The organism is Streptomyces sp. NBC_00016 (assembly GCF_045040885.1).
Taxonomy (GTDB): domain Bacteria; phylum Actinomycetota; class Actinomycetes; order Streptomycetales; family Streptomycetaceae; genus Streptomyces; species Streptomyces coriariae.
Genome location: NZ_CP108304.1, coordinates 854,424 through 968,620 on the forward strand (window position 1 = coordinate 854,424; position 114,197 = coordinate 968,620).

Consider the following 114,197-nt stretch of genomic DNA (forward strand, 5'->3'; position numbering starts at 1 on the left):
AGCCCGGTCACAGCGCGACCGGTCGTCCCACGGCCGACACGGCCACGACGAGCGGGGTCGCGACGGCCGAGGCCGCAACCGACCGAACCGCGACGGGCAAGGCCACGGTGGCCGAGACCGCAACCGACGAGGTCGCCACCGACAGGTCCGCGGCCGACAAGGCCGCGACGGGCAAGTCCGCGACGGGCGAGTCCGCTACCGATGCGGCGGCCCTCGACAGGCCCACCGCCGGCGAGGCCGAGACCGACGCGGCTTCAGCGGACGAGCCCGCGCTGCTGGAAGTGCGGGGCCTGTCCGTGTCGTATCGCACGCGTGGCGGGACCGTGCGCGCGGTGCGGGGCGTGGACCTCGACGTATGGCCGGGGCAGGTCACCGCGGTGGTCGGCGAGTCGGGTTCCGGGAAGAGCACGACCGCGCACGCGATCACCCGGCTGCTGGCGGCCAACGGCGGCATCGACTCCGGTACCGTCCGCTTCGGCCGGCACGACCTCACCGCGCTGTCGGAGCGGGAGTTGCGTACCGTGCGCGGCGCACGGATCGGGCTGGTGCCGCAGGACCCGACGGTGTCGCTCAACCCCGTCAAACGCATCGGTGAGCAGGTCGCCGAGGTGCTGCGCATCCACGGGCTGGCGACCCGCCGCTCCGCTCCGTCGGCCGCGATCGCGATCCTGGACCGGGCGGGGCTGCCCGACGCGGCCACCCGCGCCCGGCAGTACCCGCACGAACTGTCCGGCGGCATGCGCCAACGGGCCCTGATCGCGGTCGCCATCGCCGCGAAACCGCAGCTGATCATCGCCGACGAGCCGACCAGCGCCCTCGACGTCACCGTGCAGCGCGTCATCCTCGACCACCTCCAGAACCTCACCGAGCAGTCCGGCACCGCGGTGCTGCTGGTGACGCACGATCTCGGTGTGGCCGCCGACCGGGCGCAGCGGATCGTGGTCATGTCCGAGGGCCGGGTCGTCGAGGCCGGGCCCACCCGGGACGTCCTGGAGAACCCGCAACACGCGTACACCCGGCGGTTGCTGGCCAGCGCGCCCAGTCTCACCACGGCCCGGCCGCGCGCCACGGCCGCGGTGACCGCACCGGCTCCCGACGAGGTACCGCTGGTCGAGGCCCGCAACCTGGTCAAGGAGTTCCGGCTGCCCGCCGCCGCGGGCGCGGCCCGCACCCTGCGCGCGGTCGACGACGTCAGTCTCACCCTGCACCGCGGCCGGACGCTGGCCCTGGTCGGTGAATCCGGCTCGGGAAAGTCCACCACCGCCCGTCTGGTGCTGCGGCTGGTCGATCCGACCTCCGGGAGCGTGCTGTTCGACGGCGCCGATGTCACGACCGCCCGCGGGGCAGGAGCCCGGCAGCTGCGCCGGCGGGCCCAGCTCGTCTACCAGAACCCGTACGCCTCGCTGGATCCCCGGTTCTCGATCGCCGAGGTGATCACCGAGCCGCTGCGCGCGTTCCGGGTCGGCGACCGTGCCTCCCGGCTCGCCCGGGCCCGGGAGCTGCTCGACCGGGTGGCGCTGCCCGGCTCGGTGCTGGACCGTCGCCCGGCGGAACTGTCCGGCGGGCAGCGGCAGCGCGTCGCGATCGCCCGCGCCCTCGCGCTCTCGCCCGACCTGGTGGTGTGCGACGAACCGGTGTCCGCGCTCGACGTGTCGGTCCAGGCGCAGGTGCTCGACCTGCTCGCCGAACTCCAGGCCGACACGGGAGTGGCGTACCTGTTCATCTCGCACGACCTGGCCGTCGTGCGCCAGATCGCGCACCGGGTGGCCGTCATGCGGTCCGGCCGCGTCGTCGAGACGGGCACCGCCGAGGAACTGTTCACGCACCCCCGCCACGACTACACCCGCGAACTGCTCGCGGCGATCCCCGGCGGCCGCCACGCGTCGGCCGGGGACCGGCCGCACCAACCGAAGGAGCACCTGTGACCGTTCAGGACACGTCGGCGGAACTCGAAGCCTTCGTCCACGACTGGCAGGAGTGGCATCACCGGCAGGAGGCGCGACTCGCCGACCCGCACGGGTTCCTGGCGATCACCGGCCTGCACTGGCTGAGTGATCGGCCGGAACGCTTCCCGGACGCGCCGGGGGCGTGGTCCACCGGCGCCGACGGGATCGTCGTGGTCCTCGACGAAGGCGAGGAACTGGTCGTCGACGGAACCGCCGTCCGGGGCGAGCACCGCTTCGGAGTGATCCCGGAGCGCGGCGGGGTCGACGCCGTGTGGGGCGACGCCGTCATCGAGGTGGCCAAGCGCGGCGGGCAGGACATCATCCGCCCCCGGCATCCGGACACACCGCTGCGCACCGGCTTCACCGGCACTCCGGCCTACGCCCCGCACCCCCGCTGGGTGGTGACCGGCCGTTACACGGCGTTCGACGAGCCCAGGCCGACGACCGTGGGCGCGGCGGTCGAGGGGCTTGAGCATGTGTACGACGCGCCGGGGCGGGTCGAGTTCGAGCTGGACGGGCGTCCGCTGGCGCTGACCGCGTTCCCCGGGCACGGCCCGGGAAGTCTGCTCGTGCTGTTCACCGACGCGACCTCCGGGGTCACCACCTACGCGGCCAACCGGGCCCTCGCGCTGGACGCGCCCGCCGCCGACGGCACGGTCGTTCTGGACTTCAACCGGGCGGCGAACCTGCCGTGCGCCTACACCGATCTGGCCACCTGCCCGCTGCCGCCCGCGGAGAACCGGCTGCCCGTGCCGGTCGAGGCCGGCGAGAAGATCCCCCGCGAGCGGGGCGGGTCCTGACCACCGAGCACAGCGCACCGATGAGCCGACCCCGACCCTGAGGACTGGCACCGTATGAGCATCCCCTCCATCGCCTCGTTGGCCTTTCTCACCCCGGGCAACTTCGCCGACGACGATCCCTACACCGGTCTGGAGGAGACGCTTCAGCTGTTCGAGTACGGCGAGCGGATCGGCTTCGACGGGGCCTGGGTCCGGCAGCGGCATCTCGAACACGGGGTGGGTTCGGCCGCGGTGTTCCTCGCCGCGGCGGGCCAGCGGACCGAGCGGGTCGAGCTGGGCACGGCGGTCATCCCGATCGGGTACGAGAGCCCGTTCCGGCTGGCCGAGGACCTGGCCCTGGCCGACGTGTTGTCCCGCGGCAGGCTTCAGGCCGGGTTCAGCACCGGCATGCCGCACGCCGAGCTGCTCGGCGATCTGGTGTACGACGGGGACTGGCGCGGTTTCGACCTGTCGTACGGCCGGATCGCCCGTGTCGTCGACAACCTGCGCGGGGACTACCTCGGGGCTCCGGACACCGTGATCCAGTCGCCGGGCAACACCCAGCGGCCGCGACTGCAGCCGCACGACCCGGGCCTGTTGGACCGTGTCTGGTACGGCGGCGGCAGCCTGCGTTCGATCCGGTGGGCCGCGGAACACGGCCTGAACCTGCTGAGCGGCAACATCGTCACCGGTGAGGGCACCGACGACTTCACCACGGCCCAGCTCACCCTGCTCTCCGAGTACCGGCGCACGGTCTCCGCCGCTCGTCCGGCGCGGGTGGCACTGGGCCGGGTGATCGTGCCCTTCGACAGCGCCGACGCCGCCACCCGGGCCCGGTACCGGGAGTACGCGGCCGCCCGGCACGCGCGCACCCTGGCACCGCAGGGCAGGAACCGGACCCTGTTCGCGCCGGACGTGGTCGGGACGGCGGAGCAGATCCTGGAGCAACTGGCCGCGGATCCCGTGGTCTCGGCCGTGTCGGAGCTGCGCCTGGAGCTGCCGTACGAGTTCCATGGGGGCGACTACGAGCAGATCCTGCACGACGTCCGGCATTTGATCGCACCGGAGCTGGGCTGGCGGCCCGCCGGTGCGGCCACTCCGGCCGCACCGCCGCCGGCCGCGCCGCCGGTCGCCGCCCGGGGCGGCACCGGTCGATGAGCGGGCCCGGGCAGGAACGGTACGGTCAGAGCAGCCGTCGGATGTCACCGCGGACCCGGTAGAAGCCGCCGGCCGCCGTGTGCAGGGCGTCCACGACGTACCGTGCCCCGGGCTCGCGTATCTCGCGCGGGAACTGGACGTTCCAGGACGTGTCGTAGCCGTCGGACACCACGTGCACCCGGACCCGGCCCGATTCCTGGACGCACTCGACGACGATCGACCCGCTGGGCGCCTGGGCCACGGTGGCCACCGTGGACGCGGCCGTGGCGGGGACGTACGTCGGCAGGGCCGCGGCGAGCTTGACGTCCCGCGCCACCGGCACCGTGCCCTGCTCGGCCGCGGTGATGGCCGCCTCGCTCGCGTCCACGCACACCAGCGAGCCGTCCGTGGTCACCAGGTACAGCCGTTCGTCCCGGTACTGCATCGACAGCGCCGAGCCGCCGCCCGTGCCGAGCTTCCACAGGCGCGTGCCGTCCCGGTCGAAGCAGTAGACGGACGACGACGCGTCACCGGCGAACACGAAGCGCCCGTTGGGCGAGGTGGCGCAGGAGTACACCGCGCTGTCGCAGCCGTACGTGGCCTCGATCGCGCCGGTGGCCTTGGACAGCCGCTGCACCACCTTGTGGGCGGTCCCCGCGTACACGGCGTGCTCCTCCTGCCAGCCGAACAGGACGCCGCCTCGGGTGGGGGTGTGCCAGAGTTCGCCGCCGCCGTCGGGTGCGTAGGCGGTGACGCCCCGGTGGTGACCGTGGTAGACGGCCCGGTCGTCCGCGCGGACCATCCAGGCGTGCTCGCCCTGGCTGCGGCGGGCCCACTGGTGCTCGTCCTCGTGGTCGATGACGGTGAGCCGGCCGTCGCGGTCCGAGACGTTCAGCAAACCCTCGTGGATGTCCAGCCAGAAGATGTCGACGTCCGCCGCGATGTCGTACGCCGCGAACGGCAGCTTCGAGGACAGGTCGTAGACCTTGCCGTCGTCACAGCCCGCGTAGATCCAGAAGTCGTCGGCGACCAGGCACTTCACGCCGTCCGGCAGGCTGAAGCGGGCCAGGACGGCACCCTCGTGGTCCAGGGTGTAGACGTCACCGGACTGGTTGCCGACCCAGCAGCGGTCGTCGTCCACGTGGATGCCGAACGCCGAGGAGCCGGTGCGGAACCGCCACAGCACCGGGGCCACGGCACGCGCGGTGGACGGCGCCGAGGTCACCTGACGGCGGGTCACCGAACGTGGGGGGCGCTGGCCCGCGACGGCCGGTGCGTACCCCTTGCGGACCTTCTCCCCGACCTTCCGCGCGGCGGCGGCCCGGGCCTTCTCGGCGGTGGGGAACGTCGTCGTCTGCAGCTGCCCGGAGGCGCCGATCCGCCCGTACCGCACCGTCACCACCAGGCCGTCGACGACCACTTCATAGAACTTGTGCGCGCCGCCGCCGTCCTGCGACAGCTCCAGATACGTCGTCGACACGGTGCTGGACCCGGTAGCCATGACAAAACCCTCCCCAGGGTGGACCCGCGGCCGTTCCGGCGAGTCCCACTCCCCGAAATGTAGGCGCAGGCACTGACAATCACGTCAGGCGGTGCTCGGCGCCTCGGCCGGGGCACCGGCCACGCAGCGCGGGTAGAAGGGCTCGAGACCGGTGCGGGGCGGATCGGCGGCGTCATCGTGGCCCGTCGGTTCTGCCTGAGCGCCGAGTGCGGCAGCCCTGTCCCCCAGCCGGACCCGTGTCTCGTGGATGCCGTCGCCGCTGTACGTGTACGCCGCAAGGTCGGGGAACCGGTCGTGGTCGGAGTCGGTGACGCCGATGTCCTTCGTGGGCCCCGTGTCGAGGTGCAGGATGCGCTGCCCACGGCCGGTGTCGGAGAAGGGGCCGAGCCTCAGCTCGGAGAGCTTCGGAGGGATCGGGTCGTCGCCCCGCTGTTCCGCTCCGGCGACGACGACGAGGTCGGTCCATCCGTCGCCGTCGAAGTCCGCGACGGCGACGCGCACGTACTGCTGGTGTTCCCCGGCGCGATCGGCCAACCCGCGCGCTCCGACCGTGGTCTCACGCGCCGATCCGGCGCCGAAGGTGATCGTCAGCCGGGCGCCGCTGCGGGACGGGTCGGCGACGAGGTCCGGCCGGCCGTCGTTGTTCACGTCGGCCAGCAGCTGCCCGGTCGCCGTGAGACAGGCGGTGACGGCGGACGGTGCGGTCGGGGGCAGCGGCGGCCGTCCCAGTGACTCCTCGCATCCGGCGAAGAGCAACAGGCCGACCGCGACGAGGGCGGCGTGCCTCAGCCGCCTCTTGCGTGTCGCCACCCCGGAGATCATGGCGAACGACTATGGCACACCGGGGGCCCCGCCCACCGTGGAGGGGCCGACCCGGCCCCGGCGCAAGCGCCGTCAGCTGTTCGTGTTCTTCGTATTCTTCGTGTGCTCCGTGTTTTCCGTGCTCTCCTTCGGCGGTCGGCCCGGTGGGGCCTCGCCCGCCGTGAGGTGTTCCAGGACCTCGACCAGTTCCTGGCAGGCGCGTTCCACGGAGCGTCTGGTGTGGTGCTGTTCGGTGATCACCGCGGAGAGCAGCAGGGCGGTCAGGGCCATCGTGCCGTTGAAGGCCTGGAGCTTGATCATCACCTCGATGCGGCTGAGCCGTTCGAAGGGCCCGACGCTGTCCGTCGCGGCGATGGTGGCCATGACCGAGGTGAAGAGGGCGCACAACATGCTGCCGGCGAGCTGGAAGCGCAGGGCCGCCCAGATCAGCAGGGGATAGACGAGGAAGAGCAGGCTGACCCGGCTGTGGGTGGCCAGGGGGACGAGGGCGCAGGCGATGAGCGCGAGTCCTACGGCCTCTTTCCAGCGGGACAGCCGGAGGGGCCGGGTGATCGTGTACAGCACGAGCAGGATCGGTGTGACGAGCAGAACGCCCATCGCGTCGCCGACCCACCAGGCCAGCCAGACCGGCCAGAAGCTGTGCGCGGCGAGCTTGTCGGTGAGGACGAGGAGCCCGACGCCGATGGTCGAGCTCAGCAGCGTCGCGGTGAGGGCGCCGAGGAAGACCAGCGCGAGGCCGTCCCGTAACCGGATGAGGTCGTTGCGGAAGCCCACCTTGCGGAGCATGAGGTACGCGCAGACGGGGGCGGCGGTGTTGCCGATCAGGTTGCCGATCACCACGGGTCGTAACGAGGTGAGGGACATGATGACGAAGAGGGCGCCGAGGGCGATGCCCGGCCAGGCGCGGATCCCGAGGAGCAGCAGACAGGCGACCGCCACACCCGTGGGCGGCCAGATGGGGGTGAAGACCGCGCCCTCCACGACGAGCTCCCGCATGAGCCCCAGCCGCCCGGCCGCGTAGTAGCCGAGGGCCACGGCCAGTGTCTGCACGGCGAAGACGGCTGCTCGACGCAGATCCGGGGTACCCACCACAGCAGCCATCAGACACCTGCGCGACGCTGTCGGCGAGGCGAGACGCGCGGTGTCCGGCCCTATGGCGCAACCAGGGGGACGTCCGGCGCCGTCAGCCCGTCGTGTCCCACCACGAGCACGGCCGCGTCGTCCTCGTGTCCCACGCGCTCGGCGCCCTTGATCACCGCAGCGGCGAGGGAGTCCACCGACATGCCCGCGACGGCGGCGATGCCGGCGAGCCGTACGACCTGGTCGAGGCCCTCGTCGACGTTCAGCGTCGGCCCCTCCACCACGCCGTCCGTGAGCAGGACGAACACGCCGCCCTTGGTGAGCCGGTAGCGGGTGACCGGGTAGTCCATGCCCTCCTGGACCCCCAGGGGCGGGCCGCACTCGTCCTCGGCGACGCCGGACTTGCCGTCCGCCGTCGCCCACACACAGGGGATGTGCCCGGCCCTGGCGCTCTCCAGGACCCCGGTGGCGGGGTCGAGCCGCATGAAGGTGCAGGTGGCGAAGAGGTCGCTGCCGAGGGAGAGGATCAGGTCGTTGGTCCGGGCGAGGAGCTCGCCGGGCTCGCCGGTCACGGAGGCCAGGGCACGCAGACCGACCCGCACCTGGCCCATGAACGCGGTCGCCTCTATGTTGTGGCCCTGGACGTCGCCGATGGACAGGCCGATGCGCCCGTCCGGCATCGCGAAGGCGTCGTACCAGTCGCCGCCCACGTTGAGGCCGTAGCAGGCGGGCGCGTACTGCACGGCCAGCCGGAAGCCGGGCGCCTCGGGCAGGTCCCTGGGCAGCATGCCGCGCTGGAGGGCGAGGGCCAGCTCGACGCGGGAGCGTTGCAGCTCCGCGCGCTCGCGCGCCTGGGCGGTCAGCGAACCGAGTCTGGCCAGCAGCTCGTCGCCGTCGTCCGTGGGGCGCTTGCGGGACATTGATCACTCCGGCGGGACGGCAGCTCGTCGGGAGGGCAGCCCCATCGGGCAAACCTCATATTTTACCTTTAGAGGATGATACCGGCCCCTAGGCGCGGCCCGACAGGGTAGCCATCGCACAGCTCTTCGACGGCCTCCCCGGAACCCCCGGGCCGGGTGAGATCTTCCCGCGCGGACAGCGCATCCCGTGCCCGTCCCGTCCTCTCTCCGCCCGTGCCTGCCCCGTCCTCCTCCGCCCCGTCCCGTCCCTCCCTCTCCCCCGGCCAGGGCGCGGTGGAACGGATCATCGCCCTTGCGGGCCGCCTGTGAGACCGCGCCGGGCCGCCCCACGGGCGGCACCGACGCGGTCCTGCCGGCTCACACGCTGAGCGCCGCCCGTACGGTCTGCTCGGCGCCCGATCCGCCTTCGCCCGAGGAGGTCACCCGGCCCGCCTCCAGCACGTAGTAGCGCTGGGCGGCCCTCATGGCGAAGCCCACGTGCTGTTCGACGAGCAGGACGGAGAGTCCGCCGCGCCGGGCGAGGGCCAGGATCGTCTCCTCGATCTCGGCGACGACGGACGGCTGGATGCCTTCGGTCGGCTCGTCGAGCAGGAGCAGCCTCGGCCTGGTGACCAGGGCGCGGGCGATGGCGAGCTGCTGGCGCTGGCCGCCGGAGAGCAGACCGGCCCGGCGGCCGGACAGCTCGCGCAGGACCGGGAACAGATCCAGCGCCTCGGCGATCGCCTCCTTCCCGCCCCCGCCGCCCGGCCGGCCCGGCGCCACCCTCGGGCGGCCGTCCGCGACCAGCTGGAGGTTCTCGGCGGTGGTGAGGTGCGGGAAGGATTGCTGGCCCTGCGGGACGTACGCCATACCGCGGGCGACCCGCTGGTGCGGGGCGAGACGGGTGATGTCCTCGCCGTCGAGCAGGACGGTCCCGCCGGTCGGCCTGATCAGGCCCATGGCGGCCCGCAGCAGGGTGCTCTTGCCGGCCCCGTTGTGCCCGAGCACGGCCGCGACGCCGTCCTCGGGAACGGCGACGGTCACCCCGTGCAGCACGGTGGTGCGGTCGTAGCCCGCCCGGACGGTGTTGATCTCCAGCATGGGCTTCACGCCTCCTCGGCGACGGACGCGGCAGCGGGGGCGGGTGTGGGCGCGGGCCCGAGAGCGGGCTCGGGTTCGGAGGCGCGCCCGAGGTAGACCTCCTGGACCTTGGCGTCGGCCTGGACCTCGGCGACGGAGCCCTCGCTGAGCACCTTGCCGGCGTGCAGGACGCTGACGCTGCGGGCATAGGCACGCATGAAGTCCATGTCGTGCTCGATGACGACGACCGTGCGGTCCTCGCTCACCCGCCGCAACAGCTCGCCGGTGGCCTCGCGTTCGTCGTGGCTCATGCCGGCGACGGGCTCGTCCAGCAGGAGCAGCCGTACGTCCTGGACGAGCAGCATGCCGATCTCCAGCCACTGTTTCTGCCCATGGGCCAGCACCCCGGCGGGGCGGTCGCGCAGGTGGCTCAGGCCGATGGTCTCCAGGGCCCTGGCGACCGGCTCGGGCACGTCCTTGCGGCGCCGCAGCATGGTCCGGACCCCGCGGCCGGCGCCGGCGGCGATGTCCAGGTTCTGCACGACGGTCAGTTCCTCGAAGACCGTCGCCGTCTGGAACGTACGGCCGATCCCCAGCCGGGCGATCTTGTGCACGGGTTTGCCCAGCAGGTCCTGGTCGCCGAAGCGGACCGATCCGGTCGCCTTGACCAGCCCGGTGACCGCGTCCACGAGGGTGGTCTTGCCCGCGCCGTTCGGGCCGATGAGGAAGCGCAGGTCGCCGGGGCGGATGTCCAGGTCGACGCCGTCGACGGCGGTGAACCCGTCGAACGTCACCCGCAGGTCGCGCACGGTCAGTCCCTCGCCGCTCATGCTGTCTCTCCAGTCGCAGGGGTACGGGTACGGCGCCGCCGCAGGACGATGCCGAGGGAGGCGAGGCCGCCGGGCAGGAAGCCGACCGCCAGGACGAAGAGCAGGCCCTGGAGGTAGGTCCAGGCCCCGGGGAAGGCGTCGGACAGCGTGCTCTGCGCCCAGGCGACGGCGATCGCGCCGAGCACCGCGCCCACCAGCGAGGCCCGGCCGCCGACCGCGGCGCCGATGACGAAGCCGATGGACGGCACGATCCCGATCAGCGCCGGCGAGATGATCCCCACCGCCGGGACGAAAAGAGCCCCGGCCAGGCCCGCCATACCGGCGGCGACGACGTACGCGACGAGTTTGACGTTGGCCGGGTTGTAGCCGAGGAAGCGGACCCGCTCCTCGGAGTCGCGCACGGCGACGAGGAGTTCGCCGTAGCGGCTGACGAACAGCTGGCGGGCGGCCGCCATCAGCAGGAGCAGCACGGCGGCGATGACGAAGTACACCATCCGCTGGTTGACGGGGTCGTCCAGCGAGTAGCCGAAGAAGCCCTGGATGTCGGTGAGTCCGTTGGTGCCGCCGGTGGTGGCCTGTTGGCCGATCAGCCAGATGGACAGCGCTGCGGCCAGGGCCTGGCTGAGGATCGCGAAGTAGGCGCCCTTGACCCGGCGTTGGAAGACGAAGAAGCCGAGCAGCGCGGCGACCGCCATGGGCAGCAGTACGGTCATGGCGAGCGCGAAGCCCGGGTTGGCGAACGGCTTCCACCACCAGGGCAGGGCGTCGCCGGTGCCGTACAGCTGCATGAAGTCGGGCAGCGTCTCGCCGGTCGCGGCGGCGTCGGCGAGCTTGAGGTGCATGGCCATGGCATAGCCGCCGAGGCCGAAGAAGACGCCCTGGCCGAGCACCATGAGCCCGCCCCGGCCCCAGGCGAGGCTCACCCCCACGGCCACGATCGCGTAGCACAGGTACTTGGCGAGGAGCGAGAGACGGAAGTCGGAGAGGGCGAGCGGGGCCACACCGAGCAGGAGGACGGCGCCCAGGACGAAGGCGCCCGGGACGCGCAGGCGTGCCGACAGCGGGGCGGGCGGGGTCTCGGTGATCGTCGTCATGCCAGGCTCCGGGTGCGCAGTGTGTACAGGCCCTGGGGTCGCCACTGGAGGAAGGCGACGATCGCCACGAGCACGATGACCTTGGCGACGCTGACCGTCGTCGAGTACTCGAGGACCGACTGGAGCACGCCGAGCGCGAAGGCGGTGATGACGCTCCCCTTGAGCTGCCCGATACCGCCCACGACGACGACCAGGAAGGCGTCGACGATGTAGTTGGTGCCCATCGTCGGGCCGATCGGGCCGACCAGGGTGAGCGCGACGCCGGCCACGCCCGCGAGGCCGGACCCGATGAAGAAGGTCACGCGGTCGACCCGGCCGGTGGCGATGCCGGACACCTCGGCGAGGTCGCGGTTCTGCACGACGGCGCGGATCCGGCGGCCGAGCGGGGTGAGCCGCAGGACGATCGTGAGGGCGAGCACGCTGAGCAGGGCCAGGCCGAGGATGAACAGGCGGCTGCTGGCGAAGGTGACGCCACCGCCCATCGGGATGTTGCCGGTGAGCAGGTCAGGGGCGTGGGTCTGCACGTTGGGGGCGCCGAAGACGTCCCGGGCGAGCTGCTGGAGCATCAGGGAGACGCCCCAGGTGACCAGCAGGGTGTCCAGCGGGCGGGTGTAGAGGCGCCGGATGAGCAGCCACTCCAGCAGCGCGCCCATCGCGCCGGCCACCAGGAAGGCCACCGGCAGGGCGACGAGCAGCGAGACGCCCGCGCCGCTGATGGACTTCTGCAGGACGTACGTGGTGTAGGCGCCGGTCATGATGAACTCGCCGTGCGCCATGTTGATCACGCCCATCTGACCGAAGGTCAGAGTCAGGCCGAGCGCGATGAGCAGGAGGACGGCGCCGATGCTGATGCCGGTGAAGGACTGGTTGAGGATGACCGTCATGAAGCGGCTCCTGGTCGGGGACGGGGGTGCGGGCGTGCCATGGGCGTGACCCGGCCCCTGGACGGGGCCGGGTCCCACCGCGGGAGCGGGGAGCGGGCAGGGATCAGGACCAGGCCGAGGAGCAGGTCCGGGCCGCGATCAGGACAGGCCGGAGGCCCAGTCGTAGCCCTTGAGGTACGGGTCCGGCTTGATCGGGCCGCCCGAGTTCCAGACCTCCGTGATCAGGCCGTCCGCGCCGACCTTGCCGATCCGGGCCGTCTTGTAGACGTGCTGGCTCGCGCCGTCGACCGTCACCTTGCCCTCGGGAGCGTCGAAGGTGATGCCGTCCGAGGCCGCCTTGACCTTGGCGACGTCGAAGGAGCCGGCCTTCTCCACCATCGCCTTCCACAGGTACACCGAGATGTAGGCGGCCTCCATCGGGTCGCTGGTCGGCTTGTCCTTGCCGTATTCGGCCTGATAGGCCGCCACGAACTCGGTGTTGGCCGCGCCGGGTGTCGTCTCGTAGTAGTTCCACGCGGTCAGCTGGTCCTGGAGGTACTGGGTGCCGATGCTCTTCACCTCTTCCTCGGCGATGGAGACCGACAGCACCGGCATGCTCTTCGCGGTCAGCCCGGAGGACTTGTACTCCTTGAAGAAGGCCACGTTGCTGTCGCCGTTGAGGGTGTTGAACACGGCGTCCGCGCCGGAGTCCTTGACCTTGTTGACGATGGTGCCGAATTCCGTGGACCCGAGCGGCGCGTAGTCCTCACCGACCACCGTCATTCCCTTGGCCTTCGCATAAGCCTTGATGATCTTGTTGGCGGTGCGCGGGAACACATAGTCGCTGCCGACCAGGTAGAGCTTGGTCAGGCCCTGCTTCTTGAGATAGTCGAGGGCCGGGACGATCTGCTGGTTGGTGGTCGCGCCGATGTAGAAGATGTACGGCGACTCCTCCAGGCCCTCGTACTGCACCGGGTAGAACAGCGGCGACTTGTACCGTTCGAAGACCGGTTTGACGGCCTTGCGGCTGGCCGAGGTCCAGCAGCCGAAGGTGGCCGCGACCTTGTCGTCCTTGATCAGTGCCTCGGCCTTCTCCGCGAAGGTGGGCCAGTCGGAGGCGCCGTCCTGGCTGACGGCCTTGAGCTTCTTGCCGAGCACGCCACCGGCCGCGTTGATCTCCTTGATGGCGAGCAACAGGGCGTTGTGGACGGTGACTTCACTGATGGCCATCGTGCCCGACAGGGAGTTCAGCAGACCGACCTTGACCGTGCTGCCGGAGGTGTCGGCGGAGGCGCCGGCCGCGTCCGTCGAGGAGCCTTCACCCGTCTTGGCGCCACAGGCGCTGAGGGCGGCGGAGGCGCCGACCGCCGAGATACCGGCCAACAGGCCGCGCCTGCTGATGCTGAGCCCGGACATACAAAACCTCCATGCCCCGAAGGGCGGTGCGAAGGGAGCGGAAGGACTCTGGGGAGAAAGGGGATCCAACGCGCTTCGGTAGCCGCGGCGTTGGCGCACAGCCTGCGAGGAAACTGTTTCCGCCGCGTTTCCGCGCAATTGATGAACAGTTTCTGGTGGAAGCAATAAAGCGGGCCTTGATACTTCCTGGGGAAAGGACCTTTTACGGTAGGCTCCTGCCCCACCCGGCACGGGGAACCAGGACTTCGAGCGGAGGAGTGCGATGGCTAGGCGGCCTCACGAACTGCTCCGTCTGCTGACCCGGGCCGAGCGTCTCGCCACACGCCGACTCCAGTCCGTGCTGGAGGAGTTCGACTGCTCGGTGGAAGCGTGGTGGGTGCTGGACCTGCTCTCGGACGGGCAGGGACACCACATGACGGCCCTCGCCGACCACGCCGTCATGCCCGCGCCGAGCGCGACCAAGCTGATCGACCAACTCGTCGACCAGAACCTGGTGTTCCGCAGGGTCGACCCCGCCGACCGGCGCCGCGTCCTGGCCTGCCTCACCCCGCGGGGCATGGAACGCCGGCAGCAACTGGTGCGCGCGGTGCGGGCCGAGCGGGCGGGGTGGGAGCCGCTGCTCGGGGAAGAGCGGGGCGAACGGCTGGAAGTCCTGCTGGACCGCCTGGCGGAGGTGCTCGAGGACGGAGCCGGCGCTACGACAGCTCGTGCGGAGCGCGCAGTTGAGCGAGGACGTTGAAGTCGAGACCGTCCGCCTGCGCCAGATAGATGCGCTGGCGCACGTGCCGGCCCTCCAGGCCGATCAGGCCCCTCGGCCCCTCGTACGAAACGGTGTCGGCCGCGGCACCGATGGCGGCGACGTCCAGGGTGCGGGCCCGTTCGATGAGTGCGGCGAGCAGCAGCACGCCCTCGTAGCAGGACTCGCCGAGACTGCCCGGGGTCGGGGCCGCCACCCCGAAGCGGTCGGCGTACCGGCCGTGGAAGTCCATGGTGTTCTGGTCGGCGAGCGAGGCGAAGAAGCCGGCCGTGCTGTAGAGGTCGACGGTGGCCTCGGGGCCGCTGCCCAGCAGCATGTTCTCGTCCATCAGCGTGCTCAGCCTGAGGCAGCGCTGGTCGAGTCCGGCGGCGGCGAAGGCCCGGTTGAAGCGGACCGCGTCACTGCCGACCAGCAGCATGAGTACGGCGTCGGCGTCGGCCCGCTCGATCCGGCCCAGCACGTCACGGAAGTCGTCGGCGCCCAGCGGGAGATACGCCTCGCCGCACACCCGGCCGCGGGAGTCGCGTGCGTAGCGGCGGGCGGCCCGCGCGGTGCGCCGGGGCCAGACGTAGTTGTTGCCGACGACGAACCAACGGCGCACGCCGCGGGCCTCGGTGAGCAGGCGCATGGCGGGCAGCAGCTGCCAGGCGGGGGTCTCGCTGGTCAGGTAGACGCCGTCGGTGCGCTCGCCGCCCTCGTACAGCGCGGTGTAGACGTACGGCACCCGGTGCGCGATGCGCGGGGCCATCGCCTGCCGCACCGAGGAGATGTGCCAGCCCGTGACCCCCTGCACCGCCCCGGTGGCCACCAGGGCCTCCACGTCCTCCGCGACCTGCCGCGGCTCGGCGCCCCCGTCGACCTCGAGGAGCCGCAGCTCCTTGCCGAGCACTCCGCCCGCCTTGTTGATCTCCTCCGCGGCCAGCCGGGCGCAGGTCTCGCAGGTGGGTCCGAACACGCCGGCGGGACCCTGCATCGGGTACACGAGCGCGATGTTCAGGGTCGAGTCGTCGACCGTGAACCACTCGTGGGCAGGGAGACGGACGGGACGGTGCATGGCCCCATGATTGCCGCACCGCTCCCGCTGCCCAAGCGGCGGCCCGGATCGAGACCCATTCTTGAGGTGCTCTTCCGACAGGGCAGGCCTCCCGTCGCGCACCGGGCGGACGGTGCCGGTCAGCCGGGCCGCTGGGTGCGGTTGTCGTGGGCGAGCCCGTCCGGGTGGGCGGCCGTATGCGGCCCGAGCCCGAGTGGAAGGACCAGGGCTCGCAGCACCACGGGGGCCGACGGCCGGAGAAGCTGCTGGTCCGACGGCCGACGAACCAGTCCGATGTCCTGCCAGCCCCACGACAGGAAGGCGTTGCGGACCGCCGAGTCGGCTTGTTCCACCAACGTCGCCCCGAGCGAGGCGTGATGGTCGGCGAGCAGGCGGTACTGAAGGCGGCGGGCCAGGCGCTGGCCGTCCGCGTGGGGGTGAACCAATGTCTCGGTGATCGCGAAGACATGACCGGATGCCGTGAGTTGTTCGACGCTCCGCGGAAGCGGCCCGTCGAACCCCCGCCACCACGTACCCTCGCGCCGTACCGGGAATCCGTAGACACACCCCGCGAAAGCGGTGCTCTCCGCGATCAGCAGGGCGAAGCCGGGCCGCCGGACGGCGCCGGTCAGCCGCCGCAGAAACGCCTCCCGGTCCCGGTACCCCTCGCCGGGCTGCGCCCGGGAGGACTCCACGTACAGATCGGCCAGATCCTCCTTGAGGGTCTCGGCCTGCCAGCGGTTCAGCCGACGCAGACGTAACGCGTCCATGGCGGACGGTGTGCCGCCCTCACCGAGCGGTGGCTGCTCCCGTCCGGGCAGGGCCGTCACGGCGCACCGCCCGCGACGACGGGAATCCCGCACGATCGCCCAACGACGGCAGGGGCCGGGTGGAGCAGGAATCCGGAGCCGGTGATCTCGATGACGCGGGCCACGCTCTGCGACGGGTGGTGCAGCCGCAAGGTCCTGCCGTCATCCGTGGCGAACCGGGATGCCAGGAGGAAGGCGTTGAGTCCGCTGGCGTCGCAGAAGGTGACCGCCGTGAGGTCGACGTCGATGCTGCGGATGTCATCACTCAGACACTCGGCCAGTGCCTTCCTCACCTGCGCCGCCGTGGCCAGATCGATCTCTCCCGCGAGGGTGATCAGAACCCGGGTACCGTGTTCGTGCCGATAGACGTTCAGTTGTGGAAGGGCCATGGCTCCTCTGTCCGGACGCATGAGGACGGGGGTGTGCGTGCGTGGTGACGGACGGGATGAGCCTCCGGTCCGGCGAACCGAGTCGCTGCCCTCGGTTCCTGAACTCGGTTCCTGGATGCGGCCTCCGGCACGGGAGGGCGCCCTGTGCGATCCGGCCGGCTACCAGCCGGGAGCGCCGGGCAGGACGGGAACGGGGTCGGCGGGGGCGAGACCGGTGGCGGCGAGAATCCGTTGGGCCGAGGCGTCGTTGTCGTCCCGCACGGCCATGGCCGGGGGCCGGTCCTGGAGTGTCGGCGAGAGGGAAACGGTCGCAGTCATGACGCGAACCCTGCTCCGGGCCGACCGCGACCGACCCGGCCTATTCGATCGCCGAAAACGACACGAGCGTGGCAGCCGGTGCGCGAAATATCCTCGGTGTTCCTCACCCTACTCCTCGGCCGAGGAGTAGGGACCGCAGGAGGACGAGGATCACCGAGCCGGAGGCTCGCGTTGCCCGGTGACGAGCGCGCGAAGTCCCACGCGGTGACGCAGGCGGCGCACAGCCGGGGAGAATGCTCGGTCGTACGCCCCCCCCACAGGGACCGCCCCGGAGTAGGCTCGAATCACCGGGAACACTTCGCACACCGGATCAGATGCTGGTGCCGTTCGCGGCGAGCAAACACGACCGGAACGTCGAAGACGAGCCCGGGGACAGGTTCGCGCCATGACCGCGACCGACGGACAGACCACCCTCACCGAACCCGACCGCTCTCGTACTCTCGCGTGCGCTCCGCCCGAGGGGGTGAGGACGTGGAACTCGTCGTCACCGCGGCACTGATCATCGCCGTGATCGCCCTGAGAGTCGCCATGAGACCCGCTCTGGTCCATCACCCCCAAGCGCGGCAGCGCGCAAGGACCACGGCCTACCGCTACGGCGTTGCGCTGCCGGGATTCGGCCGCCTGCGGGCGAGGAACCGACGAGCGGCGAAGCCTTCCCCGGCACCCGCCGGCGCGTCACCCCCTGTCGACCACGCCGAACCGGCCGGTGCCACGGATGACTCGGCCCCTTCCCCGGTGGGGGTGGGGACAGTGGGCGGGCCGGGCCGGCGGCACCACCCCGTGGAGGCACCGGAACCGCCCTCGGCCGGGAAGGTCGACGTGCGCCTCGTCGCCTCGTCCCCCGAGGCCGCCCGCCAGATCGCGGAGATGCTCCGTAGCTGCTTCGCCTCCTCCGAGCAGCGCAGCTATCCCGTCGGCACGGTGGCCGGCGGAACCCTCCTCCACCTGACGGTGGACACCGCCCGCGCGGCAGAACCCGCACGCTCCTGGCTGGTCACCAGTCGTGGGCACGACGGAGTGTGAAGCCTGGCTCTCGGGGAACCCGCACGGAGACAGAGGGCCTGCGCTGCCGTGGCAGACGAAGCAGACGTCGTCCTTGCTCCGCGGTCGCGCCTCACGCATCGCGCAACGGCAAAAGCGCATCCCTACGTGTGGCCCGGTCTCAACAACTCCCGAGGCGGCGCCGAGCCATCTGCCTCCTTCGGAGAGAGCTGCACCGTCATGACCAGAAACACCTCGGTCCGCCCCCCGCCTACCGAGACCTCGGGCAGTGACTTCGCCCGGCTGTCGAGAAAGATCGCCGATGCCGGCCTGCTGGGGCGCCGTCCCGGCTACTACGCCCTGCGGATCACCGTGGTCGCGGGACTCTACGTCGGCGGCTGGGCCGCCGTCGGGCTCATCGGCGCCAGTTGGTGGACGCTGGCGGTCGCCGCCTTCCTGGCCGTCGTCTTCGGCCAGGTCGCCCTGCTCGCGCATGACGCGGCCCACCGCCAGGTGTTCAGCCGTCGCCGGGCCAGCGAGGCGTCCGGACGGATCGCCGGCGCCGGCGTCGGCATGGGCTACGGGTGGTGGCAGGACAAGCACACCCGCCACCACGCCCATCCCAACCACGAGGGACTCGACCCTGACCTCGACCCCGACCTGCTGGTGTGGTCCGAGGACCAGGCCCGGGTCGCCAAGGGGCTCCCCCGGCTGATCGGCCGCTGGCAGGCGTTCCTGTTCTTCCCGCTCCTCACGCTGGAGGGGTTCAACCTGCACGTGTCGAGCGTGCGGGCGCTGGCCAACCGCTCGCTCAAGCACCGGGCACTCGACGGCACGTTGCTGTTCGCGCACTTCGCGGTCTACCTGACCCTCCTGCTCTGGCTGTTGCCGCCCGGCATGGCGATCGCCTTTCTCGCCGTCCACCAGTGCCTGTTCGGCGTCTACCTCGGCTCCCTCTTCGCGCCCAACCACAAGGGCATGCCGATCCTGACCGGCGAAGACCGCCCGGACTTCCTCCGCCGCCAGGTGCTCACCTCGCGCAACGTGCGCGGCGGGCGCCTCATCGACATCGCGCTGGGCGGCCTGAACCATCAGATCGAGCATCACCTGTTCCCCAGCATGCCCAGCCCCAACCTGCGCAAGGCCCGGACCATCGTCCGGCGCCACTGCGAGGAACTGGGTCTGGACTACCTGGAGACCGGGCTGATCGCGTCCTACCGGCAGGCCCTCGCCAGCCTCCATCAGGCCGGAGCACCGCTCCGGCAGGCCCGCGTCCCCGCCCGGGCAGGTGCGGCAGCCATCGGCGGCAGCGACGTCTAGCGGGCGCCGCACCGGACACGACCCGCGCCGGCCACCCGCGACCGTTCACCCTGATCGGATTCCCGTACGAGCCCGACAGGGAGTGACCGTGCACGTCACCGCTCGGCGGGCTCGGTCTCCCGGTCCAGGTCGAGCGGCTCGGCCGCGTAGGTGATGCGCACGACGCCGTCGGCATGCCGTTCCGTGTCGCCGCGTACGCCGAACACGTCACGCAGGAGGTCCGGGGTGAGGACCTCCAGGACGGGACCGGCCGCCACCACCGCGCCCTCGTGCAGCACCACGAGGTGGTCGCAGAGGCGCGCGGCCAGGTCGAGGTCGTGCAGGACGGCGAGGGTGGTGATGCCGGTGCTGCGGATGAGGTGGAGCAGTTCGAACCGGGCGCGGATGTCGAGGTGGTTGGTGAGTTCGTCCAGGACGAGCAGCCGCGGGCGCTGGGCGAGGGCGCGGGCCAGCAGGACGCGTTGGCGTTCGCCGCCGGACAGGGTGGCGTAGTCCCGGTGCGCGAAGGGGGCGACTCCGCAGCGGGCGACCGCTTCGGCCACCGCCTCGCGGTCCTCGGCGCCGTCGCGGCCCAGCAGGCCGTGATGGGGGGTGCGGCCGAGCGCGACGATCTCGGTCACGGTCAGGCCGGTGGTGGTGCCGGCGTCCTGGAGGACGGCCGCCGTGCGCCGGGCCGCGGCACGGGCCGAGAGTGCCCACACGTCGTCACCGCCCACCCGCACCACCCCGTAGGCCGGGCGCAGCGAGCGGTAGACCGTGCGCAGCAGGGTGGACTTGCCGCTGCCGTTGGGGCCCACCAGTCCGACGATGTCGCCCTCCGCCGCCTCCAGGTTCACCTCGCGGAGGATCGCCTTGTTCTCCAGGGTGATGTGGAGCTGGTCCACGTTCAGTTTCATACGGTGTCCAGGCCCTTGTCGCGGCGCAGCAGCCACAGGAAGAAGGGGGCGCCGAGCAGGGCGGTGAGGATGCCCAGCGGCAGTTCGTTGGGGCGGTTGACGGTGCGGGAGAGCAGGTCCACCACCACCAGGTAGACGGCGCCCAGCAGTGCGCTCAGCGGCAGCAGCCGACGGTGGTCGGCGCCGACGGTGAGGCGGACCAGGTGGGGGATCATCAGGCCGACGAAGCCGACCCCGCCCGCGACGGCGATGACCGTGCCGGTGAGGAGTGCGCTGATGACCAGCAGGACGGCACGCAGCCGGTTGACGTCCACGCCGAGCGCGGTGGCGGACTCGTCGCCGGCGAGCAGGGCGTTGAGCCGCCGCCCGAACAGGGTCAGCAGGGCCGTGCTCGTCAGGACGACCACGGTGACGGTCGGCAGTTGGCTCCACTGGGCGCCGGCGACGCTGCCGAGCATCCAGAACATGACTGTGCGCAGTTCGGTGGGTGTCGCGAGCAGCTGGACGAAGCTGGTCACGGACAGCAGGACGTAGCCGACCGCGACCCCCGCCAGCACCAGCCGGGTGGGGGCGAGCCGCCCCTGTCGCTGCCCGAGGGCGAACACCAGGGCGCCGGCGGCCAGCGCGCCGACGAACGCCGCGCCCGACACACCGAGTCCGCCCAGTCCGCCGAGCGCCGCCCCGCCGAGGGTGATGACCAGCACGGCACCGAGCGAGGCGCCGTAGGAGAAGCCGAGGACGACGGGGTCGGCGAGCGGGTTGGAGACCAGGGTCTGGAGCACCGCCCCGGCGACGGCCAGACCCGCGCCCACCAGGGCTGCCAGGGCGACGCGAGGGGCCCGGAAGGTCCACACGATCTGGTCCAGGGCCGGGTCGCCGGTGGTTCCCCGCCCGGTGAGGTGGTGCAGGAGGATCCCCCACACGTCGCCGACCGGGATGTTGACCGCGCCGATGCTCACCGCCGCCACCATGACGGCGACGAGCACCACCAGCAGGGCGCCGACGGCAAGGGACAGCCTCGGTCCGTTCAGACCTTGTCGGGGTGCAGCATCTCGGCGATCTTCGCGACCGCCAGGTCGTTGCTCGGGCCGAGGTACATCGAGTCCGACAGGGCCACGTACGTCTTGTTCTTCGCGGCCGGCCACTGGGGGAACTCCTTCAGCAGTTTCTCGGCGTAGGCCGCCGGGTCGGGGTCGTTGTAGCCGATGACGACGAGGGCGTCGACGGCGGTGGCGGCCACCTTCTCCTTGCTCAGGTCGGCGAAGGAGGTCTCGGAGGCGGACTCGAAGGCGTTGGAGCCGCCGGCCTTGGCCAGGATGTCGTTGTAGATGCCCTTGGCGACGACCGAGCTGAAGTCGTTGCCGCCCATCGCCATGTTGGAGAACAGCACCATCACCTTGGGCTGCCGCTCGCCCTTGACCTTCGCGGCGATGTCGGCGATGCGCTTCTCCGACGCGGCGACGAGCTTCTCGGCCCGGTCGCCGACGTTGAAGACCTTGCCCAGGTCACGCAGCAGCGTGTAGCTGTCGGCGATGGTCATCTTCGTGGTGTCCTGGTCGCAACCCTGCGGTGAGACATAGGTGTTGGCGTCGACTTGCGCCAACTGCTCCCGGGTGGCGAAGCCGTTCTTCTCGTCGAAGCCGTACGCGGTCGTGGACAGCACCAGGTCCGGGCGCAGTCCGATCATCGCCTCGCGCGGGATGTCGTAGGCCTCGTTGAGTTTGACGTCACCGGTGGGCAGTGCCTTGATGGCGGCGGCTCGTCCCGCGACCTCGGACATGCCGTAGCTCTGCTGATTGGCCACGATCCTGTCCTGGAGGCCGAGGGCGAGGAGCGTGGAGACCTCGGCGACCGAGGCGCCGTTCATGACGACGACCCGGCTCGGCGCCTCGCCGAACTTCTCGGCGACCCCGCAGTTCTCGAGCGTCACCGGGTAGCCGGAACCGGCGGCGGCCGCGGACGCCTTGTCGCCGCTGCCGCCGGCCGTGTCGGTCGAGGAGTCGGCGCCGCACGCCGAGGTGACCAGACAGAGGGCGCCGGCCAGGGCGACGGCGACCGGCCGTTTCTTCGACATGCGGGCTCCTTGCAGCGGGGGGCTCGTGATGCGACGGGTTCTGTTGCAGTAGTCGGGGAGCGGCGCCCGCGAGTTCCCGGCAATCCCCCATTACTTCGCGGGAGTTGCCGGACGGCTCCGCCGCCCGACGGGAGCGGGCAGCTTGCCGGTGGTGACACAGTGGTCGAGGTATCGGTGGACGAGTTCCCTGCCGACGGGCGGGCACGTGACGCCGCCGGTGCGCAGGGCGTCCACCACGTTGTCGGCGCGGATCCGCCCCAGGCGCAGATCCGTGCCCGTGGCATCGCCCGCGTCCGCGTCCGCGTCCCGGGCGTCGAAGAAGGCGAGCGTGGTGGCCGCGGCGCCGGAGGAACGCGGCAACTCGGCACGCCACCGGTCCAGGGGCAGGCGCCGCAGCGGGTAGCCGTACTCCTCCAGCCAGTCGTAGACGTCACCGAGCCGCACCGGGGCCGTGGCGGCATGGTGGAACACGGTCGCCGGACCCGGCGGCCCGAGACAGAGCCGCACGAGCGCCTCGGCGAGGTGGTCGACCGGTGTCCAGATCTCCTCCTCGAAGAGGTCGGGGACGATGCCCGCGGGGATCCCGGCGCGCAGCACGTTCCAGAGGAAGTCCCGTTCGTTCACCTGCCCGGTGGTGGCCGGGCCGACGATCCGGCCGAGCCGGTGCACGGTGACCGGCAGGCCCCGCTCGGCGGCCTGGCGCAGCAGCTGCTCGGCCGCCCACTTCGACTGCTGGTAGCCGTAGCGCAGCCCGGGGTGGGGCGGGAGGAACGCCTCGGGCACCTCGGCGGCGAGGGCGAGCGGCGGGGCTACGGAGAGCGTCGACACGAAGTGCAGGGGGATCGAGCGTGGGGCCGCGAGGCGCAACAGTTCCCTGGTCGATTCGGTGTTGGCGGCGCGGAGGCCGGCGTACTCGCGCAGGACGCTGACGTTCGCCGCGTTGTGGAGGATCGCGTCGCAGGTGCCGGCGAGTGCGGTGAACTCCTCTTCGTCCAGGCCGAGTCGGGGGCGGGCGAGGTCCGCGGGGACCGTCGTGATCCGGTCGCGTGCCGCGTCCGTGAGGTCGATCCAGTGGGTGTCCAGGGCCTGTCGGACGCGCTCGGTGGCCGCTGCGGGGCTCGGGGCGCGGACCGGACAGACGATCTCGGCGCCGGTGCTCGTCAGGAGTTCCGCCAGCAGGTGGACGCCGACGAAACCGGTGGCGCCGGTGAGCAGGATCCGCTCCGGCGTGCCGCCCGCCCGGGGACCGTCGCCGGGGCGCACGCCGGGGTCGAGGACGGCGTCGGCGAGCAGGCTCTGCGGCAGGCCGACCGTGGCCGGCCGCGCCCGCTGCGCCAGGAACCTGGCCAGTTCGGCGGCGGTCGGATGCTGGAAGAGCCAGGCGACCTTCACCTCCCGGCCGAGTGCGATGCCGAGGCGGTTGGCGGCCTGGATGGCCTGGAGGGACTGGGCGCCCCGTTCGAACACGTCGTCCTGCGCGGACAGGGTCGCCGCCCCGAGCACCTGCCGCCAGGCGGCGGTGACGGTGTGTTCGAGCGTGCCGGACACCGCGGTCCGGGTGACGGGGAGTGTCGTCGCGAGCGCGTGGCGGTCGGTCTTCCCCGAGCTGGTCCGGGGCAGCTCGTCCAGGAACTCGACCGCCGACGGGACCATCGCCGCGGGCAGTGCCGTGCGCAGGTGCTCCCTGATCGCGGCTGCCGCCGGGGCGGGCCCGTCCGGCACGACGTACGCCGCCAGGCGCCGTGTCCCGCCCGGAAGCACCTGCCCTACGACGACGGCGTCACGCACTGCCGGGTGGCGCAGCAGGGCGCTCTCCACCTCGGCGGGGTGCACCCGGTGTCCGCTGATCTTGAACTCGGTGTCCGAGCGGCCCAGATGGCGCAGTTGCCCGTCGTCGCCGACGCGGACCAGATCGCCGGTGCGGTAGGCGCGGGGGGCTCCGGGCAGGGCGTGCAGGGGCGCGAAACGTGCGGCGTCCGGGGGCCGGTTCCCCCGGTAGCCGAGGGCCAGATTGCCGCCCAGGAGGTGGAGTTCGCCGTCGACGACCGCCGCGCCGGTGCCGGGCAGCGGGAGCCCGATGGGTACGTCCCCGGGGGCGAGGCCGGGGTCGTGGAGGTCGGCGACGGTGGCGACCACGGTGGCCTCGGTCGGGCCGTAGGTGTTGAGCAGCCGCACGGACGTGCCGACGGCCTCGCGCCAGCGGTCGACCCGTTCGGGCAGGGCGCTCTCGCCGCCGATGACGACGGTCCGCACCCCGGTGGGGAGGGCGGCGGTTCCGGTCGAGACGGCGTGGGCCACCTGGTGCCAGTAGGCGGTGGGCAGGTCGAGGAAGCTGATCCGCAGCCGGGCGCAGGCGTCCAGGAAGGCGGGGACCGAGTCGGTCATGTCGTCGGTGCGGACCACGAGCGTGGCACCCGCGCACAGGGTGAGGAAGATTTCCTCGACGCTGGTGTCGAAGTGCAGGGGCGCGAACCCGAGCACCCGGTCGCCGGGGCGCGGTCCGTAGCGGTGCGAGGCGCCGGCGACGAAGTGGGCGAGGGCCCCGTGGCCGACCTCGACGCCCTTGGGGCGGCCGGTGGAACCGGAGGTGTGCAGCACGTAGGCGAGGTCGTGGGGCGCCGGTGCGGCGGGTGGAGCGGTGCCGGGGCCGGGGTGGTCGTCGGCCGTCACCTCGGCGTACGTGGCAGCCGTCAGGACCAGCGCGGGCCGGGCCTCGTCCAGCAGCCCGGCGCCGCGCGCCGGTGGCGCGGTCGGGTCGAACGGGCAGTAGGCGGCCCCGCGGAGCAGGACGCCGAGGACGGCGATGACGGCGTCGATGCCGCGTGGCAGGCCGATGGCCACGAGGTCCCCGGGGCCCACCCCCCGGGCGGCCAGCCGGCGGGCGAGGTCATGCGCGAAGCCGAGGAGTTCCGCGTACGTCACGCCGCGGCCGTCGTGCTCGACGGCGACCGAGCCGCCGCTCTGTGCCGCGCGCTCGGCGATCAGAGCGAGCACCGGGCGCGCCGGGCCGGGCAGCGGCCCCCCGTCCAGGACGGCGACGCTCTCGTGGGCCCGTAGCTCGTCCAGCGCCCGGTCGGGTGCGGCGACGGCCGCCGCGAGCAGGGCGAGCAGCCCCTCCTGGAACGCGGCGAGGTCCGCCGCGTCGTAGAGGTCGGGGTGGGCGTCCACGGCGATGCGCAGGCCGGCACCCTCGGAGCGGTCGTAGACGTTGACGGACAGGTCGTCGACGGGGCCGGCGGAGACGTTGTGGACCGTGCTGCGGTGTCCGGCGAACCGGAGGTCGTAGGCGAAGGGCATGATGTTGACGCCCGGGCCGGACAACCGCCGCTGTCCGCCGAGGAGTCTGAGGTCGCGCCGCAGTTGTTCGTAGCGGTAGCGCTGGTGCGGCAGTGCGGCCCGCAGTTCGCGCGAGATCCGGACGGCGAGGTCGCGCAGACTGTCCGAGCCGGCGACCGTCACCCGCAGGGGCAGGATGTTGCGGACCATGCAGGGGACGCGGAGGGAGACCGAGCCGAGGCGGCCCATCACCGGCAGGCTGAGGATGATCTCGGGGGCGCCGGTCGTGTGGTGCAGCCGGGCCACCGTGACGGCCAGCAGCAGCTCGGACCAGGTGACCTTCAGGTCGCGGGCGACGGCGCGCAGGACGTCCGTCCGCGCCGCGTCCAGGTCGACGACCCGTCGGTGGAAGGTGCGCCCGGGCAGCGCCGCGCGGCCGGCCTGGGTCACCACGGGCGGCCGGTCCGCGAACCGGTCCGTCCAGTAGGCGCGGTCCTCGGCGAAGCGGGGCGACTCGCGGTAGGCGCGCTCCTCCTCCCGCACCGAGGCCAGGGTGCTGAAGCCGCTGTCCCGCACCGGCTCCCCGGCGACCAGAGCGGTGTACACCTCGGCGACCCGCCGGGCGACCAGCGACAGGCCGAAGCCGTCGAGGGCGATGTGGTGGACGCGGTGGTACCAGAGGTGTTCCTCCCCCGCGATCCGCAACAGGGCGTGGCCGAAGACGGGGCCGCGGGCGAGGTCGACGGGGCGGGCCAGGTCCTCGTCCATCCAGGCCAGGGCCGCCGCGCGCGGGTCGGGTTCGGCGGTGAGGTCCGCCGTGTGCAGGCGCCAGTCGTCTGCCGGGGCGTCCGTCTCCCAGGGACGGCCCTGGTCGTCGACGCCGTAGACGACGTGCAGGGCCTCCGTCTGCGCGACCACGAGGTGCAGGGCCTCGTCGAAGAGGGCCGCGTCCACCGGGCCGTGGATGTGCACGTACTCGGCCGTGTTGTACGCGGGGCTGTCCGGGTCGAGCCGCTGTCCGGTCCACACGCCTTCCTGAGCGGGCGGCAGCGGACGGCGCGGGGTCACGTCGTTCCTCCCCTGCGGGCGCAGAGCAGCTGCCACCACTGGGCGAACGAGGTGCATTCGGCGAGGTCGACGAAGGTGACGTCCACGCCGGTCTCCCGCCACCGTTCGAGGAGGGTGACGATGCGCAGGGAGTCCAGGCCCGCGTGGAGGGGGTGCTCGTCGAGGTCGACTTCGTCGGGCCGCTGGTACAGGTACTCCGCCAGGTCCGCGCGGAAGCCGTCCAGGGTAAGGGGAGCAGGCATGTCGTTCTCTCTCGATCCGGCCCTGGTGAGGGGCTAGTTGACCTTGCGTGCGGAGTCGCGCCAGAAGCGGTCGCGCAGTTCGCGGCGCAGGATCTTTCCGCTGGGATTGCGCGGTACGGCGTCGATGAACTCGTAGCGGGCGGGCAGCTTGAAGCTCGCGAGCCGTGGGACGAGGAAGGTGTGCAGGTCCCGGGGGCGGGCCGACGGGCCGGGGGCCGGGACGACGAAGGCGTGCACATACTCGCCCCAGCGTTCGTCGGGTGCGCCGACGACGACGGCCTCGGCCACACCGGGATGGGCTTCCAGCGCGTTCTCTATCTCGGCCGGGTAGACGTTCTCGCCCGCGACGAGGATCGCGTCCTTGATGCGGTCGCGGATGAAGAGGTGGCCGTCCTCGTCGAAAAAGCCGGCGTCCCCGGTGTGGATCCAGCCGTCGACGAGGGTCTCGGCGGTCTTCTCGGGCAGTCCCCAGTACTCGACCATGTGGGCGGGCGTGGCCAGACAGACCTCCCCCACCGCGCCCGGCGGAAGCTCCCGGCCCTCCCCGTCGATCACCTTGCCGCGTACGCCCGGGTACGGCCGTCCCGCCGCCTGCATCAGCGGGCCGCCCGGGACATGGGCGGCCGGGGGCAGGCAGACGGCGGTGTTGCCGGTCTCGGTGAGCCCGTAGATCTGGGCGAACTCGCAGTCGAGGACGGCGAGGCTCTCCTCCAGCAGGGCCTCGGAGATCGGGGAACCGCCGTAGACCGTCTTGCGCAGGGTGGTGAAGTCCTCGGCGCGGATGCCGGGTTCGGTCAGCATCATGCGGAGCATCGCCGGGACGACGCAGGCGGTGGTGACGCCCAGGTCGCGGATGAGGTCGACGGCCCGGCGTGCGGCGAAGGCGCGCATCGCGACGATCGTGGTGCCCGCGTTGAGGTTCTGCGCGGCCCACCACAGGCCGCCGACGTGGAAGCCGGGAATGCCGATCAGCGCGATGTCCCCGGCCCGCCAGTCGATCCAGTCCAGCCCCTCGCTCGCCAGGGCGTCCCGGATCGCGAAGAAGCTGCGGTGGGCGAGGACCACGCCCTTGGGCAGGCCGGTCGTGCCGCTGGTGTAGAGCTGGGCCACCGGGGTGTCGGGGGTGGCGGTGTCCGGCGGCTCGGTGTCGGGCTGGGGCGCCTTCCAGGCCGCGAGGCGCTCACCGAGCGCGACGATCGTCTCGGGGGGCGCGGTCGGCATCCCGTCGACGACGGTGGCGAACTCGTCCTCCAGGAAGAGGAGTCGGGTACCGGAGTCCTGGAGGATGTGGCTGACCTCGGGCGCGGTGAGCCGCCAGTTGACGGGGACGAGCACCGTGCCGCTCTTGGCGCAGCCGAAGAGGATCTCGTAGTAGTGCTCGGACTCCTTGCCCAGGTAGGCGACCCGGTCGCCCGGGGTGAGTCCGGCGGCCCGCAGGGCGTGGGCGATGCGGTTGCTCTCGCGGTGCAGTTGCCCGTACGTCAGCGTGCGCCCCTCGCACAGGATCGCGGGGGTGTCGGGCCGGTGCCGCGCGTGGAAGCCCGTGGTCCGGGCGAGCGTCCGGAGCTCCGGGTGGTGGAGCCTGTCCGTGGTCATGGATTCTTCTCTCGCCTCGGGTCAGGGGAGGTTGACGAACGCCAGGGTCGCCTCGCCGTCGCACCGGCCCGAGCCGGCGTCCCGGTAGCGGTAGGTGGTCTCGGCGTGGAGGAACGGGTGACCGGCTGCCGGGACGCGCCGGGTGACGGAACTCAATTCCATCTCCCCCGAGAACGCGCGGGAATCGATCGGGCGCCGGAAACTGGCGGCGAAACGGGCGATGAGAATGTCCGGGAGCTGGCGCTCGAAGAAGTCGTCCAGCGTCCAGGACTCGAATCCCGTACCCAGTCCTTCCTGCACGGACTTGGCCACGAGGTAATACATCATCTGGTTGTAGCAGATGTTCACCTCCACGGAATTCAGATGGCCGGTGTCGTCGATGTAGCACGACTCGGGAATTTCGAACTCGCAGCGGGCCGAGGCGCGCCCGTCGGTCTCCGTCACGACGGCCGAGCGCAGGTATCTGCAGTGGTCCTTGTACGGCGTCAGCACGTGCGCCAGCAGGGCTTCGTCCGTCATGCCGCCTTGATCCCGTCGTGCAGCCGGCGTGCGTCGTGCACGGTGACGCGGTAGGAGACGGTGGGCTCCGGTGTGCTCGTGTGCCGGGCGCGGTGAACGAGGCTGCGGTTGTCCCAGATCAGCAGGTCGCCCCGCTCGAAGCCCTGGAGGTGGATGCCGTCGTGCGTGAACGTCTCGTCGAGCTGCCCGGTCGCCTCGAACAGCCGCTTGAGCAGCTCCTCGTCGAGCGGGTTGCCGTCCCGGTCCTCGATGCCGACGGTGAAGCCCTCGCTGATGTAGAGGACCGTCTCGCCGGTCATCGGGTGGGTGAAGGTGGTCGGCTGGACGACGGCCGGGGTCTTGCGCTCGACCTCGTCGATGATCTCGGAGAGCGGGCGGTAGACGTCGTGCGGCCGGATCTTGAAGTACTTGCGCACCGAGTGGGTGCAGCGGGTGCCGGCGATCTCCCTCTTCAGGTCCTCGGGCAGCTTCTCGTAGGCCCGTCCCATGTCGATGAAGTACGTCCCACGGTTCTTCTCCGGCACGACCTGGGGGTGGATCAGGGTCAGGCCGAAGGGGTCCGGCATGAACTGGTAGTCGGCGTGCCAGAACTTGCCGGTCTTCGGTACGCCGATCTGCCGGCCGTTCTCCGGCACGTTGGAGGAGACGAATATCTCCGGGACCTCCGGGTGCTTGTACATCGGTTCGTAGTAGGTCTCGGGGCGGCCCAGCCGCTTGCCGAGCGCGAGGAACTCCTTCGGGGAGAGGTCCTGTCCCTTGAGGACGGCGATCTTCCTCGTGTAGACGGTGTTCTTGAGTGCCTCGACGTCGGCGTCCGAGGCGGTGGTGTGGTCGAAGCCCTCGACCGTGGCGCCGATCGCGGCGCCGGGCTGTTCCTCGATCTGCATTGCGGTGCTTCCTTCCATGGGGTCAGACGGCCGGCCGGCGGGCGTCCACGAGTCCGGCGATGTCGCCGAGGGTGAGGTCGGGTCCGAGTTCGTCGTCGCCGACCGTCACATCGAGGTCGCGTTCGATGCGGATGCTGATCTCGACCGTGGTCAGCGAGTCGACGTCCAGTTCGCCGAGGGTCGCCCCGGGGCGGATGCGGTCGGCGGGGGCGTCGTGGAGTCGGGTGAGGATGTCGACGAGCTGCTCGTAGGTGGTGCTCATGGCGTCGTCCGTTCTTGTCGATGGAGCACGGGCCAGGTCAGCAGGCAGGAACCCCAGGTGAGGCCGCCGCCGAAGGCGGTCAGCAGAAGCCGGTCGCCGGACCGGACCGTGCGACGGGCGGCCGCGTCGGCGAGGGCGAGCGGGATGGACGCGGCGCCGGTGTTGCCGACGGACTCGACGTGGGTCGCACACCGCTCCCGGGGCAGACCGAGGTCGTCGGCGACCGCGTGCAGGATCCGCAGATTGGCCTGGTGCGGTACGAAGCGGTCGACGTCGTCGATCCGCAGGCCTGCCCGGGACAGCGTGGCCCGCGCGGACTCGGCCATCCGGGTCACCGCGTGGCGGTAGACCTCCTTGCCCCGCATCGCGAAGTGCCGCTCCTCGTGGCTGGGTTCGACGGGCCGGGAGCGTTGCCGGGAGCCACCGGCGGCGACCATGATCAGGTCCTCGTGGGCGCCGTCGCTGCCGAGGTCGAAGTGGCCGACCGCGCCGGGCTCGTCGGGATGTCCGGCGCGCAGGACGACGGCTCCGGCGCCGTCGCCGAAGATGATCGCGTTGGCCCGGTCCAGCGGGTCCACGACGGTGGAGTAGGTGTCCGCCCCGACGAGCAGGACCCGTCCGGCCACGCCGGACGCGATCAGCCCGGCGGCGGCCACCAGTCCGTAGACGAAGCCGGTGCACGCGGCACCGACGTCGAAGGCCGCCACCCCCGTGAGACCGAGCCGTGCGGCGACCGCGGGCGCGGTGGCCGGGCAGCTGCGGTCCGGGGTGGCCGTGGCGACGACGACGGCGTCCACCGGGTCGGTGCCGGAGGAGGCGAGGGCCCGGCGGCCGGCCTCGACGGCCAGGTCGGATGTCGCCTGCCCGGGCTCGACGACGTGCCGTCGGCGGATCCCGGTCCGGGTGCGGATCCAGGCGTCGTCGGTGTCGAGCCGTCGCGCGAGGTGCTCGTTGGTCACCACCCGGGACGGCACCCATCCGGCCAGCCCGCACAGCACGGCGGCCGGGGGCGCGGAGGAACCGTCGGCGATCGGGGACATGGGTCTGCTCCTGGCATGACGGAGGACGGGCCGGGCGGCCCGGGGAGGGGAGGGGGAGATGGATCAGGGGGGGGACAGCGGGACGGGGTCAGGGGCGCGGGACAGCGGGACGGGGTCAGGGGCGCGGGACAGGGGGTCAGGGGCGCGGGTCAGGGGGACGGGTCGGGAGGTGCGGCAGGAAGAGGAGTCGGGAGCGGGCACCGGGGCATTGGTGCTCCCCGGGGCCACGGGCGGCTAGGCACTCGTGCTCCCCGAAGCCCGGGGGTCGTCGGCGTTGCCGCCGGGCCGGCCGGTCCCGCCGGGATCGCCGCCCTCCGCGAGGACCGCGGCGGGACCGGCGCTCACCTCGGTCACCGCGCTCACCGCGGTCACCGCGCTCCGGCGGAGGGCGAGCAGTGCGAGCGCGCCGAGGGCGATGGCGCCCGCCGTCGCGAAGACAGCGGTCCGGATGCCGTCCAGGAGCCCGGGGCCCGGGGCGTTCCGGCCGACGCCGCCGGCGATCGCGACCAGGACGGCGAGGCCCACCGCGCCGCCCACCTGGAGGCTGGTCGAGGCCAGTCCGGAGGCGACGCCCTGGTCGTCGGCGGCCACCCCGGTGGACGCGGCGATCCACATCGCCGTCCACGCGGCGCCCTGGCCGAGCCCCAGGAGCACGATCCCGGGCAGCAGGCGTGGATACGAGCCGTCCGAGGTGAGCCCCAGGCCGAGCGCCGCCGCCCCGACCGCCCCCAGCGCCAGGCCGCCGACCAGCACCCGGTGCACGCCGAAGGCGGTCACGGCCCGTTCCCCGGCCTGGGTGCCCCCGGCGATCACCAGGGCGGGCACCAGGAACGCGAGGCCGGTCGCGACGGCGCTGTAGCCGTGGACGGTCTGGAAGTACAGGGTGAGGAAGTACGGCACGGAACTGAACGTGGCGCTGAACAGGGCGGTCACCCCCATGGCGACCGCCAGGCCGCGACGGGCGAACAGCCGTGCCGGGACGAGCGGTTCACGCGATCGCCGCTCCACGACGGCGAACAGCGTCAGCAGGCCGGCCGAGAGCGCCGCGCCCGTCAGGGCGGCGGGCGAGTCCCAGCCCTGCGCCGGGGCCCGCACCAGCAGGAACACCAGGAGCGTGACCCCGCCCGTCGCGGTCAGCGCACCCGCCACGTCGAAGCGCCGCGTGCGGTCCCGGGGCCCGTCGGGCGGGAAGAGCAGCCGGCCCGCCACCGCGAGGGCTGCCGCGACCGGCACGTTGACGAAGAACACCGACGGCCAGCCGAACGCCTCCACCAGCACCCCGCCGAGCAGGGACCCGAAGCAGAGCCCGCCGGCTCCGGCGGCGCCCCACACCGCGAGGGCCCGGTTCCGCTCGGGCCCTTCCGCGTACAGGGTGTTGATCAGGGACAGCGTCGCCGGGAACAGCAGGGAACCGCCGATGCCCTGGACCGCCCTGACGGCGACCAGGACTCCCGCGGTCTCCGACAGGCCGCCCGCCAGGGAGGAACCCGCGTACAGCAGCGCCGCGAGGACGAACATCCGGCGCCGGCCCAGCAGGTCGGCGGCCCGGCCGCCCAGCAGCAGGAGACCGCCGGTCGCCACGACATAGGCACTGACCACCCACTGGAGATCGTGGTCGGAGAAGCCCAGGCCCGCGCCGATGTCCGGCAGGGCGACGTACACGATGTTGTAGTCGAGCGAGATGACGAGCTGCCCCAACGCCAGAACGAACAGGGACATCGTCCCTCACCCCCTCAGCATCACAGTGTGCGGAATTCCATGAACCGGAATTCCGGCCGGCCGATCAATTTCCGTCACCGTAGCAGTCGGAATCCGGAATGGGAACGGTCGTTTTCCCACACCTCATATTTCCGCACCGAAACCGCTTCCCGTGATTTCCGGGCAGCACGAGGCGCCGACAGTCGGGAACTGTCGGACATGGAATACCGGGGATTTCTCCCGGCGAATTGCTCCCCCTTTCCGAATGGTCGTCCCGAAGCAATGGCCGGCCACGGCCGGCCCCGGGTTCCGCGGCCCCGGGTTCCCGAGTTTCCGTGTTCCGCGTTTCCGCGCTTCCGCGCTTCCGGATCGATTTCCTCGGCCGGGTCAGCTGCTGTCCTGGCCCGGCCGGACCACCACCGCGAGCGTCTTCACCGCCCCGCCGTGCTCGAAGTGCAGGGTGAACGCGACGAGGTCACCGGACTGCCAGCCCGACTTCGCCAGCAGTATCACGTCGAGGCCGCCCGGTGACATGTCGAGGGTCTCGCCGGCCGGTACGGCGACGGAGGCGACCGTCTGCGCGGACGCCGAGCCGGTGCCGGTCATGAGGTGGCGGCTCAGCCGGGGCGAGCCCGCGCCGGCTTCGGCGGTGGTCACCTTCAGCAGCCGGTCCGCCGAGCCCCCGCTGTTGGCGACCCGGAAGAACGCGGCCGTCTCCGGGACGCCGGCGGAGGGCAGGAAGACCCTGCCGTCGGTGACCCTGATCCGGGCCGGGCTGCCGGCGTTGCCGTAGGCGGTCCACGTGCTCAGCCCGCCGAGGGCGAGGCCGCACACGGCGACGGGCGCGAGCGCGGCGAGCAGTGTGTCGGTGAGCCGGCGGCGCGAGGGCCGCCGGGTCGCTCGTTCGGTCATCGGGTGCCTTTCCGCGCGGCAGCGGGCCGGGCCGAGGGCTGCCAGGCGCGCAGCCGCAGGCTGTTGGCCACGACCAGCACCGAACTCGCCGACATGGCGGCCGCCGCGACCATCGGGTTGAGCAGGCCCACCATGGCCGGCGGGACGGTGACGACGTTGTAGCCGAAGGCCCACACCAGGTTGACGCGGATCGTGCCCAGCGTGCGCCGGGCGAGCCGGACCGCGTCCGCGAGGGCCTCGATGTCGCCGCGGACGAGCGTGACGTCGGCGGCCCCGATGGCCACGTCCGTGCCGCTGCCCATGGCGATCCCCAGATCGGCGCCGGCCAGCGCGGCGGCGTCGTTCACCCCGTCCCCGACGACCGCGACCCGGTAGCCCTGCTCCCTCAACCCGGCCACGAGGGCGGCCTTGTCCTCGGGACTGCGGCGGGCGTGCACCTCCTCGATGCCGAGTGCCCGGGCGACGGCCCGGGCGGGCGCCTCCCGGTCTCCGGTGGCGAGTACGGGACGCACACCGAGCCGCCGCAGCCGGTCCACGGCGCGATGGCTTCCGGGGCGTACGAGGTCCCCGACCTCGATCAGGGCTTCGGGCCTGCCGTCCACCCGGACCAGTACGGGGGTACGAGCGGCGGATTCGGCCGCGGCCAGGGCGTCCCGGAGGCCGTCGGGCAACTCCTCGTCCGGTGCGAGGACTTCGACGAGCCGTCCCTCGACCCGGCCGCGCACTCCCCGTCCGGGCAGCGCGGCGAAGTCGCTCACCTCGGGCAGCCGCCGCTCGTCCGACTCGCGTCGGGCGTACGCGCAGAGGGCGCGGCCGAGCGGATGCTCCGAACCCTGCTCGACGGCTCCCGCCAGCCGCAGCGCCGCGTCGCGGCCGAGCCCCTCGGGTGCGGCGGTGACGCGGGCGACGCTCATGTGTCCGGAGGTCAGCGTGCCGGTCTTGTCCAGCACGACGACGTCGAGGTGCTGAAGCCCTTCCAGTGCCTGCGGTCCGGTGACCAGGATTCCCAGCTGGGCGCCCCGGCCGGTCGCGGCCATCAGCGCGGTCGGGGTCGCGAGGCCCAGCGCGCACGGGCAGGCCACGACCAGGACGGCCACGGACGCGGTGATCGCCGCCTGGGGATCGGCCCCGGCGCCCAGCCAGAACCCGAGGGTGGTGACGGCCAGCGCCAGTACGACGGGCACGAAGACACCGGCCACCGAGTCGGCCAGTCGTTGCGCCCGCGCCTTCCCGGCCTGTGCCTCGGTGACCAGCCGGGTGATGCGGGCGAGTTGGGTGTCGGACCCGACCGCCTCGGCCCGTACGAGCAGCAGCCCGCCGGCGTTGACGGCACCGCCGACCACCGCGGACCCCGGTCCCACCTCGACGGGCTCGCTCTCGCCGGTGACGAGGGACAGGTCGACGGCCGAACTGCCCTCCACCACCTCGCCGTCGGTGGCCGCCCGCTCCCCCGGCCGCACGACGAAGACCTGACCGACTCTCAACTCCTCGATGTCAATGAGCCGTTCGGATCCGTCGGCGGACCGGACGGACACCTCCTTCGCGGCGAGCCGGGCCAGCGAGCGCAGCGCCGCCCCGGTTCCGTGCCGGGCCCGCGCCTCCAGGAACCGTCCGGCCAGCACGAACAGCGGTACGCCGACGGCCGCTTCGAGATAGATGTGCGCGACGCCGTCCGAGGCGGTCGGCACGAGGTCGAACGGCATCCGCATGCCGGGGTCGCCGGCGCCGCCGAGGAACAGCGCGTACGCCGACCAGAGGAAGGAGGCGACCACGCCCAGCGACACCAGTGTGTCCATGGTCGCGGCGGAGTGCCGCAGTCCTCGCACGGCACGCTCGTGGAAGGGCCGGGCCCCCCACACGGCGACCGGTGCGGCGAGCACGAAGCACAGCCACTGCCAGTTGCGGAACTGCAGGACGGGCACCATCGACAAGGTGAGCACGGGGAGCGCGAGCAGGGCGGTGACGACCAGCCGGTGCCGCTCCTGCCGGGTGTCCTCGGACGCGTCGGCGCCGTCCGTGGGCTGCCTGCTCCTGGGCGGCTCGGGCAGGGCGGCCGTGTAGCCGGCCTTCTCGACGGTCGCGACGAGTTCGTCCGGGCCGATGTCCGCCGGGTGGCTCACCCGAGCCCGCCCGGTGGCCAGGTTGACGGTCGCCGTGACGCCGTCCAGCTTGCCGAGCTTCTTCTCGACCCGGGTCACGCAGGCCGCGCAGGTCATGCCGCCGACGGTCAGATCGGTGGTGACCTGGGCGGTCACCGGTTCCGTACTCATCAGTGGCCGCCCCCGTGCGGGTCGGCCATGCCGCCCATGTCACCCATGTCGTCGGCGTCTTCCGCTCCCCCGCCGCCGCCACCGTCGCCGCCCGTCCCGGTTCCGGTGCCGTGCATGCCGGGTGCCACGGGGCCGGAGGCGGCGCCGACGGCGTAGGAGACCGCGAAGATCAGCGCCATGAGCAGGAGGAAGCCGCAGAGGGCGGGCGGGGGCCCCGCCCTCCGTAAGGCCGCGCCCACGCCGGACCGGGAGGAATTCCGGGATACGTCCATCAGCCGCGTCTCCAGGTGACGTCGTACGACGTCGCCGGGATCGCGCCGTACCGCTTCAGTAGTCGGAGCGGCCGCCGACCGGGTTCCGGGGCAGTGGTGTGGCGCGCGTCACATGAGCGGCCGTCCGGCCCGGGCGGCTCAGCCGCCCAGCGCGGCGTCGACCACGTCCTTGGCCTCCTCCTGGACCCGGCGGAGGTGGTCGGGGCCGAGGAAGGACTCGGCGTAGATCTTGTAGACGTCCTCGGTGCCCGAGGGACGGGCCGCGAACCAGGCGTTGGCGGTGATCACCTTGATACCCCCGATGGACGCGCCGTTGCCCGGGGCCTCGGTGAGCACGCCGGTGACCGGCTCCCCGGCCAGGGTGTCGGCGGTGACCTGCGCGGGCGAGAGCTTGCCGAGCAGCGCCTTCTCCTCCCGGGTGGCCGGGGCGTCGATGCGCGCGTAGGCGGGCGAGCCGAAGCGGTCCGTCAGGCCGGCGTAGTGCTCGGACGGGGTCTTCCCGGTGACCGCCGTGATCTCGGAGGCCAGCAGCGCCAGGATGACGCCGTCCTTGTCCGTGGTCCAGACGGAGCCGTCGCGGCGCAGGAAGGAGGCACCGGCCGACTCCTCCCCGCCGAAGCCGAGCGAGCCGTCGACCAGCCCGTCCACGAACCACTTGAAGCCGACGGGCACCTCGACGAGGCGGCGCCCGAGGTCGGCGGCGACCCGGTCGATCATCGAGGACGACACGAGCGTCTTGCCGATCCCCGCGTCGGCCGGCCACTGCCCACGGTGCGCGAAGAGGTAGCCGATGGCGGCGGCCAGGTAGTGGTTGGGGTTCATCAGGCCGGCGTCCGGCGTGACGATGCCGTGCCGGTCGGCGTCGGCGTCGTTGCCGGTCGCGATCTGGAAGCGGTCGCGCTGCTCGATCAGCGAGGCCATCGCGTACGGCGACGAGCAGTCCATGCGGATCTTGCCGTCCCAGTCGAGCGTCATGAAACGCCAGGTCGGGTCGGTGAGCGGGTTGACGACGGTCAGGTCGAGCCGGTGCTGTTCGGCGATCCGGCCCCAGTACGCGACGGACGCCCCGCCCAGGGGATCGGCGCCGATGCGGACACCGGCGGCGCGGATCGCGTCCAGGTCGAGGACGCTCGGGAGGTCGGCGACATAGGTGCCGAGGAAGTCGTAGCGGCCGGTCGTGGGCGCGGCGAGGGCACGGGCGTAGGGGACGCGCCGTACGTCCTTCAGGCCGGAGGTGATGATCTCGTTGGCCCGGTCCTGGATCCAGGAGGTGGCGTCGGAGGCGGCGGGGCCACCGCTCGGCGGGTTGTACTTGAAGCCGCCGTCGGCGGGCGGGTTGTGCGACGGGGTGACGACGACGCCGTCGGCGAGGGCGGCGGTGCGGCCGCGGTTGTGGGTGAGGATCGCGCGGGAGACGGCGGGTGTCGGCGTGTAGCCGTCGGCGCTGTCGACGAGCACCGTCACTCCGTTGGCCGCGAACACCTCCAGGGCGGTGACCCGGGCGGGCTCGGACAGGGCGTGGCTGTCCGCGCCGAGGAAGAGGGGGCCGTCGGTGCCCTGGGCGGTCCGGTACTCGCAGATGGCCTGGCTGGTCGCGGCGATGTGGTCCTCGTTGAACGCCGTGTTCAGCGACGATCCCCGGTGCCCCGAGGTGCCGAACGCCACGCGCTGCCCCGGATCGGCCGGGTCGGGGTGCAGCGCGTAGTACGCCGTGACCAGCCGGGCGACGTCGACGAGATCCTCGGGGCCGGCCTTCGTGCCCGCTCGCTCGTGCTGCATGTGCCCGCTCCTCCGCATCGGTCGATCAAGGCTTACGCCTTCCATCTTCCCTTGTGGGGGCGGCTGTCCGCGAGTACGGGTCGGTTTGCGCCCGGAGCGCTCAGCGCCGGCGGCCGCGCACCGACCAGCCGCTGCCTATGCCCGCGACGTGCAGGGCGAGCACGGTCAGGCCCAGGAGCATGAGGTTGGTCGAGGTGAAGGTGTCGTTGGTGGAGATCTCCGCCGCGTTGATCAGAAAGGCGATGAAGAACAGCACTGCCGAGATGATGGCGAGCAAGGGGTCCGTCCCTTCGGGGTGTCGGCCGGTTCGGGGTCGGCCGGTTCGGTGGTGTCGCTCGTGCGGTGTCGCTCGTGCGGTGTCGTGCTCTTTCCAGGTCGTTGCTCAGCGGATGCCCCCGACCGGGCGGTGAACACCACGCATTCGGCCCTGGGGACGGAGTGCCGGGGCGGACGGAGTTCACGGCCTTCGGCCGTCGGACGGTTCGGGGCGCGCCGCTCCGACGCCACGTCGTGCGGCGGTGCGCGTCAGCGGAGGTCGGGCAGCGGGCGCCGGGCGACCTCGCGGGCGTCCTGCGGCGGGAGCCCCAGCATGCGCAGCAGCATCTCGGCCAGGTTCGAGGCCGCCTCGTCCCCGTCGAGGTCCGGGCGGGCGAACCGCAGTTCCAGCAGTGCCAGCAGGGAGCCGCCCAGGGCGGTCAGGGCGACGGTCGGGTCGCCGACGGTGAACCGGCCGGAGGCGATGCCCACCTCGAGGTCACGCACGGCACGCGGGGCCAGTCCGGTGTCGGAGTGGATGTGGCCGAGTCCGCGGTGGCGCAGGACCTGCATCAGCTCGGGCCGGGCGTCGGCCAGATGCGCGCTGAGGCGGAAGCCTGCCGCGACGAGCTCCGCCGGGTCGTCGATGCCCTGCAGATGCTCGTCGAAGGCCTGACCGAGCTCTTCGAGGGCGTCCTTGACCGCCGCGTCGAACAGATCCGTCTTCGATTCGAAGTGGTTGTAGAACGAACCGAAGCCGACATCGGCGCGCTCCGCGATGGCCTGGATGCTCGCGCTGGTGTCCCCGGTCTCGGCGAGGATCTGCCGGGCCGCGCGGACGAGGGCCTGACGGGTCTCGGCACGACGCCGTTCGAAACGGTTGAGGGGCGGGGCTGACGTCGACATGGACGTGAGTCTACCCACCGGGTGTGCCAGGTCACAGTTCTGATGAATCACTCAGCTCACATCTGAGGAAATCATCACTCGCCGTCGGGCGTCTCTTGACGATCGAAGTGTCAAAGCTGATGATTTCCTCATTACGGCACTGTTGCTTGGAGGACACCATGTCCGGAACTCACGTCAACGCGGTCGGCGTCACCGACGTCAGGACGGCCCACCAGGACCTCCACAGCGACCAGGGCGCCCTGCGCGGCGAACATCCCGGGCGCTCCCGGAACCCCGTCGTCAAGGTCACCGACCTGGCCTGGCTGGAGTTCGAGAAGCCCGACCTGGACCGGGCCGAGGTCTTCGCCCGCGACTTCGGATTCGGCGTCGCCGCCCGCACCGGGCGCGAGCTGTGGCTGCGCGGCACCTTCGCGGGCACGCCGTGCATGGTGATCCGCAAGGGACGCACCAGCCGCTTCATCGGCCCGGCGTTCCGCGCCGCCGAGCGGGCCGACCTGGACCGGCTGGCCCGCGCCACCGGCTCGGACGTACGTGACGTACGGGATACACAGGATGCTCGTGACGCGGACGGGTCCGGAGGCGGCAAGGTCGTCGACCTGCTCGATCCCTCGGGCTTCCCGGTCCGGGTCGTGCACTGCGGCGAGCAGCTGCCGGCGCTGCCGGAACAGCGGCCGCTGCTCCTCAACTCCGGCACGGACCACCGTCGCAGGAATCTCGCGCAGCGCCCGCCGCGTGAACCGTCCCGTATCCAGCGACTCGGCCATCTGGTGCTGGAGACACGGGTGTTCGCCCGCGCCCTGGACTGGTACCTGGACACCCTCGGGATGATCGTGTCCGACTTCCTGTTCCTGGACGGGCAGCGCGACCGCGGTCCGACGATGGCCTTCATCCGCTGCGACCAGGGCAGTCTCGCCGTCGACCACCACACCCTCGCGATGCACCTCGGGCCGGGCAACGGCTATGTCCACTCCGCCTACCAGGTGACCGACCTCGACTCCATCGCCGCAGGCGGCGAGTACCTCGACGAACGCGGCTACAAGCGCAGTTGGGGCATCGGCCGGCACATCCAGGGCAGCCAGCTCTTCGACTACTGGCGCGACCCCGACCGCTTCATGCTGGAGCACTTCGCCGACGGCGACCTCTTCTCCTGCGACCTCGATCCCGGCTGGGCGCCCATGTCCACGAGCGGCCTCGCCCAGTGGGGACCGCCGGCCACCCGGGACTTCCTCGGCGCGAGTCCCTCCCCCGCCCGGGTCCGCGATGTGTTCCGGGCCCTGCGCGGCGACAACGAGATGGACCCCGCACGCCTCCTGGGCCTGCTCAAGGCCGCGAACTCCTGACCCCTGCGCCCCCTCCTCCCCTCGCCCCCCTCACAAAGGCAACGACATGAGCACCAACGTCCTGCGCACCGCCGACGGCTGGTGGGTGGTGCGCGACACGCGCGCCGTCCGTATCGACACCGAAGCGGTCACCACCGCCGGACTGCTGGCCGACCGGGCCGCCGTCCGGGAGGCCGCCGTCTCGGGCGGGACGGGCACGCCCGTGGCCGACCTGGTCGCGCTCTCGCCGGTCACCACCCCCTGCCGGGTGGTCGCCCAGATGGTCAACTACCGTAGCCACGCCCGTGATTCGGGATTCACCGGCGACATCCCGCCCGCCTTCTTCCGCAAGGCGTCCGGCTCGGTGAGCGGCCCGCACGACGACATCGTCCGCCCGCCCCATGTGCGGTTCCTGGACTACGAGATCGAACTTGGCCTGGTCATGGGGGCGCCGCTGCCGGTCGGTACGGTCGTCGCGGAAGGGGACCTGCCCGCCTACGTCGCCGGACTCGTGATCACGAACGACGTCAGCGCGCGTGACGTACAGCTGACGAAGACACAGTTCTACGAGAGCAAGTCGTACCCGACCTTCACCCCGGCCGGCCCGTACCTCTCCCTCCTGGAGCCGGAGGACTTCGCGCACCTTCTCGACCTGCGGCTGAAACTGTCCGTCAACGGCGAGCCGCGCCAGGACCGCACTCTGGCCGACATGATCGTCCGCCCGGCGCAGGCACTGACCCTGCTGGCGCGCTTCCAGGCGCTCGACCCCGGGGACCTGCTGCTCACCGGCACGCCCGGCGGCACCGCCCTCAAGGCGCCGCCCAAGGCGGTCGAGAAGATCGGCGCGCTGCTGCCGCCGGCGGTGAAGTGGAAGGCCTTCTTCAAGAGCCAGGCCCGCAACCCGCGCTACCTCGGCCGGGGCGACCTGATCACCGCGACGATCGCCACGCCGGACGGCCGGATCGACCTCGGTGAGCAGCGCACCGCCGTCACCGACGCGAGCACCGCCGCCACCGACGCGAAATGACCGACGCGACCTGAGACCCGAAGTGAGCCGCACATGACCGTAGACCAGGCCGCCGGACCACGGGACACCGCGCCCCGGCCGGGACACGTACCCGTGGTGATCGTCGGAGCCGGGCCCGTGGGCGTGACCGCCGCCCTGCTGCTGGCCCGGCGTGGCGTGAGGACCGTCCTCCTCGAACGCCACCACGACGTCTATCCCCTGCCCCGCGCCGTCGCCACCGACGACGAGGTGCGCCGCATCCTCCAGGCCGCGGGCGTACAGGAGGAGTTCGCGGCGATCGCCCGCCCCGCGCGCGGGCTGCGGCTGCTGGACGCCCGGCACCGGGTGATGGCCGAGTTCCCGCGCGCCGCACAGGGCGCCCACGGCTTCCCGCAGACCAGCATGTTCGACCAGCCGGAACTGGAACGGCTGCTGCGCGACGCCCTCGCCCGCGCGCCGGAGTGCGAACTGCGCGGCGGGGTGGAGGTCGTCGGCGTCGACCAGGACGGCGAAGGGCCGGACGGCGAAGGGGCGAGCGGCGAGGGGCCGGTGCGCGTCGCCTACCGCGACGAAACGGGCGAACACCTCCTGTGGGCGGACGCCGTCCTCGGCTGCGACGGCGCGGGCAGCATCGTCCGCGACGCCGTCGGCGCCGTCTGGGAGGACCTGCGTTTCGAGGAACGCTGGACGGTCGTCGACGTGCGCACCAGCCTGCCGGTCCGCTGCTGGGAAGGCGTCGAGCAGATCTGTGACCCACGGCGGCCGGCGACGTTCATGCGCATCGGCGAGGACCGCTACCGCTGGGAGTTCCGGCTGCGGGACGATTCCGAACTCGGTCACGAACGGCTGCGGGACCTCGTCGCCCCGTGGGTGGACCTCGCGCCCGGAGCCGACTTCACGGTGCTGCGGCAGGCGCGGTACACCTTCCGGGCGCGCATCGCCGACCGCTGGCGCCGGGGCCGGGTCTTCCTCCTCGGTGACGCCGCGCACCTCACCCCGCCGTTCATCGGGCAGGGGCTCTGCGCGGGCCTGCGCGACGCCCACAACCTGACCTGGAAGCTGGCCCGAGTCCTCCAACAGGGCGCGGACGAACGGCTGTTGAAGACGTATGAGAGTGAACGCAAGCCGCACGCCCGCCATATGATCCGGCTCGCGGTCGCGATGGGCTGGGCCATGACCGGCGGCCAGGACGGCGCCGCCGCCGTCCGCCGCGGCGTCCTGAGCGCGGCGGTGCGCATCCCCGGCCTGTCCACGGCGGCCGCGCGTGACCTCAGTCCGGTTCTCGGCGCGGGGCCGCTCGTGCGCCGTCGCGCCCGCTGGGGCGGCCGTGGTCTCGTGGGCGGCTTCTGCCCGCAGCCGTGGGTGGCCGTCGAGGGCCGGCGCGTGCGTCTCGACGAGCTGCTCGGCGGCTCCTTCGCCCTGCTGACCGCCGTAACGCCGGCGCCCTCGCTGCGGGCGGTCGCGGACGGCCTCGGCGCCCGGACCGTCCCGGTGGCCGGCCTCGGCGACGACGGCCGGCTCGCCGCCTGGCTGCGCGGGGGAAGGGCGGACGCCGTGCTGCTGCGTCCCGACCGCGTCGTCATGGACGTCGTGCCGTCCGGCGCCGGCGAACTCACCGGTACGGCCGACTGGGCGTCCCTGCTGCACACCACCCGAAGCCCCCTGCCTTCCCGATATTCGGTCGAGGAGAGCCTGTCGAGGAGCACCGCGCGATGAACACGCCCTGCCCGGACCCCTTCTTCACGCCCGATCCGCAGGCCGCCGCCGCCAGCCGCGTCGTGGACTTCGCCCGCTGGGCCGCCCGGCACCGGGGGGTGGCCGTGGACTCGGACTACGCCTCCCTGCACCTCTGGTCGGTCACCGACCTGGAGGGCTTCTGGAGCGCGGTGTGGGAGTACTTCGACGTGTACGCGGACACCCCGTACGAGCGGGTGCTCGAGGAGGAGCGGATGCCCGGCGCCGTCTGGTTCCCCGGCGCCACCCTCAACTACGCCCACCACGCCCTGCGCAACCTCGGGGACGACGACACGGCGATCGTCGCGCTCGACGAGACCGGCGCCGGGTACGAGGTGAGCGGGGAGCGGCTGCGCGCCCAGGTCGCCTCCGTCGCCGCCACCCTGCGCGACCTGGGCGTCGGCAAGGGCGACCGGGTCGTCGGCTATCTGCCCAACACCCCGCACGCGATCATCGCGTTCCTCGCCGCCGCGAGCCTGGGCGCGGTGTGGTCGGTGTGCGGGCAGGACTACGCGCCGAGGGCGGCGGCCGACCGGTTCGCCCAGCTCGAACCCACCGTCCTGATCGCGGCGGACGGCTACCTCTTCAACGGTGCCACCCATGACCGTCGTGACGCCGTCCTCGAACTGGCCACCGCACTGCCGACGTTGAAGGCCACGCTGCTGGTCGGCCATGTCGGCCTGCCCTGGCCCTCGCACGCCTACCCGTCGTTGGTCGTCCCGTGGGCGGACGCCGCCACCCGCACGGAACAACTCGTCTGTACCGCCGTGCCGTTCGACCATCCCCTGTGGGTCGTCTTCTCCTCGGGCACCACCGGCCCGCCCAAGGGCATCGTGCACGGTCACGGCGGAGTCCTGCTCGAACATCTCAAGACCCTCGGCCTGCATTCCGACCTCGGCCCCGGCGACCGCCTCCTGTGGTACACCACCACCCACTGGATGATGTGGAACCTCATCGCCTCCACCCTGCTGACCGGCGCCACCACGTGCACCTACGACGGCAGCCCCGCCCCGTTCACCCGCCCCGACGTGCTGTGGGAGCTGGCGGCCCGCCATCGCGTCACCGTCTTCGGCACCAGTCCCCAGTACCTGCTGGGCATGGCCAAGTTCGGCATCGACCCGTCCGTGCACGACCTGTCGTCGATCCGCGTCGTCGGCTGCACCGGCTCCGCCCTGCCGGCCTCCGCCTACCCGTGGGTCCGCGACCACGTCGGCGGTCATGTCCTGCTCGCCTCCATCAGCGGCGGCACCGACATCGTCTCCGGATTCGCCGGCAGCGCGCCCAACACGCCGGTCTGGGCCGGTGAACTGTCCGCACCGCACCTGGGCGTGGCACTCGTCGCCTACGACCCCGAGGGCGTCCCGGTGGTGGACAGGGTCGGCGAACTGGTCGTCACCCGGCCTCTCCCGTCGATGCCGCTGTACTTCTGGAACGACGCCGACGGCACCCGCTACCGCGACGCCTACTTCTCCTCCTACCCCGGTGTGTGGCGCCACGGCGACTGGATCACGCTCACCTCCCACGGCTCGGTGATCGTCCACGGCCGCTCCGACTCCACCCTGAACCGCAACGGCGTCCGACTGGGCAGCGCCGACATCCACGACGTCGTCGAACGGCTGCCCGAGATCACCGAAGCCCTCGTCATCGGCGCCGAGGAACCGGACGGCGGCTACTGGATGCCGCTGTTCGTCGTCCTCGCGGCCGGTACGGAACTGGACGACGTCCTCCGCGACCGCATCCGTGACGCGATCCGCACCGGCGTCTCACCCCGCCATGTCCCCGACGAGATCCTGGAAGTCCCGGCCATCCCGCACACCCGCACCGGCAAGAAGCTCGAAGTCCCGGTGAAACGTCTCCTCCAGGGCGCCCCCGCGGAGCAGGTCGTCAACCCCGCCGCGGTGGACGCCCCCGAGCTCATCGCCCACTTCGTCCGGCTCGGCGCCGACCGCCGGGGCCGCAGAAGCGCCGACCAGGTGTGATGCCCGGACGTTCCGGTGGCTCCTGGGCGCGGCGCCGGTCAGCTTCGGCGGGCCGGCGCCTTTCGGGCCGGCAGCTCGAGTCCCAGGTTCTCCCGCAGCGTCGTACCGGTGTAGTCGGCGGCGACGACCTTCCGCTTGCGCAGTTCGTGCAGCAGGCCGTTGACGATGAAGTCGTGCTGCCGTGGGTCGGCGAGACCGCTCAGGGAGATCACGTCCAGCACGCCCGCCCGGAAGCGTTCCTCCACCGCGTCGGCGAGTTGTTCGGGGGTCCCGGCGGCGGCCCAGTGACCCGTGTCCTGCGCCGCGACGACGAGCTCGCGCAGCGTGTAGCCCTTTCGGACGTACCCGGCGAAGATGTCGACCCGGCCGCGGCGCCGGTTCACCGAGGCGATCTCCGGCAGCACGCTCTGCGGCAGTGGTGCGTCGAGGGGCAGGCCGGACAGGTCGACGCCGCCGCCGAGCATGTCGGCGACCTGGTCGCGACCGCGCTCGAAGTCGATGGCCTCGCGCCGCTCGCGAACGAGTCGCCGCGCTTCTTCCTCGGTCGCGCCGAACGTGGCGTGGAACGAACTGAAGATCAGCGGCAGCCCGTCGGCGCGGCCGAACTGCTCGGCCTGGCCCCGGATCTTCCGAGTGAAGTCCAGCGCGTGGTCGAGCGTCGGCAGCGAGGTGAAGACGATCTCCGCGAAGCGGGCGCCCAGCGTCGTGCCCGCCGCGGACTGGCCGGCCTGGATCTGCACCGGCCGCCGTTGCGGCAGCGGCGGGATGTTGAGCGGGCCGGCCACGTCGAAGAACCGGCCGGAGTGGTGGATCGGGTGCACCCGGTCGCGATGCAGCACCGCCTTCCCGTCCGCGCCGACGGTCAGGGCGTCGGGCTGCCAGCTGTCCCACAGCGCGTTGACCACCTCCAGCGTCTCCGCGGCGCGTGCGTAACGCTCCTCGGGGCTGGGGAGTTCACCCGGCCCGAAGTTCTCCTCACCGACCGAGGAGGTCACCAGGTTCCAGGCCGCCCTCCCCTCGCTCACATGGTCGAGCGTTCCGAACAACCGGGCCAGGTTGAAAGGGTGGTTGAACGTCGTCGAGACCGTCGCGATCAGACCGATCCGCGATGTCACCTGGCTCAGCGCCGAGACGAAGACCAGGGGCTCCTGCGATCCGATCGAACCCTGAGCGTCGAAGCGCAGCAGATCGGCGGTGAACAGGGCGTCGATCCGCGCCGCCTCGGCGAGCTTCGCCACCCGCACGGCCGTGTCCAGCGTGGACCGGGTCGGGTCGACCGCCAGGTCGTACGTCTCCGACGTACCGCCGGCTCCGGTCACGGTTTTCAGCGTCCTGGGCTGCTGCACACTCACGACTCGTCCATTTCTCACCGACGTCGGTGTCATCTCGGGGGGCGGAGTTCCACGGGTACGGGCTCGCACCCGGACATGGCTCTGCGGGAAGGGCGGGCATCCGGCTGTGGGGTGGTGGCCCCGACATGGGGTTCCGGCGGCGGGTGAGGACCCGCGCCCGCGCGGCCGCCATCGGTCGGGCAGGGCGGACAGGCGCAGGCCCGTCAGAAGGGAGCCGGAGGTCGGGTCAGCGACAGAGCGCGGTGTGGGTCCGGCACAGGTCGACGTGCCGACGCTTCGTCCAGCAGGGAGCCAGCGCCGGGTTGCGGACCGGACGGACGGGCGCTGTCCCCACCGTGGCCCCCTCGGTCCTGACGTCTCTGCACCGGACGGTGCCCTGCTGCGCGGTGCGTGCGCGGATTCCGCGGGGCACGCCCATGATCTCCCGTGGTCGTACGCCGCTGCAAGGCCATCCGCTCGCCGGCCCTTGTCGACCAAGGACCCGGAACTACGCCCCGGCGCAGGCGCGTTCGCGTCCGACGGTCGAGACAGTCCTTGTCCTGTACCTGATAAGGCTGCCACACTGGCCGCCATGGGTGATCATGCGTATCTGAGCCGTCGACTCCACGTCGACCTGGCCTACGCATGCTCCGCGCTCTGTCCCCGCGCGGCCGCCTGACACCTGCGTCGCCCGCCTGCCGCCCGCCCGCTGCGCGCGCAGCTCCCGGGCGACGAACAGCCTTCGCCCGCGCCCGGGGCCTGTCACTGCGCCTCGATCCGCGTGCCCTCTCCCGTCCTGCGCCGACGGGCGCGCGTCAAGGCATCGCACATACCGCCACCGCATCCCGATAGGACCTGTCCGCATGCCCTCGCCTCGGCTTTGCCGTGCCGGTGTTCTCGCCGCAGTCGGCACGCTCCTGTTCGCCGCCTCGCTGTCCCCCGCCCGCGCCGCCGCGAGCGCGCTCGGGCCGCTTCCGCCGCACAATCCCTACGCCGGGCCGGACGGAACCGCGACCATGCACGGCGACACCGGCTCGTCCGACGCGACGCCTCTGCCCGGACCGGGCACGGGTCCGCTGACCTCGAAGCGGATCGCACTCCAATCGGCGTGCCCGACGATTCTGGTGGGCTCCGACGGCTACCCGCTGGCCCTGTGCACACCGATCTTCACCCGTGTCCCCACCGTGCATCTGCTGGACCCGGCGACCGGCACATCGCTGGCACGACTCGCCCTCACCAAAGGCTCACTCCTGGGCGGCGTCTACGCGTACCTCGACGACAAGGACCGGCTCGTCGCCGTCGACGGAGACAACGCCCTGTTGCGTATCGCCCACCGCGAAAAGGCGGACGGGGAGTGGGAGTTGTACGTCGACCGCGCCCTGTCCCTGGATGCCGCAGTACCGGAGGGTGATGCGGTGACGGGCCTGGCGCCCGACTGGAAGGGCCGGGTGTGGTTCGCGACCGGGGGAGGTGTGGTCGGCACCGCCGACGAGGCCACGGGCGCCGTGCGCACGCTCGCCCTGCCGCCGGGTGAGCGGGTCGAGAACTCCGTCTCCACCGCGCCCTCCGGTACCGCCGTCGCCACCACCCACGCCACCTATCTCCTCACGGCCGACGCGGACGGCACGCCGGCCGTCTCCTGGCGCCGGGCCTACGACCGCGGCACCGCCCGAAAGCCCGGCCAGCTGAGCCACGGCACCGGATCGACGCCGACGTTCTTCGGCCCGGGCGACGGTACGGACTACGTCACCATCGTCGACAACGCCTCCCCCACCGTGAACCTGCTCGTCTACCGCGCCGACACCGGGGCCCAGGTCTGCTCCGTTCCCGTCCTGCGCTCCGGAGGCAGCGGGAGCGAGAACTCACCCATAGGGGCCGGACGTTCGGTGTTCGTGGCGAGCACGTACGGCTACCCCTATCCGGCCCTGCCCGAGAACGCCGGGGAGAGCGACCCGGCCTCGGCGGACTTCACGGGCGGGCTGACCAGGGTCGACGTACGCGCCGACGGCAGCGGGTGCGACCTGAGGTGGGACACCGTCGTGAGGTCGTCGGCGGTGCCCCGGCTGTCCACCGCCGACGGCCTGATCCACACGATCGTGCGAGGGTCGGTGCTGCCCGGCAGCGACGCCACCTCGCTCCTCGACCCGTACCACTACGCCCAGATCGACCCCGACACCGGAGCGGTCACCCGCACCAGGTATCTGGGCCTGTCGTCGTTGTACGACACCCTCCAGATGGTGGGCACGATCGCCCCCGGCGGCGTTGTCTACCAGGGCACGATCACCGGCGTCGTGGGCATCGAGGCCGGGTGACGCGGAGTACCCGGTGGAGCTGTGGAGGGCGGCCGGCAGACTGGTTTATTGCCCGCTAGTGTGCAAATATCGAGGCATCCTCCCCGGCCGACCGGAGGTCCGACATGACCGACCCAGACGTCGCGGGCGGTGGACGCCGCCGGACACGGCTCACCCGGGCCCGCATCCTCGAAGCGGCGAGGCGGGAACTCGGCCGTGATCCCGACAGCAGCCTCGAGGACATCGCCGAGGCGGCCGGCGTGGTGCGCCGCACCGTCTACGACCACTTCGGCGGCCGGTCGGCCCTGGTGGAGGGGCTCGCCTCGGACGCGACAGAGGCCCTCGGACGCGCGCTGACGGCCATGCCGGTCCCCGGCCCCGACGCCGTCACCGAGATGGCACGCTTCGTCCTTGCCCTGTGGCCCGTCGGTGACCGCTGTCGCACGCTGCTGCGACTGGCGCCCCAGGACCTGGGGGCGGAGCGCGTGAACGAGATCCTCGGCCCGGCCCGCGAGATGGCGACGGCGATCATCGAGCGCGGGCAGCGACAGGGCGTCTTCCACACCAGCGTCCCGCCCGACCCGCTCGGCCGGGCCCTCGAAGGACTGACGCTGGCGCTCCTGGAATGCGTGAACGCCGGGACCTGGAGCGACGACGGCACCCGAACCGCCACGGCCGCCCTGATCGCGGTGGGGGCGGACGGCGACCTCGCCGCCGCACGGGTCCGCAGACTCGCCCGCCCCGACCGGCTCAGCGCCTGAGGCGTCCGGCGGGAATCGTCAGCCGCGTCCTAGCGCCCCCGCCGGCCGCGCACCAGCAGATAGAGGAAGTACGGCGTGCCGATCACCGCCGTCATCAGGCCTGCGCCCAGCTGGGCCGGGGCGATGACCGTACGGCCCAGCAGGTCGGCCGTGCAGACGAGCGCGGCGCCGAGGAGGACCGCGACCGTCACCACCCGGACGTGCCGTCGGCCCACGAGGGCACGCGCCGCGTGCGGTGCCACCAGGCCCACGAAGCCGATGGTGCCGGCCGAGGCGACGGCCGTCGCGCTGAGCAGGACGCTCACCACCAGGAACCCGAGCCTCGCCCGGGACAGTCGCAGGCCGAGCAGCCGGGGCGTGTCCGCGTCCAGCGAGACGAGGTCCAGCTCGCCGCGCCGGGCGACCGCGAAGACGAGGCCCACCGTCAGCACGAGCGCGACGGGCAGCACGTCCGGCATGGTCCGGCCGTACGTCGAACCGGACAGCCAGGTCAGCGCCTTCGTCGCGTTGAACGGGTCGGTGAGCACGATGAGCAGGCTGATCAGTGCCGTCGTACCGGCGGCCGTGCCGATGCCGACGAGGACCAGCCGGTTCTGCTGGTAGCCGCCCCGGGCGGCGAGCCCGAAGACGACGACGGAGGTCACCGCGGCGCCCGCGAACGCGGCACCCGCCACGCCCCAGGTCCCGGCGACGGGCACGGTGGTGACCAGGAGCACGGCACCCAGCGCGGCTCCGCCGGACACACCCAGGACGCCCGGCTCCGCGAGCGGGTTGCGGGTCACGGCCTGCACCAGCGTGCCGGCCAGGGCGAGCGCCCCGCCCGCGCACAGCGCCGCGAGGACGCGGGGCACCCGGGTGTCGAGGACGAAGGACACCGCCCGGCCGGCCCGCCCCTGCGCCCAGTTCGCGACATCGCCGAGCAGCAGTTTGCTGTCGCCGAGCAGGACGCCGGCGATCGTCACGCCGACGACCACGACGACGAGTACGGCCAGCGTGGTCAGGAACGCCGCCCGGTTGGGGATGCGCAACCGGTCCGGCGCGTCCGCCCCGGCCGTGTCCCGCAGCCGCAGGGCCATCACCACCAGGAAGACGGCACCGACCAGGCTGGTGACGACACCGGTGGGCACGGCGACCGCCGTGTCCGCGGGCACGAGGGCCCGCAGCAGCACGTCCGCCCCGAGGACCAGGCCCGCGCCGACCAGGCCGGCCACGGGCAGCGTCGTCCGGGTCCGGACGAAGCCCCGGTACCGGCGGGCGAGCGGTCGCACCAGGGCCGGGGCGCACAGGCCGACGAAGCCGATGGGCCCGGCGAGGGTGACGGCCGCCGCGGACAGCAGTGTCGCCAGGACGACCACCGTCACACGGGTGGCGCGGACCGGGACGCCCAGCCCGCGCGCCGCGTCGTCGCCCAGGGCCAGCGCGTCGACCCGACGGGCGGTCAGCAACAGGCCGACGAGCCCGACCAGGACGACCGGCAGCATCTGAAGGACGCCGTCGAAGCCGTTCTGGCCGATGCTGCCCTGGTTCCACTGGTAGAGGCCCTCGGTCTCCTGGGGGAACAGCAGGAGCAGGCCTTCGGTCACGGAGGTCAGCCCCAGCGCCAGCGCGGTGCCGGCGAGGACCAGTCGTACGGTGCCCGTGCCGAGGCCGGACAGGGCGAGCACGACGGTCGCGGCGAGGAGTCCGCCGACGAAGGCGACCCCGGAGGAGGCGATCATCGGCAGCGAGACGCCGGTGACGCCGACCAGCCCGAGCGCCAGGTACGAACCGGCGTTCACCGCGAGGGTGTCGGGAGCGGCGAGCACGTTGCGGCTGACGGCCTGGAGCACGGCGCCGGCCGCGCCGAGGATGACGCCGACCATGATGCCGGCGGTCATCCGCGGCAGCCGGGAGGCGATCACGACGGAGGCGTCGGCCGGATCGGACCGCCCGGTCAGGGCCTTGAACACCTCGGCCGGTCCGACGGCGGCGGTGCCCTGGGTGATGTCGACGACGGCGAGGGCCGCGACCAGGAGGACGAGCGCGGCCGTCACCGCGGCCGCGCCCGTCCGGGACGCGGCGGCCGGTGGACGGAGCGCGGGGGGCGTTGCGGTGACGGCCATGGCCGGCGCTACTTCGTCAGCGCGTCGACGACGGCGTCGATGTACGCCTCCATCGACTCGGGACCGCCGAACATCCAGATGCCGTCGGGCAGTCGGTGCACCTCGCCGGCCTTCACGAACGGCAGGGACGTCCACACGGCGTTCTTCGCCAGCGCACCGGTGAAGGGCGTGCTGCTCGCGTCGTCGTCGTTGGCTATGTAGGCGAACCGGGTGTCCTTCGGCAGGGCGGTGAGACCTTCGACGTCGGTGGTGCCGAGGCCGTAGGCCGCGTCTCCCTCGACCGTCCAGGCGTTCTTCAGGCCGACCGCCTCGTTGACGGCCCCGATGAGCGAACCGCTGGTGTATGGGCGCAGGGAGACCTGGTTGGAGGTGACGTAGCCGTCGGCGAAGGCGTACTGCGCACCGGCGAGACCGGCGGCGGCGAGGGCCTTCTTGCCCTCGGCGACCTTGGCCTCGAAGGCCGTACGGGCCGTCTCGGCCTTGGTCGTGGTGCCGGTGGCCTTGGCGATGAGGTCGAGGTTCTCCAGCATCTGGCCGATCTGGTCGGTGGAGTCGGCGGACGTCACCTCCAGCACCGGGGCGACCTTGCGCAGTTGCTTCACCGCGGCGGGGGTCAGATCGGTGGTGGCCACGATGAGGTCGGGCGCGAGCGAGGCGATGGTGTCCATGCTCGGCTCGCCGCGCGTGCCGATGTCCTTCGGCTCGTTCTTCAGCGGGACGGCGGTGTCCCAGGTCTTGTAGCCCTTGACGTCGGCGACGCCGACCGGGTCCACGCCGAGCGTGACGAGGCTCTCGACGACGTTCCACTCGGTGGCGACGACCTTGGTGGCCGGGCCGTCGAGCTTGATCTTCGCGCCGGTGGCGTCGGTGAGGCTGATGGCCTGGGAGGGCTTCTCGGAGCTGTCGGCGGCAGGCTCGGTGGTGCCGCACGCGGCGAGGGTGAGCGCCGCGGCGGTGGTGGTGGCCGCGGTGAACAGGAGGCGTCTCATGAGGTGGTGCCGAGCCTTTCGGTTCGAGTGTGTCGAGTGTGGTGGCGGCCGATCGGGCGGGTGCGCAGTCGGCCGGTCAGGGGGTCGGTGTCGACGTCGATCCGGATGCCGTAGACAGCGGTCAGGCGTTCCGGGGTGAGGACGTCCTCGGGCAGGCCGTCGGCGACGATCCGGCCCGCTTCGAGCAGCGTGATCCGGTCCGCGACGGCCGCCGCCTGGTCGAGGTCGTGCAGCACGACGCCGACGGCGATCCCGTGGTCGTCCGCCAGGTCGCGGATGAGGTCGAGGAGTTCGATCTGGTAGCGCAGGTCGAGATAGGTCGTCGGCTCGTCCAGCAGCAGCACGCCGGTCTCCTGCGCGAGGCAGCCGGCCAGCCAGACCCGCTGCAGTTGCCCGCCGGACAGGTGGTCGGCGCCCCGCTCGGCGAGGTCCGTGACACCGGTCAGCGCGAGTGCCCGGTCGACCGCGGCCGACGCGTCCGGATCGGGCCGGCCGAAGCGGCCCCGGTACGGGTAGCGGCCGAACTCGACGAGGTCCCGCACCGTCAGCCCGCTGGGCGTGGGGCGACCCTGGGTCAGCAGGGCGACGTGCCGCGCGAACTCACGGGCGGTCAGGGTGAGGCCGTCGGTGTCGGCATCGATCCTGAGCGTGGCGTGGCGGGCCGGCTGCAGACGGGCGATGGTCCGCAGGAGCGTCGACTTGCCGCTGCCGTTGGGACCCACCAGCACGGTCACCTCGCCGGGCCGGAGCGCGACCGAGGCGCCGTGCACGACGTCGACGCCGTCGTACGACACGGTCACACCCGTGGCCGACAGTTCATGACCGCGTAGCCGCGGGGTGGCGGCTGCTTCTTCACCAGATCTCACACGACGAAGGTTAGCCTAACCTAATTCAAGTTGATCAGGGGTGCCCCGCACCCGGCTCAGCCGGTCCGCCAAGACGCCGGATTCCATACGCCCGAGCGGCGCAGCGAAGCCGGGCAGTGCAGATAGACCTCGTCGATCTCCAGGACCAGGGCGAGTTCGGGCCGCCGGCCGTCGAGCGTCATGGCGTCGAAGAACGGGGCGTCGGTGAGGATGCGGGCCCGGCCGTTGACGCGCAGGACCTCCTTGCCGCCGGGGATCAGGTACAGCAGGCCGGCGTGCGGGTTGTCGAGGATGTTGTGGAAGCTGTCCCCCCGGCGGTTCCCCGGCCGGTCGGGCAGGGCGATCGTGCCGGAGTCGACGACATGGGTGAAACCCGGGGCGTCCCCGCGCGGGGAGACGTCGCAGTTGCCGTGCGCGTCGGAGGTGGCCAGCAGGCAGAACGGCGAGCGGGTGACGATGTCCAGGTCCTGGTCGGTCAGCCGGTCATGGACCTTCTCGATCACCACGGGCCAGGGCTCGCCCAGCAGCACGCGCAGTTCGGCCCGCGACTCCAGCGCCACCCAGCCCCGCTCGGCCCCGGCGTCCGGTCCGGCCCCGGCGGTATCGATCGTGTGCGGCAAGGCCGACTCCCCTGTGCGTACGCCCGGCAGATAGTTGTACAGGGAACATTATCCGATCTTAGGATTGGCTTGCCTTACTCAGGGAGCCTCCTCCGATGGCGAGGGGCCGCCGGCCGGGAGTGGACAGCACCAGCAGCCGCCGCAGGCCCAACCGCTCAGCCTCCTGGGGTAGTTGACCGAGGCTTCCGGCGCCGAAGAGCACCCGCATCGGCAACGCCTCGTACGTGAACGTCATCGTGACGTCCCGGCTTCCGGCGCCAGGACGATGTCGAAACCGGCGTGGGTGAAGGGCACGGTCACTGCGAAGCGCTCGGCCGCGCGCTCGTCGTGCGACTCCGCGAAGTCGGTGATCAGGCCTTGCTTGACGGCGAAGACGGCGTCGGAGTCGAGGTAGGGGCCGTCGGCGACGAAGGTGTGGGTGGTGACCGGCCGATGGCCCTCGGCACGCGCGATGAAGTGGACGTGGGCGGGCCGGAAGGGGTGTCTGCCGGTGGCACGCAGCAGGGTGCCCACCGGCCCGTCCGTGGGGATCGGGTAGGGGGACGGGACGACGGTGCGGAACCAGAAGCGACCCTCGTCGTCGGTGCGGAACAGCCCGCGTCCGTTGCCCGGCGGCTGGACGTCCGGCTGCTGCACGTCGTAGAAGCCCTCCTCGTCGCACTGCCAGACGTCGAGTTCGGCGCCCGGCAGCGGGGTGCCGTCGGTGGCGAGCACCCGGCCGGAGACCACGCAGGGGCGGCCGGTGCCGAGGAGGTCGATGCTGTCGCCGAGGTCCCTGCGGGGCGACTCGGTCATGTGGAAGGGGCCGAGGACGGTGCTCTCCGTTCCCTCCTGCGCTCCGCCCAGCGTCTCGACGAGCGTGGAGACGCCCAGGACGTCGGAGAGCAGGACGAACTCCTGCCGGGTGTCGTCGCACTTCTGCCCGACGGCGGTGAGGAAGTCGATCGCCGCCTCCCACTCCCCCGGGGTGGGCCCGACGTCCCGTACGAAGGCGTGGAGGTGACGGGTCAGGCTCTTCAGCACCTCCCGCAACCGGGGGTCCTCGGTGCTGCGGAAGCTGTCCACGACCGCTTCGGTGGCGGTCTCGACGGTGAAGTCCATGGTCGTTCCTAGCGGTTCGGGGCTTCCTGGCCGGCGGTCTGATCCTCGGACCAGTCTCCACCGGCGGGGGAAGCGCCGACGTGGGAAACACCGACACGGGGAACGCCGGCGCCCCTCTCGGGGCGCCGGCTCCGCGGCTAAGCGGCCCGCTCCCGTTCCGTCAGCCAGGTCCGGGTCGGGCGGCACACCAGTCTGCCGTCCACGGCCCTGCACCATGTCTGGTAGCCAGAGGAGTACAGGCGCTTGCCCAGCCAGTCGTAGGCGTCGCCGTCCGGGCGGGCCGACGGGGTCCGGGCCACGAAGTTCGCGGCGTCGTCGACGCTGCCCGTGCCGTCGTAGCGGGCGACCTTGGGGTACGGGTACACGGGACGGGTGCGCGTCACGGTGCCGTTCGTGCTGTTGGACGCGACGATCCGGCCGGGCGTGGTGGCGCTCTCCGCCCAGGCCATCACCGGGGTGAGGACGTCGAAGGTGTTCGGCCCGTCACCGCCCCCGCAGTGGGCGACACCCGGGAACATGTACAGCTTGGCGAACCGGTCGGCCGTCCTCGCCCCCATCGTGTCGCGCAGGGCGTCGTAGTAGGCCAACGTCCCCTGCGGTGAGATGTGCTGGTCGTTCCAGCCGTGCCAGAGGAGCAGCTTGCCGCCGCTCTTCTCGAAGGCGCCGAGGTCGGGGTCCATGGCCGCCAGATAGCTGGAGGACTGGACGGTCTTCCAGAACGACTCGACGGTGAAGTCGAGGTCCGAGAGCTGGAACTCCGGGTCGGGGGCGTTCGGGTACGCCAGATAGCGGGCGAAGGACGTCACGAAGTTCTCGCTCGCCACCGTCTCGCCCTGCGCCTTCGGCACGAACAGCGTCCACTCCAGTTCGGAGCCCCACTCGTGGGAGATCGCGAGCTCCAGCCTGCGGCCCTGCGCGCCGGTGGCGCCGTCGTGCAGTCGCTGGACCACCGCGGCCTGCGCCGCCGTCAGGCACGTCGACGGGTCCTGACCGGACACGCACACCAGCGTCCTCGGGTCGAAGTCGCAGCGCCGCGGGTCGTCGAGCAGCCCGTCCGTCAGGCCGTCCAGCGCGTCGCAGGCCGCCAGCACGGCCCGGTGGATCAGGGGCAGTCTGTCGGCCAGGAGGATGTAGTCGCCGTTCGCGTCCCTGTTCGTCAGCACGTTCCAGGCGTGGTGGAAGGTGTTCTGGACGACCATGTTGTTCGCGGGCGCGCCGGCGGCGATGCCGTCGAAGTCGTCCGGGTAGCGCTGCGCCTCCATGAGCGCCTCACGGCCGCCGTCGGAGCAGCCGGTGAAGTACGAGTAGGCGGGGCGCTTGCCGTAGAACCTCGCGATGACCGCCTTGGCCACCTGGGACGTGACGTGCACGCCGCGGTAGGCGAAGTCGATCTGTGCCTGCGGGTTGTCCAGCGCCCATGAGCCGTCGTTCCGGCCCTGGTGGCCCATGTCGGTCGTGGCGCTCGCGACCGTGCCGTCCTGGACGACCGGACAGGTCGTCGCCTGGCCGTAGTTGATGGCGGCGCTTCCGCACAGACCACCGCAGCCGGTCTGGACGTAGCGCTGCGTCCAGCCGTTGACCGGCAGGCGCATGACCATGGTGTTCGCGGGGGCGATGGTCCCGCGCACCTCGCAGTAGGGGGCCGCGCCGGTCGTCACGACGGTCGCCGAGGAGATCGTGACCGGCGCGTCGGTGACCCCGTCCAGGTCGAGGCCGGTCACGCCGGCGCAGTCCATCACGGGCCGCACCGCGGGCAGATCCGCCAGGCCGTCGGCCGTGACGGCCCGGTGCGGCGCCTGCGCGCCGCTCGCGCTCGTGACCGGCACCAGGACAGCGGCGAGCATGGCCACCACCGCCACCCGGGCGGCGACAGCGGCCGGTCTCCTTCGACCGCGGACGAAGGACCAACGCATGGGGTTCCCCTCTCGGTGCGGGCGCGCCACGGGCGACGGCGCCACCGAGCGGTCAGCGTGGCCCACACCGGAGAGATCGTCAACAATTTCGACAACAATTACTCGCCGATGCCGTTCCGGCCGGGCCGGCGGGGCGCACGGGGTCACGATGTGCTCGAAATATCGCAAGAGGGGATAATTCAGTGAGCACGGTGGCGCTCGACCGGCGTCCTCCACCGATCAGGAACAGGCAGGTCGGACCATGTCGAAGAAACCACGCTCGTCCGAGCCACCGCACGGCAAGGGGCCGAGCCGGCACGAGGGCGCCGGGCAGCACGGCTGGTCGCCCGATGTGGACGAGACACGTCAGCAGGACAATCCGAGCGCCCACCGCTCCTTCCACCCCGCCGAGCACGCCGACGCGAAGGGCCGTGGCCGGACCAGGTCCGCGGAAGAGACGAAGTCCGTTCCGGGTGACACGGTCAAGAGTCACGGCGGACGCGGCGAGGAGTACGCCGACGCGGACGAGAAGGGCCGGCGGGACACCGGCCCCAAGGGCCGCTCCCAGCGCCCCAGCGGCACCAGGGACGCGTCCGCCACCACAGGCGTCGACCCGCAGGACCCGCCCTCCGGACCCCGATCGCGCTGACGGTCCGCTCGGGGCGTGGACGGCCGCCACCTCCACGCCCCGAGCGGTCGCGTCGCGGCTCCTCCAGTCCCCCGCCTCGCGTCGCGGATCCCTGCGACACCCGATACTGCGCGGGACTGCGCGGGAGCCGCGTCAGCAGATGCGCGGCAACTGCTCCCCGATCGGCAGATCGACCACCCGTGTTCCGCCCAGCCCGGTCCTGGCGACGACCATCCCCGGGTGCTCCTCGACGGCCTCACCGATGACCACGGACTCCGCGCCCAGCGGATGGGCCCGCATCGCCTCGAGGACGGCGTCGGCGTGCTCGCGCGGGACGAAGGCCACGAGCTTGCCCTCGTTGGCGATGTACATGGGGTCCAGGCCCAGGATGGCGCAGGCGTTGGCCACGGCCGACGGGACCGGGACGGCTCGTTCCCGGATGACCACCCCCGCGCCGGAGGCCGCCGCGATCTCGTTGAGCGCGGCCGCCAGGCCGCCTCGGGTGGGATCGCGCAGCACGTGCAGCTCCGGGGTGACGGCGAGCATGGCGTCGACCAGGCCGCCGAGCGCCGCACAGTCACTCTTGATCTCGACCCCGAACTCCAGGCCCTCGCGCACGCTCATGACCGCCACCCCGTGGACGCCGATGGCACCACTGACGATCACCACGTCACCGGGTACGACCCGCTGCGGCCGCAGGTCCACGCCCGCGGGCACGAGACCGATGCCCGCCGTGTTGAGGTAGATCCCGTCGCCGTGTCCGGCCTCCACCACCTTGGTGTCCCCGGTGGCCACCTCCACCCCGGCGGTACGCGCGGCCGCGCCCAGCGCCTCGGACACCCGCCGGACCACGTCCAGCTCGACGCCCTCCTCCAGGATGAATCCGCAGGAGAGGTAGGCCGCACGGGCGCCGCTCATGGCGAGGTCGTTGACGGTGCCGTTGACCGCCAGGTCGCCGATGCTGCCGCCGGGGAAGAACAGCGGCCGCACCACGTAGGAGTCGGTGGAGAACGCCAGCCTGGCCCCGCCCACGGTCAGGACGGCGGAGTCGCCCAGCTGGGCGAGCACCTCGCCACCGAAGGCGGGCGCGAAGATCTGCTGGACCAGTTCGGCGGAGAGCACTCCCCCGCCACCGTGGCCCATGACGACCCGGGGCCGGTCACGCACCGGCGCCGGACAGGTCCAGCCCTCGACGTCGAGGGCGCGGGCGGGGGCGGGGCCGGGCGCGGGCAGATCGGTGATGTCAGACAACGGGGGTCGCCTCCCGGGCCTTGACGGCGGGCATGTCCAGCCGCCGGTAGAGGTAGTACGCGGCGCAGGCACCCTCGCTGGAGACCATGGTGGCGCCCAGGGGGGTGCGGGGGGTGCACAGGGTGCCGAAGGCCTCGCACTCGTGCGGCTTGAGCAGCCCCTGCAGGACCTCGCCGCTGCGGCACTCGGCCGGCTCCTTCGTCCGGATCCCCTCGACCGCGAAGCGGTGCTCGGCGTCGTGGTCGCGGTACTTCGACGACAGCCGCCAGCCGCTGTCGGGGATCACGCCGATTCCGCGCCAGGCCCGGTCGGTGACCTCGAAGACGTCCTCCAGCATGGCCCGGGCGGCCGGGTTGCCCTCCGGGCGGACGGCACGGGCGTAGGCGTTGTCGACGGTGTGCTCGCCGCGTTCCAGCTGACGGACGGCCCGGCGCACTCCTTCGAGGATGTCCAGCGGCTCGAAGCCCGTCACGACGATCGGGACGCGGAAGCGCTCCGCCAGTTCCGGATACTCCTCCACACCCATCACGCTGCACACGTGCCCGGCCGCGAGGAAGCCCTGCACCCGGCAGCTCGGCGAGGACATGATCGCCTCGATGGCCGGCGGTACCCGGACATGGGACACCAGCATGCTGAAGTTCAGGACACCCAGCTTCCGGGCCTGGTGGACCGTCATGGCGTTGGGGGGTGCCGTCGTCTCGAAGCCGATGCCGAAGAACACCACCTCGCGGTCCGGGTTCTGCTGGGCGATCCGCAGCGCGTCGAGCGGCGAGTAGACGACTCGCACGTCGCCACCCTCCCCGCGCACCTGGAACAGGTCCCGTCCGGTGCCCGGCACCCGCAGCATGTCCCCGAAGGAACAGAAGATCACCTCCGGCCGGGAGGCGATCTCCAGCGCCTTGTCGATGACCTCCAGCGGGGTCACGCACACCGGACAGCCCGGACCGTGGATCAACTCCAGCTTCTCCGGGAGTAGTTGGTCGATGCCGTGCCGGATGATGCTGTGCGTCTGGCCGCCGCAGACCTCCATCAGCGCCCACGGCCTCGTCACCGTGGCATGGATGTCGTCGAGCAGCCGACGGGCCAGCTCCGGATCCTGGAACTCGTCGATGTACTTCACTGGTTGTGCACCCCTTCCACCGGGTCCGCGCCCGCCTCCGCCGCCGCCATCTCCCAGGCGTCGCCGAACTCCTCCTGCAGCATGCCGAGTTCGGCGAAGAGTTCGAGCGTCTGCCGGGCCGACTCCTCGTCCAGCCGCTGAAGGGCGAAGCCGACGTGGACGATGGCGTACTCGCCGACCTGGAGATCGGGCAGATACTCCAGGCACACCTCCTTGACCACACCGCCGAAGTCGACGGTGGCCATCCGGGTGCCGTCCCGGTCCTCGATGTCCAGCACTCTGCCGGGTACCGCCAGGCACATGAGCCTCTCCTCGCTGTGGATCGCGCGTTACTCAGTCGGTGGGAGTCGTCCGGGCGGCCACCATCAGCTGGCCCAGGGCCAGACCGCCGTCGCCCGGCGGCACCAGCCGGTGCCGCAGGACCGTGAAGCCGTCCTCGCGCAGGGCGGCGGAACAGGCCGAGGAGAGCAGCGTGTTGGCGAACACGCCCCCCGTCAGGGCGACCGTGTCCAGCCCGTGCCGCTCTCGGGCCCGTACGCAGATCCGGTGCACCAGGCCGGTCACCGCCCGGTGGAAGCGGGCCGCGACCAGCGCGGGTCCGACGCCGGCCCGCAGGTCGGAGACGATCGCGGCGAGGGCGGGCGCCGGGTCGGCCCGTACCGCGTCGCCCTCCTCGCGCGCATGCCCGGGCGCCCGGAGATCGAAGGTGTACGCGGCCCGGTCGCCGGTGGGCGCGCCAAGCGCCGCTCCCTCCAGCTCCACGGCGGCCTGTGCCTCGTATCCCGCGCGGTGGCACACCCCGGTCAGCGAGGACACGGCGTCGAAGAGCCGCCCCATGCTGGAGGTGGGGACACAGTGCAGGCCGAGCTCCAACTGTCTTTCCAGCAGGCGCAGTTCGTCGGGCGGACAGGCGGCCGTGCAGGCGAGGTCGGCCGCCCGGTCGATGCCGGCCGCCCACAGATGGGCCAGCGCCATGCGGTACGGCCTGCGTACCGTGGCGTCGCCACCGGGCAGCGGGACGTACGCGAGGTGCCCGAACCGGCTGAAGCCGTCGTAGTCCGCGAGCAGGAACTCGCCGCCCCAGACGGCTCCGTCGTCGCCGTGGCCCGTGCCGTCGAAGGCGACGCCGATCACCGGCCGGGTGCCGTCCAGCCCGTGCTCGGCCATCGCGGCGGCGACGTGCGCGTGATGGTGCTGGACGCGTACGACGGGCCGCGCCGCCGCATGGCGGTCGGCCCACCGGGCGGAGCGGTAGCCGGGATGCCGGTCGGCCACCAGGGTGCCGGGCCGTACGCCGGTGATGGACTCCAGTTGCGCCACCGCGCCCTCGAAGGCCCGCTGGGTGGCGAGGTCGTCCATGTCACCGATGTGCGCGGACAGCCAGGCGCGCCGTCCCGCCCCCAGGCAGAAGGCGTTCTTCAGGTCGCCGCCGACGGCGAGAGCGGGACGGACGGGCAGCGGGAGGGCGACCGGCAGCGGGGCGTAGCCGCGGGAGCGGCGAATCACCAGCGGCTCCCCGTCGCAGACCCGGACCACCGAGTCGTCGCAGGGGACGTGGATCGGCCGGTCGTGCGTGAGCCAGGCGTCGGCCAGCGGCGCGAGCCGCTCCAGCGCCTCGGTGTCGTCGGTGACGATCGGCTCACCGGACACGTTGCCGCTGGTCATGACCAGCAGCCGGGGGCCGTCCGGGTCGCCGGGCAGGCCGAGCAGGAGATGGTGCAGGGGGGTGTACGGCAGCATCACGCCGAGGTCGGGGCTGCCGGGCGCCACGGACTCGGCGGGTCGCGGGGCCCCCGTCGCGTACACGGGGTCTCGGCGCCGACGCAGCAGTACGACGGGCCGGACACCGCCCTCGAGCAGCTCCCTCTCCTCGGGGGACAGCCGGACGAGGTGCTCGACGTCGGCCGTGCGCCGGGCCATGACGGCGAACGGCTTGTCCCCCCGTGCCTTGCGCCGGCGCAGGCGGGCGACCGCCTCCTCGTTCGTGGCGTCGCAGGCCAGGTGATAGCCGCCCAGTCCCTTGACGGCGAGGACGGCGCCGTCCGACAGCAGTGCGCGCGCCTCGGTGACCGGGTCCGTCCCCGTGCGCTCGTCGGACGGCGGGACCAGCAGCCGCAGCCGCGGTCCGCAGGCCGGGCAGGCGACCGGCTGCGCGTGGAAACGGCGGTCGGCCGGATCCGCGTACTCCCGGGCGCAGTCGGGGCACATGGCGAAGCCGGCCATGGTGGTGTGGGCGCGGTCGTACGGCACGCCGGTGACGATCGTGAAACGCGGGCCGCAGTGCGTGCAGTTGACGAACGGGTGGCGGTGGCGCCGGTCCGCCGGGTCGGCCAGCTCGGCGAGGCAGTCGGCGCAGGTGGCGGAGTCCGGGGAGACCAGGGTGCGGGCCGGTCCGCCGGTCCGGGAGGTGAGGATGGTGAACGCGGTGCCGCCGACCGGCGGCATCTCGCGGTGGTGGACGGACTCGACGCGGGCCAGCGGGGGCGCCTGGGCGGCGATCCGGTCGCAGAACCGGGCCACGGCCGAGGCGGTGCCCTCGACCTCCACGACGACGCCCTCCGGGGTGTTGGTCACGTGTCCGGCCAGGGCGAGTTCGGTGGCGAGGCCGTACAGGTAGGGCCGGAAGCCCACGCCCTGCACCACTCCCCGGACGGTGACCCGGCGCCGCAGCGGCGGGTCACCGGCGACCACGGCCGACGGTTGCGACGGAGCGCTCACGACGGGGTGGGTGCCAGGTCGCCGGCGTCGGTCTCGTCGGCATGGGTGTGCGGGTGGGTGTGCGCGTGGCCGTGCCGGAGGTCCGGCCGGCCGGCCATCACCGGTGTGTGCGGGGGCGCGCCCTGCGCGGCGGCGAGCGCCCGGTCGAGCAGCGCGCCTACGCCCTTCCCGCGGCGTGCCGAGGTCAGGACCACCTCGACGCCCGGGTTGACCTGCTGCACGTTCGCGCGGAAGGCGATCTCGTCGAACTCCGCGGCCTCCGCGAGGTCGATCTTGGTGACGACGACCAGGTGGGCGAGGCCGAAGGCGGTGGGGTACTTGAGCGGCTTGTCCTCGCCCTCCGTCACCGAGGCGAGGACGACCCTCAGGGTCTCCCCCAGGTCGTACCCGGCGGGGCAGACCAGGTTGCCGACGTTCTCCACGAAAAGCAGCCGGGTGCCGTCGGGCAGCCACCCGTCCAGGTGCCCGGCGAGCATGCCCGCCTCCAGATGGCACAGTCCGTCGGTGAGCACCTGCTTGACCGGGGCGCCCGACCGTGCGAGCCGGATCGCGTCGTTCTCGGTGGCGAGATCGGCGGTCAGCGCCGCGACCGGCACGGCCCGCTCCCGTGCCCGCAGCAGTTCGCTCTCCAGCAGGGCGGTCTTGCCGCTGCCCGGACTGGACAGCAGGTTGACGACCGTGGTGCCGTGGGCCGCGAGGCGGGTGCGCAGCGTGTGGGCGCTCGCGTCGTTCTTCGCAAGCACGGCCTGGCGCAGGTCGACGACACGACACATGGTTCAGCACTCCTCGGAGATCGGTTCGCGGGTGGGCGTGGGGTCGCCGGTCTCCCACTGCACGGCGGCGATCCGCAGTTCCCGGCCCGCGAGCAGATCGGTGGTCGTCCCGTCGCACGCGGGGCAGGTCAGCCGGGGTGGCATGCCGACGGCCCACTCGTGGGCGCAGGGTGTGCAGCGGGCCCGCCCCGGCACCGCCTCGGTGACCAGTTCGGCGCCTTCCAGCAGGGTTCCGGCGCAGACCAGTTCGAAGCAGAAGGCGAGCGAATCGGGTACGACGCCGGCGAGTTCGCCGACCTGGAGCCGTACCGATCGCACCGCGGTGACATCGCCGGCCCGCTCGGCGGCCTCTGCCACCTGGTCGACGACGGCCAGCGCGACGGACATCTCGTGCATGGGTCTCCGTCCTTGTCGAGGCCTGCCTGCGGTCGGCCTTCATTAGAGGCGCGCGCACCGGGGCCGCACGGCCCGGCACGCCGTCACCGGCCACCGGGTACGCCGTTCGACGCAACCGTGCGGCGCACCGGCGGCGGCCGTGCTTCACATCCGTCGGATGCGCAGGTAGCGCCGCACGTCGGGAAACACTTCGGCGCCGATGGCGACCAGGGCCGCGAGGGCCGCTCCGCCGATGATCATCTTCTTCATCCCGTCTCTCCTCATGTCGAGATCCCGTCGGCCGTGGCCCGCGGCGCGGACTCTCCCGGCTCCCCGTTCCGCAGCAGCTCTTCGATCAGCCGGACGGCCTCCGGTACGGCGTCGGACACCGGCGGACTGAGACCGATGCCCTCGTCCACCGCGGCCGGTTCGCATCCGACGACCAGGACGCGCCGCGGCGGCTCGCCGCCGGTCCCGGCGCACAGGGTGCCCAGCAGCGCCAGGACGGCGTCGGGGGTCATCCGGTGGCCGTCCAGGGCGGGCGTGCCGGGCGGCGGGCCCGCGCCGCCGACGTCGTGTTCGATCACGTACAGCGTGCCGGGGGCTTCGCCGCGCGCGGTGGCGTCCACCAGGACGAGGGTGTCGTAGCCGTCCAGGAGCTGGTAGGCGAGGTGCACCCCGCGCACTCCGATGTCCACGACCTCGACGTGTCCGGGCAGGTCGCGCTCGGCGAGCCGGCGGGCGGTCTCCACACCGAAGCCGTCGTCCGTGAGGAAGATGTTGCCGATGCCCGCCACGAGCGTCCTCGGAGCTGCCGGTGCGGGAAGGTTCATGCGTCGTCCTCCGCCGGGGTGACCTCGTCGGGCTGGAAGTACAGGAACCGGCCCTGCTCGCGGCGGATGTCGGCGCCCGGGTCACCGTCGACCGTGACCGCCAGGTGCACCCCGCCGTCGACGTCGTGCAGCACCGCCTCGACCGTCGCGGTGCGGCCGCGCAGGAAGATGTCCTGCGCGTCGGTGCGCCGCAGGCCCGGGCGCAGCTCGACGCGGCTGCCCTTGCCCACCGGCAGGCCGTCCACCAGCACGTGGTCCTTCGCCGGGTCGAAGCCCGCCTCGCTCGCGGGGTCCCACCAGGGGGTGTCCGGGCGCTGCACCCCGTGCTCGTCGGGGAAGCCGATGTCCGCGGCGACGGGGGCCGGGCCGGTTGCCTCACGCAGACTGCGCACCGCCCCGTGCAGCCGCTCCAGGACCTCGGCCGGCATCGAGTCCGCCAGCTCGATCACGGCGGCCGCCCGCTCGTCGGTGCCTCGGGCCTCACGCTTCTCCTCGTCGGTGAGGGCCGCGGTGCGCAGCGCGAGGATCTCGTCGATCTCGGTGGCGTCGTAGAGCGCGCCGGGGCTCTCCGGTGCGATGGCCGGATGGTCCTCCAGGATGATCGGCGAGGACAGTACGAGGTCGGCTGTGCCGGTCTCGCCGGCGAGCACGGGCCAGGTGTGCAGGTTGCGGCAGGCGGCGACCGCGCCCTTCGCCCACTCGGGGGGATCGGTCATCGACAGGAACGATCCGGCGCTGAGGGCCATCAGGAGGTGGGTGGCCACCAGGGAGTGCGGCAGTGCCGCGTCCCGGCCGGCGTCGCGGGCCTCGGACGGCGTCCAGTCACTGGTGTTCTCGACGACGGCCGTCAGCCGCAGGACCCGGTAGGGGCCGTCGAGTTCGCGCGCGGACAGCCGGATCGTCCCGTTGATCTCCTCGCACCGCCGCAGGAGCCGGCCGACGGTGCGGCCGGCCGCGTCCAGGACGGGTTCGGTCTCCTCCCGGGCGGGGCGCCGGAAGGGATGGGTGACGCCGTCGCCGAGGAGTTCGTCCACCGGGGCGACCACCTCGACCCGCTCCTCGCCGCCCTCGTCCCAGGGCACCAGCACCCGGTCGTCGAGGCGGAGTTCGGCGACCGTCTCGAAGCCGCCGTCCGGGCGTACCCGCTGCACGGTGCGCCGTCGGGCGTGCAGGAAGCGCACCTCGACGGAGAGGGTCGCGCCCGCCTTCGGCTCCATCAGGCATTCGGTGTGCTGGAAGTCGTGCTCCTCGCACTCCGCGCCCCAGCCGGGCGGCACCAGCACCCCGAACTGCCAGCGCAGCCGGTTCTTGGCCGCCGAGGCGCGGTACGGGTAGAGCACATAGCCCTCGAAGAGGACGGCGTCGGCCACCTGCCGGGCGAGGGCGAACCGCTCCTCCGTCTCGGAGGCGAACGCGGTCACGGTCACGGATCCGTCCTTCCGGTGGTGCCGGTGAGCGCGCGCAGCGGGTCGCGCCGGGGCGGGTCGGCGCCGCCGCTGTCGTCGAGCAGGGCCTTGAGGGTGGCGTCCCAGGAGGGCAGCGCGTGCCGGGAGCGGTAGGCGAGGAGGGCGTCCATGGTGTCGCGCGGCAGCCGGATCCAGCCGCATCCGGGGAAGTGCTGCTCGACCATCTCCCGCCAGGTCGCGACCGGCATCCGGAACACCGCCTCCCGGTCCCACGGCACCGGCTCGACCCGGAAGCCGCCTTCGCCGATGAACGCCGTACCGGAGAACAGCATCAGCAGCGGGACCTCTCCGGTGGTGAGGGCGTCCAGGTAGCGGGTCGCCGCGATGTCCATGTCGTAGGTGCACGGGACGACGAGGTCGGTTTCGGTCTCTCCGGTGAAGCCGGGGACCATGAGCGAGATCTGCGCGAACTGCACCGGCTGGAGCGTGCTGCCCCAGCGCGAGCGCTCGCCGAAGAGATCCGCCAGCCCGTCGGCCTCGGCGGACTCGTAGCCGCGGCGGGCGGGTTCGATGCGGATCTGGCAGCGCAGCGCGAGGGCGTGCACGCGCGCGCCGTCCGCGGCGGTGACGCGCAGTCGGAAGACGAGGGTGGGTCCGGCGGCGTAGCGGTCGGCGCGGACGCCGGTGCAGGCGAAGGAGAACTCCGTCATGGCCGCGGCTCCTCGTCCACCGGCCGGGCGCGTCGCGCGACGTCCGCGAAGAACGCGTCCAGCGCCGCCCGGGCCTCGGCCCCGCCGTCGAAGCCCTGCCACAACAGGCGCATGCGGCCCACCAGTTCGTAGCAGATGTCGATCGGTACGAGGTGGAGCTCGAAGCGGCCCTCGGTGCGGCGCAGCAGCAGCGCCTCCACGTCGGGTTCGAGCAGCCCGGCGAGGCGGCTGCCGCCGAGGACCGCCGTCCAGGTGGCCGGTTCGAGTTCGCTCTCGGTGGCTCCGGCCGGGCTCGGATAGAGGGCGACCAGCCGGTCGAGCGCCGCGTTGCGGAAGAGGAAGGCGACGCCGACCGGGATCTGCAACGCCTCCCACGCGCTCTCGTCGAGACGATGTACGGGGTCGGTGAGGTAGCGGGCCGGGACCGTGCGGAAGCGGCCCGCGGCGGCGCCCTGCTGCTGCATCAGCAGGGCGCAGGCGGCACAGGCGCAGACGAGGGCGCGTTTGTCGGTGTCGACCAGATGGCGGTGGTCCGCCTCGACCGGCACGGCGCACAGCTCGCACCGTTCGGGCCGCGGAGGTCGCTCGGTGAGGAACCTCCGCAGGCCGGGGGTGCGCGTCGCCGGGGACGCCGTCATCGGGCGCCCGTCGGTGCCGTGCCGATCTGGAGGAGCGTGGGCCCCGCGGGCGCGGTCTGTACGTCGACCGCGCCGACCTCCGGTGCGAAGCAGGCGAGGGCCGCGCGGGCGGCCTCCCGGGCGCTCTCGCCGGACCCGCATCCGCAGCCGCCCGCCTCCCGGGCCCGCAGGGTCAGGGCGCCGCTCTCCTCGTCGAAGTCCACGACGTCCAGGGGATGTTCGCGGACGCTGTCGAGGGCCCGGGCGATGCGGGTGTCGCGGTCCTCGGGGTGCAGGTCGTGCAGGACGAGGAGGCCGGCGACGAGTTCGTCGCCGAGCAGGCCCGCCACCGGGTCGCCCGGGACGGCCGACAGCAGGTGCAGTACGCGGGCCAGTCCGGCGCCGTAGAAGTCCATGAGGGAGCGGACGAGTTCCTCGGCCGCCTCGACGGCGGCCGGGTCGCCGCTCGCGGCCAGCCGGTCCAGCACCTCCTCGACACGGCGTCCGGTCTGTTCCGCGTCGACGGGTCGCGCCGCCGTGGGCGCGCTCATCCGCCCAGCCCGCTCAGGCCGGTGGGCACGTGCATGGACTTCACCGTCTTGCCGCCCCCGACGTACATGTGGACGCCGCAGGGCAGACAGGGGTCGAAGCTGCGGACGGCGCGCATGATGTCGATGCCCTTGAAGTTCTCCGGGGTGTTCTCCTCGAAGATGGGGGTGTTCTGCACGGCGTCCTCGTACGGGCCGGGCGTGCCGAAGGAGTCCCTGGTGCTGGCGTTCCACGGGGTGGGCGGGTACGGGTGGTAGTTGGCGATCTTGCCGTCGCGGATCACCATGTGGTGGGAGAGGACGCCGCGGACCGCCTCGGTGAAGCCGACGCCGAGCCCCTCGTCCGGGACCTCGAACTTCTCCCAGGTCTGGGTGCGTCCGGCGCGGACCTCCTCGAGGCCCTTCTCCGCGCAGTGCAGGGCGACCGCGGCGGCGTACGCCTGGAAGTAGGTGCGCGCGCGGTTGCGCTCCAGGGCGTTGGACCACTTCGGGATCTTCCACTCGAAGCTGGTCTCCGGCTTGGTCATGGTGCGCGGCAGGTTGATGACCACGCTGTGGCCGGTGGCCTTGACGTACCCGATGTCGACGAGCCCGGACAGCGCCGTGGACCACAGGCGGGCGATGGGGCCGCCGCCGGTGTCCAGGGCGAGGTGGTCCTTGCCGTCGAACCAGCGCGGGGACATGACCCAGCTGTACTTGTCGTCGAAGTTCCGCTTCTGCGGGGCGGGGATGGTGTGCTGGTTCCACGGGTGGCGCGGGTCCACCGGGTTGCCGAGCGGGTCGTGGGTGACGAACTGCTCCTGGCCCTGCCAGTCCTCGTAGTACGAGCTGCCCAGCAGGATGCGGATGCCGAGGTTGATGTCGGTGAGGTCGTTGGTGACGAGCTTGCCGTCCACGACGACACCGGGCGTGACGAACATCCGCCGGCCCCAGTCGGACATGTTGGCGTAGGTGAAGTCGCAGTACTCGGGGTCGTTGAGCGCGCCCCAGCAGCCGAGCAGGACCCGGCGGCGGCCCACTTCCTCGTAGCCCGGCAGCGCTTCGTAGAAGAAGTCGAAGAGGTCGTCGTGCAGCGGCACGACGCGCTTCATGAACTCGACGTACCGCATCAGGCGGCTGAGGTAGTCCGTGAAGAGCTGTACGGAGGCGATGGTGCCGACGCCGCCCGGGTAGAGCGTGGAGGGGTGCACATGGCGGCCCTCCATCAGGCAGAACATCTCGCGCGTGTACCGGCTGACCTGGAGGGCCTCGCGGTAGAACTCGCCTTCGAGGGGGTTCAGCGAGCGCATGATGTCGGCGATGGTGCGGTAGCCGTGCTCGGCCGCGTGCGGGGCCTCGGTGCGTTCGGCGAGTTCGAGGACGCCGGGGTTGGTCTCCCTGACCATCTTCTCGCAGTAGTCGACCCCCACCAGGTTCTCCTGGAAGATGTTGTGGTCGAACATGTACTCCGCGGACTCGCCGAGGTTGATGATCCACTCAGCGAGGTGCGGGGGCTTCACCCCGTACGCCATGTTCTGCGCGTACACCGAACAGGTGGCGTGGTTGTCGCCGCAGATTCCGCAGATGCGGCTGGTGATGAAGTGGGCGTCGCGGGGGTCCTTGCCGCGCATGAAGACGCTGTAGCCGCGGAAGACAGACGAGGTGCTGTAGCACTCCGCGACCCGCTTCTGCTTGAAGTCGATCTTCGTGTGGATGCCGAGGGAACCCACGATCCGGGTGATCGGGTCCCAGGCCATCTCCACCAGGCCGCTGCCGTCGCCGGCCGCCTTCGTCCTTGCCATCGTCTTTGCCGTGCCCTTCGTTGCGCGGGGTTCGGTTGTGGGGGTGCGCGAAGCAGAAGCGGGTCACTCGCGGTGGGGCGTCACCAGGGAGGCCGGTAGCCGGTGGTGATCTTCTCTCCGGTGCGGCGCCACTTGGGCTCCTGGTCCACCGTCTTCGCCGTGATCGAGCGCAGCTTGCGGACCACGGCTCCGTAGGCGCCGCTGGCCGTGCTGGAGATCTTGGCTCCGGGCGGCTCGTCCATGAACGGCATGAACTTGTCGGGGAAGCCGGGCATGGTGCAGGCGATGCAGATGCCGCCGACGTTCGGACAGCCGCCGATGCCGTTCATCCACCCGCGCTTGGGCACGTTGCACTTGACGACCGGGCCCCAACAGCCCAGCTTGACCAGGCACTTCGGCGAGTCGTACGACAGGGCGAACTCACCCTGCTCGTAGTAGCCCGCGCGGTCGCAGCCCTCGTGGACGGTGGCCCCGAACAGCCAGGTGGGACGCAGCTTGTCGTCCAGCGGGATCATCGGGGCGGCGCCGGTCGCCTGGTAGAGCAGGTACGTGAGCGTCTCGGAGAAGTTGTCGGGCTGGATCGGGCAGCCGGGGACGCACACGATGGGGATGCCGGCCTGGGACTTCCAGTCCCAGCCGAGATAGTCCGGCAGGCCCATGGCGCCGGTCGGGTTGCCCGCCATGGCGTGGATGCCGCCGTAGGTGGCGCAGGTGCCGATGGCGACGACCGCCAGCGCCTTGGGGGCGAGCCGGTCGATCCACTCGCTGGTGGTGATCGGCTGGCCGGTCTCCGGGTTGTCGCCGAAGCCGCACCAGTAGCCCTCGGGCTTGATCGCCTCGTTGGGGATGGAGCCCTCGACGACCAGCACGAACGGGTCGATCTCGCCCCGCTCGCCCTTGAAGAACCACTCGATGAACGTGTCCGCGCCGCCGACCGGACCGCACTCGAAGTCGATCAGCGGCCAGTGGACGGCGATCTTCGGCAGCCCCGGCAGCGCGCCGAGCACGATCTCCTCGATGCTGGGCTGCATGGCCGCCGTCAACGCGACCGAGTCGCCGTCACAGCTCAGCCCCGCGTTGATCCAGAGAATGTGGATCGTGGGTGTCTCGTCGGCGGGCGCAGCGCCGACCGTCTTCGTCGTCGCCTCAGTCATGGGACCGCCTCCTGGGGAGGTGAGGAATGAAAGCCCCATTTCAGGACTTTCTGCGTTCATCGGATTCTTGGTATCAGCCGATGGGCCGCGACGGGATGTCATGGGGGGCCGTTCCGGTGAATTCGGCGGCAGACGGGCCCGGATCGGTTTGAGAAGCGGCGAGGTGCGCCGGGGTGCCCGCGGGGCGTTCCTTGTGGACGAACGCCCGGCGCAGCGCGTGGTACGGGGCGTCCGGGTCGTCGAAGGTCATCCGCATCCGGGCGAGCTCCCGCTCCCGGTACGCGGCCAGGGGGGTTTCGCTCTCCCGGCGCTCCAGCTCCGTCTTCTTCGCGGCGATCCGGGTCCCCGTCGCCGGCAGGGCGGCCAGGTGCGCGGCCAGGCGGCCGACCTCCCCCGCGAAGGATCCCGGGCCGCCGTCCACCACCCGGTCGACGAGCCCGAGGCCCTGCGCGGTCGCCGCGCTCACCGGCAGCGCCTCCCGCACGAGGCGTTCGGCCACCGCCGGGCCCACCCTGCGGGGCAGGGTGTACGTCCAGTACTCCGAGCCGTACAGGCCCATCAGCCGGTAGTGCGGGTTCAGCACGGCACCCGAGCGGCACCACACCTCGTCCGCCGCCAGGGCGAGCATCACCCCGCCCGCCGCCGCGTTGCCCGCGACCGCCGCGACCACCAGCCGGTCGGTCGTCGTCAGGACCGCCTCGACCAGGTCGTCGATGGCGTTGATGTTCGCCCAGGACTCGGCGGCGGGGTCGTCGGCGGCCTCGATGACGTTGAGGTGGATCCCGTTGGAGAAGAAGTCCCGCTCGCCGCCCAGCACCAGCACCGACGTGGGCCGCGCGCACGCCTCCCGGTAGGCGTCCAGCAGCCGGCGGCACTGCTCGGTGCTCATGGCGCCGCCGGGGAAGGAGAACGACAGGAAACCGACGTCGCCGCTCTCCCGGTAGCGGATGTCCGTCCAGGTGGCCTCCGGCACCTCGGGCAGGGGCGGCAGCCGGTCGCCGAGGGCCGCGACCGCGGGCAGCTTGTACGTCGGCGGCCGCCCGGGGAGCCGCCTGGCCCGCAGCTCCGGGATCCACACGGCGCCGTCCCTGGTGGCCCGGCAGACCGCTCCGGCGCGGGTCGCCAGCAGCTCGCCCGGGCGGCCGCGCAGCACGCTCTCGGGGTGACCGCCGTGCAGGTACCACTCGCCGCCGAGCAGCGCGTCCAGCACACCGGGCTGCGAGTCCGCCGCCCTCAGCTTGCGCAGGACGGTCCCGGTCGCGTCCTCGGCCCAGTCGATCCGCCGGACACTCTGGTCCAGGTACGGACGCGGACGCAGGCGGGCGTCGGCCGCGCGGACCGTGTCCTGCTTGCACGGCACGTGGGTGCCTCCCGCGAAGCGCTCCACCGCCAGCAGGACGGCCTCGAGCGCGGCGTCGGCGATCTCACCCCGGTACAGCTCGCTCTTGGACACCCGGGGCAGCCGACAGGGCACACAGGCCCACACATCACCGGCGTCCATCTCCCCGTCGGCCTGGAGGACGGTGACACCCCACTCGTCGATGCCCTCGTGGATCGCCCAGTCCAGGGAGGACGGTCCGCGGTCGCCCACGGGTCCCGGGTGGACGACGAGACACGTGTGGGCCGCCCACACCTCCTCGGGGATCGCCGACTTCAGCATCGGCGCCACGATCAGCTCCGGCGCGCGCCGTCGCACCGCGTCCGGCAGCGAGCCGCCCGGCAGGGCGAGTTCCACCGCCACCCGGTGGCCGCGGTCGCGCAGCTCGGCATGGACGCGCTGGGTGAGGCTGTTGAACGCGCTGGCTAGGAGCAGGATGTGCACGGCTGCCTCCGGGCGGGACGAACGGCAGGCAGAAATGGCCGCCGCCGCGATCCTCGGCCCGGACGGCCCGCCATCCCCGACGACAGGCGCTCGGATCATCCGAAATCATCCGAAAGCGGGCACGCGTCCGCCGTCCGGTGTCCCCCACCGGCCCGCACCTCGTCCGGGTCGGCCGCCGGAGGGGATCAGCGTCGTCGCAGGCCGCTGGTGATGCGTTCCCACGGGGAGCGGGTGGCTCCGAAATGGGTCTCGTGCGCCCAGATGTGGGTGCACGACCGGCACTGGAGGTGGAGCAGGCTGCCGGCGTTGGAGAGCAGGTAGCGCCAGTGCTCGGAGCAGGTGCGCCCCTGCTCGCAGGTGGCGCAGCCACGACGGTCGTCGCAGTTGGGGCAGGCCACCCAGGCCCGGCGCCCGATGTCGGCCTGGGGGTCAAGCGGCAGCATGGCCACCCCCTCGGCGCGGCAGCACGCCGGCCGCGACCAGCTCGTCGTACATGCGCTGCTGCTCGGCGTCGAGGCCGGAGTACAGCAGCGCGTACGCCGCCTCCTCGTCGCGCAGCGCGGTGACGGGGTCCCAGTCGGGGCCGAGCGCGTCCAGGACATGGGCGCGCCGCAGCATTTCGTGGGCGGTCAGGTCGATGGTCAGGTCGGCCGAGGGGTGGGCGCCGGGCCGGTCCGCGGTGGGCCGGCCCGCCGCGCCGGATTCGTCCGGCTCGTCAGGAAGGGCGCGATCATGGGGGGACATGTGACCGAACGTAGGTAACCCTTCCTCGCCCGGACAAGAGCAGGTGGGAGAAGTCACAGCGGCGCGGGTCCGCCCCACCCCCTGCAGTGGGGCGGAACGACGGTCGTGTTCAGGTCATGACATCACCACCGCTGCCGTCCGCGCACCTGGTGGCCGCGACGCTGATCCCGGCGCCGTCGCGGGGTCCCGCCCGCACTGATCACGGCGCTCCCCCGGCCCGTCCGCAGGCCGCCGTCAGCGCTCGTGCGTGGTGTCGTCCTCGCCCGCCTCCAGCAGGGTGGCGGCCGCGCCGATGATCCGCGGGTCGGGGCGGCCGACGACCTCGTCGTCCTTGTCCGCGTAGTCGAAGCGGGCCAGGACACTGCGCATGGCCTCCACGCGGGCCCGCTTCTTGTCGTTGCTCTTCACCACCGTCCACGGGGCGTGTTCGGTGTCCGTCTCACGGAACATGGCCACCTTGGCGGCGGTGTAGTCGTCCCAGAGGTCGAGGGAGGCCAGGTCCATCGGGCTGAGCTTCCACTGCCGTACGGGGTCGACCTGGCGGATCGTGAACCGTGTGCGCTGCTCGCTCTGCGACACGGAGAACCAGAACTTGACCAGTTCGACCCCGTCGTCCACGAGCATCCGCTCGAACAGGGGTGCCTGGCGCATGAAACGGCGGTACTCGTCGTCCGTGCAGAAGTCCATCACCCGCTCCACACCGGCCCGGTTGTACCAGGACCGGTCCAGCAGGACGATCTCGCCGGCGGTCGGCAGATGTTCGACGTAGCGCTGGAAGTACCACTGCCCGCGCTCGCGTTCGGTCGGCTTCTCCAGGGCGACCACGCGGGCGCCGCGCGGGTTGAGGTGCTCGGTGAACCGCTTGATGGTGCCGCCCTTGCCCGCCGCGTCACGGCCCTCGAAGACGATGACGAGCCGCCGCCCGGTCTCCTTGATCCAGCTCTGCAGCTTCAGCAGTTCTATCTGCTGGAGCCGCTTGTGCAGGTCGTACTCCCTGCGCTCCATGCGCCGGTCGTACGGGTAGTTCTCCCGCCAGGTGTCCACGGGAGCTCCGTCCGGCCGGATCAGCACCGGATCGTCGTGGTCCGTGTAGTCGACGCGCATCCCTGACAGCAGTTGGTCCATCTCGCGATGGAAGCAAGCAGGTGCGTACAAGGGGCGAACGGCGCGCGAAGCCCAGGTGTCCGCTGCGGCGAGGGGGCGCCGGGCGGTGTTCCCCCGGCCCGCCCCGGCCGCGCGCCGACCCGTGCCCGCCGGCACGCCCCGCGCCTGCCGAAGGAGCCCGTGCGGCCAGGAGAGGCCGAGGTCACAGGGGGGAAGCGGCCAAGGTCACAGCCGCGCCCTCTGCTGTCGCTCGGCCCGTCTGGCCTAGCATCCGAGCATGACGGTCCTGCCCGACGACGGGCTTTCGCTGGCCGCCGAGTTCCCTGACGCGACCCATGAGCAGTGGCAACGCCTGGTGGCGGGTGTGCTGCGCAAGTCGGGCAGGGACGTCTCGGACGCGGCAGCCGAGGAGGCCCTGTCCACCGCGCTGGAGGACGGGCTTCACCTCCGGCCCCTGTACAGCGCGCACGACGCCGCACCCGACCCCGGCCTGCCCGGTTTCGCGCCGTTCGTCCGCGGCGGCCGGGCGGAGGGGAACTCCGTCGGCGGCTGGGACGTGCGACAGCAGCACACGGCCGACGGCGCGGTCCTCGCCGATCTGGAGAACGGCGTCACGTCGCTGTGGCTGGTCCTCGGCGACGGCGGCATTCCGGTCTCCTCGCTCGGCCGGGTCCTCGACGGTGTGTATCTCGACCTGGCACCCGTCGTCCTGGACGCCGGAAGTGACGTCGAGTCCGCCGCACAGGAGTTGCTGCGGCTGTACGAGGAGCGGGGCGTCGCCAGGGAGGCGGCGCGCGGCAACCTCGGTGCCGATCCGCTGGGCCACGAGGCCCGTACCGGCCGGGAAGACGACTTCGCGCCCGTGGCCGGTCTCGCGCGCCGGTGCGCCGAGGAGTATCCGGGGCTGCGGGCGTTGACCGTGGACGCGCTGCCCTATCACGAGGCCGGCGGTTCGGCCGCGCAGGAGCTCGGCTGTTCGATGGCGACCGCGGTGGCGTATCTGCGGGAGCTGACCGAGGCGGGCCTACCGGTGGAACACGCCTGCGCCCAGCTGGAGTTCCGGTACGCGGCCACCGCCGACCAGTTCCTGACCGTGGCCAAGCTGCGGGCCGCGCGCCGGCTGTGGGCGCGGGTCACCGAGGTCTGCGGGTCCGCGGTCGGACAGGTGCAGCACGCCGTGACCTCGCCGGTGATGATGGCCCGGCGCGACCCCTGGGTGAACATGCTGCGCACCACCGTCGCCACGCTGGCGGCCGGGGTGGGCGGCGCCGACGCGGTGACCGTGCTGCCCTTCGACCACGCGCTCGGCCTGCCGGACGCCTTCGCGCGGCGCATCGCCCGCAACACGTCCACGATCCTCATCGAGGAGTCGTACCTGTCCCGGGTCGTCGACCCGGCCGGCGGCTCCTGGTACGTGGAGCGGCTCACCGACGAACTCGCCCATGCGGGCTGGGAGTTCTTCCAGGAGATCGAGCGGACGGGCGGCCAGGCGGCCGCGCTGCGCTCGGGCCGGATCGGCCATGACCTGGCGGACACCTGGGAGGCCCGCAGCGCGAAGCTGGCCAAGCGGCGCGAGCCCGTCACCGGCGTCAGCGAGTTCCCGGACCTCGGCGAGCGCCCGGTGGAGCGGACGCCCGCGCCCGCGCCCCGCTCCGGCGGGCTGCCCCGGGTACGGCGCGACGAGTCGTACGAGAGGCTGCGCGCCCGGTCCGACGCACACCTGGCGGCGACCGGATCCCGCCCGCGGGTCTATCTGGCCGCCCTCGGCCCCGCCGCCGCGCACACCGCCCGCGTCGGGTTCGCCGCGAACCTGTTCCAGGCCGGCGGCATCGAGCCCGTCACGGACGGCTCCTTCGCGGACAGCGGCGCCACCGAGGCCGTCCTCTGCTCCAGCGACGCGCTGTACGAGGAGCAGGCGGCGACCCTGGCCCAGGAGCTCAAGGACGCGGGTGCCTCGCACGTGTTCCTGGCGGGCCGCCCGGGGCAGTACCCGGGAGTCGACACGTACGTCTTCGCGGGCTGCGACGCCGTCGCCGTGCTCTCCGCCGCCCTCGACCGCATGGGAGTGTCCTGATGGGAATCCCCGACTTCTCCGGGATCGAACTGGGGACCCCGGCCGCCGACGGCGGCGCCGACGAGTGGCGCACCGCCGTCAAACAGGCCACCGGCGGTGACGAGCCGCTGTGGGAGACGCCGGAGGGCATCGCGGTCAAGCCGCTGTACACGGGCCGTGACCTGGAGGGCCTGGACTTCCTGGGCACCTACCCGGGCGTCGCCCCCTATCTGCGCGGCCCGTACCCGACGATGTACGTCAACCAGCCCTGGACGATCCGCCAGTACGCCGGCTTCTCCACCGCCGAGGAGTCCAACGCCTTCTACCGGCGCAACCTGGCGGCCGGCCAGAAGGGCCTGTCGGTCGCCTTCGACCTGCCCACCCACCGCGGCTACGACAGCGACCACCCGCGCGTGACCGGCGACGTCGGCATGGCAGGCGTGGCCATCGACTCCATCCTCGACATGCGCCAGCTCTTCGACGGCATCCCGCTGGACAAGATGACCGTGTCGATGACGATGAACGGCGCCGTGCTGCCGGTCCTCGCCCTCTACATCGTGGCCGCCGAGGAACAGGGTGTGCCGGCGGAGAAGCTGGCCGGGACCATCCAGAACGACATCCTCAAAGAGTTCATGGTCCGCAACACCTACATCTACCCGCCGAAGCCGTCGATGCGGATCATCTCCGACATCTTCGCCTACACCTCGCAGCGGATGCCCCGCTACAACTCCATCTCGATCTCCGGCTATCACATCCAGGAGGCGGGTGCGACCGCCGACCTGGAGCTCGCGTACACGCTCGCGGACGGCGTGGAGTACATCCGGGCGGGCCGTGAAGTGGGCCTGGACGTGGACGCGTTCGCGCCCCGGCTGTCGTTCTTCTGGGCGATCGGCATGAACTTCTTCATGGAGATCGCCAAGCTGCGCGCGGCCCGCCTGCTGTGGGCGAAGCTGGTGAAGCAGTTCGACCCGCAGAACCCCAAGTCGCTGTCCCTGCGCACCCATTCGCAGACCTCCGGCTGGTCGCTGACCGCGCAGGACGTGTTCAACAACGTGACGCGTACGGCCGTGGAGGCCATGGCCGCGACGCAGGGCCACACGCAGTCGCTGCACACCAACGCCCTGGACGAGGCGCTCGCGCTGCCCACCGACTTCTCCGCCCGCATCGCCCGCAACACCCAGCTGCTGATCCAGCAGGAGTCCGGCACGACCCGGGTGATCGACCCGTGGGGCGGCAGCGCGTACGTCGAGAAGCTGACGTACGACCTCGCCCGCCGGGCCTGGCAGCACATCCAGGAGGTGGAGCAGGCGGGCGGCATGGCCCAGGCCATCGACGCCGGCATCCCCAAGCTGCGGGTGGAGGAGGCGGCGGCCCGCACCCAGGCCCGCATCGACTCCGGACGCCAGCCCGTCATCGGCGTCAACAAGTACCGCGTCGAGACCGACGAAAAGATCGACGTGCTGAAGGTCGACAACTCCTCGGTACGCACCCAGCAGATCGCCAAGCTGCGGCGCCTGCGCGCGGAACGCGACGAGAGCGCCTGCCAGGACTCGCTGGACGCGCTCACCCGCGCCGCCGCCGGCGAGGGCAACCTGCTGGAGCTGGCGGTGAACGCGGCCCGCGCGATGGCCACCGTCGGGGAGATCTCCGACGCCCTGGAGAAGGTCTACGGACGGCACGCGAGCCAGATCCGTACCATCTCCGGCGTGTACCGCAACGAAGCCGGGGAGTCACCGACCGTGGAACGCACCCGCACCCTGGTGGACGCCTTCGAGGAGGCCGAGGGCCGCCGTCCGCGCATCCTGGTCGCCAAGATGGGCCAGGACGGCCACGACCGCGGCCAGAAGGTGATCGCCACCGCCTTCGCCGACCTCGGCTTCGACGTCGACGTCGGCCCGCTGTTCCAGACCCCGGGCGAGGTGGCCCGCCAGGCCGTCGAGGCGGACGTGCACATCGTCGGCGTCTCGTCACTGGCCGCCGGACACCTCACCCTCGTACCGGCGCTGCGCGAGCAACTCGCCGAGGAGGGACGCGAGGACATCATGATCGTGGTCGGCGGAGTGATCCCGCCGCAGGACGTGCCGACGCTCCTGGAGATGGGCGCGGCAGCCGTCTTCCCGCCCGGGACGGTGATCCCGGACGCGGCGTACGACCTGGTCGAACGGCTGTCGGCCGGCCTCGGGCACGAACTCTGAGCCCCATGGCCATCGACCTCGACACGTATGTGAAGGGTGTACTCGACGGCAAGCGGGCCCTGGTGGCCCGCGCGATCACGCTCGTGGAGTCCACCCGGCCCGATCACCGCGCGCTGGCCCAGGGGTTGCTGACCGAGCTGCTTCCGCACAGCGGCAAGGCGCGGCGGATCGGCGTCAGCGGGGTGCCGGGCGTGGGCAAGTCGACGTTCATCGACGCCTTCGGCACCATGCTGACCGGACTGGGCCACCGGGTAGCCGTCCTTGCCGTGGACCCGTCCTCCAGCCGGACCGGCGGCTCGATCCTCGGCGACAAGACGCGGATGGAACGCCTGGCCGTCGACCCGGCGGCCTTCGTCCGTCCCTCCCCGACCTCGGGCACGCTGGGCGGGGTGGCCAAGGCGACGCGCGAGTCGATCGTGGTGATGGAGGCCGCCGGCTACGACGTCGTCCTGGTGGAGACCGTCGGCGTCGGCCAGTCGGAGACCGCGGTCGCCAACATGGTCGACTCCTTCCTGCTGCTCACCCTCGCCCGCACCGGCGACCAGCTCCAGGGCATCAAGAAGGGCGTCCTGGAACTGGCCGACGTCATCGCCGTCAACAAGGCGGACGGCCCGCACGAACGCGACGCCCGCGCCGCGGCCCGTGAACTGGCGGGCGCCCTGCGGCTCATGCACGGCAGGGACGCCGCCTGGACCCCGCCGGTCCTCAGTTGCAGCGCCCGCGAGGCGGCCGGCCTGGACACCGTCTGGGAGCGCCTCGAACAGCACCGCACCCTGCTCGACTCCACCGGCCGGCTCGCCGCCAAGCGCCGCGAGCAGCAGGTCGACTGGACCTGGTCCATGGTCCGCGACGAACTCCTCGGCCGCCTGCACGCCGCCCCGGCGGTACGGTCCCTGGCACCCGCCCTCGAACAACAGGTCAGAGACGGCGAGTTGACGGCCACACTGGCCGCGGAGCGCATCCTGAAGGTGTTCGGCGGAGAGGAGAACTGAGGAACTGCCCACGCACGTTCGCGTGGGTCTGCCGCTCCGGTGCCGCACTCCCCCGGGCCGGCGCGCGGCGGGCCGGTTCAACCGGCGGGCAGTCGCCGCCGGTCGATATTCCGTTGGAGCAGGTCGTTTCCGCGCTCCTATAGTGGCGGCCATGCGCGCCTCCTACCCCCGAACCCCTCATGTGCCCTGGTCACCGGGCTTTTCCGCGGACGATGTGCGGGCCGGTGCTCTGGGCGGGTTCATGGGGCGGGAGATCGTCGTCACCGAGAAGCTCGACGGGGAGAACACCACGCTGTACGCGGACGGGCTGCATGCCCGCTCGCTGGATTCCGCGCACCATCCGTCGCGAGCGTGGGTCAAGGCCCTGCAGGGACGGGTGGGGGCGCGGATACCTGCGGGGTGGCGGGTCTGCGGAGAGAACCTGTACGCGCGGCACTCGATCCCGTACGACGACCTGGACAGCTACTTCTACGGGTTCTCCGTGTGGGACGAGCGTGACCGGTGCCTGGGCTGGGACGAGACCGTGCGGTTCCTGCGAGGGCTGGGCGTGCCGGCGCCGCCGGTTTTGTGGCGGGGGACGTTCGACGAGCGGGCGCTGCGGCGGCTGCGGGTGGAGACCGGGCGGCAGGAGGGTTACGTCGTACGCACCGCCGAGGGCTTCGCGCGGGAGGACTTCGCCGGGCGGGTCGCCAAGTGGGTGCGGCCCGGGCACGTCACGACGGGGACGCACTGGATGCACGCGGCGGTCGTCGCCAACGGGCTCGGACCCGCGGCCGCGCTGTGGGCGGTGCGGTCCGGGGCGGCGCCGGACGCGGAGGCCCTGGGCGGGGTCGTGGGCGTGGCGGACGGCGACGCGGACGCCGCCGCCGAGGTGGGTGCCCGGCTGGACACGCTCGGGCGGAGCGGCGACGCGCGACTCGCGGGGGTGCTCGCCGCGCTGCTGCACCGCACGCGACGGCCGTGGCTGATGAGCCGCGCCGCCGGATCTCTGGGCGTGCCGCTCGCGCGGCGGGTCGCCGACCTGGTGGGACTGCACGCCGCCGTGCACCGGCCGTACCCGGACGCGGAGCGCCGGGCCGGACTCGTGCGGATGTCGTTCGCCGCCGACCTCGGGGTGCTGCACGCCGTGGCGGGGGCGGTCGCGCAGGACGAGCAGGCGCGGGAGCAGGCGCAGTGGTCGGCTCTGCACGCCGAGGAGGCCGGGCTGCTCGGCGAGCGGCCGCTCGGGCCGCTGCGGTCCGGGCTGCGCCGGGCGCTGGCGGGGGAAGCGATCGGCGGCGCGGCCGGGGACCGGTGCTGGGCGGAGGCACGGGAGCTGTACGCGCAGGGGCGGGTCTCCACGGTGGAGGAGGCCGTCGCGGCGACCTGGCGGTGGCGGAGCGGGGACTTTCCGCGGCTGGTGCACCTCGTGGGGCCGTCGGGCAGCGGCAAGAGCGCCTTCGCGGCGCGACTCAAGGACGTTTCGGCGCGCGTCGAACTGGACGGACTGCGTGCGGCGCGCGGTTCGCGGGCGGACCAGAAGGCCAACGGGGAGGTGCTGCGGGAGGGGCTGGAGCGGCTGGACGGAGCGCTCGGCGCCGGTGGGACGGTGGTGTGGGACGCCACATCGCTCAACCCGCACCAGCGGTCCCTGGTGCACGCCGTGGCACGTCGCCGGGACGCGCTGGTCACGCACGCCGTGGTGCTCACCGACGAGGACGAACTGCTGCGCCGCAACGCCACGCGCGCCCATCCGGTGCCGGCGGACGTGCTCACGGGTCAACTGCGCCGGTTCGTGCCGCCGTATCCCGGTCAGGCGCACCGCACCTGGTACGTGGGTGCGGACGGGACCGTGCAGGACCGCGACGGCACAGTGGACGACGGCACACTGGACGGGGAGGACGGCTGATGCGTACCAGCGAGGAGATCTATCACCGCGTGCGCTGGGACCCCCGCTTCGACCCCGCGCGGTTCGTGCTCGGCATCAACCAGCGCGGCGCGGCGCCCAAGCGGGTGCCGCTGCCGACGTTCGTGCCGGGCGGCGAGATCCCGTGGCACCGGGTGCTGTTCGTGGAGGCGGACGGCCAGGTCGTGTGGGACCGCGCCACGGGCGTGGACCGCGTCGACGCGTCCGGCGCCGGCCGGGTCCGCGAGGCACGGCGGCTGCGGGCGCCCTTCTTCACGGCACGGCCGCCGCACGCGTGGGACGCGTCCGCCGGCCGTTGGATGCCCGCGGCGTCCGCCCGGGGGGAGACGGGGCGGGACCGGGTCCGGGTGCTGACCTGGAACACCCTGTGGGACCGCTACGACAGCGACCGCATCGACACCGCCCTGCGCCGCCCGCTGCTGCTGGACGCGCTCGAACGCGCCGACGCGGACGTCATCGCCCTCCAGGAGGTCGAGGCGGGGCTGCTGGCCATGCTGCTGGACGCCGCCTGGGTCCGGGCCCACTACACCGTCGGCACCGACCCCTACGGGAAGGACGTCGACGACTGCGGTCTCCTCCTCCTCAGCCGGCTGCCGGTGCGGGAGGCGGCCCTGCACGTCCTCGGCCACCACAAGGCCGTCACCGCCGTCGTCGTGGACACGGTGTCCGCACCGCTGACCGTGGCCGCCACCCATCTGACGAGCGACCACTCCGAGGACGGGCCGACCCGGCGCGGCGCCGAACTGACCCGGCTCGCCGAGGGGCTGGCCGGGGTGGCGGGTGGCCTGGTCCTGGTCGGCGACTTCAACGACGGAGGACCCGGCCCGGCGCGCACGCTCGGCATGCGCGACGCCTGGACCGAGGCGCACGGGCCGCACGATCACACGCCCACCTTCGATCCCGGCGTCAATCCGCTGGCCGCTGTCTCGTCGCTGTCGGGCCGCGTCTCGCGTCTCGACCGCGTCTTCGTCCGCCCCGGCGACGGTCCGCGCGTCACCGGGGCGGCGCTGCTGGGCGACACGCCCACCTCGTCGGGGCTGTTCGTCTCCGACCACTACGGGGTCGCCGCCGACCTGCACTGCGGTGCCGACGCGCCCGTCGACGTGCTCGACGTCGCGCCGACACCCCGTACGGCACTGGCGTGGGTCCCTCCGCGCGCACTGTGGCCTGCGCTCCAGGACGTGCGCCGCGACCACGACGTGCAGATCCGGCGCTGGCCGCCGCACGTCAACGTGCTGTTCGGGTTCGTCCCCGAGTCGGACTTCGAGCGGGCGGCCCCGCTGCTGGCCACGGCGGCCGCGCAGGTCGCGCCGTTCACGGCACGGCTGGAGGGACTGCACACCTTCGGCCACCGGGACGGCGCCACGGTGTGGCTGGACCCCGCGGCCGAGGACGACACGCCGTGGGCGGAGCTGTGGCAGGCGCTCGTGCGGCGCTTCCCGCGCTGCCGTGGACGCCACGACGGATTCACCCCGCACCTGAGCCTCGGCCGGACCGCCGACCCTCGGGCCGTCGCCGTCGACTGCGCGGCCCGTCTCTCCCCGATGACCGCGCGGGTCGGCGAACTGGTCCTGCTGTCCCGGCGGGGCGAGGAACCGATGCGGCCGCGGGCCACGGTCGCCCTCGGCACCGGCGAGGTGCGATGGCTTCCCGAGCCTGCCCTCGGCAGGCCCGACCGCGGGTGGCAGGACTGGGCCGCGCCCGCCGCCGACGCGGCCGTCCAGCCCGCTTCGGACGACGCGGCGGCCGAGCAGGTCGTGCGGCGCCTGACGGACGCGCTCGGCGAGGGCGCCGTCCGTCTCGCGGGGTCGCGGCGCATGGGCTGCGCGCTCGCCGGATCCGATGTCGACGTCGTCGCGGCGCTGCCCGGCGCCGTGGACCTCGCGGCCGTGCGGGAGCGGGTCACGGCCGCGCTGCCGGGCGTCGAGCGGATGCGCGAGGTCGTCGGCGCGCGCGTGCCGGGTCTGCGGTTCCGCTTCGGCGGGCTCGACGTGGATCTGGTGGTCGTGGCCACGGGGTCGATACCGGCGAAGGACGCGCCGGCCCGGCGGGCCGAACTGGGGGAAGAGGCGGCGATCGCGCTCAGCTCGGTCTCCGACGCGGAGGCTGTCCTGACGGCCGTGGGCGTCCACCGACGACACCAATTCGTGGTGCTGGCACGAGGAGTGAAGGCGTGGGCGCGGGCGCGCGGCCTGGACGGGGCACCGTTCGGCGGTCTGCCCGGAGTGGCCTGGGCGGTGCTTGCGGCTCTCACGGTCCGCCGGTCCCCGGACCTCGTGGACTCCGGCGATCTGCTGCGACGGTTCTTCGGCACCTGGGCCGCGTGGGACTGGCGGGAGCCCGTCGGTCTCGCCCCAATGGGTCGCGGGACCGGCGCGGCCGTGACCGTGCTGACGCCCAGCGCCCCCGTGCGCTCCTGCACCGAACAGGTCGGCCCGCACGGCCGGGACCTGCTGAGCCAGGAGCTCTACCGGGCCTGGGAGACAGTGGAGAGCGCGGCCGAGTCGGGCACGGATCCCTGGCCCGAGCTGCTCTGCCCGCCGCCGCTGCACCGACGGCACGCGGCCTGGGCCGTCGTGACGGTCCCGCGCCGGCAGGAGGAAGCCTTCGACGAGCTCAACGGGCGCGTACGCGGACGCATGCGCGCGCTGCTCAGGGCATTGCAAGAGGCGGGGGTGCAGGACGCGCACGCCTGGCCGCAGCCCCTGGCCCCCGGGCCCACGTCCACCGAGGGAGCCTCGAGCGCGCGCTACGCCATCGGGCTGGGGCACACACCGCTCGACGCGGAACGGCTCGCGGGCATCGCCGACCGATGGGGCACCGGCCTGCCGGGCGTCCAGGTGACACGGGTCGAGGGCGGGGCGATTCCCACCGTGCGCTGACATCGACGACCGCCGTGCGCCGACACATGACGACCGCCGACGCGCCGGGCCTGCCACGTGCACGCAAGTCCGCGCCCTGCACGCGCCCGCCGCGCGACAGATCCTGCAGGCCCGGCAGGAGGTCGAAGGCGGCGCAACCGGGCGGGAAATCGTCAAAGCCTGCCGGTGAAAGGCGTATTGACCCAGCGGCGATAGGCGTCCACGTCGACATTGCTGCCGCACACGACGGTGGCCACATGCCGGCCGGCGAAGCGGTCACGGTTTTCGAGGATCGCCGCGATGCCGAGCGCGGCCGACGGTTCGACGACGAGGCCGGCGTGGTCCAGGAGCATCCTCATACCGGCGACGATCGACGCCTCCTCGACCAGGACGGCGTCGTCGGCGACCAGGAGCAGGTCGTCCAGGACGGCCCGGATGGGGCGTCGGCCGGCGACACCGTCGGCGATGGTGTCGGTCGAGTCGGTGGTGACGACGCTCCGTCGGCGCCACGAGTGGGTCATCGCCGGTGCGCCCAGCGGCTGGACGCAGACCACCTCGACCTCGGGCGCCAAGGCCTTCACCACATGACCCACCCCGGTGGCCAGCGCCCCGCCGCCGAGAGCGATCAGGACCGTGTCGAACGACGGCGCCCTGTCCACCAGTTCCAGGCCGATGGTCGCCGCGCCCTCACAGGTCTCGATGTCCAGACTGTCCTCGACCAGCCGGATGCCCTCGTGCCGCGCGACCGCCACCGCCCGCTCGCGGGCCATCTCGAAGTCGCCGTCCACCAGCTCAAGACTGGCCTCCAGCGCGCGGATGCGATCAAGCTTGGCCGCGGACGCGAAGCGGGATGCCACGACGGCGACCTCGAGCCCCCGGGAGCGGCCGGACCAGGCGAGGGCCTGGCCGAGGTTGCCCGCACTGGCGCACACCACGGCTCGGGGGCCGTGGTCGGCGAGCAGGCTCGCGACGACCTCGGTGCCGCGTGCCTTGAAGCTGCGGACGGGGTTCGCCGTTTCGAGCTTGATGCTCACGGCGCACCCGAGCCGGGGCTCCAGCGCCTCGCAGCGGTACAGCGGAGTGTCGAGGAACACCGGGTCGATCACCCGGCGAGCCGCCCGGATACGAGCGGTGTCGAGGCGTGTCTCCTGCACGACATGGCAGCGTAGTGCCGCCCGCGCTGCTCCATCGAGCAATTGTCCATTCCTGCGGGTCGGTTGAGTTCGATCCGGCTGTGTGAACCTCGGGGCGCTCGACGACGTGGCCGGGCCCGAAGCGCGGCTCCGGCGCGACGAGGGCGGCGACGTCGGGTGCGTACCCGGATCGCCGATGTGCCCGGGTGGACCCGACCCGGTGGACACATGAAGAGAACCATCTCCTCCGCTTGTCCGTACTATCTCTCCATCAGTGCTCTGCACAGGGCTTCGCAGTGGTGTGCCCGGCAGGCATCGACCCGCCCGGAGGGCGGGCCCGGCAGGTCCGTCGACTGCCGCCTCACACCGAGGAAAGGTTGTGCGCTTCATGTCCGAGAACGCCTCCGCCACCGAACTCACCTCGCAGTACACCGCTCAGGTGACCGCCGACCTGGAACGCAACACCAAGGAGCAGGAACGTGTCGGCGTGGAAATCGCCGCCCTGCAAGAGCAGTTGGCATCCCTCCAGCGGGATCACACGGTGCTCGTCAACATCCAGCAGGCCATCGACGCGGTGCCGGTGCCCGACACGACGGCACCGCCGTCCGGCAACGTCCCGGTGCCCGCCCCGCGCAAGAAGGCCGCCCCGTCCGGCACGGCCAAGCGGACCCGGCCGAGCAAGAAGACCCAGCCGAGCGGGAAGACCGGCGCCCAGCCCGCCGAGACGGCCGACAAGACGGCCCGGAAGTCGGCCGGGAAGCCGAGCGCGGGCAAGGCCGAAGCCGCGCAGACGGCCCAGCCGACCCTCGTGGACCTGGTCCGCCGCCACCTCACCGAGCAGAGCGAACCCCGCTCGGCAGCGGAGATCGCCACCGCCCTCGGCCAGGCCCACCCCGAACGCGCCATCAAGACCACCGTGATCCGCACCACCCTCGAAGGCCTCGTCGCCAAGACCCAGGCACAGCGCTCCAAGCAGGGCTCGTCCGTCTTCTACACCGCCGCCGACTCGTCCCGGTCCGCCGCGACCGCCCAGTCCGAGGAACAGCCCGCGCCGGCCGACGCGTGACACTTCCCGTTCCGTGTCTGCGGGTCAGCCCGAAGACACGGAGAGGGAAGGCACCTGAGGCCCGCCGTTCGACGCGCCCTCCTCACCCAACAGCTCGACTCGGCCGACGGCTGACGGCTGCCGAAGGGGCCGTGCGGAGCCCGTCGGGCAGGTCTGAGGTGACGAAGCCGTCGAGGGAGACCGAGATGTCGGCGATGATACGAGTCATACTTCCGGTCAAGCGCCGCCTCCCCATCATTTCTACAGTGCTGTAGATTCGATTCGGGCGCAACCGCGCATGACATCCCGATCGGTCCCGACCGGTCTCGACCCGTCTCAACCAGGAGGAAGACAGTGGGAGTTTCCCTGTCCAAGGGTGGCAACGTATCCCTGAGCAAGGAGGCGCCGGGCCTGACCGCGGTCCTGGTCGGCCTGGGCTGGGACGTGCGGACGACCACGGGCACCGACTACGACCTCGACGCCTCCGCCCTGCTCCTGGACGCGTCCGGCAAGGTCCTGTCCGACCAGCACTTCGTCTTCTACAACAACCTGAAGAGCCCGGACGGTTCGGTCGAGCACACCGGCGACAACCTCACCGGTGAGGGCGAGGGCGACGACGAGTCGGTCAAGGTGAACCTCGCCGCCGTACCCGCCGAGATCGACAAGATCGTCTTCCCGGTCTCCATCCACGACGCCGAGAACCGTGGTCAGAGCTTCGGCCAGGTCCGCAACGCGTTCATCCGTGTCGTCAACCAGGCGGGCGGCCAGGAGATCGCACGGTACGACCTGAGCGAGGACGCCTCCACCGAGACCGCGATGGTCTTCGGCGAGCTGTACCGCAACGGCGCGGAGTGGAAGTTCCGTGCCGTCGGCCAGGGTTACGCCTCCGGGTTGGCCGGGATCGCCGCCGACTTCGGCGTCAACGTCTGACCGGGGCGGCTTCCTCATGTTCGGACTGAGCGAATTCGCCATCCTCCTCGTCGTCGTCATTGCCGTCCTCGCCGCCAGGAAGCTGCCCGAACTGGCCCGTTCGGCCGGAAAGTCGGCGCGCATCCTGAAGGCGGAGGCGCGGGCGGCGAAGGAGGGGGAGTCCCCCGACGGGGAGCGTCGGCACCCCAACTGATCCGTAGCCGCCGGTGGGTACGACCTCGGGCCGGTGTCCTCCCTGAGATGTAGGCGCCAGGAGTACGAGCGGCCGGAAGAGGGACGTCCGGGAGGACGTCCCTCGGACGGGGCTCGGTGAGAATGAACCGGTGATGAACGTCGAGGCGGCCGGCCGGATACGCGAGGCCGGGGCCGCGCTGGTGCGTCCGGTCGCGCCGCTGCCCCGGCCGACCCGGCGCAACCTCCTCTTCGACGCGCTGCTCGCTCTGGTCCTCGCCGTGGCCGCAACCGTCTACGCCCTCAGTGCCGGGGTCGGCCGGAGCTACCTGCTCGTCGACGGCGTGGAGCGGGCGCGGACCGGAGCGGACACCTGGCCCGGTGCCGTCGTACCCGCGCTCCTGGTCACGCTGCCCCTGGCGCTGCGCAGACGATTTCCCCTGGCCGTGCTGTGGGTCGTGCTGGGCGCGGGGATCCTCGCTCCGGACGGCGAGGCCCGGATCGTCTTCTACTCCTTCGTCGTCGCCACCTACAGCGCCATCGCCCACAGCCCGTACCGTGCGGCGATCGTGGCCGGTCCGCCTCTGGCACTGCTCGTGCTCGCCTCGATCGGCGACGCCGGGGTGCCGGCCGTCCCGGACCGGTACGTCCCCCTGCTCGTCCTCCTCCCGCTCGCCATGGCCGCGTACGGCGTACGTACCTGGCGGGCCCGTGCCGACGAACGGCAGACACGGATGGCCGAGCTGGAACGCGAGCGGGCCGCGGAGCTGCGCCGCGCGGCCGAGCAGGAACGGGCCCGCATCGCCCGCGAACTCCACGACGTGGTCACCCACCACGTCAGCGTGATGGTCATCCAGGCCGGCGCCGCCCGTACGGTCCTGGACGCCGCGCCCGCGCAGTCGCGTGAGGCGCTCCTCGCGATCGAGGCGGGGGGACGCGCCGCCATGACGGAGCTGAGGCATGCCATGGGCCTGCTCCTGATGAACTCCGGTGACGACCGTGACGACATCGGGGCGGTCTCGGCGGACACGGCACCGCCGCCGGGCCTCGACCAGGTGGAGGAACTCGTCGGCAGGGTGCGCGCCTGCGGCCTGCCCGTCGAGTTGACCGTGACCGGCGCGCGGCTCCCGGTGCCGGCCGGGATCGATCTCGCCGCGTACAGGGTGGTGCAGGAGGCGCTGACCAACACCATGAAGCACGCGGCCGGAGCCCGGGCGGCCGTGACCATCGCCTATGGGGAGTCGGACCTCGGCGTCGAGGTCACCGACACCGGCGGCGCTCCCGGCGCTCCCGCGGGAACCGGCGACGGACACGGCCTGCTGGGCCTGCGCGAGCGCCTCGGCGTCTACGGTGCCACCCTGCGCAACGGCCCGGCTCCTGACGGCGGTTACCGTGTCGCGGCCCTGATTCCGCTGCTGCCCCGGGAGAAGACGACGTGACCGACGGCCCGCCGCGGGTGGTGGTCGCGGACGACCAGATCCTCGTCCGCACCGGCTTCCGCATGATCCTCACGGCCCATGGCATCGACGTGGTCGCCGAGGCGGGTGACGGCGAGGAGGCCGTCGAAGCGGTCCGGCGCACCCGCCCCGACGTGGTCCTGATGGACATCCGCATGCCGAGGCTCGACGGCCTCGAAGCCACCCGCCGTATCCTCACCGGCGCCCCCGGCGAACCACGCGTGATCATCCTGACGACGTTCGACCTCGACCACGTGGTCTACGACGCTCTCGCGGCCGGCGCCGCCGGCTTCCTGCTCAAGGACGTCACGCCCGAACACCTGGTCGCCGCCGTCCGGTTGATCCGCACCGGGGACGCCCTCCTCTCCCCGGCCATCACCCGCCGCCTGGTGGAACGCCACGGCGGAGGCGGGCACGGACAGCGTGCCCGCGGCGAGCCCGGCACCGGAGGCGGACACCGGGAGGACGGCCGCGCGGCATCGGCCGCCGGGGCCGGCGACCGCCATCCCGACCTGACCGCGCTGACCCCGCGCGAACTCGAGGTCCTGGGTCTGCTCGCCCAGGGTCTGAGCAACACGGAACTCGCCGCCCGGCTCCACCTGTCCGAGACGACCGTCAAGACACACGTCTCCCGCATCCTGGCGAAGCTCCGACTGCGCGACCGCGTCCAGGCGGTGATCGTCGCCTACCGGACGGGACTGGTCAGTCCCTCAGGACAGTGACAGGACAGTGAAGCGCTTCGACCGACAATGCCCAACATGGCTTCACAGGCCGCCATGGACGAGGTGCTCCGGCAGGCCGCCGACGGGTCCGACGAGGAGAGCACCGCCGCGGCGTCGGCCGCCGACGCCGCGCAACGGGCGATCGAGGCCGCGGCAGCCGCCGAAGCCACTGCTCGGCAGGCCGTCCAGAACGCCGTGCAGGCCCTCGCGGCGGCCGTCCCTGGCATCCGTGCCGCCGCGCGGAACGCGGCGGCGAAGGCCGCCGAGGGCGCGCGGGAGGAGGCCGCGCTGATGCGGGCATGGGGTGTCGGGCCTCGGCCTGCCCGAGCTGCGCGCGGTGTTCGCCGCCCGCTGCGCCGCCGGGGAGCTGATGCTCTACGACAGCCAGGGAGAGCAGAGCACCGGCCGGGGCGCCGTCATCGCGTGCGTGGACACCTCGCACTCCATGTACGAGGCAGGGCCCGGCGGAGTCACCCGGGAGGCGTGGGCCAAGGCGTGCGCCCTGGCGCTGCTGGACCAGGCCCGCCACTGCGGGCGGGACTTCGTCGGCATCCTGTTCTCCGCCGCCGACAAGATCCAGGTCTTCCGCTTCCCGGCCGGCCGGCCCGTCGGCACCGACCGGATGCTCGACTTCGCGGAGACCTTCCTCGGCGGCGGCACCAGCTGCCAGCGGCCGCTGAGCACGGCCGGCGAGCTGCTGGAGGAGGAGTTCGACGACACCGCCCGCGCCCGCGGGGACATCGTGCTGATCACCGACGACGACTGCGGCGTCACCGAGGAATGGATGCGCGGCTGGAACGACACCAAGCACCGGTTGGGCTTCCGGGTCTTCGGTGTGGCCGTCGGCGCCCCGCGCGCCGCCGCGGCCGGCTCGGTTCCGGAGGCCCTGTGCGACAACCTCCGCTCGGTCGAGGACTTCACCGACGTGCACGCCGCCGCCGACCTCTTCCGCGTGATCTAGCGCCGGTCGAGGCGGCCCGAGGCATCCGGTTTAGACACCACCGCACTTCGGCACGACAGGGCTCCGGTGCCGACGGACTTCGATGCAAGCGGGTTTCGGCGACAGCACGGTTTCGGCGACAGCGGGTTTCGGCGTGCTCGTTGAGTATCCGTACTCAGGCGCTCTCCTCCCCCGCGGCACGACACTGAGGCTCCGATCGCCCTTACCGGAGGTTCCCTCGTGTTCAGCCGTGCCGTCATCGCCCTGACACCGTTCTTCGGGCGGCTCACCGTCACCAGTGAGATCAAGCTGCGCCTGCCCGCGGGGACCCTCTTCGTGGCCAACCACGACTCCATGGCCGACCCCGCCGTCGTCATGACCGCGCTGCGGCAGCTCGAGCTCGAGCCGGTGGTGATGGCGACCGCGGGACTGTGGCGCATACCGCTGCTCGGCAGAGCGCTGAGCCGTGACGGTCACATCCCGGTCCACCGGCGTACGGCGCACGCGGCGCTGGCTCTCGACGCCGCCGCCGAGGCACTGGCCGGCGGCCGGCACGTGCTCCTCTACGGCGAGGGCCGGCTGCCGCGCCGCAGGGACGCGGCGGCCACCGCGCCCGAGCCGTTCCGTACCGGGCTCGCCCGTCTGGCACAGGCGACCGGCGCGCTGGTGGTGCCGGTGGGCCACGCGGGCGCCCGGCGGATCGCCTCGGGGTCGGCCGCGAAGCAGCTGGCGGGCACGTTGACGGCGCCCGTCCGGCGTCCGCACTGCCATGTCCACCTCGGGGCGCCGATGCGGCTGCCCGCGGAGACGGAGCGCGGCACGGCGGCCGCCCGACTCGCCGTCACCGCGGCCTGGCGGACGGCGGCCCGCGCCGTGGGCGAACACCCGAAGTAGCCACCGGCGAACCCGCGAGCCAGCATCGGCGGCCCCTGCGAGACAGCCACCGCGGACCCGTGAGGCAGCCGCCAGCCGAAGCGGCAGCAACCGCACGCGGACCCCCCCAGCGGCCGCCCCCCGGCACCCGGATCAGACGCGGCTGTCAGCGCTCCGCGGGCGGTGGCGCCGTGCTCTGCCGCAGCACCAGCCGCGTCGGTACGAGCGTCGTTCCGTGTTCCGAACCGTCCGGACGCATCTTGCGCAGCACGGCCTGGACGCAGAGCCGGCCGACCTCGGCGAAGTCCTGGTGCAGGGTGGTGAGCGGGGGCAGGAAGGAGCCGGCCTCGGGGATGTCGTCGAAACCGATGACGCTGACGTCCTCGGGCACCCGGCGCCCGGCTTCGTGCAGGGCGCGCAGCAGGCCGAGGGCCATCTGGTCGTTGGCCGCGAAGACGGCGGTGCATTCCTCCCGGGCGGCCAGCTCACGGCCGGCCAGGTAGCCGGACTCCGCCGACCAGTCGCCCCTGACCAGGGGCGGCGCCGTACGGTCCGCCTCGGTGAGGGCCGCCCGCCAGGCGTCGGCGCGGCGCTGTGCGGCGAACGAGTCCTCGGGGCCGCCCAGATGCCAGACGGTGCGATGGCCCAGTTCGAGGAGGTGCTGGACGGCGGTCCTGGTGCCGCCGGCCTGGTCGGTGTCCACGACGGTGTAGTGGTCGCCGGCGTCGGAGTCCACGACCACGACCTGGACGTGCGGCGGAAGTTTCACGGTGGCCGCGTCCAGCAGGTGGACCTCCATGATGACGATCACCGCGTCCACGGCCAGTTCCTCCAGCCGGGAGAACGCGCCGCGCACCTCGTCGGTGGTGGGGACGGCCACCGGGAGCAGTGTCACGGCATATCCCTCGGCGGCCGCCGAGGTCGCGATCGCCTCCAGGGTGCGCACGTTGCCGGTCGTGGACAGCGTGAACGTGATGACGCCGATCGTGCGGAACTCACCGCGCTTGAGGGCGCGGGCGGCGCTGTTGGGGCGGTAGCCGAGTTCCTTCATGGCCTCGAGGACCTGCTGCCGGGTCTCCTCGTTCACACCCGCGTAACCGTTGGAGACCCGCGAGACGGTCTGCGAGGACACCCCGGCGAGCCGTGCGACGTCCGCCATGGAGGCGGTGGCCCGGCCGCGTCCCGGCACTTGGGCCGGTGTTCTTTCAGCCATGTCCACTCGGTGTGCCCACCTCTCTGTCGGCGCAGGTGCCACGGTCTCCCCGGAGGACCCTTGACCATCGTTATCGGGGCAGTGTAGACATGCCGCCATCAGATGTTTACGTAAACATAACAGCTTGCCGAGCCTCTTGCGTGGCTGATGTTTACGTAAACATCATGGTGGCGGTGGGGCGTTCGGAAATCTCCGCGCAACACCGCCCCGGTTCCAGGACTGGACGAGCGAGGAACGACATGACGACGCTGCAACCGCCGGTGGCCGCCGAGCCGCGGCCGGCACCTCCTCCGGCGAAAGGGGACCGCCGCTCCTGGACGGGGTGGGGTTTCATCGGTCCCTTCGTGGCCGTTTTCGCCCTGGTCTTCCTGGCCCCGATCATCTACTCGATCTACCTGAGCCTCTTCCGGGACCAGCTGATCGGCGGCAACCAGTTCGTCGGGCTGGACAACTACACGCGGGCCCTGCAGGACGACGCGTTCTGGTCGGCAGTCGGCCGGGTGGCACTCTTCCTGGCGATCCAGGTGCCGATCATGCTGGGCATCGCCCTGCTGGTGGCGCTGGCACTGGACAGCGGCCGGCTCTACGGCAAGAGCTTCTTCCGGATCACGATCTTCCTGCCGTACGCCGTGCCCGCCGTGGTCGCCACCCTGATGTGGGGCTTCATGTACGGCACCAAGTACGGCCTGGTGGGCGACATCAACTCCGCGTTCGGTGTCACCCTGCCCGACCTGCTCTCCCCCAGCTGGGTGCTCGCCTCCATCGGCAACATCGTGACCTGGGAGTTCGTCGGGTACAACATGCTGATCTTCTACTCGGCGCTGCGGGTCATCCCGACCTCGCTGTACGAGGCGGCGGAGATCGACGGCGCCGGCCAGTGGCGGATCATCAGCTCGATCAAGCTGCCCGCGATCCGGGGCGCGCTCGTCATCGCGACGATCTTCTCGATCATCGGCAGCTTCCAGCTCTTCAACGAGCCGAGCATCCTGCGTCCGCTGGCGCTGAACGCCATCACCACGGACTACACGCCGAACTTCTACACGTACTCGCTGTCCTTCAACGGCCAGCAGCACAACTACTCCGCGACGGTGGCCATCATCATGGGCGTCATCACGATGATCGTCGCCTACGCCGTCCAGCTGCGCGGCATGCGCAAGGGAGCGTGACCCGTGAGCACCTCTGTCACCGCCTCCCCCGTGAAGAACACCGCCCCGAGGCTGCGAACCCCCCGTAAGAACCACACCCCGGGCAAGCCCAAGCGCAATGTGCTGCTGACGGTGCTGATGGCCCTGATGGCCCTCTACACCGTGGTGCCGCTGATCTGGCTGGTCATCAACGCCACGAAGACCCAGTCGGGCCTGGCCGACTCCAACGGCCTGTGGTTCGCCCACGACTTCGCCCTGTGGGACAACATCCGGACCACCTTCACCTACCACGACGGCATCTTCGGCCGCTGGCTGCTGAACACCCTGCTGTACGTGGTGCTCGGTGCGGGCGGCGCGACACTGCTGGCCGTGCTGGGCGGGTACGCACTGGCGAAGTTCCAGTTCCCCGGCAAGCGTGCGATCTTCGCCGTGGTGATCGGTGCGGTCGCCGTACCGGCTACGGCGCTGGCCGTGCCCACCTTCCTGATGTTCAGCAAGATGGGGCTGACCGACACCCCGTGGGCGGTGATCATCCCGTCGCTCGTGTCGCCGTTCGGCCTCTATCTGATGTGGGTGTTCGCCGCGGAGGCGATCCCGACCGAGCTGCTGGAGGCGGCCCGGATGGACGGGGCGAGCGAGGTGCGGACCTTCTTCCAGGTCGCGCTGCCGCTGCTGGCCCCCGGGATCGTGACCGTGCTGCTGTTCACCACGGTCGCCACCTGGAACAACTACTTCCTCCCGCTGATCATGCTGAAGGACCCGGACTGGTACCCGCTGACGCTGGGTCTGAGCGCCTGGAGCTCCCAGGCACAGACCATCGGCGGCGACGTGATCTTCAACCTGGTGATCACGGGATCCCTGCTCACGATCATCCCCCTGATCGCCGCCTTCCTGTTCCTCCAGAAGTACTGGCAGTCCGGCCTCGCCGCCGGAAGTGTCAAGGAGTGACGTGGGCTGCGCCCCCAAGCCCCACATTTGAGCACCACCGGCACCACCCCCACCCTCACCTGTCCCACCCACGAAGAAGTGGAAGCAGCCCCATGCGCAGAACAACGAGCCGCATCCTGCGCGGCATCGCCCTCGTCTCCACCCTCGCCCTGGGCGTCACCGCCTGCGGCGGCTCGGACGACGACTCCGACACGAAGGCCGTCTCCGCCGACGACATCCAGGCTGCCCTGGACAAGGGCGGCGACATCACGGTCTGGGCCTGGGAGCCCACCCTGAAGACCGTGGCCGCCGACTTCCAGAAGAAGTACCCGAAGGTCAAGGTCAACCTGGTCAGCGAGCGCTCCGGCGACAAGCACTACACCGCGCTGTCCAACGCGATCTCGGCCGGCAAGGGTGTCCCGGACGTCGCCCAGGTCGAGTACTTCGCGCTCGGCCAGTACTCCCTGACCAAGGGCCTGACCGACCTGGCCCCCTACGGCGCCGACAAGCTCGCCTCGAAGTACACGCCCGGCCCGTGGAACGCGGTCAGCGACGGCGACAAGGTCTACGGCCTGCCGATGGACTCGGGCCCGATGGCGCTGTTCTACAACAAGACGGTCTTCGACAAGTACAAGATCGCCGTCCCGACCACCTGGGACGAGTACCTGGACGCGGCCCGCAAGCTCCACAAGGCCGACCCGAAGGCCTACATCGCCAACGACACCGGCGACGCGGGCCTGACCACCTCCCTGCTGTGGCAGGCCGGTTCGCGCCCCTACAAGGTCGACGGCACCAAGGTCGCCGTCAACTTCGACGACGCGGGCGCCAAGAAGTTCGAGACGGTCTGGCAGAAGCTGATCGACGAGAAGCTGCTCGCCCCGGTCACCGGCTGGACCGACGACTGGTACAAGGGCCTGGGCGACGGCACCATCGCCACCCTGGCCACCGGCGCCTGGATGCCCGCCAACTTCGTCAGCGGCGTCCCGAACGCCACGGGCCAGTGGCGCGCGGCGGCGATGCCGGCCTGGACGGCGGGCGACAAGGCGAGCGCGGAGAACGGCGGCAGCTCGCTGGCGGTCCCGGCGCTGGCCAAGAACAAGGAACTCGCCTACGCCTTCACCGAGTACGCCAACTCCGGTGACGGTGTCGCCACCCGGGTCAGCGAGGGTGCCTTCCCCGCCACCAAGGCGGAGCTGGAGTCGGCCGCGTTCCAGAGCAAGAAGTTCGACTACTTCGGCGGCCAGGAAGCGAACAAGATCTTCGCCGAGTCCGCGGCGAACGTGGCGAGCGACTGGTCGTACCTCCCGTTCCAGCCGTACGCCAACTCGATCTTCAACGACACCGTCGGCAAGGCCTACGTCTCCGGCACCAAGCTGGCGGACGGTCTGAAGGCCTGGCAGGACGCCTCGATCAAGTACGGCGAGGAGCAGGGCTTCACCGTCGAGAAGTAGTCGGTCGGCAAGCAGCCGGCAGACATTCGACACGCACTCGACAAGCAGTCGGGAAGCACAAAACGCCGGGCGGCGCGGCACCCGGGCCGCGCCGCCCCCGTGCACCACTTTCGGAAGGACCGCCATGATCTCCACCCTCCAGTCCCGCATGCTGCGCGGGGCGGACGGTGACCCCGCTCCGCGTCTGGCGTACGGCGCCGACTACAACCCCGAGCAGTGGCCGCGGGACGTGTGGGAGGAGGACGTGCGGCTGATGCGGGAGGCCGGCGTCACCGTCGTCTCCGTGGGGATCTTCTCCTGGGCCCGGATCCAGCCGGGTCCGGACACCTGGGACTTCGGCTGGCTCGACGAGGTCATGGACCTGCTGCACGCGGGCGGGATCGGCGTCGACCTGGCCACCGCCACCGCCTCCCCGCCCCCCTGGCTCACCACCGCCCACCCGGAGATCCTGCCGGTCACGGCGAACGGCGAGACGCTCTGGCCGGGCGCCCGCCAGCACTGGCGGCCCACCTCTGCCGTCTTCCGTGAGTACGCCCTGCGCCTGGTCCGGAAGATCGCCGACCGCTACCGGGACCACCCGGCGCTCGTCGCCTGGCACGTCTCCAACGAGCTGGGCTGCCACAACATCTACGACTACTCGGACGACGCGGCCCACGCCTTCCGGGTCTGGCTGCGTGCCCGCTACGGCTCGCTCGACGCCCTCAACCACGCCTGGGGCACCGCTTTCTGGTCGCAGCGCTACAGCGACTGGGAGCAGATCCTGCCGCCCCGGCTGGCCGCCTCGCACCCCAACCCGACGCAGCAGCTGGACTTCAAGCGGTTCTCCTCGGACGCCCTGAAGGACCACCTCGTCGCGGAGCGGGAGATCCTGCGGGAGATCACGCCGGAGATCCCGGTCACCACGAACTTCATGGTGATGGGCAACACCAAGGGCATGAACTACCCGGACTGGGCGAGCGAGATCGACTTCGTCTCCAACGACCACTACGTCCACCCCGGCCCGCAGGACCGCGACGAGCTGTCCTTCTCGGCGAACCTCACCAGCGGCATCGCCGCCGGCCGGCCCTGGTTCCTGATGGAGCACTCCACCAGCGCCGTCAACTGGCAGCCCGTGAACGTGGCGAAGCGGCCCGGCGACCTGGCCCGTGACTCGCTGCTGCACGTGGCGCACGGCGCGGACGCGGTGTGCTTCTTCCAGTGGCGGCAGTCGGCGGCCGGCGCCGAGAAGTACCACTCGGCGATGGTCCCGCACGCCGGCGAGGACAGCGACCTGTTCCGCGCGGTGGCCGCCCTCGGCGCCACGCTGAAGTCCCTTGCCCCGGTGGCGGGTTCGGAGCGCGAGTCGGCGGCCGTCGGCATCCTCTACGACTGGGAGTCGTGGTGGGCCAGTGAACAGGACTCCCACCCCACCGCCCTGCTGGACTACCGGCAGGAGGCGCTCGACTGGTACTCGGCGCTGCTCGCTCTCGGTGTCCGCGCCGACCTCGTCACCACCCGCGCCGACCTCACCCGGCACCAGGTGCTGATCGCGCCCGTGCTGCACATGGTGCCGGCCGAACTGGCCAAGGAACTGACCTGCTACGCCGAGCGGGGCGGCCACCTCGTCACCACGTACTTCTCCGGGGTCGTCGACGAGAACGACCACGTCTGGCTGGGCGGGTACCCGGGCGCCCTGCGCGACCTGCTCGGCATCCGCGTCGAGGAGTTCGGCCCGCTGCTCGCCGGGGAGTCCGTGGAACTGGACGACGCCACCTCGGGCAGCCTGTGGACCGACCGGATCACCGTCACCGACGGCGACACCGAGGTGCTGGCGCACTACCGCACCGGTGTGCACGCCGGACGCCCCGCGATCACCCGGCGCTCGACCGGCGACGGTTCCGCCTCGTACGTCTCCACCCGGCTCGGTGTCGACGGGCTCACCTCGCTGCTGCCCCGGCTGCTGGAGCCGGCCGGGGTCGGCAGTGAACTCCCGGCGGACGTAAGGGGATCGGTCGAGCTGACCGTCCGGCGCGGCGCCGAGGGACGGTTCCTGTTCCTGGTCAACCGGACCGACGACACGGTGCCGGTGACCGGGATGGACGGAGAGGTACTGGTCGGCACCGGCGGCACGGAGGGCGCCCTCGTCCTCGGACCGCGAGAGGTCGCCGTACTGCGCCGGCCCTGCGACTGACGCCCCACACCCGCACACCCGAAGCCCCCACGACTCCTCGGCACGGCCCGCGGCCGCGCCGGGGGCCATCCCCTCCTGCCCGTGCGGCAGGAGGGGCCCACCACAGCGACCGCACCGCAGTTGGGAGCACAGATGGCACGCCGTACCCGCAGCAGACGGAACCTCGGGGCCGCCGCACTCACCGCGCTGGCCACCGGGGCCGCCCTCCTCAGCGTCCCCGTGCAGGCACACGCCGAGGCCGCCGTCACCGTGACGCCGGATCCGTCGTACCAGCAGCAGAAGTTCGAGGGCTGGGGCACCAGCCTGGTCTGGTTCGCCAACGCGACCGGGGACTATCCCCCGGCGATCCGCGAGAAGCTGGCCAAGTTGCTCTTCGGCGACGACGGCCTCGCGCTGAACATCGCCCGGTACAACATCGGCGGCGGCAACGCCCCTGACGTCACGGACTATCTGCGGGCCGGCGGTGCCGTCGAGGGCTGGTGGAAGGCGCCCGAGGGCACGACCCGCGAGGACACCGACTGGTGGAGCGCGGACGACCCGGCCGACTGGAACAAGGACGCCGACGCCACCCAGCGCTGGTGGGTGGACCGCATCAAGAAGGACATCACCCACTGGGAGACGTTCAGCAACTCCCCTCCGTGGTTCATGACCGAGAGCGGATACGTGTCCGGCGGCTTCAACGCCAACACCGACCAGCTCAAGGCCGACTCCGTCGACGACTTCGCCGCCTACGTGGCGGGCGCGACCAAGCGGCTGGAGAAGGCCGAGGGCATCAGGGTCGACACCGTCGACCCGTTCAACGAGCCCAACACCGGCTACTGGGGCACCCGGCTGGACGCGAACGGCCAGCCCGTGGGCGGCCGCCAGGAGGGCGCCCACATCGGCCCCGAGCTCCAGCAGAAGGTGCTCGCCGCGCTGGCGCCCGCGCTGAAGAAGGCGAAGACGAAGGCGCGGATATCGGCGATGGACGAGACCAACCCGTCCATCTTCGCGACGAACTGGAACGCCTACTCGCAGGCATCCAAGGACCTCGTCGACCAGATGAACGTACACACCTACGGCACCGGGCAGCGCACCACCGTGCGTGATCTCGCCAAGGCCGCCGACAAGCCGCTGTGGATGAGCGAGGTCGAGGGTGACTGGGGCGACGGGCAGAGCTTCACGGACATGCGTCCGGGCCTCGGGCTCGCCCAGCAGATGGTGAACGACCTGCGTGAACTGGAGCCCACCGCCTGGGTGTTCTGGCAGCCGGTCGAGGACTACGACAACATGAAGCCGGGCGGCGAGTCCGCGAAGGGCGGCAACTGGGGCTCCATCCAGCTCCCGTTCAGCTGCACCAGCACGGACACCCTCCAGTCCTGCCCGATCTACACCAACACCAAGTTCGACACGGCCAGGAACTTCACGCACTTCATCAAGCCCGGCGACAAGCTGATCAAGGTGGACGACACCTCCAGCGCCGCCGCCGTGACCAAGGACGGCAAGGGCGCCTCGGTCGTCCACGTCAACAGCACCACCGAGGCCCGCACGGTCACCATCGACCTGTCCAAGTTCCGCACCGTCAAGGGCAGCGCGACCGTCACGCCCACGGTGACCAGCGCCGACGGCAAGCTCAGGCAGCAGGCCCCGGTCAAGGTCGTCGACGGCAGGGCCACCTACACCGTCCCCGCCCAGTCCGTGACCTCCTTCGCCGTCAAGGGTGTCTCCGGCGTCGCGAAGAACGCGGGTCTGTTCAGCAAGGGCCACTCCTACACGCTGACCGGCGTGCAGAGCGGCAAGGCGGTGACCGTAGGGGCCAACGGCACGAACCTGGTCATCGGCTCGGCCAACGGCAGCACCGCGCAGCAGTGGCAGCTGGACGCCCGGTACGGCAGGACGGGCGCCCGCCAGCACTACGTCTTCGCCAACCCGGCCGAGGGCGAGCGCCTCGCCGTCCGCGACAACGTGCCGGTGGTCGAACCCGACACCGGCGAGCGTGACCCGGCCACCGAGTGGATCATGTCGACCACCGGTGACGGGACCTGGACCCTGGTCAACGTGGCCACCGGACGCCTCCTCGAGGTCGGCGGTCAGGCGACCAACGAGGGCGCGGCCGTCACGACCTGGCAGGCCAACTCCGGTTCCAACCAACGCTGGAGGGTCACGGACGTGACCCCCTAGCCCCTGTCAGCCCACGTCCTGCGGGTCCGTCGTCCCCGCCCGTGTCCCCGCCCGTGTCTCCGCCCGCATCGCGATCGTCGTGATGCGGGCGGAGCGCTGTGCGGGGGCGGCTGCCGGGATCCGTTCCAGGACCCCGCCCGCGAAGACGTCGTACAGCGGCAGCGTCTCCAGGTGGACATAGCCGATGTGGCAGTCGCAGACGGCGAGCGGACAGGGGCGGGGGCGCAGGGCGGCACGGTACGAGCCGTCGTAGAGGTTGCCGAGTTCGGCGCGGACGAAGTGGCAGCGCCGGACGGTCCCCTCGCCGTCGACCGAGATCACCGAGTCGCCGGTGCGGCAGGGCAGGCCGGCGCTGGTGTGCGGACGGCGGCTGTACGGGAAGAGCGGGTCGAGGGCGGTCCACCGGTCGGCCTCGGCGTCCTCGTAGGTGTGGCCCTCGGCGGCGTTGATCCACAGATAGACGTGCGCGGGCAGGTCGGCGCGCAGCCGGCGGGCCGCGTCGAGGTGCTCGGGCAGACCGACCACGCCGACGCTGAAGCGGATGCCCCGCTCCGCCAGTTCGCGGCACTTGCCGAGGAAGCGGTCGTACGGCGTCTGGCCCGGGTGGTACGTGCACCACAGGGCCAGCGTGTCGGGGTCGGCCTCGGCGAGCCAGTCGGTGCGGCAGCTGAGATTGGTCTGGACGGCGACCCGGCGGATGTGCGGGAGGTGGGAGAGGTCGGCGAGGGTGCGCCGGTACCAGGAGCGGACCAGTCCCTCGCCCCACGGGGTGAACAGGAGCGAGAGCCGGTCGTCGGTGCGGGCCGCGGCCCACTGCGCGAACCGTTCGAGGGCGGCCCGGTCGGCGCGCAGTTGCTCCGTGCTGTCGCGCCGCTTGGCGAACGGGCAGTAGGGGCAGTCGTAGTCGCAGGAGGCGAGCGGGCCACGGTAGAGCAGGGTCAGGTCCATGGCGGCCGGGTCACTTCCGCTCGTAGGCGGTCATGGCGGCCCGCACGGCCGGGGAGAACAGCTCGGGGCCGATGGCGTCGGAGTGCGCGAGGCCTTCGGGCGTGAGCCTGAGGGTCGTCGGGTCCGTGTCGGTCAGCCAGCCGCGGTCGGCGAAGCGTTCGAGTTCGGGGCCGAAGTCGTCGGCGGGCGCGCCGCCGAAGCGGGCCCGGTAGTCGTCGAGGCGCAGGCCCTCGGCCTGGAGGAGCGACTGGAGCAGGTGCCGGCGGCGCGCCTCCTGGGGGTTCATGGGGTGGCCGACCTCGGCGTGGGCGAAGTCGGAGGCGTCGGCGGCGACGTAGTCGTCGATGATGCCCCGGATCTGGTGCATGCCGACGGCGTAGTCGAAGGAGTAGTGCAGGCCGGCCGTGTAGGAGCGGGCTCCGCAGCCGAGGCCGATCATGCCGTCGGTCTGGCAGGCGTAGTCGTCCGCGCCCTGCGGCGGGGCGTCGGTACGGCGGAACATGCGCATGGACTGCTGGGTGTAGCCGTGCGCGAGGAGGTGGTCGCGGCCGGCGCGGTACAGCCGCAGCCGCTGCTCGTCCCAGGCCGGGTCGGGGCCCGCGGCCCCGCCGGGGCCGCGGCGGTCGAGGCCGGTCAGGGGACGGACGTAGAGCGGGTAGAGGTAGAGCTCCTCGGGCCGCCAGGCCAGGGCCGCGTCCAGGGAGTGCCGCCAGGTCTGCTCGGTCTGGCCGTCGATGCCGTAGATCAGGTCGATGTTGAGGACCGGGATGCGGGTGTCGCGCACCCGCGCGAGGGCCGCCTCGACATCGGCGCGGCGCTGCGGGCGTACGGCGGCCCTGGCCTCGGAGTCGACGAAGCTCTGCACGCCCAGGCTCAGTCGGGTGGTGCCCCGGCCGGCCAGGACGGCGAGGCGGTCGGCGGTGGCCGTGGCGGGCGAGGCCTCGACCGACAGCGGGACCGCGCGGAGGTCGGCGCCCATGCGGTGCTCGGCGATGTCGCAGAGCCGGTCCAGCTCGGCCGCGGTGAGGAAGGTGGGGGTGCCGCCGCCGAAGGCGGCCGTGGCGAAGCGGACGTCGTCCGTCTCCCCCAGCGCCTCCCGTACGGCCCTCGCCTGCCGTTCCAGGGCGTCGAGGTAGGCGCCGGTCAGTCCGTCGGGGGCGCCGATGCGGGTGAAGAGGTTGCAGAAGCCGCAGCGGACCTCGCAGAACGGTATGTGCAGGTAGAGGGAGAGTGTGTCCTTGGGCTCGGCGGCCCAGAGAGCTTTCAGGGACGGGCGGTCGGGGAGTTCCCGGTAGGCCGTCTTGTGCGGATACGCGTAGACGTAGTGCTGGTACGGGCCGGTGCGGGTGGCCGGCTCGGCGGTGGTCATCGGCCGGCCTCCGTCGGACGGGGTGCGGGGTCGAGGAAGAAGTGCGCGTACGGCACGGTCCACACGGACTCGTGGCCGAGGCGGTGCCCGGTGTAGCCGTCGTCGCCGTAGGCGGTGCCGTGGTCGGAGCAGACGATCGCGAAGCAGCGGCGCCTGCTGCTCGCGGCGGCGAACAGGCGCCCGATGTGCCGGTCCACGTACTCCAGCGCGGCGGCGTGCGTCTCCCGGCTGTCGCCGGTCTCGCGGGTCGCGCCGGGCAGATGGAACCAGTTCGGCTGGTGCAGGGCGGACACGTTGACGAAGAGGAACAGCCGCTGCTCGTCGGGCAGTCCGCGTACGACGTCCTCGGCGCGGGCCACCTGGTTCTCGAAGGACTCGGGTGAGGTGACGCCGAACTCCGGTGCCCAGTGCGCCTCGTGGAACAGGCCGGGCAGCACCGAGCCCAGCGGGCCCTGCTGGTTGAAGAAGCCCACTCCCCCGATGCACACGGTGTGGTAGCCGTCCTCGGCGAGGCCCGAGACGAGGTCGGGGGTGTCGTAGACGTAGGTTCCGCCCGCGGTGGTCTCGCTGCCCGCGAAGCTCGCCGCGAACAGCCGCGGATGCGGTCCGGGGGCGGCCGGGGTCGGCAGGAAGCCCGCGAAGATCGCCTGGTGGGAGGCGTAGGTGAAGCTGCCCGGCGCGTGCCGCTCCTCCCAGCGGCCACCGGGGAGGTGGCGGGCCAGGTGGGGGATGCGGCCCGCGGCCGCCAGCTCGGCGGCGACGTCGTGGCGGAGTGTGTCGAGGGTGACCAGCAGGAGGTCGTGGCTGCCCACCACCTCGTTCATGTCGGGTACTTCGTCGATGTCGGGCTCAGGCATGCGGTGTTCCTGTTCTGTACCGGGCGAGATCACCCAGGACGGCGGCCACTTGGGCGGCATGGGTGTCGAGGCCCTCCGCGCCGCTGCCGGGCAGGCCGGTGAGCCGGGGCAGCAGGTCACCGAAGGCGTTGACCTCGCCGACCGCGGCCCTGCGCCAGCCCACGGCCGGGAGCAGGTCGACACCGACGCACAGGGTGCGCGGGAAGCAGGCCGCGGCCTGCTCGCACACGCCCAGCAGGTCGGTCCAGCGGGCGCCCGCCGCCTCGACGTTCGCCCGGACGGCGTCCAGGTCGCCTCGCCGGCCGCCGAGATGGAGGTTGGTCATCGGCGAGCGGCTGGTGCGCACCACCGCGTGGGTGGCGCGACCGGCCACGACGACGACCCTGAGGTCGGCGGCCCGGCCGTCCTGGGAGGCCTTCGGTAGCCAGCGCTCGAGGTGCAGTCCGTCCGGGGCGAGCGCGTCGACGATGGCCGCGATGTCCTGCTCGCGTTCGTAACGGCGCACCCTGAGGGAGTTGTACAGGCCGCCGTCGGCGGCGAGTTCCACGGAGGTGGTGGCCCTGATCCGGCCGCCGCCGCCCGACTCGACGGCGAGGACGCCCGAGGCGGACGACCCGTGCGCGGGTTTCACGAAGAGCCGGGCCATCCGGTGCTCGCGCATCGCCGCGCGCACGTCGTCCCAGCCGCGCACCGGCGCGCCCTGCGGACCCGAGGTGGGTGAGGCGGGCACCGGGACGCCCGCCGCGTCCAGGACGGCGTGACAGAGCCGCTTGTCGAACAGCACCGCCAGCTCGTCCGGGTCGTCGAGGCGGACGCCGCCGCGCAGGCTGCGTACCGCGGTGGTGAAGCGGGTGTACCAGCGGCCCGAGCCCTCGACCCGTGTCGGATCGGTGGCGCCGCGCAGCAGCCGGTCGACCTCCGGGTTCTCGCCGGGTGAGTCCAGGCGGACGATCTCCTCGGCGGCGAAGTCGGCGCCGCCGTCGCTCAGTACGTCCGCCCACGGCACGACACGCGGGGCCGGCAGGCCGGCCGCGCGTACCGCGTCCTCGAAGAGGGCGACCCGACGGTTCTCCGGGTTGCCGACCACCGCCAGGCGCGGCTCGGGCGCGCGCTCCGCGCGGAACCCGTCGAGGGAGGAGGGACGGTGACCCATGGGTGGTGTGCTCACTCCCCGACGGCGACGTAGCGCCACGTCGTGCCGTCGTCGTCCGCGTCCTCCTCGGCGTCGTCGCGGTCGAGGTCCACCTCGACGCCCGCGGTCTCCACGGTCCGCCGCACGCGCTCCTGGAGGGACTCGCTCAGGTAGTGGTAGTGCAGGTCGAGCTTCTTGAGGTGGGTGAGCGGCTGGCCGCCGAGCAGGGCGGCCGCCCCCTCGTCGGTCAGCACGCCCATGGAGAGGTCCAGCACCTCCAGACGGGCCACCACGGGCGCGGACGCGACGGCCGCGGCCACGGCGTCCTGGATCTCGCTGTTGCGCAGGGCGAGGTGACGCAGGCTCGGCAGCCGGGCGCCGGACAGGATCGGCTCCAGGTCGGCGACCTCGCTGTCGCCGCCGTACTCGGGGGTGCCGAGCCACAGGTCGAGGTGGACCAGGGCGGGCAGGTCGCTGCCGCCGACCCCGCGCACGACCTCCGCGGGCAGCCCGCCCGTCTCGATCACGAGCCTGCGCAGCGCGCGGTGGCTCACGGCGGGGAAGCGCAGCCCCGACCCGCCGCGCACGCCGAACTCCTCCAGCGCGGGGTACGCGGTCAGGACCGGGGTGACATCGGTCTGGTTGATCCAGGAGATCTCGCACTCCTCCCCCACCATGTCGCCGAGGAACACCGCCCGCAGCGCGGGGAACCGGTCCCGGGCGGCCACCAGTGCCTCGATGACGTCGGAGGGGTCAGTGTCGTAGGCCTCCTGCCAGGCGCCGACGATCAGGGCTCTCACGCGGGTGGTGTCGACGGCGGAGCAGAAGCGCGCGAACGCCTTCGTCCAGTCCTCGTCGGCGTCGTAGACGTCGCTGGTGACGCGCCAGGCGAAGGCCTCCGGGTCGGGCAGGTCGTCCGTCCCGCCGCCGGGGCCCGGGAAGGTGTGGGCGGGCAGCCGGTACAGCGCGTGCAGGTGGTCGGTGACGGTCATGCGGCTGCTCCCGGGAGAAAAAGATGCGCGGTCCGTGATGTGTCCGCAGTTCTACCAACAGGCACTGACAGCACCCCGCGCCGGGGCCTCGGTTCGCGACATCGGCTCGGGCCTCGGTTCGGGGGCGTTGTCAGTGGTGCTCCGTACCGTCTTCGTCATGGGGCCGGTGCGCGAAGCGTCCGGCGGAGAGGGGAGAGCCATGTACCGGCAGGGAGACGTGCTGATCGTGCCCGTCGCGCAGGAGGCGTTGCCGCCGCACGTGGCGGTCGCGCCGAAGGAGCGGCGGGACGGGCGGGGCCGGCTCGTGCTGGCGCTGGGCGAGGTCACCGGGCACGCCCACGCGGTGGTGGGCCGGGGCGATCTGGTGCGCGAGCCCGGGCCGTTCGGTCCGCTGCTGCTGCACCTTCCGCAGGGCGGCCGGGTGGTCCATGAGGAGCATGCGGCGATCGCCTTGCCGAGGGGCTGGTTCCGGGTGATCCGGCAGCGGGAGTACGTGCCCGGATCCGTGCGGATCGTCGCGGACTGAAGGCGGACTGAAGAGCGGGTGACCGAGGTGACGGAGGGGCAGATGACGACGACGGAGATGGCCGGGGCAGTGCCCGGCGCGGGAGCGGAGCCGGTGGTGGAGGGTACGTCCTTCGACGACGTCCGTCGCTGGCGGGCCTGTGCCGCGGTGGCCGTGCCCGCCGACCGCGCGGCCGCCGAGGCCGGCGTGCGCCGGGCCTACCGGCAGGCCGGGCTGCCGGAGCCGGAGCACGTGGTGTGGGCCGCTTCACCGCGGGCGGCGGTCACGCTGGTCCGGGAGTCGGCGGACAAGGGCCCCAGTGTGCGTGAGGCGGTCCGCAGTGCTCCATGGGCGGGTGAACGGCAGCGGCTGCACACGCGGTTGGGCGCGGCGGGCTGGGCGGCGCACTGGGCCGCGACCGGCGGGCTCCTGTGGGACACGACGCAGGCGCTCGTCGACCGGATCCGCGCCGGGGTGCTGGAGGAACTGGCCGGCGGGGACACGGGGAAGGAGGCCGCGGAGGTCCGGCTGGTGCTGCTGGACGCCGTGCTCGGTCAGCACGACGCGCCGTGGCTCGCCGCGTTCCCGACGGACCGGGGTCCGCTCGAGGGGCTGGCCACGGTGAGTCGCCACGCCGGCTGGTGGTGGCCGTTCGCGCGGGTGGCGGTGGTGTGCGAGCGTCCCGTCGCCCTGCACCGCGACGAGGCGGGCCGGCTCGACCACGGGGACGGTCCGGCACTGGCGTACCCCGACGGCTTCGCCCTGTACGCCTGGCGTGGCATGCCGGTCCCGGCCGGGTTCCTCGCCGAACTGCCGGCGCTCACCCCGGACCGGATCCGGTCCGAGGAGAACGCCGAACTGCGCCGGGTCATGCTGGAGTACTACGGCTACGACCGCTATCTGGCGGACTCCGGGGCGCGTCACGTCCACCGCGACGAGACGGGCACCCTATGGCGGATCGACCTCCCGGCCGACGAGCCCGTCGTCATGGTGGAGGTCCTCAACTCCACACCGGAGCCGGACGGGACGCGACGCACCTACTGGCTGCGGGTACCGCCGGCGACCCGCACGGCGCGGGAGGGCGTCGCCTGGACCTTCCAGCTGACGGCGGAGACGTACGCGCCCGAGCGCGAGACGTGAGCCGGAGAGCCCCTCGTGACCCGGAGACCTCGTGCTCCGGAGGCCTCGTGACCCGGAGGCCTCGCGGCCGGCCGGGCCTCAGCCTTCGGCGACGCGGGCCAGCACGTCGGTGATCCGGGCGTGGACCGCGTCCCGGGCGACGGCGGGAAGGGCGCCCAGGTCGGTGCCCGCCAGGGCGTGCAGGACCTGTTCGGGGTCCGGGTCGTACGGCGTGCACTCGCTGAACACCTCGTAGCCGTCGCGTACGGCCACCCGCAGATCACGGGGGCTGTCGCCGTCGGCGTGCACCGCGGCGGCGACGACGAGGGGCGGCGGGCCGCCCGCCTCGCCCTCCAGCTTGCGGTAGCCGCTGACCAGGGGTGCGCGCCAGCGCAGGGCGAGCAGTACGTGACGCTTCGCCAGCAGCTCGGTCAGATCGGTGTCGTAGACGCTGTCGGACTCCAGGACGGTGGCCCGGGCGTCGAGGACGAGGGCCGCCGGGAGCAGACAGCGCAGGGTGCTGCCGACGATGTTGCCGCCGACCGTGGCGGCCCGGCGCACCGCGCCGGTGCCCACTCCGGAGGCCGCCCGGTGCAGCGCCTCGGGCACGGTCGCGTCGACGCGGTTCAGCAGCACGGCCCCGCCGAGCTCCTCGGGGCCGACCGTGCCGGCCTCCGGCACGTTGCGCAGCGACACGGCCTGCTCGGGGAAGCCGTCCCGCTGCCAGCCGGCCCACACGAGCGTGGCACCTCCTACCGGTACCGCTCCCTCGGCCAGACACCGCTGGGCTTCGGATATGGAGGAGGGAAGACGCAACTGCACGACAACCGACCTGCCTTCCCTGGAAGTTCGTGGCGAGTGACACGGTGTCATCGTGTGTCCCCGTGTTCACCCGCCCGCATGATCAATGGCAGAACGGATTCTGCCCAGGCGCACGGGGGCGCATACAGGGCTCATGGCTGCACCTTGCGCAACGTGAAATTGCGTTGCGGCCGGCCCCCCTCCCCCGGACCCTGGCGCCATGCCCTACGTCCTGCGTCCCGCCGCCCTCGCCGACGCGCCTGCCGTCACCGGTCTCCTCAACGCGATCGACCTCATCGAGATCGGCCGGCCCGAGACGGACCTGCACACCGTCGAGGCCGATCTGAAGCATCCCGAGACGGATCTGGAGCGGGACTCCTGGCTCGCCTTCGACGGAGACCGCCTGGTCGGCTACGGGCTGCTGTGGGACGAATCGGGCGGCGAACGCGTCGACATCGACCACTACGTCCTGCCCGACCGGCAGGAGGCGGGCCGGCTCGTCCTGGCGGCGATGGAGAGCCGGGCACTGGAGAAGGCGCGGGAGAACGGCGCCGGGCGGGCCGTGGTGCATCTGCATCTCAACGCGGCACCCACGCTCGACACCGCGCTGCTGCGCGCCCGCGGCTGGTCGGTCGTACGGCGGTATCACGTGCTGCGCCGCCCCCTGGACCGGGCCGGGGACCGGCCGCCGGCGCTCCCCGCCGGGGTCCGGCTGCGGTCCTGCGCCACCGAGGCGGACCGGGTCCGTGTCCACGCGCTCTACCAGTCCGCTTTCGCGGAGCACTTCGACTTCCAGCCGCGCGGCTACGAGCAGTGGCTGCACGACGTGGACGCGGCGGGGCTCGACTGGTCGCTCGTGTGGATCGCCGGCACGGACGAGTCCGGGGACGCCGGGTTTCTGCTGGCCCGCGACGACCGCGAGGCGATGGGCTGGATCCGCAGCATCGGCGTGCTGCGCGAGGCCCGCGGCGGCGGGCTGGCCGGACTGCTGCTGCGGCACGCCTTCGCGGCCTTCGCCGCCCGGGGCCGGGACACCGTCGGGCTCGGTGTGGACACCTCCAACGCGACCGGCGCGCCCGGGCTGTACGCACGCCACGGCATGGTCCTGCACTACGCCGTGGACACCTGGGAGGCCGTCCTGCGGTGACCGTGCGCGCTCGGTCCGCACACGGACGACCTCTTCGGGGGCGGGACCGTCTACGGTGTCGCGGCGGGCAGCCGCGTCGGCACCACCGGAAGCATCATGCCGTCACCGAGTGGCGCCGTGTGCGGTACGAGGGCACCCTCCCTGGCGATCTGGAGCAGGTCCGGCAGTGTGTAGGGCTCGGCACCGTCGAGGTCGACCTGGTAGCCGAGGTCGCCGAGGCTCGCCGCCGTCATCCGGCTCAGTGGGTTGCCGGCTCCGGAGATGAACGGCGACATGAGTTCGTTGACGAAGACCGCCTCACGCCAGTGGCTGTCCTGAGTTCCGGGCCCACCGAAGTTGGCGACCGGTACCGGGGCCGGGTCCTCCTCACCGAGGAGTGCGGCGAACTCGGCCGTCGCACGGGCACCGACGAAGGTGGGGTTCTGGGTGCCGGCGCCCTTGAGCAGGCCGAACGCCGTCCACAGAGTGCCGATCCCCAGGACGTGTCCCATCTCGTGGGTGATCACGTCGACGAGCGTGCCGTCGGCTTCCATCTGCGTGAGGTCGGCGGAGTCGAACCTCATCACGCCCTTCGCGGGCAGGAACATGCCGAACTGCGCGGAGTCGTCGCGGAAGTCGGTGGGACCGGCCATCCCCAGTACGCGGCCGGGACCGTCGATGGTGACCCCTTCGGCCTCGATGAGCAGATCGTCGATGATGTCGCCGTTGACGAGCGCGGTGTCCAGATCCCCGACGATGACCTTCGCCCAACGGTCGGCCGCCGCGGCGAAGGCGTCCTGCTGATTGCCCGTCAGTCCGCCGAGGAAGCGGATCTCGATGGTGAACGGTGACGTCGTGCGGGCTATTTCTCTGGCCCGCTCGAAACTGGCGACCGCTCGATACGTCTGGAAGGTGTTGGTGGCGACCTTGCTCATCGCGGTTCTCCTCCATGTCGGCCCGGACGAAGAGTCACCCCTCTTCCCACACTAGGCCGACCGGGTGGGGCATGCGCGTCGACGCCCCTGCCGATGCCTGGGTGATCGATCGGCGAAGAGGCGAGCTGTTTCAGGTTCAACAGAGCCCGGAATCAGGCGGAGTTGTCCCACGGTGACACGGCGCCCGTCCGGGTCCTTGAGGTGCGGGTGAGCGGCGGCTCTCATAACATGGTATTCAGGTCGTTTTCAGGCCATTTGCTCACTGGTACCCGAGGCGGGCCCGGCCGGCCGTCGGCGCCCCTCGCCGACCCCGGCCCGCCGGCCAGGACAAGCGGTTGCCGCAGGCTTCGACTCCCGGCGCCGGATTCGCCTTCGTCGACACGGCGTTCCGCATCTTCGTCCCGATGGCCTCGCGTCGACGACAACAGCATGATCACGGTGCTGCCGCGCCACCGCTCGGAGCCGCGTCCGGCGCTCGCGGGCCTGACGAACGCGGTCGAGCCGCGGCACACCGCCGGAAGGACGGTGAACCGACATGGCTGCGACGGACAGGTCCCGCGGCGAGCGGGAGCGCCAGGTAACGGCGGCCGCCGCACGGTACGGCGCGGCCGGCGACGAGCGGCGCGCGGTCGAGCGGCAACAGGACGCCGGGGTCGCCTTCCCCGACTCCGAGGAGGCACTCGCGGCCCGCGCGGCCCGTCTGCTCGAACGGCACGCGGTGCCTACCGCCATGGTGGTGGAGGCCGTCCGCGCGGAGCCGCTGGCCGCGACCGCGGCGTACGAACGCATCCTCGGGGTGTCCAAGGAGCTCCAGGCCTGGAGCTTCCTGCCGCGTGGCAGCCGGGCCGCACGTACCGTCGCCCGGATCTCGGTCCGGGAGAACGGCCGTGAACTGCCGCTCGGCACCGGCTTCCTCGTCTCGCCGAGCCTGCTGATGACCAACCACCACGTCCTCACCGACGCGGACGCCTCCCGGCAGTGCTTCGTGGAGTTCGACGCCCAGGTCACCGTCGACAACACACCGCAGGCGCCGACACGGCTGGGGCTCGACCCCGACGCCTTCTTCGCGGCGGACGAACGGCTCGACTTCGCGCTGGTGTTCGTCGCCTCAGGCCCCGACGGGCGGCCCCCCGGGGAGACGTTCGGCTGGAACCGGCTCAGCGCCCAGACGGGGAAACTGGTGATCGGCGAGCCCGTCAACGTCATCGGCCACCCGATGGGCCGCCTGAAGGAGATCGCCGTACGCGACAACATGCTCCAGACCCGCCTCGACGACTTCCTCCACTACCGGACGGACACCGAGCCCGGCAACTCCGGTTCCCCGGTCTTCAACGACCAGTGGGAGGTCGTCGCGCTCCATCACAGCGGGGTGCCCAGGACGGACGACAAGGGCCGTGTCCTGCGCCAGGACGGGCAGGTCTGGCGCCCCGGGGACGGCGAGGACGCCATCGACTGGGTGGCCAACGAGGGCGTGCGCATCAGCTCGATCCTGAGACACCTCGCCGCGCTGCCGCGCACCTCCCCGCCGCCGTCACCGCTGGACGACCTGGGCTCCGAGGCGGGCCTGACCCGGGCGCGGGCCGCCGCCGGCGCCGCCCCGGCACCCGTCGTCGTCGCCGCGCCGCCACCGGCTCCCGAGCGGGCCGCCGCGCCGGCGGGCCTGCGCGCCCGGGACGGCGCGTTCGGCGGCGACCGGCACCTGGTCTTCCTGCACGGTCGTGCCCAGGAGGGCAAGGACCCCGAGAAACTGCGCCGCGCATGGGCGGCCGGGCTCAACCAGGGACTCGTGCGGGCCGGGCTTCCTCCCGTCGACCCGGCGGACGTCTGGTTCCCCTACTACGGCGACAGGCTGGCGCAGGCCCTCACCGCGCACGAAGCCGTCCCCCGCGTGGTCGAGGCGCCGACCGCCATGGCGGCGGAGGCGGTCGCGCCCTCCGCTCCGTCCGCCCGCGCGGTGTACGAGGAGATCATCGGCGAGGCCGCCCTGAAGTGGAACATGCCGCAGGAGCGGCAACTGGCCACCGAGGGCTTCGGTCTGGGCGACGTCGTCGGTGTCCTCCAGAAGAGGCTGAGCTGGCTGGCCGCCAGGAGCGACCTCGACGCGTGGGCCATCGCCCTGATCTTCCGTGACGTGGCCGCGTACCTCGACGACGCCCGGCCCGTCCGTGACGAGATCCTGAACTGTGTGCTCGAGGCGGTGCCCGACTCGGGCGAGGTGGTCCTCGTCAGTCACAGCCTGGGCACGGTCGTCGGCCTGGACCTCACCACACGGCTGTCCCCCGGGGTGAGCGTCGTCCATCTGACCACGGCCGGCAGCCCTCTCGGCCTGGACAGTGTGTACAGCAGGCTCCTCGTGGGCGGGCCCAAGCGTCCCGACATGGTCGCGGACTGGGGCAACGTGTGGTGCCCCAACGACGCGGTCGCCATCGGATGCCCGCTGGCCGACGACTGGGCGGACGGCCTGACCGACCTCGCCGTCATCAACGCCCGCGACCGGGCCCACAGCATCGTGGAGTACCTCTCCCACACCGAGGTCGCCCGGTCGGTCGGCAGCCGCCTCGCGCTCTGAACCGGCCGTGGCACCCGCCCTCGTGAGGTGCCGTCAGCCGTTCAGCGCCAGCCAGGGCTGGGGGTCGCTGTAGTAGCCGTCGTAGATCACCTCGAAGTGCAGATGGGGGCCGGTGGACAGGCCCGTGGAGCCGACCCGCCCCAACGGGGTCCCGGTCTGCACGGTCTGCCCCACGGTGACGTCGATGGCGGACAGATGGCTGTACGTGGTCTGGAGCCGTTTGCCCTCGATCGTGCCGTGGTCGACGACGATCCGGTTGCCGTAGGCCGTGGTCATGGCCGCGAAGACGACCGTGCCCGCGCGGGCGGCGGAGACCTGGGCGCCCTGGGGTGCGCCGAAGTCCACGCCGGTGTGGAGTTTGGTGACGCCGGTGAGGGGGTGCTGGCGGGAGCCGTAGGGCGAGGTGATGGTGAGGGTGGTGACGGGCGGTGCCAGGATCGCGTCGGCCAGGACGCCACCGCCGCTCGCGTCCTCCCGGTCGAAGGCCTCGTACTTCGCGAACAGGGCCTTGACCTCGCCGAGGTAGGTCTGCGCCGAGGCGGGGACGCCGCCCGCCTTCGTCACGGCGTCCGTGCCGACCGCGTAGGCGGCGAGGGTGAGGTCGACGAGGTCCCCGTTGACGGTGCCGTCGGTTCTGAGGTCGGTGACCTGCTGGGCCAGGGAGCAGTCCTGGCGGCCGAGCGCCATGATGGCGTCGGCCGGATCGCTCGGTGAGGAGCGGCCGTTGCCGTCGTCGTCCTTGCCCCAGGTCCTCCAGTCGGCGGCGGTGAAGGCGGCGATGCCCTGCGGGCCGGAGGCGGTGGCGCCGGCGTTGCTCCAGCCGGTGAGCTGGTCGATCTGCGCGGCGAGGGCGGACGGGGTGACGACCGTGCAGGCGTCGGCGGACTTGCGCAGCCAGGGGCCGTAGCTCGCGTCGACA

The 114,197-nt window shown here is 72.2% G+C and carries 98 protein-coding genes and 1 pseudogene (1 of these 99 only partly in view); 34 read left to right on the forward strand and 65 right to left on the reverse strand.

The annotated features are described in order from the left end of the window. Window positions 1-272 precede the first annotated feature (272 nt). From OG933_RS03925 to OG933_RS03935, 3 genes are read left to right on the forward strand one after another with little or no spacing between them, the layout of a single operon-like run. On the forward strand, window positions 273-1,925 hold the full coding sequence (locus tag OG933_RS03925) for a dipeptide ABC transporter ATP-binding protein (protein WP_405633226.1): 1,653 nt from the start codon (window positions 273-275) through the stop codon (window positions 1,923-1,925). After that, window positions 1,922-2,746, forward strand: a complete 825-nt coding sequence (locus OG933_RS03930) for a DUF1684 domain-containing protein (RefSeq protein ID WP_362521854.1) — start codon at window positions 1,922-1,924, stop codon at window positions 2,744-2,746. Before OG933_RS03925 ends, OG933_RS03930 begins: the two co-directional genes overlap by 4 nt. A 54-nt stretch (window positions 2,747-2,800) precedes the next feature. Beyond that, a complete protein-coding gene (locus OG933_RS03935) occupies window positions 2,801-3,883 on the forward strand; it encodes an LLM class flavin-dependent oxidoreductase (RefSeq protein ID WP_405625370.1) in 1,083 nt (360 codons plus the stop codon). Window positions 3,884-3,908: 25 nt separating this feature from the next. Here OG933_RS03935 and OG933_RS03940 read toward each other — a convergent pair whose 3' ends face one another. The 9 genes from OG933_RS03940 to urtA all read right to left on the reverse strand — a co-directional run bounded on the left by OG933_RS03940 (window position 3,909) and on the right by urtA (window position 13,447). Beyond that, window positions 3,909-5,363, reverse strand: a complete 1,455-nt coding sequence (locus OG933_RS03940) for a WGR domain-containing protein (RefSeq protein WP_405625371.1) — start codon at window positions 5,361-5,363, stop codon at window positions 3,909-3,911. 84 nt (window positions 5,364-5,447) lie between these two features. Next, window positions 5,448-6,173, reverse strand: coding sequence for an FG-GAP repeat domain-containing protein (locus OG933_RS03945; protein WP_405625372.1), 726 nt, complete (start codon window positions 6,171-6,173; stop codon window positions 5,448-5,450). Between the two features lie 84 nt (window positions 6,174-6,257). Next, the gene (locus tag OG933_RS03950) at window positions 6,258-7,286 is read right to left on the reverse strand and encodes an MASE1 domain-containing protein (protein ID WP_405625373.1); all 1,029 of its coding nucleotides are present in this window, start codon (window positions 7,284-7,286) and stop codon (window positions 6,258-6,260) included. A 50-nt stretch (window positions 7,287-7,336) separates the two neighbouring features. Continuing rightward, window positions 7,337-8,185 (reverse strand): PP2C family protein-serine/threonine phosphatase, encoded by an 849-nt coding sequence (locus OG933_RS03955; protein ID WP_362521864.1) that lies wholly within the window; start codon window positions 8,183-8,185, stop codon window positions 7,337-7,339. A gap of 357 nt (window positions 8,186-8,542) precedes the next feature. Beyond that, complete coding sequence (gene urtE / locus OG933_RS03960) at window positions 8,543-9,265, reverse strand: urea ABC transporter ATP-binding subunit UrtE (RefSeq protein WP_405625374.1); 723 nt, start codon at window positions 9,263-9,265, stop codon at window positions 8,543-8,545. Window positions 9,266-9,270: 5 nt separating this feature from the next. Beyond that, window positions 9,271-10,074, reverse strand: coding sequence for an urea ABC transporter ATP-binding protein UrtD (gene urtD / locus OG933_RS03965; protein ID WP_405625375.1), 804 nt, complete (start codon window positions 10,072-10,074; stop codon window positions 9,271-9,273). Further along, complete coding sequence (urtC, locus tag OG933_RS03970) at window positions 10,071-11,168, reverse strand: urea ABC transporter permease subunit UrtC (RefSeq protein ID WP_405625377.1); 1,098 nt, start codon at window positions 11,166-11,168, stop codon at window positions 10,071-10,073. The genes urtD and urtC overlap by 4 nt, the downstream gene beginning before the upstream one ends. Further along, window positions 11,165-12,052 (reverse strand): urea ABC transporter permease subunit UrtB, encoded by an 888-nt coding sequence (gene urtB / locus OG933_RS03975; protein WP_362521872.1) that lies wholly within the window; start codon window positions 12,050-12,052, stop codon window positions 11,165-11,167. The genes urtC and urtB overlap by 4 nt, the downstream gene beginning before the upstream one ends. Before the next feature lie 138 nt (window positions 12,053-12,190). Beyond that, window positions 12,191-13,447: an urea ABC transporter substrate-binding protein gene (gene urtA, locus OG933_RS03980; RefSeq protein WP_054239069.1), complete on the reverse strand. Its 1,257-nt coding sequence runs from the start codon at window positions 13,445-13,447 to the stop codon at window positions 12,191-12,193. A gap of 262 nt (window positions 13,448-13,709) precedes the next feature. Between urtA and OG933_RS03985 the strand changes: the two genes are divergently transcribed. After that, on the forward strand, window positions 13,710-14,186 hold the full coding sequence (locus tag OG933_RS03985; RefSeq protein WP_362521876.1) for a MarR family transcriptional regulator: 477 nt from the start codon (window positions 13,710-13,712) through the stop codon (window positions 14,184-14,186). Here the strand turns inward: OG933_RS03985 and OG933_RS03990 are convergent. The 4 genes from OG933_RS03990 to OG933_RS04005 form a co-directional block, all read right to left on the reverse strand. Continuing rightward, the gene (locus OG933_RS03990; RefSeq protein WP_362521878.1) at window positions 14,143-15,258 is read right to left on the reverse strand and encodes a substrate-binding domain-containing protein; all 1,116 of its coding nucleotides are present in this window, start codon (window positions 15,256-15,258) and stop codon (window positions 14,143-14,145) included. The two genes, OG933_RS03985 and OG933_RS03990, sit on opposite strands and share 44 nt — an antisense overlap. A gap of 119 nt (window positions 15,259-15,377) precedes the next feature. Next, window positions 15,378-16,007, reverse strand: a complete 630-nt coding sequence (locus OG933_RS03995) for a hypothetical protein (RefSeq protein WP_405625380.1) — start codon at window positions 16,005-16,007, stop codon at window positions 15,378-15,380. Window positions 16,008-16,063: 56 nt separating this feature from the next. Beyond that, window positions 16,064-16,435: an STAS domain-containing protein gene (locus OG933_RS04000; RefSeq protein ID WP_405625383.1), complete on the reverse strand. Its 372-nt coding sequence runs from the start codon at window positions 16,433-16,435 to the stop codon at window positions 16,064-16,066. 159 nt (window positions 16,436-16,594) lie between these two features. Next, on the reverse strand, window positions 16,595-16,753 hold the full coding sequence (locus tag OG933_RS04005) for a hypothetical protein (protein WP_362521883.1): 159 nt from the start codon (window positions 16,751-16,753) through the stop codon (window positions 16,595-16,597). A gap of 471 nt (window positions 16,754-17,224) precedes the next feature. On the opposite strand from OG933_RS04005, the gene OG933_RS04010 reads away from it, so the two are divergent. After that, window positions 17,225-17,776 carry a hypothetical protein gene (locus OG933_RS04010; protein ID WP_405625386.1) on the forward strand — a complete coding sequence of 184 codons (552 nt, stop codon included), beginning with the start codon at window positions 17,225-17,227 and terminating at the stop codon, window positions 17,774-17,776. Between the two features lie 198 nt (window positions 17,777-17,974). Further along, a complete protein-coding gene (locus OG933_RS04015; protein ID WP_362521885.1) occupies window positions 17,975-19,054 on the forward strand; it encodes an acyl-CoA desaturase in 1,080 nt (359 codons plus the stop codon). A gap of 95 nt (window positions 19,055-19,149) precedes the next feature. Here the strand turns inward: OG933_RS04015 and OG933_RS04020 are convergent, their stop codons facing one another. From OG933_RS04020 to OG933_RS04100, 17 genes are all read right to left on the reverse strand, one after another. Next, the gene (locus OG933_RS04020) at window positions 19,150-19,950 is read right to left on the reverse strand and encodes an ABC transporter ATP-binding protein (RefSeq protein ID WP_405625387.1); all 801 of its coding nucleotides are present in this window, start codon (window positions 19,948-19,950) and stop codon (window positions 19,150-19,152) included. Beyond that, on the reverse strand, window positions 19,947-20,921 hold the full coding sequence (locus OG933_RS04025; protein ID WP_405633228.1) for a FecCD family ABC transporter permease: 975 nt from the start codon (window positions 20,919-20,921) through the stop codon (window positions 19,947-19,949). The genes OG933_RS04020 and OG933_RS04025 overlap by 4 nt, the downstream gene beginning before the upstream one ends. A 56-nt stretch (window positions 20,922-20,977) precedes the next feature. Beyond that, entirely contained in the window at window positions 20,978-22,024 is a 1,047-nt protein-coding gene (locus OG933_RS04030) for an ABC transporter substrate-binding protein (RefSeq protein WP_405625388.1), read from the reverse strand. A 90-nt stretch (window positions 22,025-22,114) separates the two neighbouring features. After that, the gene (locus tag OG933_RS04035; RefSeq protein ID WP_405625389.1) at window positions 22,115-26,368 is read right to left on the reverse strand and encodes an amino acid adenylation domain-containing protein; all 4,254 of its coding nucleotides are present in this window, start codon (window positions 26,366-26,368) and stop codon (window positions 22,115-22,117) included. After that, the gene (locus OG933_RS04040; protein WP_054239063.1) at window positions 26,365-26,610 is read right to left on the reverse strand and encodes a phosphopantetheine-binding protein; all 246 of its coding nucleotides are present in this window, start codon (window positions 26,608-26,610) and stop codon (window positions 26,365-26,367) included. The genes OG933_RS04035 and OG933_RS04040 overlap by 4 nt, the downstream gene beginning before the upstream one ends. Window positions 26,611-26,643: 33 nt before the next feature. Continuing rightward, on the reverse strand, window positions 26,644-28,206 hold the full coding sequence (locus OG933_RS04045; protein WP_405625391.1) for a long-chain-fatty-acid--CoA ligase: 1,563 nt from the start codon (window positions 28,204-28,206) through the stop codon (window positions 26,644-26,646). A gap of 21 nt (window positions 28,207-28,227) precedes the next feature. Beyond that, window positions 28,228-28,725: an FcoT family thioesterase gene (locus tag OG933_RS04050; RefSeq protein ID WP_362521895.1), complete on the reverse strand. Its 498-nt coding sequence runs from the start codon at window positions 28,723-28,725 to the stop codon at window positions 28,228-28,230. After that, the gene (locus tag OG933_RS04055) at window positions 28,722-29,612 is read right to left on the reverse strand and encodes a TauD/TfdA family dioxygenase (protein ID WP_362521897.1); all 891 of its coding nucleotides are present in this window, start codon (window positions 29,610-29,612) and stop codon (window positions 28,722-28,724) included. The genes OG933_RS04050 and OG933_RS04055 overlap by 4 nt, the downstream gene beginning before the upstream one ends. Before the next feature lie 22 nt (window positions 29,613-29,634). Continuing rightward, window positions 29,635-29,874, reverse strand: coding sequence for an acyl carrier protein (locus OG933_RS04060; protein WP_362269449.1), 240 nt, complete (start codon window positions 29,872-29,874; stop codon window positions 29,635-29,637). Then, on the reverse strand, window positions 29,871-30,914 hold the full coding sequence (locus OG933_RS04065) for a beta-ketoacyl-ACP synthase III (RefSeq protein WP_405625394.1): 1,044 nt from the start codon (window positions 30,912-30,914) through the stop codon (window positions 29,871-29,873). Before OG933_RS04065 ends, OG933_RS04060 begins: the two co-directional genes overlap by 4 nt. Window positions 30,915-31,148: 234 nt before the next feature. Continuing rightward, window positions 31,149-32,633, reverse strand: a complete 1,485-nt coding sequence (locus OG933_RS04070) for an MFS transporter (RefSeq protein ID WP_405625396.1) — start codon at window positions 32,631-32,633, stop codon at window positions 31,149-31,151. Between the two features lie 366 nt (window positions 32,634-32,999). Then, complete coding sequence (locus OG933_RS04075) at window positions 33,000-33,524, reverse strand: copper chaperone PCu(A)C (protein WP_405625397.1); 525 nt, start codon at window positions 33,522-33,524, stop codon at window positions 33,000-33,002. Beyond that, window positions 33,521-35,794 (reverse strand): heavy metal translocating P-type ATPase, encoded by a 2,274-nt coding sequence (locus OG933_RS04080; RefSeq protein ID WP_405625400.1) that lies wholly within the window; start codon window positions 35,792-35,794, stop codon window positions 33,521-33,523. The genes OG933_RS04075 and OG933_RS04080 overlap by 4 nt, the downstream gene beginning before the upstream one ends. Then, entirely contained in the window at window positions 35,794-36,066 is a 273-nt protein-coding gene (locus tag OG933_RS04085) for a hypothetical protein (RefSeq protein ID WP_405625402.1), read from the reverse strand. The genes OG933_RS04080 and OG933_RS04085 overlap by 1 nt, the downstream gene beginning before the upstream one ends. A 138-nt stretch (window positions 36,067-36,204) precedes the next feature. Beyond that, window positions 36,205-37,845 carry a phosphoglucomutase (alpha-D-glucose-1,6-bisphosphate-dependent) gene (pgm, locus tag OG933_RS04090; RefSeq protein WP_405625405.1) on the reverse strand — a complete coding sequence of 547 codons (1,641 nt, stop codon included), beginning with the start codon at window positions 37,843-37,845 and terminating at the stop codon, window positions 36,205-36,207. Window positions 37,846-37,945: 100 nt separating this feature from the next. Beyond that, on the reverse strand, window positions 37,946-38,122 hold the full coding sequence (locus tag OG933_RS04095; protein WP_020126694.1) for a hypothetical protein: 177 nt from the start codon (window positions 38,120-38,122) through the stop codon (window positions 37,946-37,948). A gap of 248 nt (window positions 38,123-38,370) precedes the next feature. Then, window positions 38,371-39,006, reverse strand: coding sequence for a TetR/AcrR family transcriptional regulator (locus tag OG933_RS04100; RefSeq protein WP_405625407.1), 636 nt, complete (start codon window positions 39,004-39,006; stop codon window positions 38,371-38,373). A 158-nt stretch (window positions 39,007-39,164) separates the two neighbouring features. Between OG933_RS04100 and OG933_RS04105 the strand changes: the two genes are divergently transcribed. From OG933_RS04105 to OG933_RS04120, 4 genes are read left to right on the forward strand one after another with little or no spacing between them, the layout of a single operon-like run. After that, window positions 39,165-40,346 (forward strand): VOC family protein, encoded by a 1,182-nt coding sequence (locus OG933_RS04105; RefSeq protein WP_405625410.1) that lies wholly within the window; start codon window positions 39,165-39,167, stop codon window positions 40,344-40,346. A 46-nt stretch (window positions 40,347-40,392) separates the two neighbouring features. Continuing rightward, window positions 40,393-41,352 (forward strand): fumarylacetoacetate hydrolase family protein, encoded by a 960-nt coding sequence (locus OG933_RS04110; protein WP_405625413.1) that lies wholly within the window; start codon window positions 40,393-40,395, stop codon window positions 41,350-41,352. A gap of 33 nt (window positions 41,353-41,385) precedes the next feature. Further along, window positions 41,386-43,047, forward strand: a complete 1,662-nt coding sequence (locus OG933_RS04115) for a bifunctional 3-(3-hydroxy-phenyl)propionate/3-hydroxycinnamic acid hydroxylase (protein WP_405625416.1) — start codon at window positions 41,386-41,388, stop codon at window positions 43,045-43,047. Continuing rightward, the gene (locus OG933_RS04120; protein ID WP_405625418.1) at window positions 43,044-45,044 is read left to right on the forward strand and encodes an acetoacetate--CoA ligase; all 2,001 of its coding nucleotides are present in this window, start codon (window positions 43,044-43,046) and stop codon (window positions 45,042-45,044) included. Before OG933_RS04115 ends, OG933_RS04120 begins: the two co-directional genes overlap by 4 nt. 38 nt (window positions 45,045-45,082) lie before the next feature. Here the strand turns inward: OG933_RS04120 and OG933_RS04125 are convergent, their stop codons facing one another. Further along, on the reverse strand, window positions 45,083-46,396 hold the full coding sequence (locus OG933_RS04125) for an NtaA/DmoA family FMN-dependent monooxygenase (protein ID WP_405625420.1): 1,314 nt from the start codon (window positions 46,394-46,396) through the stop codon (window positions 45,083-45,085). An 842-nt stretch (window positions 46,397-47,238) separates the two neighbouring features. Here OG933_RS04125 and OG933_RS04130 point away from each other — a divergent pair. After that, window positions 47,239-48,687 (forward strand): hypothetical protein, encoded by a 1,449-nt coding sequence (locus OG933_RS04130; protein WP_405625423.1) that lies wholly within the window; start codon window positions 47,239-47,241, stop codon window positions 48,685-48,687. A 104-nt stretch (window positions 48,688-48,791) separates the two neighbouring features. After that, window positions 48,792-49,427: a TetR/AcrR family transcriptional regulator gene (locus tag OG933_RS04135; RefSeq protein WP_405625425.1), complete on the forward strand. Its 636-nt coding sequence runs from the start codon at window positions 48,792-48,794 to the stop codon at window positions 49,425-49,427. A gap of 29 nt (window positions 49,428-49,456) precedes the next feature. Here OG933_RS04135 and OG933_RS04140 read toward each other — a convergent pair whose 3' ends face one another. From OG933_RS04140 to OG933_RS04165, 6 genes are all read right to left on the reverse strand, one after another. Continuing rightward, window positions 49,457-51,529: an iron ABC transporter permease gene (locus OG933_RS04140; protein WP_405625427.1), complete on the reverse strand. Its 2,073-nt coding sequence runs from the start codon at window positions 51,527-51,529 to the stop codon at window positions 49,457-49,459. Window positions 51,530-51,537: 8 nt separating this feature from the next. After that, window positions 51,538-52,518 carry an iron-siderophore ABC transporter substrate-binding protein gene (locus OG933_RS04145; protein WP_362521927.1) on the reverse strand — a complete coding sequence of 327 codons (981 nt, stop codon included), beginning with the start codon at window positions 52,516-52,518 and terminating at the stop codon, window positions 51,538-51,540. Further along, on the reverse strand, window positions 52,515-53,384 hold the full coding sequence (locus OG933_RS04150; RefSeq protein WP_362521929.1) for an ABC transporter ATP-binding protein: 870 nt from the start codon (window positions 53,382-53,384) through the stop codon (window positions 52,515-52,517). Before OG933_RS04150 ends, OG933_RS04145 begins: the two co-directional genes overlap by 4 nt. A 56-nt stretch (window positions 53,385-53,440) precedes the next feature. Then, a complete protein-coding gene (locus OG933_RS04155; protein WP_405625429.1) occupies window positions 53,441-54,004 on the reverse strand; it encodes an MSMEG_1061 family FMN-dependent PPOX-type flavoprotein in 564 nt (187 codons plus the stop codon). A 231-nt stretch (window positions 54,005-54,235) separates the two neighbouring features. Next, complete coding sequence (locus OG933_RS04160; protein ID WP_362521932.1) at window positions 54,236-55,105, reverse strand: dioxygenase; 870 nt, start codon at window positions 55,103-55,105, stop codon at window positions 54,236-54,238. 137 nt (window positions 55,106-55,242) lie between these two features. Continuing rightward, window positions 55,243-57,018, reverse strand: coding sequence for a tannase/feruloyl esterase family alpha/beta hydrolase (locus tag OG933_RS04165; RefSeq protein WP_405625431.1), 1,776 nt, complete (start codon window positions 57,016-57,018; stop codon window positions 55,243-55,245). Between the two features lie 241 nt (window positions 57,019-57,259). Between OG933_RS04165 and OG933_RS04170 the strand changes: the two genes are divergently transcribed. Beyond that, window positions 57,260-57,646 (forward strand): hypothetical protein, encoded by a 387-nt coding sequence (locus tag OG933_RS04170; RefSeq protein WP_405625433.1) that lies wholly within the window; start codon window positions 57,260-57,262, stop codon window positions 57,644-57,646. Between the two features lie 132 nt (window positions 57,647-57,778). Here the strand turns inward: OG933_RS04170 and hypE are convergent, their stop codons facing one another. The 18 genes from hypE to ppk2 all read right to left on the reverse strand — a co-directional run bounded on the left by hypE (window position 57,779) and on the right by ppk2 (window position 74,602). Then, on the reverse strand, window positions 57,779-58,876 hold the full coding sequence (hypE, locus tag OG933_RS04175; RefSeq protein WP_405625435.1) for a hydrogenase expression/formation protein HypE: 1,098 nt from the start codon (window positions 58,874-58,876) through the stop codon (window positions 57,779-57,781). Beyond that, on the reverse strand, window positions 58,869-59,996 hold the full coding sequence (gene hypD, locus OG933_RS04180; protein ID WP_405625437.1) for a hydrogenase formation protein HypD: 1,128 nt from the start codon (window positions 59,994-59,996) through the stop codon (window positions 58,869-58,871). Before hypD ends, hypE begins: the two co-directional genes overlap by 8 nt. Then, window positions 59,993-60,298 (reverse strand): HypC/HybG/HupF family hydrogenase formation chaperone, encoded by a 306-nt coding sequence (locus OG933_RS04185; protein WP_082412581.1) that lies wholly within the window; start codon window positions 60,296-60,298, stop codon window positions 59,993-59,995. Before OG933_RS04185 ends, hypD begins: the two co-directional genes overlap by 4 nt. Before the next feature lie 31 nt (window positions 60,299-60,329). Beyond that, a complete protein-coding gene (gene hypF, locus OG933_RS04190) occupies window positions 60,330-62,714 on the reverse strand; it encodes a carbamoyltransferase HypF (protein WP_405625439.1) in 2,385 nt (794 codons plus the stop codon). Then, the gene (gene hypB / locus OG933_RS04195) at window positions 62,711-63,487 is read right to left on the reverse strand and encodes a hydrogenase nickel incorporation protein HypB (RefSeq protein ID WP_362521944.1); all 777 of its coding nucleotides are present in this window, start codon (window positions 63,485-63,487) and stop codon (window positions 62,711-62,713) included. Before hypB ends, hypF begins: the two co-directional genes overlap by 4 nt. A gap of 3 nt (window positions 63,488-63,490) precedes the next feature. Beyond that, window positions 63,491-63,883: a hydrogenase maturation nickel metallochaperone HypA gene (hypA, locus tag OG933_RS04200; protein WP_362269492.1), complete on the reverse strand. Its 393-nt coding sequence runs from the start codon at window positions 63,881-63,883 to the stop codon at window positions 63,491-63,493. Between the two features lie 144 nt (window positions 63,884-64,027). After that, window positions 64,028-64,132, reverse strand: coding sequence for a DUF6893 family small protein (locus OG933_RS04205; RefSeq protein WP_020129546.1), 105 nt, complete (start codon window positions 64,130-64,132; stop codon window positions 64,028-64,030). A gap of 11 nt (window positions 64,133-64,143) precedes the next feature. Further along, window positions 64,144-64,695, reverse strand: a complete 552-nt coding sequence (locus tag OG933_RS04210; RefSeq protein ID WP_405625443.1) for a hydrogenase maturation protease — start codon at window positions 64,693-64,695, stop codon at window positions 64,144-64,146. Further along, a complete protein-coding gene (locus tag OG933_RS04215; RefSeq protein ID WP_405625445.1) occupies window positions 64,692-66,122 on the reverse strand; it encodes a hypothetical protein in 1,431 nt (476 codons plus the stop codon). Before OG933_RS04215 ends, OG933_RS04210 begins: the two co-directional genes overlap by 4 nt. Then, window positions 66,119-66,811 (reverse strand): DUF6084 family protein, encoded by a 693-nt coding sequence (locus OG933_RS04220; RefSeq protein WP_362521952.1) that lies wholly within the window; start codon window positions 66,809-66,811, stop codon window positions 66,119-66,121. Before OG933_RS04220 ends, OG933_RS04215 begins: the two co-directional genes overlap by 4 nt. Next, entirely contained in the window at window positions 66,808-67,449 is a 642-nt protein-coding gene (locus OG933_RS04225; protein WP_405625446.1) for a DUF5947 family protein, read from the reverse strand. The genes OG933_RS04220 and OG933_RS04225 overlap by 4 nt, the downstream gene beginning before the upstream one ends. Beyond that, window positions 67,446-67,979, reverse strand: a complete 534-nt coding sequence (locus tag OG933_RS04230) for a hypothetical protein (protein WP_362521956.1) — start codon at window positions 67,977-67,979, stop codon at window positions 67,446-67,448. The genes OG933_RS04225 and OG933_RS04230 overlap by 4 nt, the downstream gene beginning before the upstream one ends. Then, window positions 67,976-69,757, reverse strand: a complete 1,782-nt coding sequence (locus tag OG933_RS04235) for a nickel-dependent hydrogenase large subunit (protein ID WP_362521958.1) — start codon at window positions 69,755-69,757, stop codon at window positions 67,976-67,978. Before OG933_RS04235 ends, OG933_RS04230 begins: the two co-directional genes overlap by 4 nt. 80 nt (window positions 69,758-69,837) lie before the next feature. Further along, complete coding sequence (locus OG933_RS04240) at window positions 69,838-70,911, reverse strand: hydrogenase expression protein HypE (protein ID WP_362521960.1); 1,074 nt, start codon at window positions 70,909-70,911, stop codon at window positions 69,838-69,840. Between the two features lie 73 nt (window positions 70,912-70,984). Then, the gene (locus tag OG933_RS04245; RefSeq protein ID WP_405625449.1) at window positions 70,985-72,733 is read right to left on the reverse strand and encodes an enoyl-CoA hydratase-related protein; all 1,749 of its coding nucleotides are present in this window, start codon (window positions 72,731-72,733) and stop codon (window positions 70,985-70,987) included. 185 nt (window positions 72,734-72,918) lie between these two features. Next, on the reverse strand, window positions 72,919-73,176 hold the full coding sequence (locus tag OG933_RS04250) for a hypothetical protein (RefSeq protein WP_142267680.1): 258 nt from the start codon (window positions 73,174-73,176) through the stop codon (window positions 72,919-72,921). Beyond that, a complete protein-coding gene (locus tag OG933_RS04255; RefSeq protein ID WP_405625451.1) occupies window positions 73,163-73,477 on the reverse strand; it encodes a DUF6400 family protein in 315 nt (104 codons plus the stop codon). Before OG933_RS04255 ends, OG933_RS04250 begins: the two co-directional genes overlap by 14 nt. A 234-nt stretch (window positions 73,478-73,711) precedes the next feature. Next, a complete protein-coding gene (gene ppk2, locus OG933_RS04260) occupies window positions 73,712-74,602 on the reverse strand; it encodes a polyphosphate kinase 2 (protein WP_405625452.1) in 891 nt (296 codons plus the stop codon). Between the two features lie 256 nt (window positions 74,603-74,858). On the opposite strand from ppk2, the gene OG933_RS04265 reads away from it, so the two are divergent. The 5 genes from OG933_RS04265 to OG933_RS04285 all read left to right on the forward strand — a co-directional run bounded on the left by OG933_RS04265 (window position 74,859) and on the right by OG933_RS04285 (window position 84,609). Continuing rightward, the gene (locus OG933_RS04265; protein ID WP_405625454.1) at window positions 74,859-76,655 is read left to right on the forward strand and encodes a methylmalonyl-CoA mutase family protein; all 1,797 of its coding nucleotides are present in this window, start codon (window positions 74,859-74,861) and stop codon (window positions 76,653-76,655) included. Then, a complete protein-coding gene (gene scpA / locus OG933_RS04270; RefSeq protein ID WP_362521969.1) occupies window positions 76,655-78,829 on the forward strand; it encodes a methylmalonyl-CoA mutase in 2,175 nt (724 codons plus the stop codon). The genes OG933_RS04265 and scpA overlap by 1 nt, the downstream gene beginning before the upstream one ends. Before the next feature lie 5 nt (window positions 78,830-78,834). Continuing rightward, window positions 78,835-79,821 (forward strand): methylmalonyl Co-A mutase-associated GTPase MeaB, encoded by a 987-nt coding sequence (gene meaB, locus OG933_RS04275; protein ID WP_054239028.1) that lies wholly within the window; start codon window positions 78,835-78,837, stop codon window positions 79,819-79,821. 151 nt (window positions 79,822-79,972) lie between these two features. Beyond that, the gene (locus OG933_RS04280; RefSeq protein ID WP_405625455.1) at window positions 79,973-81,709 is read left to right on the forward strand and encodes an RNA ligase family protein; all 1,737 of its coding nucleotides are present in this window, start codon (window positions 79,973-79,975) and stop codon (window positions 81,707-81,709) included. Continuing rightward, a complete protein-coding gene (locus tag OG933_RS04285) occupies window positions 81,709-84,609 on the forward strand; it encodes a poly(A) polymerase (protein WP_405625457.1) in 2,901 nt (966 codons plus the stop codon). The genes OG933_RS04280 and OG933_RS04285 overlap by 1 nt, the downstream gene beginning before the upstream one ends. Before the next feature lie 152 nt (window positions 84,610-84,761). On the opposite strand, the gene OG933_RS04290 is transcribed toward OG933_RS04285, so the two are convergent. Beyond that, window positions 84,762-85,742, reverse strand: a complete 981-nt coding sequence (locus tag OG933_RS04290; protein WP_405625459.1) for a threonine/serine dehydratase — start codon at window positions 85,740-85,742, stop codon at window positions 84,762-84,764. Window positions 85,743-86,109: 367 nt separating this feature from the next. Between OG933_RS04290 and OG933_RS04295 the strand changes: the two genes are divergently transcribed. The 7 genes and pseudogenes from OG933_RS04295 to OG933_RS04325 all read left to right on the forward strand — a co-directional run bounded on the left by OG933_RS04295 (window position 86,110) and on the right by OG933_RS04325 (window position 91,880). Then, window positions 86,110-86,787: a hypothetical protein gene (locus OG933_RS04295; RefSeq protein ID WP_405625461.1), complete on the forward strand. Its 678-nt coding sequence runs from the start codon at window positions 86,110-86,112 to the stop codon at window positions 86,785-86,787. Between the two features lie 333 nt (window positions 86,788-87,120). After that, a complete protein-coding gene (locus OG933_RS04300) occupies window positions 87,121-87,696 on the forward strand; it encodes a TerD family protein (RefSeq protein ID WP_020129565.1) in 576 nt (191 codons plus the stop codon). A gap of 16 nt (window positions 87,697-87,712) precedes the next feature. Beyond that, the gene (locus OG933_RS04305; protein ID WP_405625463.1) at window positions 87,713-87,889 is read left to right on the forward strand and encodes a twin-arginine translocase TatA/TatE family subunit; all 177 of its coding nucleotides are present in this window, start codon (window positions 87,713-87,715) and stop codon (window positions 87,887-87,889) included. Window positions 87,890-88,022: 133 nt separating this feature from the next. Beyond that, a complete protein-coding gene (locus OG933_RS04310) occupies window positions 88,023-89,306 on the forward strand; it encodes a sensor histidine kinase (RefSeq protein WP_405625465.1) in 1,284 nt (427 codons plus the stop codon). A 62-nt stretch (window positions 89,307-89,368) separates the two neighbouring features. Then, window positions 89,369-90,046: a response regulator gene (locus tag OG933_RS04315; protein ID WP_405633231.1), complete on the forward strand. Its 678-nt coding sequence runs from the start codon at window positions 89,369-89,371 to the stop codon at window positions 90,044-90,046. A gap of 39 nt (window positions 90,047-90,085) precedes the next feature. Continuing rightward, a pseudogene (locus OG933_RS04320) lies at window positions 90,086-91,007 on the forward strand (VWA domain-containing protein); the annotation flags it as partial. A gap of 219 nt (window positions 91,008-91,226) precedes the next feature. Next, window positions 91,227-91,880 carry a lysophospholipid acyltransferase family protein gene (locus OG933_RS04325; RefSeq protein WP_362521980.1) on the forward strand — a complete coding sequence of 218 codons (654 nt, stop codon included), beginning with the start codon at window positions 91,227-91,229 and terminating at the stop codon, window positions 91,878-91,880. 145 nt (window positions 91,881-92,025) lie between these two features. Here OG933_RS04325 and OG933_RS04330 read toward each other — a convergent pair whose 3' ends face one another. Continuing rightward, entirely contained in the window at window positions 92,026-93,018 is a 993-nt protein-coding gene (locus OG933_RS04330) for a LacI family DNA-binding transcriptional regulator (protein WP_037735481.1), read from the reverse strand. Between the two features lie 293 nt (window positions 93,019-93,311). Between OG933_RS04330 and OG933_RS04335 the strand changes: the two genes are divergently transcribed. The 5 genes from OG933_RS04335 to OG933_RS04355 all read left to right on the forward strand — a co-directional run bounded on the left by OG933_RS04335 (window position 93,312) and on the right by OG933_RS04355 (window position 100,925). Then, the gene (locus OG933_RS04335) at window positions 93,312-94,238 is read left to right on the forward strand and encodes a carbohydrate ABC transporter permease (RefSeq protein WP_020129570.1); all 927 of its coding nucleotides are present in this window, start codon (window positions 93,312-93,314) and stop codon (window positions 94,236-94,238) included. Window positions 94,239-94,241: 3 nt separating this feature from the next. Continuing rightward, window positions 94,242-95,165, forward strand: coding sequence for a carbohydrate ABC transporter permease (locus OG933_RS04340; protein WP_362521983.1), 924 nt, complete (start codon window positions 94,242-94,244; stop codon window positions 95,163-95,165). 92 nt (window positions 95,166-95,257) lie between these two features. Next, the gene (locus OG933_RS04345; RefSeq protein ID WP_362269532.1) at window positions 95,258-96,595 is read left to right on the forward strand and encodes a sugar ABC transporter substrate-binding protein; all 1,338 of its coding nucleotides are present in this window, start codon (window positions 95,258-95,260) and stop codon (window positions 96,593-96,595) included. A 124-nt stretch (window positions 96,596-96,719) separates the two neighbouring features. Next, the gene (locus OG933_RS04350) at window positions 96,720-98,765 is read left to right on the forward strand and encodes a beta-galactosidase (protein WP_405625467.1); all 2,046 of its coding nucleotides are present in this window, start codon (window positions 96,720-96,722) and stop codon (window positions 98,763-98,765) included. 132 nt (window positions 98,766-98,897) lie between these two features. After that, window positions 98,898-100,925 carry a glycoside hydrolase gene (locus OG933_RS04355; RefSeq protein WP_405625468.1) on the forward strand — a complete coding sequence of 676 codons (2,028 nt, stop codon included), beginning with the start codon at window positions 98,898-98,900 and terminating at the stop codon, window positions 100,923-100,925. Window positions 100,926-100,931: 6 nt separating this feature from the next. Here the strand turns inward: OG933_RS04355 and OG933_RS04360 are convergent, their stop codons facing one another. The 5 genes from OG933_RS04360 to OG933_RS04380 are packed head-to-tail and all read right to left on the reverse strand — an operon-like array spanning window position 100,932 to window position 106,223. Beyond that, complete coding sequence (locus tag OG933_RS04360; protein WP_405625469.1) at window positions 100,932-101,873, reverse strand: STM4011 family radical SAM protein; 942 nt, start codon at window positions 101,871-101,873, stop codon at window positions 100,932-100,934. Window positions 101,874-101,883: 10 nt separating this feature from the next. After that, window positions 101,884-103,242, reverse strand: a complete 1,359-nt coding sequence (locus OG933_RS04365; RefSeq protein ID WP_405625470.1) for an STM4012 family radical SAM protein — start codon at window positions 103,240-103,242, stop codon at window positions 101,884-101,886. After that, window positions 103,239-104,066, reverse strand: a complete 828-nt coding sequence (locus OG933_RS04370; RefSeq protein WP_362522191.1) for an STM4013/SEN3800 family hydrolase — start codon at window positions 104,064-104,066, stop codon at window positions 103,239-103,241. The genes OG933_RS04365 and OG933_RS04370 overlap by 4 nt, the downstream gene beginning before the upstream one ends. A gap of 25 nt (window positions 104,067-104,091) precedes the next feature. Then, window positions 104,092-105,252 carry an STM4014 family protein gene (locus tag OG933_RS04375; protein WP_362521993.1) on the reverse strand — a complete coding sequence of 387 codons (1,161 nt, stop codon included), beginning with the start codon at window positions 105,250-105,252 and terminating at the stop codon, window positions 104,092-104,094. Window positions 105,253-105,263: 11 nt separating this feature from the next. After that, complete coding sequence (locus OG933_RS04380) at window positions 105,264-106,223, reverse strand: STM4015 family protein (protein WP_362521995.1); 960 nt, start codon at window positions 106,221-106,223, stop codon at window positions 105,264-105,266. A gap of 199 nt (window positions 106,224-106,422) precedes the next feature. Between OG933_RS04380 and OG933_RS04385 the strand changes: the two genes are divergently transcribed. Together OG933_RS04385 and OG933_RS04390 are read left to right on the forward strand one after the other, a co-directional pair. Then, window positions 106,423-106,749, forward strand: a complete 327-nt coding sequence (locus tag OG933_RS04385; RefSeq protein WP_362521996.1) for a hypothetical protein — start codon at window positions 106,423-106,425, stop codon at window positions 106,747-106,749. A gap of 42 nt (window positions 106,750-106,791) precedes the next feature. After that, entirely contained in the window at window positions 106,792-107,868 is a 1,077-nt protein-coding gene (locus OG933_RS04390) for a DUF6745 domain-containing protein (RefSeq protein WP_362521998.1), read from the forward strand. A gap of 78 nt (window positions 107,869-107,946) precedes the next feature. Here OG933_RS04390 and OG933_RS04395 read toward each other — a convergent pair whose 3' ends face one another. Beyond that, on the reverse strand, window positions 107,947-108,669 hold the full coding sequence (locus OG933_RS04395; RefSeq protein ID WP_405625472.1) for an FAD binding domain-containing protein: 723 nt from the start codon (window positions 108,667-108,669) through the stop codon (window positions 107,947-107,949). 199 nt (window positions 108,670-108,868) lie between these two features. Here OG933_RS04395 and OG933_RS04400 point away from each other — a divergent pair, with 199 nt between their 5' ends. Then, on the forward strand, window positions 108,869-109,795 hold the full coding sequence (locus OG933_RS04400; protein ID WP_405625474.1) for a GNAT family N-acetyltransferase: 927 nt from the start codon (window positions 108,869-108,871) through the stop codon (window positions 109,793-109,795). Between the two features lie 50 nt (window positions 109,796-109,845). Here OG933_RS04400 and OG933_RS04405 read toward each other — a convergent pair whose 3' ends face one another. Continuing rightward, complete coding sequence (locus OG933_RS04405; RefSeq protein WP_362522003.1) at window positions 109,846-110,709, reverse strand: leishmanolysin-related zinc metalloendopeptidase; 864 nt, start codon at window positions 110,707-110,709, stop codon at window positions 109,846-109,848. Window positions 110,710-111,244: 535 nt separating this feature from the next. Here OG933_RS04405 and OG933_RS04410 point away from each other — a divergent pair. Beyond that, window positions 111,245-113,278 carry a trypsin-like serine peptidase gene (locus OG933_RS04410; RefSeq protein WP_405625475.1) on the forward strand — a complete coding sequence of 678 codons (2,034 nt, stop codon included), beginning with the start codon at window positions 111,245-111,247 and terminating at the stop codon, window positions 113,276-113,278. 33 nt (window positions 113,279-113,311) lie between these two features. Here OG933_RS04410 and OG933_RS04415 read toward each other — a convergent pair whose 3' ends face one another. Next, window positions 113,312-114,197, reverse strand: the 3' portion of a protein-coding gene (locus OG933_RS04415) for a M23 family metallopeptidase (protein ID WP_405625477.1). 269 nt of this gene lie beyond the right edge of the window; only the last 886 of its 1,155 coding nucleotides appear in the window; its start codon lies off the right edge, out of view — the gene reads right to left on this strand; it ends in the stop codon at window positions 113,312-113,314.

What these genes read in the sequence shown, in the direction of transcription:
- OG933_RS03935 (WP_405625370.1), top strand. Translation starts at nt 2,801, where the DNA reads ATGAGCATCCCCTCCATCGCCTCGTTGGCCTTTCTCACCCCGGGCAAC.
- OG933_RS03940 (WP_405625371.1), bottom strand. Translation starts at nt 5,363, where the DNA reads ATGGCTACCGGGTCCAGCACCGTGTCGACGACGTATCTGGAGCTGTCG.
- OG933_RS03950 (WP_405625373.1), bottom strand. Translation starts at nt 7,286, where the DNA reads ATGGCTGCTGTGGTGGGTACCCCGGATCTGCGTCGAGCAGCCGTCTTC.
- OG933_RS03955 (WP_362521864.1), bottom strand. Translation starts at nt 8,185, where the DNA reads ATGTCCCGCAAGCGCCCCACGGACGACGGCGACGAGCTGCTGGCCAGA.
- urtE (WP_405625374.1), bottom strand. Translation starts at nt 9,265, where the DNA reads ATGCTGGAGATCAACACCGTCCGGGCGGGCTACGACCGCACCACCGTG.
- urtD (WP_405625375.1), bottom strand. Translation starts at nt 10,074, where the DNA reads ATGAGCGGCGAGGGACTGACCGTGCGCGACCTGCGGGTGACGTTCGAC.
- urtC (WP_405625377.1), bottom strand. Translation starts at nt 11,168, where the DNA reads ATGACGACGATCACCGAGACCCCGCCCGCCCCGCTGTCGGCACGCCTG.
- urtB (WP_362521872.1), bottom strand. Translation starts at nt 12,052, where the DNA reads ATGACGGTCATCCTCAACCAGTCCTTCACCGGCATCAGCATCGGCGCC.
- urtA (WP_054239069.1), bottom strand. Translation starts at nt 13,447, where the DNA reads ATGTCCGGGCTCAGCATCAGCAGGCGCGGCCTGTTGGCCGGTATCTCG.
- OG933_RS03985 (WP_362521876.1), top strand. Translation starts at nt 13,710, where the DNA reads ATGGCTAGGCGGCCTCACGAACTGCTCCGTCTGCTGACCCGGGCCGAG.
- OG933_RS03990 (WP_362521878.1), bottom strand. Translation starts at nt 15,258, where the DNA reads ATGCACCGTCCCGTCCGTCTCCCTGCCCACGAGTGGTTCACGGTCGAC.
- OG933_RS03995 (WP_405625380.1), bottom strand. Translation starts at nt 16,007, where the DNA reads ATGGACGCGTTACGTCTGCGTCGGCTGAACCGCTGGCAGGCCGAGACC.
- OG933_RS04000 (WP_405625383.1), bottom strand. Translation starts at nt 16,435, where the DNA reads ATGGCCCTTCCACAACTGAACGTCTATCGGCACGAACACGGTACCCGG.
- OG933_RS04005 (WP_362521883.1), bottom strand. Translation starts at nt 16,753, where the DNA reads ATGACTGCGACCGTTTCCCTCTCGCCGACACTCCAGGACCGGCCCCCG.
- OG933_RS04015 (WP_362521885.1), top strand. Translation starts at nt 17,975, where the DNA reads ATGACCAGAAACACCTCGGTCCGCCCCCCGCCTACCGAGACCTCGGGC.
- OG933_RS04020 (WP_405625387.1), bottom strand. Translation starts at nt 19,950, where the DNA reads ATGAAACTGAACGTGGACCAGCTCCACATCACCCTGGAGAACAAGGCG.
- OG933_RS04025 (WP_405633228.1), bottom strand. Translation starts at nt 20,921, where the DNA reads ATGGTGGCGGCGGTGAGCATCGGCGCGGTCAACATCCCGGTCGGCGAC.
- OG933_RS04030 (WP_405625388.1), bottom strand. Translation starts at nt 22,024, where the DNA reads ATGTCGAAGAAACGGCCGGTCGCCGTCGCCCTGGCCGGCGCCCTCTGT.
- OG933_RS04040 (WP_054239063.1), bottom strand. Translation starts at nt 26,610, where the DNA reads ATGCCTGCTCCCCTTACCCTGGACGGCTTCCGCGCGGACCTGGCGGAG.
- OG933_RS04045 (WP_405625391.1), bottom strand. Translation starts at nt 28,206, where the DNA reads ATGACCACGGACAGGCTCCACCACCCGGAGCTCCGGACGCTCGCCCGG.
- OG933_RS04050 (WP_362521895.1), bottom strand. Translation starts at nt 28,725, where the DNA reads ATGACGGACGAAGCCCTGCTGGCGCACGTGCTGACGCCGTACAAGGAC.
- OG933_RS04055 (WP_362521897.1), bottom strand. Translation starts at nt 29,612, where the DNA reads ATGCAGATCGAGGAACAGCCCGGCGCCGCGATCGGCGCCACGGTCGAG.
- OG933_RS04060 (WP_362269449.1), bottom strand. Translation starts at nt 29,874, where the DNA reads ATGAGCACCACCTACGAGCAGCTCGTCGACATCCTCACCCGACTCCAC.
- OG933_RS04065 (WP_405625394.1), bottom strand. Translation starts at nt 30,914, where the DNA reads ATGTCCCCGATCGCCGACGGTTCCTCCGCGCCCCCGGCCGCCGTGCTG.
- OG933_RS04070 (WP_405625396.1), bottom strand. Translation starts at nt 32,633, where the DNA reads ATGTCCCTGTTCGTTCTGGCGTTGGGGCAGCTCGTCATCTCGCTCGAC.
- OG933_RS04075 (WP_405625397.1), bottom strand. Translation starts at nt 33,524, where the DNA reads ATGACCGAACGAGCGACCCGGCGGCCCTCGCGCCGCCGGCTCACCGAC.
- OG933_RS04080 (WP_405625400.1), bottom strand. Translation starts at nt 35,794, where the DNA reads ATGAGTACGGAACCGGTGACCGCCCAGGTCACCACCGATCTGACCGTC.
- OG933_RS04085 (WP_405625402.1), bottom strand. Translation starts at nt 36,066, where the DNA reads ATGGACGTATCCCGGAATTCCTCCCGGTCCGGCGTGGGCGCGGCCTTA.
- pgm (WP_405625405.1), bottom strand. Translation starts at nt 37,845, where the DNA reads ATGCAGCACGAGCGAGCGGGCACGAAGGCCGGCCCCGAGGATCTCGTC.
- OG933_RS04100 (WP_405625407.1), bottom strand. Translation starts at nt 39,006, where the DNA reads ATGTCGACGTCAGCCCCGCCCCTCAACCGTTTCGAACGGCGTCGTGCC.
- OG933_RS04105 (WP_405625410.1), top strand. Translation starts at nt 39,165, where the DNA reads ATGTCCGGAACTCACGTCAACGCGGTCGGCGTCACCGACGTCAGGACG.
- OG933_RS04110 (WP_405625413.1), top strand. Translation starts at nt 40,393, where the DNA reads ATGAGCACCAACGTCCTGCGCACCGCCGACGGCTGGTGGGTGGTGCGC.
- OG933_RS04115 (WP_405625416.1), top strand. Translation starts at nt 41,386, where the DNA reads ATGACCGTAGACCAGGCCGCCGGACCACGGGACACCGCGCCCCGGCCG.
- OG933_RS04120 (WP_405625418.1), top strand. Translation starts at nt 43,044, where the DNA reads ATGAACACGCCCTGCCCGGACCCCTTCTTCACGCCCGATCCGCAGGCC.
- OG933_RS04130 (WP_405625423.1), top strand. Translation starts at nt 47,239, where the DNA reads ATGCCCTCGCCTCGGCTTTGCCGTGCCGGTGTTCTCGCCGCAGTCGGC.
- OG933_RS04135 (WP_405625425.1), top strand. Translation starts at nt 48,792, where the DNA reads ATGACCGACCCAGACGTCGCGGGCGGTGGACGCCGCCGGACACGGCTC.
- OG933_RS04140 (WP_405625427.1), bottom strand. Translation starts at nt 51,529, where the DNA reads ATGGCCGTCACCGCAACGCCCCCCGCGCTCCGTCCACCGGCCGCCGCG.
- OG933_RS04145 (WP_362521927.1), bottom strand. Translation starts at nt 52,518, where the DNA reads ATGAGACGCCTCCTGTTCACCGCGGCCACCACCACCGCCGCGGCGCTC.
- OG933_RS04160 (WP_362521932.1), bottom strand. Translation starts at nt 55,105, where the DNA reads ATGGACTTCACCGTCGAGACCGCCACCGAAGCGGTCGTGGACAGCTTC.
- OG933_RS04165 (WP_405625431.1), bottom strand. Translation starts at nt 57,018, where the DNA reads ATGCGTTGGTCCTTCGTCCGCGGTCGAAGGAGACCGGCCGCTGTCGCC.
- OG933_RS04170 (WP_405625433.1), top strand. Translation starts at nt 57,260, where the DNA reads ATGTCGAAGAAACCACGCTCGTCCGAGCCACCGCACGGCAAGGGGCCG.
- OG933_RS04185 (WP_082412581.1), bottom strand. Translation starts at nt 60,298, where the DNA reads ATGTGCCTGGCGGTACCCGGCAGAGTGCTGGACATCGAGGACCGGGAC.
- hypB (WP_362521944.1), bottom strand. Translation starts at nt 63,487, where the DNA reads ATGTGTCGTGTCGTCGACCTGCGCCAGGCCGTGCTTGCGAAGAACGAC.
- hypA (WP_362269492.1), bottom strand. Translation starts at nt 63,883, where the DNA reads ATGCACGAGATGTCCGTCGCGCTGGCCGTCGTCGACCAGGTGGCAGAG.
- OG933_RS04205 (WP_020129546.1), bottom strand. Translation starts at nt 64,132, where the DNA reads ATGAAGAAGATGATCATCGGCGGAGCGGCCCTCGCGGCCCTGGTCGCC.
- OG933_RS04210 (WP_405625443.1), bottom strand. Translation starts at nt 64,695, where the DNA reads ATGAACCTTCCCGCACCGGCAGCTCCGAGGACGCTCGTGGCGGGCATC.
- OG933_RS04220 (WP_362521952.1), bottom strand. Translation starts at nt 66,811, where the DNA reads ATGACGGAGTTCTCCTTCGCCTGCACCGGCGTCCGCGCCGACCGCTAC.
- OG933_RS04225 (WP_405625446.1), bottom strand. Translation starts at nt 67,449, where the DNA reads ATGACGGCGTCCCCGGCGACGCGCACCCCCGGCCTGCGGAGGTTCCTC.
- OG933_RS04230 (WP_362521956.1), bottom strand. Translation starts at nt 67,979, where the DNA reads ATGAGCGCGCCCACGGCGGCGCGACCCGTCGACGCGGAACAGACCGGA.
- OG933_RS04235 (WP_362521958.1), bottom strand. Translation starts at nt 69,757, where the DNA reads ATGGCAAGGACGAAGGCGGCCGGCGACGGCAGCGGCCTGGTGGAGATG.
- OG933_RS04240 (WP_362521960.1), bottom strand. Translation starts at nt 70,911, where the DNA reads ATGACTGAGGCGACGACGAAGACGGTCGGCGCTGCGCCCGCCGACGAG.
- OG933_RS04250 (WP_142267680.1), bottom strand. Translation starts at nt 73,176, where the DNA reads ATGCTGCCGCTTGACCCCCAGGCCGACATCGGGCGCCGGGCCTGGGTG.
- OG933_RS04255 (WP_405625451.1), bottom strand. Translation starts at nt 73,477, where the DNA reads ATGTCCCCCCATGATCGCGCCCTTCCTGACGAGCCGGACGAATCCGGC.
- ppk2 (WP_405625452.1), bottom strand. Translation starts at nt 74,602, where the DNA reads ATGGACCAACTGCTGTCAGGGATGCGCGTCGACTACACGGACCACGAC.
- OG933_RS04265 (WP_405625454.1), top strand. Translation starts at nt 74,859, where the DNA reads ATGACGGTCCTGCCCGACGACGGGCTTTCGCTGGCCGCCGAGTTCCCT.
- scpA (WP_362521969.1), top strand. Translation starts at nt 76,655, where the DNA reads ATGGGAATCCCCGACTTCTCCGGGATCGAACTGGGGACCCCGGCCGCC.
- meaB (WP_054239028.1), top strand. Translation starts at nt 78,835, where the DNA reads ATGGCCATCGACCTCGACACGTATGTGAAGGGTGTACTCGACGGCAAG.
- OG933_RS04280 (WP_405625455.1), top strand. Translation starts at nt 79,973, where the DNA reads ATGCGCGCCTCCTACCCCCGAACCCCTCATGTGCCCTGGTCACCGGGC.
- OG933_RS04285 (WP_405625457.1), top strand. Translation starts at nt 81,709, where the DNA reads ATGCGTACCAGCGAGGAGATCTATCACCGCGTGCGCTGGGACCCCCGC.
- OG933_RS04295 (WP_405625461.1), top strand. Translation starts at nt 86,110, where the DNA reads ATGTCCGAGAACGCCTCCGCCACCGAACTCACCTCGCAGTACACCGCT.
- OG933_RS04305 (WP_405625463.1), top strand. Translation starts at nt 87,713, where the DNA reads ATGTTCGGACTGAGCGAATTCGCCATCCTCCTCGTCGTCGTCATTGCC.
- OG933_RS04310 (WP_405625465.1), top strand. Translation starts at nt 88,023, where the DNA reads ATGAACGTCGAGGCGGCCGGCCGGATACGCGAGGCCGGGGCCGCGCTG.
- OG933_RS04315 (WP_405633231.1), top strand. Translation starts at nt 89,369, where the DNA reads ATGATCCTCACGGCCCATGGCATCGACGTGGTCGCCGAGGCGGGTGAC.
- OG933_RS04330 (WP_037735481.1), bottom strand. Translation starts at nt 93,018, where the DNA reads ATGGCGGACGTCGCACGGCTCGCCGGGGTGTCCTCGCAGACCGTCTCG.
- OG933_RS04335 (WP_020129570.1), top strand. Translation starts at nt 93,312, where the DNA reads ATGACGACGCTGCAACCGCCGGTGGCCGCCGAGCCGCGGCCGGCACCT.
- OG933_RS04345 (WP_362269532.1), top strand. Translation starts at nt 95,258, where the DNA reads ATGCGCAGAACAACGAGCCGCATCCTGCGCGGCATCGCCCTCGTCTCC.
- OG933_RS04350 (WP_405625467.1), top strand. Translation starts at nt 96,720, where the DNA reads ATGATCTCCACCCTCCAGTCCCGCATGCTGCGCGGGGCGGACGGTGAC.
- OG933_RS04355 (WP_405625468.1), top strand. Translation starts at nt 98,898, where the DNA reads ATGGCACGCCGTACCCGCAGCAGACGGAACCTCGGGGCCGCCGCACTC.
- OG933_RS04360 (WP_405625469.1), bottom strand. Translation starts at nt 101,873, where the DNA reads ATGGACCTGACCCTGCTCTACCGTGGCCCGCTCGCCTCCTGCGACTAC.
- OG933_RS04365 (WP_405625470.1), bottom strand. Translation starts at nt 103,242, where the DNA reads ATGACCACCGCCGAGCCGGCCACCCGCACCGGCCCGTACCAGCACTAC.
- OG933_RS04370 (WP_362522191.1), bottom strand. Translation starts at nt 104,066, where the DNA reads ATGAACGAGGTGGTGGGCAGCCACGACCTCCTGCTGGTCACCCTCGAC.
- OG933_RS04375 (WP_362521993.1), bottom strand. Translation starts at nt 105,252, where the DNA reads ATGGGTCACCGTCCCTCCTCCCTCGACGGGTTCCGCGCGGAGCGCGCG.
- OG933_RS04380 (WP_362521995.1), bottom strand. Translation starts at nt 106,223, where the DNA reads ATGACCGTCACCGACCACCTGCACGCGCTGTACCGGCTGCCCGCCCAC.
- OG933_RS04385 (WP_362521996.1), top strand. Translation starts at nt 106,423, where the DNA reads ATGTACCGGCAGGGAGACGTGCTGATCGTGCCCGTCGCGCAGGAGGCG.
- OG933_RS04390 (WP_362521998.1), top strand. Translation starts at nt 106,792, where the DNA reads ATGACGACGACGGAGATGGCCGGGGCAGTGCCCGGCGCGGGAGCGGAG.
- OG933_RS04400 (WP_405625474.1), top strand. Translation starts at nt 108,869, where the DNA reads ATGCCCTACGTCCTGCGTCCCGCCGCCCTCGCCGACGCGCCTGCCGTC.
- OG933_RS04405 (WP_362522003.1), bottom strand. Translation starts at nt 110,709, where the DNA reads ATGAGCAAGGTCGCCACCAACACCTTCCAGACGTATCGAGCGGTCGCC.
- OG933_RS04410 (WP_405625475.1), top strand. Translation starts at nt 111,245, where the DNA reads ATGGCTGCGACGGACAGGTCCCGCGGCGAGCGGGAGCGCCAGGTAACG.